This window comes from Salipiger mangrovisoli (assembly GCF_015223355.1).
In the GTDB taxonomy this organism is placed as follows: Bacteria; Pseudomonadota; Alphaproteobacteria; order Rhodobacterales; family Rhodobacteraceae; genus Salipiger; species Salipiger mangrovisoli.
The window spans coordinates 1-113093 of record NZ_JADFFK010000009.1 but is presented as its reverse complement, the minus strand read 5'-3'; the positions used below and the strand labels follow the sequence as shown (position 1 = coordinate 113093).

The 113093-nt window shown below is 67.3% G+C and carries 102 protein-coding genes, 1 tRNA gene and 2 pseudogenes (1 of these 105 running past the window's edge); 52 read left to right on the top strand and 53 right to left on the bottom strand.

Going from position 1 to position 113093, the window contains the following annotated elements:
• From IQ782_RS13525 to rbfA, 3 genes are all read right to left on the bottom strand, one after another.
• Nucleotides 1-162, bottom strand: partial view of a TldD/PmbA family protein gene (locus tag IQ782_RS13525; RefSeq protein WP_194135173.1) — the beginning only. The gene continues 1212 nt to the left of window position 1, outside the view; 162 of the gene's 1374 nt are visible here — the first part of the coding sequence; its start codon is at nt 160-162; its stop codon lies beyond the left edge, outside the window.
• Between the two features lie 109 nt (nt 163-271).
• On the bottom strand, nt 272-973 hold the full coding sequence (locus IQ782_RS13520) for a phosphodiester glycosidase family protein (protein ID WP_194135298.1): 702 nt from the start codon (nt 971-973) through the stop codon (nt 272-274).
• A 56-nt stretch (nt 974-1029) separates the two neighbouring features.
• The gene (rbfA, locus tag IQ782_RS13515; protein WP_194135172.1) at nt 1030-1452 is read right to left on the bottom strand and encodes a 30S ribosome-binding factor RbfA; all 423 of its coding nucleotides are present in this window, start codon (nt 1450-1452) and stop codon (nt 1030-1032) included.
• 156 nt (nt 1453-1608) lie between these two features.
• Here rbfA and dapB point away from each other — a divergent pair, with 156 nt between their 5' ends.
• The 3 genes from dapB (at nt 1609) to IQ782_RS13500 (ending at nt 4262) form a co-directional block, all read left to right on the top strand.
• Nucleotides 1609-2424 (top strand): 4-hydroxy-tetrahydrodipicolinate reductase, encoded by an 816-nt coding sequence (dapB, locus tag IQ782_RS13510; protein WP_194135171.1) that lies wholly within the window; start codon nt 1609-1611, stop codon nt 2422-2424.
• A 71-nt stretch (nt 2425-2495) separates the two neighbouring features.
• Nucleotides 2496-3287: an AraC family transcriptional regulator gene (locus tag IQ782_RS13505; protein WP_194135170.1), complete on the top strand. Its 792-nt coding sequence runs from the start codon at nt 2496-2498 to the stop codon at nt 3285-3287.
• A 78-nt stretch (nt 3288-3365) separates the two neighbouring features.
• A complete protein-coding gene (locus tag IQ782_RS13500; protein WP_194135169.1) occupies nt 3366-4262 on the top strand; it encodes a DMT family transporter in 897 nt (298 codons plus the stop codon).
• Nucleotides 4263-4304: 42 nt separating this feature from the next.
• Here IQ782_RS13500 and IQ782_RS13495 read toward each other — a convergent pair whose 3' ends face one another.
• Nucleotides 4305-4508, bottom strand: coding sequence for a DUF1674 domain-containing protein (locus IQ782_RS13495; RefSeq protein ID WP_194135168.1), 204 nt, complete (start codon nt 4506-4508; stop codon nt 4305-4307).
• Between the two features lie 100 nt (nt 4509-4608).
• Between IQ782_RS13495 and IQ782_RS13490 the strand changes: the two genes are divergently transcribed.
• The 4 genes from IQ782_RS13490 to purH are packed head-to-tail and all read left to right on the top strand — an operon-like array spanning nt 4609 to nt 9930.
• Complete coding sequence (locus IQ782_RS13490) at nt 4609-5907, top strand: RsmB/NOP family class I SAM-dependent RNA methyltransferase (protein WP_194135167.1); 1299 nt, start codon at nt 4609-4611, stop codon at nt 5905-5907.
• Between the two features lie 7 nt (nt 5908-5914).
• Nucleotides 5915-6532 carry a GNAT family N-acetyltransferase gene (locus IQ782_RS13485; protein WP_240989281.1) on the top strand — a complete coding sequence of 206 codons (618 nt, stop codon included), beginning with the start codon at nt 5915-5917 and terminating at the stop codon, nt 6530-6532.
• A gap of 40 nt (nt 6533-6572) precedes the next feature.
• Nucleotides 6573-8321, top strand: coding sequence for a heparinase II/III family protein (locus tag IQ782_RS13480; RefSeq protein WP_194135166.1), 1749 nt, complete (start codon nt 6573-6575; stop codon nt 8319-8321).
• 19 nt (nt 8322-8340) lie between these two features.
• Nucleotides 8341-9930 carry a bifunctional phosphoribosylaminoimidazolecarboxamide formyltransferase/IMP cyclohydrolase gene (gene purH, locus IQ782_RS13475; protein ID WP_194135165.1) on the top strand — a complete coding sequence of 530 codons (1590 nt, stop codon included), beginning with the start codon at nt 8341-8343 and terminating at the stop codon, nt 9928-9930.
• Between the two features lie 102 nt (nt 9931-10032).
• Here purH and IQ782_RS13470 read toward each other — a convergent pair whose 3' ends face one another.
• Together IQ782_RS13470 and IQ782_RS13465 are read right to left on the bottom strand one after the other, a co-directional pair.
• Nucleotides 10033-12033 (bottom strand): pyrroloquinoline quinone-dependent dehydrogenase, encoded by a 2001-nt coding sequence (locus IQ782_RS13470; protein ID WP_194135164.1) that lies wholly within the window; start codon nt 12031-12033, stop codon nt 10033-10035.
• A gap of 62 nt (nt 12034-12095) precedes the next feature.
• On the bottom strand, nt 12096-12467 hold the full coding sequence (locus tag IQ782_RS13465; protein ID WP_194135163.1) for a glucose dehydrogenase: 372 nt from the start codon (nt 12465-12467) through the stop codon (nt 12096-12098).
• A gap of 360 nt (nt 12468-12827) precedes the next feature.
• Here IQ782_RS13465 and IQ782_RS13460 point away from each other — a divergent pair, with 360 nt between their 5' ends.
• From IQ782_RS13460 to IQ782_RS13440, 5 genes are all read left to right on the top strand, one after another.
• A complete protein-coding gene (locus IQ782_RS13460; RefSeq protein ID WP_194135162.1) occupies nt 12828-13994 on the top strand; it encodes a serine hydrolase in 1167 nt (388 codons plus the stop codon).
• Nucleotides 13995-14077: 83 nt separating this feature from the next.
• Nucleotides 14078-14569 carry a signal peptidase II gene (lspA, locus tag IQ782_RS13455; protein WP_194135161.1) on the top strand — a complete coding sequence of 164 codons (492 nt, stop codon included), beginning with the start codon at nt 14078-14080 and terminating at the stop codon, nt 14567-14569.
• Nucleotides 14570-14624: 55 nt separating this feature from the next.
• On the top strand, nt 14625-15140 hold the full coding sequence (locus IQ782_RS13450; RefSeq protein ID WP_194135160.1) for a DUF3035 domain-containing protein: 516 nt from the start codon (nt 14625-14627) through the stop codon (nt 15138-15140).
• Between the two features lie 102 nt (nt 15141-15242).
• Nucleotides 15243-16655, top strand: a complete 1413-nt coding sequence (locus IQ782_RS13445; RefSeq protein WP_194135297.1) for a M16 family metallopeptidase — start codon at nt 15243-15245, stop codon at nt 16653-16655.
• Nucleotides 16652-18001 (top strand): M16 family metallopeptidase, encoded by a 1350-nt coding sequence (locus IQ782_RS13440; protein WP_194135159.1) that lies wholly within the window; start codon nt 16652-16654, stop codon nt 17999-18001. Before IQ782_RS13445 ends, IQ782_RS13440 begins: the two co-directional genes overlap by 4 nt.
• Before the next feature lie 185 nt (nt 18002-18186).
• Here IQ782_RS13440 and dapA read toward each other — a convergent pair whose 3' ends face one another.
• A complete protein-coding gene (gene dapA / locus IQ782_RS13435) occupies nt 18187-19062 on the bottom strand; it encodes a 4-hydroxy-tetrahydrodipicolinate synthase (RefSeq protein WP_194135158.1) in 876 nt (291 codons plus the stop codon).
• A gap of 140 nt (nt 19063-19202) precedes the next feature.
• Here dapA and IQ782_RS13430 point away from each other — a divergent pair, with 140 nt between their 5' ends.
• Nucleotides 19203-21152, top strand: coding sequence for a lytic transglycosylase domain-containing protein (locus tag IQ782_RS13430; RefSeq protein WP_194135157.1), 1950 nt, complete (start codon nt 19203-19205; stop codon nt 21150-21152).
• Between the two features lie 47 nt (nt 21153-21199).
• Here IQ782_RS13430 and IQ782_RS13425 read toward each other — a convergent pair whose 3' ends face one another.
• From IQ782_RS13425 to IQ782_RS13415, 3 genes are all read right to left on the bottom strand, one after another.
• On the bottom strand, nt 21200-22393 hold the full coding sequence (locus IQ782_RS13425) for a UbiH/UbiF family hydroxylase (protein ID WP_194135156.1): 1194 nt from the start codon (nt 22391-22393) through the stop codon (nt 21200-21202).
• A gap of 56 nt (nt 22394-22449) precedes the next feature.
• Nucleotides 22450-22665 (bottom strand): hypothetical protein, encoded by a 216-nt coding sequence (locus IQ782_RS13420; RefSeq protein WP_194135155.1) that lies wholly within the window; start codon nt 22663-22665, stop codon nt 22450-22452.
• Between the two features lie 109 nt (nt 22666-22774).
• Nucleotides 22775-23419: a pyrimidine 5'-nucleotidase gene (locus tag IQ782_RS13415; protein WP_194135154.1), complete on the bottom strand. Its 645-nt coding sequence runs from the start codon at nt 23417-23419 to the stop codon at nt 22775-22777.
• Nucleotides 23420-23565: 146 nt separating this feature from the next.
• On the opposite strand from IQ782_RS13415, the gene IQ782_RS13410 reads away from it, so the two are divergent.
• Nucleotides 23566-24210: a GntR family transcriptional regulator gene (locus IQ782_RS13410; protein ID WP_194135153.1), complete on the top strand. Its 645-nt coding sequence runs from the start codon at nt 23566-23568 to the stop codon at nt 24208-24210.
• A gap of 4 nt (nt 24211-24214) precedes the next feature.
• Here IQ782_RS13410 and IQ782_RS13405 read toward each other — a convergent pair whose 3' ends face one another.
• Nucleotides 24215-26101 carry a glycosyltransferase family 2 protein gene (locus tag IQ782_RS13405; RefSeq protein ID WP_240989280.1) on the bottom strand — a complete coding sequence of 629 codons (1887 nt, stop codon included), beginning with the start codon at nt 26099-26101 and terminating at the stop codon, nt 24215-24217.
• Between the two features lie 94 nt (nt 26102-26195).
• Entirely contained in the window at nt 26196-27341 is a 1146-nt protein-coding gene (carA, locus tag IQ782_RS13400; protein ID WP_194135152.1) for a glutamine-hydrolyzing carbamoyl-phosphate synthase small subunit, read from the bottom strand.
• 195 nt (nt 27342-27536) lie between these two features.
• Here carA and IQ782_RS13395 point away from each other — a divergent pair, with 195 nt between their 5' ends.
• Nucleotides 27537-28004, top strand: a complete 468-nt coding sequence (locus tag IQ782_RS13395) for a GatB/YqeY domain-containing protein (protein WP_194135151.1) — start codon at nt 27537-27539, stop codon at nt 28002-28004.
• A gap of 77 nt (nt 28005-28081) precedes the next feature.
• Here the strand turns inward: IQ782_RS13395 and IQ782_RS13390 are convergent, their stop codons facing one another.
• The 8 genes from IQ782_RS13390 to gatC all read right to left on the bottom strand — a co-directional run bounded on the left by IQ782_RS13390 (nt 28082) and on the right by gatC (nt 35698).
• Nucleotides 28082-28993: a hypothetical protein gene (locus IQ782_RS13390; protein ID WP_194135150.1), complete on the bottom strand. Its 912-nt coding sequence runs from the start codon at nt 28991-28993 to the stop codon at nt 28082-28084.
• A 17-nt stretch (nt 28994-29010) separates the two neighbouring features.
• Nucleotides 29011-29505: a DUF2244 domain-containing protein gene (locus IQ782_RS13385; protein ID WP_194135149.1), complete on the bottom strand. Its 495-nt coding sequence runs from the start codon at nt 29503-29505 to the stop codon at nt 29011-29013.
• A 47-nt stretch (nt 29506-29552) separates the two neighbouring features.
• Nucleotides 29553-30302 carry a metallophosphoesterase family protein gene (locus IQ782_RS13380; protein ID WP_194135148.1) on the bottom strand — a complete coding sequence of 250 codons (750 nt, stop codon included), beginning with the start codon at nt 30300-30302 and terminating at the stop codon, nt 29553-29555.
• Nucleotides 30303-30395: 93 nt separating this feature from the next.
• Entirely contained in the window at nt 30396-32069 is a 1674-nt protein-coding gene (ctaD, locus tag IQ782_RS13375; RefSeq protein ID WP_194135147.1) for a cytochrome c oxidase subunit I, read from the bottom strand.
• A gap of 461 nt (nt 32070-32530) precedes the next feature.
• Entirely contained in the window at nt 32531-33190 is a 660-nt protein-coding gene (locus IQ782_RS13370) for an N-acetylmuramoyl-L-alanine amidase (RefSeq protein WP_476707522.1), read from the bottom strand.
• Between the two features lie 8 nt (nt 33191-33198).
• Nucleotides 33199-33882 (bottom strand): hypothetical protein, encoded by a 684-nt coding sequence (locus tag IQ782_RS13365; protein ID WP_194135146.1) that lies wholly within the window; start codon nt 33880-33882, stop codon nt 33199-33201.
• Between the two features lie 44 nt (nt 33883-33926).
• On the bottom strand, nt 33927-35414 hold the full coding sequence (gatA, locus tag IQ782_RS13360; protein WP_194135145.1) for an Asp-tRNA(Asn)/Glu-tRNA(Gln) amidotransferase subunit GatA: 1488 nt from the start codon (nt 35412-35414) through the stop codon (nt 33927-33929).
• Entirely contained in the window at nt 35411-35698 is a 288-nt protein-coding gene (gatC, locus tag IQ782_RS13355) for an Asp-tRNA(Asn)/Glu-tRNA(Gln) amidotransferase subunit GatC (RefSeq protein ID WP_194135144.1), read from the bottom strand. Before gatC ends, gatA begins: the two co-directional genes overlap by 4 nt.
• 213 nt (nt 35699-35911) lie before the next feature.
• Here gatC and IQ782_RS13350 point away from each other — a divergent pair, with 213 nt between their 5' ends.
• Nucleotides 35912-36493 carry a hypothetical protein gene (locus IQ782_RS13350; protein WP_194135143.1) on the top strand — a complete coding sequence of 194 codons (582 nt, stop codon included), beginning with the start codon at nt 35912-35914 and terminating at the stop codon, nt 36491-36493.
• A 3-nt stretch (nt 36494-36496) separates the two neighbouring features.
• On the opposite strand, the gene IQ782_RS13345 is transcribed toward IQ782_RS13350, so the two are convergent.
• On the bottom strand, nt 36497-37900 hold the full coding sequence (locus IQ782_RS13345) for a helix-turn-helix domain-containing protein (RefSeq protein ID WP_194135142.1): 1404 nt from the start codon (nt 37898-37900) through the stop codon (nt 36497-36499).
• Between the two features lie 40 nt (nt 37901-37940).
• The gene (locus IQ782_RS13340; protein WP_194135141.1) at nt 37941-39170 is read right to left on the bottom strand and encodes a multidrug effflux MFS transporter; all 1230 of its coding nucleotides are present in this window, start codon (nt 39168-39170) and stop codon (nt 37941-37943) included.
• Between the two features lie 175 nt (nt 39171-39345).
• On the opposite strand from IQ782_RS13340, the gene IQ782_RS13335 reads away from it, so the two are divergent.
• From IQ782_RS13335 to IQ782_RS13300, 8 genes are all read left to right on the top strand, one after another.
• Entirely contained in the window at nt 39346-40878 is a 1533-nt protein-coding gene (locus IQ782_RS13335) for an acyl-CoA carboxylase subunit beta (RefSeq protein WP_194135140.1), read from the top strand.
• 13 nt (nt 40879-40891) lie between these two features.
• Entirely contained in the window at nt 40892-41230 is a 339-nt protein-coding gene (locus IQ782_RS13330; RefSeq protein WP_194135139.1) for a hypothetical protein, read from the top strand.
• Between the two features lie 43 nt (nt 41231-41273).
• Nucleotides 41274-41669, top strand: coding sequence for a DUF6497 family protein (locus IQ782_RS13325; RefSeq protein WP_240989291.1), 396 nt, complete (start codon nt 41274-41276; stop codon nt 41667-41669).
• Nucleotides 41670-41883: 214 nt separating this feature from the next.
• Entirely contained in the window at nt 41884-42027 is a 144-nt protein-coding gene (locus IQ782_RS13320) for a hypothetical protein (RefSeq protein WP_194135138.1), read from the top strand.
• 102 nt (nt 42028-42129) lie between these two features.
• Nucleotides 42130-42492 carry a hypothetical protein gene (locus IQ782_RS13315; RefSeq protein WP_194135137.1) on the top strand — a complete coding sequence of 121 codons (363 nt, stop codon included), beginning with the start codon at nt 42130-42132 and terminating at the stop codon, nt 42490-42492.
• A gap of 445 nt (nt 42493-42937) precedes the next feature.
• Nucleotides 42938-43144: a hypothetical protein gene (locus IQ782_RS13310; RefSeq protein WP_194135136.1), complete on the top strand. Its 207-nt coding sequence runs from the start codon at nt 42938-42940 to the stop codon at nt 43142-43144.
• 160 nt (nt 43145-43304) lie between these two features.
• Nucleotides 43305-45305, top strand: coding sequence for an acetyl-CoA carboxylase biotin carboxylase subunit (locus IQ782_RS13305; protein ID WP_194135135.1), 2001 nt, complete (start codon nt 43305-43307; stop codon nt 45303-45305).
• Nucleotides 45305-46225 (top strand): hypothetical protein, encoded by a 921-nt coding sequence (locus IQ782_RS13300; RefSeq protein WP_194135134.1) that lies wholly within the window; start codon nt 45305-45307, stop codon nt 46223-46225. The genes IQ782_RS13305 and IQ782_RS13300 overlap by 1 nt, the downstream gene beginning before the upstream one ends.
• Nucleotides 46226-46394: 169 nt before the next feature.
• Here the strand turns inward: IQ782_RS13300 and IQ782_RS13295 are convergent, their stop codons facing one another.
• Nucleotides 46395-47000 (bottom strand): DUF4174 domain-containing protein, encoded by a 606-nt coding sequence (locus IQ782_RS13295; RefSeq protein WP_338092590.1) that lies wholly within the window; start codon nt 46998-47000, stop codon nt 46395-46397.
• 92 nt (nt 47001-47092) lie between these two features.
• On the opposite strand from IQ782_RS13295, the gene scpA reads away from it, so the two are divergent.
• The 6 genes from scpA (at nt 47093) to IQ782_RS13265 (ending at nt 52968) form a co-directional block, all read left to right on the top strand.
• On the top strand, nt 47093-49225 hold the full coding sequence (gene scpA, locus IQ782_RS13290; RefSeq protein WP_194135133.1) for a methylmalonyl-CoA mutase: 2133 nt from the start codon (nt 47093-47095) through the stop codon (nt 49223-49225).
• A gap of 319 nt (nt 49226-49544) precedes the next feature.
• Entirely contained in the window at nt 49545-50159 is a 615-nt protein-coding gene (locus tag IQ782_RS13285) for a VOC family protein (protein ID WP_338092589.1), read from the top strand.
• Nucleotides 50156-50635, top strand: coding sequence for a GNAT family N-acetyltransferase (locus tag IQ782_RS13280; RefSeq protein WP_194135131.1), 480 nt, complete (start codon nt 50156-50158; stop codon nt 50633-50635). Before IQ782_RS13285 ends, IQ782_RS13280 begins: the two co-directional genes overlap by 4 nt.
• A gap of 120 nt (nt 50636-50755) precedes the next feature.
• Nucleotides 50756-51439 carry a molecular chaperone DjiA gene (locus tag IQ782_RS13275; RefSeq protein WP_194135130.1) on the top strand — a complete coding sequence of 228 codons (684 nt, stop codon included), beginning with the start codon at nt 50756-50758 and terminating at the stop codon, nt 51437-51439.
• Between the two features lie 4 nt (nt 51440-51443).
• Complete coding sequence (locus tag IQ782_RS13270) at nt 51444-52445, top strand: endonuclease/exonuclease/phosphatase family protein (RefSeq protein ID WP_194135129.1); 1002 nt, start codon at nt 51444-51446, stop codon at nt 52443-52445.
• A gap of 55 nt (nt 52446-52500) precedes the next feature.
• Complete coding sequence (locus IQ782_RS13265) at nt 52501-52968, top strand: hypothetical protein (RefSeq protein ID WP_194135128.1); 468 nt, start codon at nt 52501-52503, stop codon at nt 52966-52968.
• A 1-nt stretch (nt 52969) separates the two neighbouring features.
• Here IQ782_RS13265 and IQ782_RS13260 read toward each other — a convergent pair whose 3' ends face one another.
• From IQ782_RS13260 to IQ782_RS13245, 4 genes are all read right to left on the bottom strand, one after another.
• A complete protein-coding gene (locus IQ782_RS13260) occupies nt 52970-54544 on the bottom strand; it encodes a Ppx/GppA family phosphatase (protein WP_194135127.1) in 1575 nt (524 codons plus the stop codon).
• 215 nt (nt 54545-54759) lie between these two features.
• The gene (locus tag IQ782_RS13255) at nt 54760-56934 is read right to left on the bottom strand and encodes an RNA degradosome polyphosphate kinase (protein WP_194135126.1); all 2175 of its coding nucleotides are present in this window, start codon (nt 56932-56934) and stop codon (nt 54760-54762) included.
• 80 nt (nt 56935-57014) lie between these two features.
• On the bottom strand, nt 57015-57695 hold the full coding sequence (locus IQ782_RS13250) for a P-loop NTPase family protein (RefSeq protein WP_194135292.1): 681 nt from the start codon (nt 57693-57695) through the stop codon (nt 57015-57017).
• 2 nt (nt 57696-57697) lie between these two features.
• A complete protein-coding gene (locus IQ782_RS13245) occupies nt 57698-58813 on the bottom strand; it encodes an AI-2E family transporter (RefSeq protein WP_194135125.1) in 1116 nt (371 codons plus the stop codon).
• A 418-nt stretch (nt 58814-59231) separates the two neighbouring features.
• On the opposite strand from IQ782_RS13245, the gene proS reads away from it, so the two are divergent.
• Nucleotides 59232-60578, top strand: a complete 1347-nt coding sequence (proS, locus tag IQ782_RS13240; protein WP_194135124.1) for a proline--tRNA ligase — start codon at nt 59232-59234, stop codon at nt 60576-60578.
• Nucleotides 60579-60702: 124 nt separating this feature from the next.
• Here proS and argE read toward each other — a convergent pair.
• The 10 genes and pseudogenes from argE to IQ782_RS13190 all read right to left on the bottom strand — a co-directional run bounded on the left by argE (nt 60703) and on the right by IQ782_RS13190 (nt 73494).
• Nucleotides 60703-61806, bottom strand: a pseudogene (argE, locus tag IQ782_RS13235) (acetylornithine deacetylase).
• Complete coding sequence (locus IQ782_RS13230) at nt 61806-63464, bottom strand: amidohydrolase (RefSeq protein ID WP_194135123.1); 1659 nt, start codon at nt 63462-63464, stop codon at nt 61806-61808. The pseudogene argE and the gene IQ782_RS13230 overlap by 1 nt, the downstream one beginning before the upstream one ends.
• Nucleotides 63465-63542: 78 nt before the next feature.
• On the bottom strand, nt 63543-64562 hold the full coding sequence (locus IQ782_RS13225; RefSeq protein WP_240989278.1) for an extracellular solute-binding protein: 1020 nt from the start codon (nt 64560-64562) through the stop codon (nt 63543-63545).
• Nucleotides 64563-64597: 35 nt separating this feature from the next.
• Nucleotides 64598-65398, bottom strand: a complete 801-nt coding sequence (locus tag IQ782_RS13220) for an ABC transporter permease (protein WP_194135122.1) — start codon at nt 65396-65398, stop codon at nt 64598-64600.
• Nucleotides 65395-66258, bottom strand: a complete 864-nt coding sequence (locus IQ782_RS13215) for an ABC transporter permease (RefSeq protein ID WP_194135121.1) — start codon at nt 66256-66258, stop codon at nt 65395-65397. The genes IQ782_RS13220 and IQ782_RS13215 overlap by 4 nt, the downstream gene beginning before the upstream one ends.
• Complete coding sequence (locus tag IQ782_RS13210) at nt 66255-67328, bottom strand: ABC transporter ATP-binding protein (RefSeq protein WP_194135120.1); 1074 nt, start codon at nt 67326-67328, stop codon at nt 66255-66257. The genes IQ782_RS13215 and IQ782_RS13210 overlap by 4 nt, the downstream gene beginning before the upstream one ends.
• Nucleotides 67329-67386: 58 nt before the next feature.
• Nucleotides 67387-69450, bottom strand: a complete 2064-nt coding sequence (locus tag IQ782_RS13205; RefSeq protein ID WP_194135119.1) for an oxidoreductase — start codon at nt 69448-69450, stop codon at nt 67387-67389.
• 173 nt (nt 69451-69623) lie between these two features.
• Complete coding sequence (locus IQ782_RS13200) at nt 69624-70565, bottom strand: LysR family transcriptional regulator (protein WP_194135118.1); 942 nt, start codon at nt 70563-70565, stop codon at nt 69624-69626.
• 66 nt (nt 70566-70631) lie between these two features.
• Complete coding sequence (locus tag IQ782_RS13195) at nt 70632-72113, bottom strand: aldehyde dehydrogenase (protein WP_194135117.1); 1482 nt, start codon at nt 72111-72113, stop codon at nt 70632-70634.
• A 112-nt stretch (nt 72114-72225) separates the two neighbouring features.
• Nucleotides 72226-73494, bottom strand: a complete 1269-nt coding sequence (locus IQ782_RS13190; protein WP_194135116.1) for a flavin-containing monooxygenase — start codon at nt 73492-73494, stop codon at nt 72226-72228.
• 277 nt (nt 73495-73771) lie between these two features.
• Between IQ782_RS13190 and IQ782_RS13185 the strand changes: the two genes are divergently transcribed.
• Nucleotides 73772-75043: an NAD(P)/FAD-dependent oxidoreductase gene (locus IQ782_RS13185; RefSeq protein WP_194135115.1), complete on the top strand. Its 1272-nt coding sequence runs from the start codon at nt 73772-73774 to the stop codon at nt 75041-75043.
• Between the two features lie 562 nt (nt 75044-75605).
• On the opposite strand, the gene wrbA is transcribed toward IQ782_RS13185, so the two are convergent.
• From wrbA to IQ782_RS13170, 3 genes are all read right to left on the bottom strand, one after another.
• On the bottom strand, nt 75606-76199 hold the full coding sequence (gene wrbA / locus IQ782_RS13180) for an NAD(P)H:quinone oxidoreductase (RefSeq protein WP_194135114.1): 594 nt from the start codon (nt 76197-76199) through the stop codon (nt 75606-75608).
• Between the two features lie 146 nt (nt 76200-76345).
• Complete coding sequence (locus IQ782_RS13175) at nt 76346-76834, bottom strand: hypothetical protein (RefSeq protein ID WP_194135113.1); 489 nt, start codon at nt 76832-76834, stop codon at nt 76346-76348.
• 56 nt (nt 76835-76890) lie between these two features.
• On the bottom strand, nt 76891-77790 hold the full coding sequence (locus tag IQ782_RS13170) for an NADP-dependent oxidoreductase (RefSeq protein ID WP_194135112.1): 900 nt from the start codon (nt 77788-77790) through the stop codon (nt 76891-76893).
• Between the two features lie 129 nt (nt 77791-77919).
• Between IQ782_RS13170 and IQ782_RS13165 the strand changes: the two genes are divergently transcribed.
• On the top strand, nt 77920-78834 hold the full coding sequence (locus IQ782_RS13165; RefSeq protein ID WP_194135111.1) for a LysR substrate-binding domain-containing protein: 915 nt from the start codon (nt 77920-77922) through the stop codon (nt 78832-78834).
• Between the two features lie 475 nt (nt 78835-79309).
• On the opposite strand, the gene IQ782_RS13160 is transcribed toward IQ782_RS13165, so the two are convergent.
• Both IQ782_RS13160 and IQ782_RS13155 read right to left on the bottom strand, forming a co-directional pair.
• Nucleotides 79310-79385 (bottom strand) — tRNA-Ala (locus tag IQ782_RS13160).
• Between the two features lie 165 nt (nt 79386-79550).
• Nucleotides 79551-79868 carry a TIGR02300 family protein gene (locus IQ782_RS13155; protein WP_194135110.1) on the bottom strand — a complete coding sequence of 106 codons (318 nt, stop codon included), beginning with the start codon at nt 79866-79868 and terminating at the stop codon, nt 79551-79553.
• A 105-nt stretch (nt 79869-79973) separates the two neighbouring features.
• Here IQ782_RS13155 and IQ782_RS13150 point away from each other — a divergent pair, with 105 nt between their 5' ends.
• The 3 genes from IQ782_RS13150 to IQ782_RS13140 all read left to right on the top strand — a co-directional run bounded on the left by IQ782_RS13150 (nt 79974) and on the right by IQ782_RS13140 (nt 82332).
• Nucleotides 79974-80666 (top strand): M48 family metallopeptidase, encoded by a 693-nt coding sequence (locus tag IQ782_RS13150; RefSeq protein WP_194135109.1) that lies wholly within the window; start codon nt 79974-79976, stop codon nt 80664-80666.
• Between the two features lie 34 nt (nt 80667-80700).
• Nucleotides 80701-81354, top strand: a complete 654-nt coding sequence (locus IQ782_RS13145; protein ID WP_194135108.1) for a GntR family transcriptional regulator — start codon at nt 80701-80703, stop codon at nt 81352-81354.
• 75 nt (nt 81355-81429) lie between these two features.
• The gene (locus IQ782_RS13140; protein WP_194135107.1) at nt 81430-82332 is read left to right on the top strand and encodes a DUF1206 domain-containing protein; all 903 of its coding nucleotides are present in this window, start codon (nt 81430-81432) and stop codon (nt 82330-82332) included.
• Nucleotides 82333-83210: 878 nt separating this feature from the next.
• Here IQ782_RS13140 and IQ782_RS13135 read toward each other — a convergent pair.
• Both IQ782_RS13135 and IQ782_RS13130 read right to left on the bottom strand, forming a co-directional pair.
• Nucleotides 83211-84173 carry an acetyl-CoA carboxylase carboxyltransferase subunit alpha gene (locus IQ782_RS13135; protein ID WP_194135106.1) on the bottom strand — a complete coding sequence of 321 codons (963 nt, stop codon included), beginning with the start codon at nt 84171-84173 and terminating at the stop codon, nt 83211-83213.
• Between the two features lie 102 nt (nt 84174-84275).
• Nucleotides 84276-84869, bottom strand: a complete 594-nt coding sequence (locus tag IQ782_RS13130) for a LysE family translocator (protein WP_194135105.1) — start codon at nt 84867-84869, stop codon at nt 84276-84278.
• Nucleotides 84870-84942: 73 nt separating this feature from the next.
• Here IQ782_RS13130 and IQ782_RS13125 point away from each other — a divergent pair, with 73 nt between their 5' ends.
• From IQ782_RS13125 to IQ782_RS13115, 3 genes are all read left to right on the top strand, one after another.
• Nucleotides 84943-85395, top strand: coding sequence for an Lrp/AsnC family transcriptional regulator (locus IQ782_RS13125; protein ID WP_194135104.1), 453 nt, complete (start codon nt 84943-84945; stop codon nt 85393-85395).
• A gap of 52 nt (nt 85396-85447) precedes the next feature.
• Nucleotides 85448-87214 carry a GMC family oxidoreductase gene (locus IQ782_RS13120; RefSeq protein ID WP_194135103.1) on the top strand — a complete coding sequence of 589 codons (1767 nt, stop codon included), beginning with the start codon at nt 85448-85450 and terminating at the stop codon, nt 87212-87214.
• Nucleotides 87215-87343: 129 nt separating this feature from the next.
• Nucleotides 87344-87550 carry a SlyX family protein gene (locus IQ782_RS13115; protein WP_194135102.1) on the top strand — a complete coding sequence of 69 codons (207 nt, stop codon included), beginning with the start codon at nt 87344-87346 and terminating at the stop codon, nt 87548-87550.
• Between the two features lie 65 nt (nt 87551-87615).
• Here IQ782_RS13115 and IQ782_RS13110 read toward each other — a convergent pair whose 3' ends face one another.
• Nucleotides 87616-88392, bottom strand: a complete 777-nt coding sequence (locus IQ782_RS13110) for a hypothetical protein (RefSeq protein WP_194135101.1) — start codon at nt 88390-88392, stop codon at nt 87616-87618.
• 144 nt (nt 88393-88536) lie between these two features.
• Nucleotides 88537-92049, bottom strand: a complete 3513-nt coding sequence (gene dnaE / locus IQ782_RS13105; protein ID WP_194135100.1) for a DNA polymerase III subunit alpha — start codon at nt 92047-92049, stop codon at nt 88537-88539.
• 255 nt (nt 92050-92304) lie between these two features.
• On the opposite strand from dnaE, the gene IQ782_RS13100 reads away from it, so the two are divergent.
• The 10 genes from IQ782_RS13100 to IQ782_RS13055 all read left to right on the top strand — a co-directional run bounded on the left by IQ782_RS13100 (nt 92305) and on the right by IQ782_RS13055 (nt 103490).
• Nucleotides 92305-93111, top strand: coding sequence for an alpha/beta hydrolase (locus tag IQ782_RS13100; RefSeq protein ID WP_194135099.1), 807 nt, complete (start codon nt 92305-92307; stop codon nt 93109-93111).
• 202 nt (nt 93112-93313) lie between these two features.
• Complete coding sequence (xdhA, locus tag IQ782_RS13095; protein ID WP_194135098.1) at nt 93314-94726, top strand: xanthine dehydrogenase small subunit; 1413 nt, start codon at nt 93314-93316, stop codon at nt 94724-94726.
• Nucleotides 94723-97089 carry a xanthine dehydrogenase molybdopterin binding subunit gene (gene xdhB / locus IQ782_RS13090; protein ID WP_194135097.1) on the top strand — a complete coding sequence of 789 codons (2367 nt, stop codon included), beginning with the start codon at nt 94723-94725 and terminating at the stop codon, nt 97087-97089. Before xdhA ends, xdhB begins: the two co-directional genes overlap by 4 nt.
• Nucleotides 97079-98026, top strand: a complete 948-nt coding sequence (gene xdhC / locus IQ782_RS13085; RefSeq protein WP_194135096.1) for a xanthine dehydrogenase accessory protein XdhC — start codon at nt 97079-97081, stop codon at nt 98024-98026. Before xdhB ends, xdhC begins: the two co-directional genes overlap by 11 nt.
• Nucleotides 97996-99516 carry an ATP-binding cassette domain-containing protein gene (locus IQ782_RS13080; protein ID WP_194135095.1) on the top strand — a complete coding sequence of 507 codons (1521 nt, stop codon included), beginning with the start codon at nt 97996-97998 and terminating at the stop codon, nt 99514-99516. Before xdhC ends, IQ782_RS13080 begins: the two co-directional genes overlap by 31 nt.
• Complete coding sequence (locus IQ782_RS13075) at nt 99503-99679, top strand: hypothetical protein (protein ID WP_194135094.1); 177 nt, start codon at nt 99503-99505, stop codon at nt 99677-99679. Before IQ782_RS13080 ends, IQ782_RS13075 begins: the two co-directional genes overlap by 14 nt.
• Complete coding sequence (locus IQ782_RS13070; RefSeq protein WP_194135093.1) at nt 99676-100761, top strand: ABC transporter permease; 1086 nt, start codon at nt 99676-99678, stop codon at nt 100759-100761. Before IQ782_RS13075 ends, IQ782_RS13070 begins: the two co-directional genes overlap by 4 nt.
• Nucleotides 100761-101669, top strand: a complete 909-nt coding sequence (locus IQ782_RS13065; protein WP_194135092.1) for an ABC transporter permease — start codon at nt 100761-100763, stop codon at nt 101667-101669. The genes IQ782_RS13070 and IQ782_RS13065 overlap by 1 nt, the downstream gene beginning before the upstream one ends.
• A gap of 82 nt (nt 101670-101751) precedes the next feature.
• Nucleotides 101752-102825 (top strand): BMP family ABC transporter substrate-binding protein, encoded by a 1074-nt coding sequence (locus IQ782_RS13060; RefSeq protein WP_194135091.1) that lies wholly within the window; start codon nt 101752-101754, stop codon nt 102823-102825.
• A gap of 161 nt (nt 102826-102986) precedes the next feature.
• On the top strand, nt 102987-103490 hold the full coding sequence (locus tag IQ782_RS13055; RefSeq protein ID WP_194135090.1) for a YdcF family protein: 504 nt from the start codon (nt 102987-102989) through the stop codon (nt 103488-103490).
• A gap of 21 nt (nt 103491-103511) precedes the next feature.
• On the opposite strand, the gene IQ782_RS13050 is transcribed toward IQ782_RS13055, so the two are convergent.
• Nucleotides 103512-103943 carry a DUF1489 family protein gene (locus IQ782_RS13050; protein ID WP_194135089.1) on the bottom strand — a complete coding sequence of 144 codons (432 nt, stop codon included), beginning with the start codon at nt 103941-103943 and terminating at the stop codon, nt 103512-103514.
• Nucleotides 103944-104165: 222 nt separating this feature from the next.
• Between IQ782_RS13050 and IQ782_RS13045 the strand changes: the two genes are divergently transcribed.
• Together IQ782_RS13045 and IQ782_RS13040 are read left to right on the top strand one after the other, a co-directional pair.
• Nucleotides 104166-106454 (top strand): adenosylcobalamin-dependent ribonucleoside-diphosphate reductase, encoded by a 2289-nt coding sequence (locus IQ782_RS13045; RefSeq protein ID WP_194135088.1) that lies wholly within the window; start codon nt 104166-104168, stop codon nt 106452-106454.
• Between the two features lie 315 nt (nt 106455-106769).
• Nucleotides 106770-107867, top strand: a complete 1098-nt coding sequence (locus tag IQ782_RS13040) for an AAA family ATPase (RefSeq protein WP_194135087.1) — start codon at nt 106770-106772, stop codon at nt 107865-107867.
• A 155-nt stretch (nt 107868-108022) separates the two neighbouring features.
• Here IQ782_RS13040 and IQ782_RS13035 read toward each other — a convergent pair whose 3' ends face one another.
• Nucleotides 108023-108532: a hypothetical protein gene (locus IQ782_RS13035; protein WP_194135086.1), complete on the bottom strand. Its 510-nt coding sequence runs from the start codon at nt 108530-108532 to the stop codon at nt 108023-108025.
• 468 nt (nt 108533-109000) lie between these two features.
• Between IQ782_RS13035 and IQ782_RS13030 the strand changes: the two genes are divergently transcribed.
• Nucleotides 109001-109336, top strand: coding sequence for a hypothetical protein (locus IQ782_RS13030; RefSeq protein WP_194135085.1), 336 nt, complete (start codon nt 109001-109003; stop codon nt 109334-109336).
• Between the two features lie 240 nt (nt 109337-109576).
• Here the strand turns inward: IQ782_RS13030 and IQ782_RS13025 are convergent, their stop codons facing one another.
• The 5 genes and pseudogenes from IQ782_RS13025 to IQ782_RS13005 form a co-directional block, all read right to left on the bottom strand.
• A complete protein-coding gene (locus IQ782_RS13025; protein WP_338092588.1) occupies nt 109577-110038 on the bottom strand; it encodes a toll/interleukin-1 receptor domain-containing protein in 462 nt (153 codons plus the stop codon).
• A 63-nt stretch (nt 110039-110101) separates the two neighbouring features.
• The gene (locus tag IQ782_RS30395; RefSeq protein ID WP_194135084.1) at nt 110102-110725 is read right to left on the bottom strand and encodes a TIR domain-containing protein; all 624 of its coding nucleotides are present in this window, start codon (nt 110723-110725) and stop codon (nt 110102-110104) included.
• A gap of 9 nt (nt 110726-110734) precedes the next feature.
• Nucleotides 110735-111073, bottom strand: a complete 339-nt coding sequence (locus IQ782_RS13015) for a hypothetical protein (protein ID WP_194135083.1) — start codon at nt 111071-111073, stop codon at nt 110735-110737.
• Between the two features lie 73 nt (nt 111074-111146).
• Complete coding sequence (gene istB, locus IQ782_RS13010; RefSeq protein ID WP_194135289.1) at nt 111147-111941, bottom strand: IS21-like element helper ATPase IstB; 795 nt, start codon at nt 111939-111941, stop codon at nt 111147-111149.
• Nucleotides 111931-113093: pseudogene (locus IQ782_RS13005) on the bottom strand (IS21/IS408/IS1162 family transposase); the annotation flags it as partial. The gene istB and the pseudogene IQ782_RS13005, both read right to left, overlap by 11 nt.

Here is a 113093-nt window from a genome sequence, read left to right as displayed (position 1 = left end):
CTGCTCGAGCGCGCCGCCGCGCACGTCGATGCTGAGCGACGTGCCGTCGATCGCCAGCGCATCCGCCGCGTCGGCACCTGCCTTGCGCGCGGCTTCGAGCAGCTGCGCGGTCAGGCTCTGCAAGTCCTTCGCCGCCGGGTCGTTGCGCTCTGTGCGGGTCATGTCGCCTCCGGTGTTGGTCCTGAAAGATTGGGTAGGCCGCGGGGCGCGGCAAGGCAAGGTTCCGCGACGGCCCCGGCCCCGTCTCTGGCGAGGGCCGCGGTGGCGCGGCTCACTCGGCGGGCACCACCACGCCGATGAGCGGACCCAGCGTCCGGCCGATGTCGGCCCGGCCGATCTGCGGCGCGAAAAGCCGCGAGACATTGCCGTCGAAGAACAGCGCGTTGGGCATCTTCAGCCCGTCGCGGAACAGCGTGCCAAACTCGTAGAAGCTGACCGGCTCCTCGGAGATGGCGAAAATCAGCGTCTTGCCGTCGGCAGAGGTGCCGACCCCGTTGCGGATGTAGCGCGAGGTGCTGTCGGGCAGGAAACGCGGGTGCAGCTCGCCGTCGATCACCAGCATCGGCCCCGATTGCGTGGCATAGCGGCAGTCCGGCTTGCGGGTGAGAAAATCACGGGTCTCGAAGACCTGCGCGGTGCCCTCGCCGATGCAGAGCACGCCATTGGGAAGCATCCCGAAGTTGCCCGGTCCGGGGCTGGAGATGACGCGCATCTCCTCCTGCCCGTTCTCGACGTAGTGGCCGACCGGGGCGCGGTCCTCGTGGTACATGCCGGCGTTCATCGCGAAGGCCAGCGTTTCGCCTTTTTCGCGCAGCGCCGCGTCGAGCGTCGAGAAATGCCCCCAGACGGTGCCGTCGGGCGCGCGCAGGAAGGTGCGCAGATCCTCGTCGGCACTGACCGTGCAGAGCGTGTAGCGCCGGCCCTCGTGGCTGGCGGCCTCGCAGCTGACCGCGCCGGCCTGCGTGGGGATCATCGACGGCAAGAGCGCCGCCGCCGCAAGCGCCAGCGTCGTGAGGGCGGCGCGAAGTGTCACGCGTCGTCGTCCTCGTCCGGGTCCTGCCCCTCGATGTCGCGGCGCACCGACTCCTGCGAGAACAGGCGGCGGGTCTCGTCGAGCCGGTCGAAGGTCTCGTCGAGGCGGAAGCGCAGGTCCGGCGCGTATTTCAGCGTCAGCTCCTTCGAGACCGCGCGGCGCAGCTCGGCCTTGTTGCGCTCGAGCAGCTCGAACATGTTGCCTTCCTGCTTGCCGCCGAGCGGCACCACGTAGGCGGTTGCGACCTTGAGATCGGGCGAGACCCGGACCTCGCCGACGGTGATCGAGAGCCGGTTCAGCTCGGGGTCGTGCACATCGCCGCGATTGAGCACGTCCGCCAGCGTGCGGCGAATGAGTTCGCCGACACGAAGCTGTCTCTGGCTGGGGCCGGAGCCCTCGTGGAATCTGTTCTTTGCCATGGCGCAGACATAGGCGCGTTGCAGGGGTTTGCCAAGAACGCGAACGCATAGCGTCGATGGCTTTGGGCGGTTCGGGCAGCGCGGCGCCGACATCGCCTTTGCCATCACGCCGCCGCCGGAGTATGCCCTGCGGGAAGCTAAAGATCGGAGAGCGAAATGTCGGAACTGCCGGGTGTTGTCGTCACGGGCGTGTCGGGACGGATGGGCCAGATGCTGGTGCGCGCGGTGCTGGCCAGCGACAAGGTGAAACTGGTCGGTGTGGTCGCACGCAGCGGCAACGACTGGGTCGGCCGTGACCTTGGCACCTGCATGGGCGGCACCGAGCTCGGGCTCACCGTCAGCGATGACGCGCTGGAGACTTTCGCCAAGGCGCAGGCCGTGCTCGATTTCACCACCCCCGCGGCAACCGTGCAGTTCGCCGAGCTGGCGGCTCAGGCCCGTGCGGTGCACGTGATCGGCACCACCGGGCTCGAAGAGAGCGATCTGCAGAAGATCCGCGCCGCCGCCCGCCACGCGGTGATCGTGCGCGCCGGCAACATGAGCCTCGGCGTCAACCTGCTGACCAAGCTGACCAAGCAGGTGGCCGCCGCGCTCGACGAGGATTGGGACATCGAGATCGTCGAGATGCACCACAACCGCAAGGTCGATGCCCCCTCGGGCACCGCGCTGATGCTGGGGGAAGCGGCGGCCGAGGGCCGCGGCGTGAGCCTGTCGGAAGCCTCGGACCGCGGCCGCGACGGCATCACCGGCGCGCGCGAGCGCGGTGCCATCGGCTTTGCCGCGCTGCGCGGCGGCGACGTGGTGGGCGAGCACGAGGTGATCTTCGCCACGGCGGGCGAACGCATCACGCTCAAGCACATCGCCTCGGACCGCGCGCTCTTCGCCCGCGGCGCGCTGAAGGCCGCGATCTGGGGGCAGGACAAGGCACCGGGCGAGTATGACATGCTCGACGTTCTGGGCCTCGGGGACTGATCGCGGGGTCGCCCTGCGCCGGGCGTGGTGTGAAGACCATGGCGCTGAAGTCCCCGCGGGACGAGGTTTCGATGCGCTCCCGCCCGGAGCTCCACGGGATCGAGACCCTTTCGGCACGGTACCGGACGCAGACCTTCAAGCCCCACGCCCATGAGGAATACCTCATCGGCGTGATAGACGGCGGCGTGCATTCGGTCTGGTGCCGGGGCGAGATGAACCGGGTGCCGCGCGGCTCGGTGGTCACCATGCGACCGGGCGACATCCACCACGGCGGCGCCGGCAGCGAGGCCGGCTGGCGGCAGCGGATGCTCTACATCCCCGAAGCCGCGATGCGCGCCCTGCTGGAGGACCTCGGCGGCCGCGCATTGACCGGAACGCTGGATTTCGGCGCGGCCTTCCACGCGCGGCCGGGTCTCGCGCAAAAGATTGCCGCGTTGCACGAAGTGCTGCATGCGTCGGAGCATCGGCTGGCGCGCGATGTGGCGCTCGACCGGCTGCTCGGGGCGCTGCTGGGGGAGCTTGCGCCGCAGGTCTCCGCCAACCGGGGCCCGGACAATGGGCGGATCGCCGAGGCGGTCGACTACCTCGGCGATCGCGTCGAGGAGGATGTCTCGCTCGACGATCTCTGCCGTGTCACCGGGCTGCGGCGCCGCCAGACCATCGAGGCGTTCCGGCGCGCCACCGGCCTGCCGCCGCACGCCTGGCACCTCCAGCAGAAAGTGCGTCTAGTGAAACGTCTGCTGCGCGCGGGTCTTGCCCCGGCCGAGGCGGCGGCGCAGGCGGGATTTGCCGACCAGAGCCACATGGGGCGGCATTTCCGCGCGATCGTCGGCACCACCCCGCGCGCCTACGCCCGCGGCTGACACCGCGTTTTCGTTCTATATCGCGCCGTGCCGGATGGCCTACCGCAGCCTGACCGAAACGGAACGGCAGGGGCGAGCATGGCTGCATCGGACAATTTCATCGCACGGCGGACGACGCTCTGGGCGGATCTCGCCGTGCTCGGCGTGGCGCTGGTCTGGGGGGCGAGCTACCCCGTCGCCAAGGGTGCGCTGGCGCATATGCCGGTGCTCTTGCTGATCTTCTACCGCTTCGCGCTGACGGCGGCGGTGATGGGCACGGTGGCGGGGCGCGAGCTGCGCGCGGCCAGCGGCAGGGACCTCCGGGCGGGCGTGCTGCTCGGCGCCATCCTCGGCGCGATTTTCCTGGCCGAAACCCGGGGCGTCGCGCTGACCACGGCGACGAACACCGCCCTGATCATCTCGCTGTGCACGATCTTCACGCCCTTCCTCGAGTTCGGGCTTCAGCGCAGGCTGCCCCCGGCGGGGGTGATCGCGGGCGCTGCGGTCGCGGTGCTTGGCGTCCTCGTGCTGTCGGGCGGCATGACGGCGCTCGGAGCCGGAGACCTGCTGGTCCTCGCGGCAGCGGGGCTGCGGGCGGTGATGGTGGTGGCGACCAAGCGCCTGATGGAGGGCAGCCGGCTCTCCTCGGTCGCGCTCACCGCCGTTCAGGCGCTCACCGTGGCCGCTCTGGCCATGGCGTTGATCCTGACGCAGTCCGGAGCCGGAGCGCTCTTCGTTCAGGCAGGTCCCGGCGGCTGGGCGGCGGTAGCCTTCCTGTCGCTCTTCTGCACCATCGGGGCCTTCTACGTGCAGAACGCGGCGGTGCGGCGCAGCAGCCCGACTCGGGTCGGCTTTCTCATGGGGACAGAGCCGCTGTTCGGCGTCGCGCTGGCCTGGTTGCTCCTGTCGGAGCCGATCACCGCGGTGTCGATGGTTGGCGCGGCGCTGATCGTCGCGGGAACCCTGCTCGGCGTCGCGGTCGAGCGCCGGCGCTGAGGGACCCGGCGGGTCCTCTCGCGCGTCAGCGTGTCGTCGCGCTCAGAAATCGATCGCGATGCCTTTCTTCTCCCAGTCGCCGTAGCGCGCCGGATCGAGCCCGTCGCGGCCGCCGTATTCCTTGGCGCGGGGATCCGCCGCCAGCGCAGCCTCGGCGGCCCTGCGGCGCTCCGCGGCTTCGGCCAGCGCCCGCTGGGCGGCGGGGGGAAGATCGGCGGAAATCTCGGGGCGTGTCTCTTCGCTCATGGCATTGCCCTCCTCGGGCGCGCTTTCCTTGCGTGGGTCCGCTTGATATAGGCCCGTGGATCATGCGCGGGCAAGACCCGCAGGGTAGCGGAGTGGTCCCATGGCAGGCAAAGGCGCGGAAAAGAGCTCGAACGGGGCAGGGGCTGCGAGCCCGGCACGGGCGGCGGCGGTGGCGCTGCTGGGGCAGGTGCTGGGGCAGGGGCGGCTGCTCAGCGAGGCGATGCAGGGCGGACCCTTCGTCAAGCTCGATCCGGCGGAGCGCGCGGCGGCGCAGCGGCTTGCCACCGGCGTGCTGCGCAACCTCGGGCGCTGCGACCAGATGCTGAAGTCGCGCCTGCGCAAGGCGCCGCCGCTCTTCGTGCGCAACGTGCTGCGGCTGGGGACCTTCGAGCTTTGCACCGGCGGCGCGGCGCATGGCGTGGTCAACGACTGCGTCAGCCTGATCTCGGCCGACCGCAAGACCAAGACCATGTCCGGCCTGGTCAACGCCATCCTGCGCCGCCTGTCCGAGGAAGGTCCGGAGCAATGGGCCAAGCTGCGCGCGCCGCGCCTGCCGCGCTGGCTGCGCGAGCCGCTGGCCACGGCCTGGGGCGGCAAGGCTGTCTCGGCGATGGAGATCGCCCATGCCGCCGGCGCGCCGCTCGACATCACCGTAACGTCGGATGCCGAAGGCTGGGCCGGGAAGCTCGGGGCCGAGCTGTTGCCGACCGGCTCGCTGCGACTGGCGGAGCAGGGTCAGGTCTCGGCGCTGCCGGGCTTCGACGAGGGGGCCTGGTGGGTGCAGGACGCCGCCGCGGCGATGCCCGCCAAGCTGCTGGGCGACGTGGCGGGGCTGTCTGTCCTCGACATGTGCGCCGCGCCGGGCGGCAAGACCATGCAGCTGGCGGCAGCGGGGGCGAAGGTTACCGCGCTCGACCTGTCCGAGAGCCGCATGGCGCGGATCACCGAGAACCTGCTGCGCACCGGGCTGAAGGCCGAGACGGTCGTGGGCGACGCGCTGGAGGCGGAAGGCGACTATGACGCCATCCTGCTCGATGCGCCCTGTTCCGCCACCGGCACCATCCGCCGCCACCCCGACCTGCCGCATGCCAAGGGGGGCGAGGGCATCTCTGAACTGATCGGGTTGCAGGCGGCGATGATCGACCACGCACTCGGCCTGCTGAAGCCGGGCGGGCGGCTGGTCTTCTGCACCTGCTCGCTGCTGCCGGACGAGGGCGAGTGCCAGGTGGACGAGGCGCTGGCGCGCCACGACGGTCTTACGGTGCTGCCGCTCGAGGCGGAGTGGATCGAGCCGAAATGGCGCTCCGAGGAGGGCGGGCTGCGGCTGCGTCCCGATTTCTGGCCCGAGCGCGGCGGCATGGACGGCTTCTACGTCGCGGTGCTGCAAAAGCCCGAGTGAGTCCGTCATGGGCAAGCTGATCATCCGCGCCGCCGAGATGCGCGACTGCGTGCAGCTCGTGGCGATGGCGAACCTTCCGGGCTATCGCCACGGCACCCTGCGCACGCCCTTCCAGTCGGTGGAGTGGATGCGCAAGCGGCTCGAGTCATCCCCGCCGGGCCTCACGAGCATCGTCGCCGAGCTGGACGGCGTCGTCGTCGGGAACGCGGCGCTGCACCGTCTCGACGGGCGGCGCCAGCATGTCGGCACCCTCGGCATGGGGGTTCATGACGACCATCGCGGCAAGCGCATCGGCACGGCGCTGATGGCGGCGCTCGTCGATGCCGCCGACAACTGGCTGGCGATCGGGCGCATTGAACTGGTGGTGAACGCGGACAATGCGGCGGCCTCCGGCTCTACGAGCGCGCTGGGTTCGAGCGCGAGGGTCTCTACCGGGGGTACGCATTCCGCGAGGGGCGGTACATCGACGCCATCCCGATGGCGCGGATCCGCATGCCGGGCACGGCCTGACGCCGCCGCGCACCGCGTCGGGACGTTGCCCTCAGGTCGCAGCCGCCGCCGCATGGCATCGCGTTTCCGCGATTTCCGCCGGTTGCCCGGTGACTTGCCGCGCTGCGGGGGGTAGCCTTTCGGCAAAAGCCTCGAGGCGGGCAGAAGGGCAGGGCATGGTAGATATGGCAAGCTGGTCGGTCACCGCCACGCAGTTTCTCAACCGCGTGCATTCGCGGCTCGCCGCACGGGCGGGCAGCGCCACGGCCTTCGTCTCTCAGCCCCAACCGCGCACCACCGGGCAGTTTGCCCGCGGCAGACAGCTTTGCGCCGGCAACCTGATGTTCGCCGGCTACCTCGCCGAGGGCAAGGGTGCGATGATCTGGGACATCGAGGTTGACGACAGCGCCTGGCAGGAAGAGATCCACGCGTTCCGCTGGCTCGATGACCTGGCCGCGGTCGGGGATGCAGAGGCGCGGCAGCTGGCGCAGACGTGGCTCATGGGCTGGATCGCACGCTATGGCCGCGGCACCGGGCCGGGCTGGGTGCCCGAACTGGCCGGGCGACGGCTGATCCGCTGGATCCACCACGCACTCTTTCTGCTCCGCGGCATGAGCGCCGAGGACTCCGCAGCCTTCTACCGCGCGCTCGCGGCGCAGACGCGCTTCCTGGCCAGGCGCCGCGACGCGACCCTGCCGGGGCTGCCGCGCTTCGAGGCGCTGACCGGGCTGATCTACGCAGGGCTGTCGCTTGAGGGGATGCGCAGCCATCTCGAGCCAGCGCGGCAGGCGCTGGAGCAGGAGTGCAACCGGCAGATCGATGTGGCGGGCGGGTTGCCGACGCGCAACCCCGAGGAACTGCTGGAAGTTTTCACGCTGCTGACCTGGGCGCGGGCCGCGCTGGAAGAGGGCGACATCGAACCGGGCGGGGCGCATCTGAACGCGATCACCCGCATCGCGCCGACGTTGCGGGCGCTGCGCCACGCAGATGGCGGACTGGCGCGGTTCCACGGCGGCGGGCGCGGTGCCGAGGGGCGGCTTGACCAGGCGCTGGCGGCCTCCGGGGTGCGCCGCCGTCCGGTCGAGGGCCTGGCGATGGGCTACGCGCGGCTGAGCGGCGGGCGCAGCACGGTGATCGTTGATGCCGCGCCGCCCCCGCAGGGGCGCGCCTCGGCCGGAGGCCATGCCTCGACCCTGGCCTTCGAGCTGACCTCCGGGCGCCGGCCGCTGATCGTCGGCTGCGGCGCGGGGGATGTCTTCGGCGAGGAGTGGCGCCGCGCCGGGCGCGCGACGCCCTCGCATTCCACGCTGTGCCTCGATGGCACCTCGAGCGCGCGGCTCGGCCCGCGCCGCCGGATCGGTGGCATAGAGCGCGAGTTGATTGTCGAGGGGCCAAGGGACGTGCCTGTCGAATTGGCGCAGGAGGCGGCAGGCTGGCGCTTCGAGGCGGCGCATGACGGCTACAAGCGCGGCCACGGGCTGACCCATGCGCGCAGGCTCGAACTGACCCTCGACGGGCGGGTGCTGGACGGCGAGGACATGCTGTTCGCGCTCGATGGCAAGGACCGCAAGACCTTCGACCGGCGGCTCGACAAGGGCGGGCTGCAAGGTTTCCCCTACGAGATTCGCTTTCACCTGCATCCGGATGTCACCGCCGAGCTCGACATGGCCGGTGCGGCGGTCTCGCTGGCGCTGCGGTCCGGCGAGATCTGGGTGTTTCGCCCCGAACCGGGCGTTGAAATGGCGTTGGAAGACTCGGTTTACCTGGAAAATGGCCGACTTCGGCCCCGCGGGGCGCAACAGGTCGTTTTATCCGGCCGCGTGATGGAGTATGCGACCCGCATCCGCTGGTCGCTGGCCAAGGCGCAGGACACCGCCATCGCGATCCGAGACCTTGGGCAGGACGAGCCGGATGTGACGCTCTGAACCATCTGGGACCCTCCTCATGCCTGATCTCTCCCCCGTCGCCCGCGCCCTCATTTCCGTTTCGGACAAGACCGGTCTCATCGACCTGGCCAAGGCGCTGAGCGCAAGGGGTGTCGAGCTGCTCTCGACCGGCGGCTCCGCCAAGGCGATCCGCGAGGCGGGCCTCAAGGTGCGCGACGTGTCGGACGTGACCGAGTTCCCCGAGATGATGGACGGCCGCGTCAAGACGCTGCACCCGCGCGTGCACGGCGGCCTGCTGGCGCTGCGTGACAACCCCGCGCATGTCGAGGCGATGAAGGCCCACGGCATCACCGGGATCGACCTGCTGGTGGTCAACCTCTACCCGTTCGAGGAAACCGTCGCCAAGGGCGCGGATTATGACACCTGCATCGAGAACATCGACATCGGCGGCCCGGCGATGATCCGCGCCGCCGCCAAGAACCACGCCTTCGTCAACGTGGTGACGGATGTGGCCGACTACGAGGCGCTGCTGGCCGAGCTCGATGCCAACAACGGCGCGACCAGCTACGCCTTCCGCCAGAAGCTGGCGCAGGTCGCCTATGCCCGCACCGGCGCCTATGACGCCGCGGTCTCGACCTGGATGGCCGGCGCGCTGAACGACGACGCCCCGCGCCGCCGCGTGTTCTCGGGCGAGATCGCCCAGACCCTGCGCTACGGCGAGAACCCGCACCAGAAGGCGGCCTTCTACCGCGACGGTTCGGACCGTCCGGGCGTCGCCACCGCCGTGCAGCACCAGGGCAAGGAGCTGTCCTACAACAACATCAACGACACCGACGCCGCCTTCGAGCTGGTCTCGGAGTTCCTGCCTTCGGACGGCCCGGCCTGCGCGATCATCAAGCACGCCAACCCCTGCGGCGTGGCCAAGGGCGCGACCCTGCTGGAAGCCTACCAGAAGGCGTTCGACTGCGACCGCACCTCGGCCTTCGGCGGCATCGTCGCGCTGAACATGCCGCTCGACGCCGAGACCGCCGAGGCGATCACCGAGATCTTCACCGAGGTGGTGATCGCGCCCGGTGCCGATGACGCGGCCAAGGAAATCTTCGCCAAGAAGAAGAACCTGCGCCTGCTGACCACCGACGGGCTCGCCGACACGTCCGAGCCGGGCCTCGCCTACCGCCAGGTCTCGGGCGGGATGCTGGTGCAGGACAAGGACAACGGCACGATCACGCTGGACGACCTGAAGGTGGTGACCAAGAAGCAGCCGTCCGAGGCGGAACTGCTGGACCTGCTCTTTGCATGGAAGGTCGCCAAGCACGTCAAGTCGAACGCCATCGTCTACGTCAAGGACGGCGCCACCGTCGGCGTCGGCGCGGGCCAGATGAGCCGCGTCGACTCGGCGCTGATCGCCGCCAAGAAGGCCGAGCGCATGGCCGAGGCGCTGGGCCTCGACACGCCGCTGACGCAGGGCTCTGCCGTGGCCTCCGACGCCTTCTTCCCCTTCCCCGACGGTCTGATGGAAGCGGCGGCAGCCGGCGCGACCACGGTGATCCAGCCGGGCGGCTCGATGCGCGACAACGAAGTGATCGCGGCGGCCGACGAGGCGGGCCTCGCCATGGTGTTCACCGGGATGCGCCACTTCCGCCACTGAGCCGGCGCGACGCAGGAGATTTCGCGAGGCGGGCCCCGGCCCGCCTCGCTTTTGTTTGACCGCAGCCGGGCCGGGCGCGCCGACCCTCTCGGCCGGGGGCGTTCAATCGGGCAGCCTGTAGGCGATGATCGCGTCGGATACGCCGGTCTCCAGCGCGTGGTGCCCGCCGGCCGAGATCAGCACATATTGCCGGCCGTCCACCTCGTAGCTGATCGGGTTGGCCTGTCCGCCCGCTGGCAACGCGTCGGTCCAGAGCGTCTCTCCGGACTCGATGTCGATGGCGCGGAACAGGTTGTCCGCCGCCGCGCCGATGAAGATCAGCCCCGAGGCGGTGACCACAGCGCCGCCATTGTTGGGTGTGCCGATCTCGAAAGGGAGCATCGAGGGCAGTCCGAAAGGTCCACCGCGCCGCGCGCTGCCGAGTGGCCTGTCCCAGATCGGTTCTCCGGTTTGCAGATCGATCGCGGTGATCCCGCCGTATGGCGGCTGGCTACAGGGCAGGTCGGTCAGGCCCGAACGCCATCCCGCATTGGTTCTGGCCCCGTAGGGCGCGCCGACCTGCGGCTGCCCCCGGTCGCCGGCTTGTGCGGTCGGAGGCCGCATTCCCGCTGCGTCGGCCTCGGCGCGGGATACGAGACGGTTGAGGTTGGGGATGTCGTTGTAATTGGCGATCACCAGCCCGCGCGCCACATCAACCGCGACCGAACCCCAGTCGCTGCCGCCGATATAGCCGGGATACTGGATGTAATTCCGCGTCGAGGGCGGGGTCAGGTAGCCGTCGTAGACCGCTTGCCGGAAGCGGATGCGGCAGTAGAGCTGGTCGATCGGGGTGAAGCCCCACATGCGCTTCTCGGTCAGCGCGGGCTTGCGCAGCGTCGCCCAGAGCGACACCGGCTGGCTGTCGGCGACGAAATCGGGTTCGATCTTGCCCTGCGGCAGGTCGGTGATTTCGCCCACCTCGGTCAGGGGCGCGCCGGTCTCGCGGTCGAGGATGAAAAGATCGCCCTGCTTCGAGGCGAGCAGCACCGCCGGTCGTCCCTTGAAGTCGAGCAGCGTGGGCTGCGAGCCGAGGTCATAGTCCCAAAGGTCGTGCCGCACCGTCTGGAAATGCCAGAGTTCCTCGCCCGTGACCGCGTTCAGCGCGACCAGCGAGGTGGCGTAGGTGTTCTCGGCCTGCGAGCGGTTCGAGCCGTAGTAATCCACCGCGGAATTGCCGAGCGGCAGGAAGACGATGCCGCGCGCCTCGTCGGCGGTGGCGGTGGTCCACATGTTGGGCGTGCCGCGGGTGTAGGTCTTGCCCGCGGGCGGGCCGGCGCGCATCTCCTCGGGCGCCGCCAGATCCCAGGCCCAGACCAGCGCGCCGGTGACCGCGTCGAAGCCGCGCACCACGCCCGAGGGCGCGTCCTCGGCCTGGCCGTCCTTCACCTGCGCGCCGGTGACGATGATGCCGCGCACCACGGTGGGAGCGGCGGTGAGCGCGTAGAAGCCGGGGATCTTCTCGCCGATGCCGTCCCAGAGATCGACCTGCCCGCCGCTGCCGAACCCCTCGCAGGGGCGGCCGGTGGCGAAGTCCACGGCGATGAGACGGGCGTCGAGCGTCGTGCCGATGACCCGGCGCTTGCAGGGCGCGTCCGCCGCCAGATCCGGGGCGGTGTAGGTGGCGACGCCGCGGCAGGTGGCGCCATAGGGGATCGCCGCCTGCGGGACCTCGGGGTCGTAGCGCCAATTCTCCGCGCCGGTCGCCGCATTGATCGAGATCAGAATGTTCATCGCGCTGCACAACACAAGGCTGGAGCCGATCTTCAGCGGCGTGGTCTCGGGTGCGTAATTGCCGGCGGTGTCGCCCGGCGGCAGGTCACCGGTATGATAGACGAAGGCCCGTTCCAGCCGCGCGACATTCTCGGGTGTGATCTGGGCAAGAGGAGAGAAGCGCCGCGCCTCGGCGTCGCCTCCGTAATAGGGCCAGTCGGTGCCGACCTCGGACGCGGGAGCCGCGGCGGCGACGGAGGCTGTATCCTGCGCCAGGCCGGGGCAGGCCGCGAGCCCGATCAGGGCAGCCAGAACCGCACCCGGCAGGCCGGTCAGTCTAAGGGAGGCGAACATCGGCGGGGTCCTTGCTTTCAAGCTGGGGTCTGGGGCCGTTTCATGGAGGCGTGCCGCGGCAGTCAGCCACGGGCGCGCTCGGCGCGGGCCAACGCCGGGACGCAGGCCAGCATCAGCACGAGGATCACCGTCGGGGACAGCATCCGGGGCACCTGGGCCCACCAGTCGCTGCCGCTTTCCCACCAGGCCCAGGCCAGGGTGGCGCTCCAGACCAGCAGGTAGAGCCACAGCGCCTTCATGCTGCCGTGGTTGAGCAGCACGCCGGACACCAGAAGCCCGAGCCCCGCCAGCCCGTAATACCAGCTGCCGCCGAGAGTGATCAGCCAGATACCGCCGAGAAAGAGGAGGAGACCGAAAAGCACGCAGACCCAGCCAAGGAGCTTGACGCTCCAGCCAACCGGGCGCGCCGCAGAGGAGGAGGACGTTCTTGTCACAACACAGGCTCGCCAAAAGGAAAGGAAATAATGCAGCGGGTCTCAAATAGATTGACCCAGGGGCAATTATTCCCAAAGGGCGAATATATACGCAACCGTGCAGTGCATCGCGCCGCGGAATAATTTGTCGCAGGGGCGGGAAAGCAGGAATTTTGCGGCGCGGCCTTGCAACGGTGGCCGGAGGGGCGGTTTGCGGTCGCGGGACCTGCCGTGCAGGGCGTTCTGCGCGGTTCTGGGGATGCCGCGTTCGAAGTGGCCATCGCGATTCCCGGTCATCGGCCAATTCACCCGCGCCGAGATTTGTGGAAAGATGAGTCGCGGGGTGGTCGCCGCCTCCGAGCATTTGAGGGAGTGATTGGTGTGAAGGCATTCTTGTGGGCCGCCATTTCGGCGGTCATGGCCACCTGTCTTGCAAGTCCGTCGTCGGCGCAGGAAACCGATCGCGCGGTGCTCGAGGCGCTGCTGTCCGGCGGAGGCAAGGGGCTGGAGGTCACCGAGGACTTCGCGAAGGCGGTGCCGCAGGCCCAGCTCGAAGGGCTGGTCGAGACCCTGATCGCGCAGATCGGTCCGGTCGAGGAGATCGAGCTCGAGGACGGGACAGGCACCGTGCGCAGCGCGGGCTATCAGGTCCCGGTGCGGATCGCGCTGGACGCGGAGGGCAGGTTGGCTGGCTTGCGCTTCGGGACTCCCGAGCCGCTGGTTGCCGATCTGCGCACCGCGGTCGCGGCCCTGGCGGATCTGGGGGCCGAGGTCTCCTGGCTGGTGACGCGCGAAGACGCGGTGCTGGCGGCCGGCGGGGCGGCGCATCCGCTGGCGGTGGGCTCGGCCTTCAAGCTCGGGATCCTGTCGGTGCTGGCGCGCGAGGTGCGCGCGGGCAAGACCGATTGGGACAGGGTGCTGCGTCTCGGCGAGGCGCATCGGTCCCTGCCTGGCGGGCGGCTTCAGGATTTTCCGGACGCGGCTCCGGTGACGCTGCACACCGCCGCGCTGCTGATGATTGCCGAGAGCGACAACACCGCCACCGACCTGCTGCTCGATCTGCTCGGGCGCGAGATCGTCGCCGAGGAGCTGGGCATCGCGCCCGAGGTCATGCTGTCGACGCGCGAACTCTTCGCGCTCAAGAGCGATCCCGCTGCGGCGCATGCCTGGCTCGACGCCGACCCCAAGGAACGGCCTGCGATCGCGGCCGCGGCGGCGCTGCAACCGCCAGACCCGGTGCTCGCCTCCGGGATGTGGCTGCCGGGAATCGAATGGTATGTGCCGCTCGACAGGCTCTGTGCGCTGATCCTGCCCATCGCGGACCTGCCGATGCTTCAACTCAATCCCGGACCGGCACACGGCCTTGGCCCCGTCGCCTACAAGGGGGGCTCGGAGCCGGGTGTGCTGAATTTCACCGTCGTCCTGCGCGACGCCGAGGACCGTGCGGTCTGCGCCGCGCTCACGGTCAATTCTCCCGGAAGGATCGACGAACAGGCGGCCACCGGCGCCTTCCGCGCGCTGCTGCGGCGCGTCGTCGCGCAGCCCTGAGAGGGGCGGGGGTTTTCCTTGCAGCGTGCTGCCTGTAGACCGATCCGCAAAGCCGGCGCCTGGGCTCGGCAAAAGGAGACCTGATGCGGTTGGTACTGGTAACGGCGGCGATCACCTTCGTGGTGGATCAGCTTTCCAAATGGCTCGTGGTGCACGTGATGGGGCTCGCGCAGCGGCTGGCGATCGATGTGCTGCCGCCGGTGCTGAACTTCCGCATGGCTTGGAACCGGGGAATGAACTTCGGGCTCTTTGCCGATGACGCGGCCGCGGCGCGCTGGACGCTGATCGCCGTGGCGCTGGGCATCGTGATGTTCGTCGCGGTCTGGCTGCGGCGCGATCCGCCGGGCCGGCTCGGACTGATCTCGGGCGGGCTGCTGATCGGCGGCGCGCTTGGCAACGTCGTGGACCGGCTGGTCTATGGCGCGGTTGCGGATTTCCTGAACATGTCCTGCTGCGGGCTCGAGAACCCCTTCGCCTTCAACGTCGCCGACATCGCGATCTTTGCCGGTGCGATCGGCCTGGTGCTGTTCTCGGGCGGGGAAGCGGCCGGCAAGCGGAAGAAAAAGGCCCCGTGACGGGGCGTCCCGGATCGTATAGATCAGGGCCAAAGGCAAGAACCGGAGAATGGCCATGAAGCTGTCGCATCTCGTGCTGATGCTCGGAATGACCGGGCTCGTCGCCTGCACGACGAGTGATCGCACGCTGCACCAAATGCGCAACAACCGCGGGACCCCCGAGGAATTTGCCATCGTGCCGAACAAGCCGCTGGAAATGCCGCAGAGCTTTGCCGAGCTTCCGGTGCCGACGCCGGGCAGCGCGAACCGCACCGATCAGACGCCGCGGGCCGACGCGGTCGCCGCGCTTGGCGGCAATCCGGCGCTGTTGGCCACCGGCGAAGTGCCCGGCCGCGATGCGGCGCTGGTGAACCGCGCGTCGCGCTACGGTCGGGATGGCAGCATCCGCACCCAGCTCGCCGTCGAGGATGCCGAGATCCGTCGCAGCAAGTCGCGCTTCAACTGGAAGCTCTTCAAGGACGACGAGTACAACAAGGTCTACCGCGATCAGACCCTCAGCCCTTACGGTGCGCTGAACGCCTATCGGTCGGCGGGGGCCCGCACACCCTCTGCGCCCCCGGCCGCCGAGTAAACGCGCGTCACTTCACGAAAGCGCAAGCCCAGCTTGGAATGACTGCCCCTGACCCGTAGGTTGGGGGCAGATGTCGTTTCACCGAAGGATTAGGGCTTGCAGATGAAGTCATGGAGCGCGGCGCTGGCCGTGATGGTGCTGTCGGCGATGCCGCTGCGGGCCGAGACGCCGGAGAAGACGCAGGTGACCACCTTCTCGCTCGACAACGGCATGGACGTTGTCGTCGCAGAGGATCACCGGGCGCCGGTCGTCGTGCACATGGTCTGGTACAAGGCGGGCTCGGCTGACGAGACCGCGGGCAGCTCCGGCGTCGCGCATTTCCTGGAGCACCTGCTGTTCAAGGGCACGGACACGCTGGCCCCCGGCGAGTTCTCGAAGATCGTCGCGCGCAACGGCGGGACCGACAACGCCTTCACCTCCTATGACCAGACCGCCTATCACCAGCGCGTCGCCTCCGACCGGCTCGGGTTGATGATGGAGATGGAGGCAGACCGCATGGTCAATCTGCAGCTCGACGAGGAGGACATTCGGACCGAGCGCGACGTGATCATCGAGGAGCGCAACATGCGCACCGAGAACGATCCGGGCGCTCTGATGCGCGAGCAGATGAGCGCGGCGCTTTACCTCAACAGCCGCTACGGCGTGCCGGTGATCGGCTGGCGCGAGGAGATGGAGCGGCTCGATCTCGACGACGCGCTGGCCTTCTATCACCGCAACTACGCCCCCAACAACGCGATCCTCGTGGTCGCCGGGGACACCACGCCCGAAGAGGTGCGCAGGCTTGCCGAGGAAACCTACGGCAAGCTGCCGGCCAACCCCGAGGTCGGCGCGCCGCGCGCCCGCCCGCAGGAGCCGCGCCAGATGGCCGAGCGCCGGCTGCGCTTCGAGGACCCGCGCGTCGCGCAACCCTACGTGATGCGGCTCTACCTTGCGCCCGAGCGCGATCCCGGAGACCAGCAAGAAGCCGCGGCGCTGACCCTGCTGGCCGAGATCCTCGGCGGCGGGCAGACCTCGGTGCTGAACCAGAAGCTGCAGTTCGAGCAGCACAAGGCGATCTACGTCGGGGCCTTCTATGATGCCACCTCCTACGACGACAGCAGCTTCGGCTTCGGCATCGTGCCGGCGCCCGGCGTGACCCTCGAGCAGGCCGAGGCCGCGCTCGACGCCGAGCTTGCCGCCTTCCTCGAGACCGGCTGCGACGAGAAACAGCTCGACCGGATCAAGTTCCAGCTGCGCGCGTCGGAGGTCTACGACCGGGACGATGTCGCCAGCGTGGCGCAGCGCTACGGCAATGCGCTGACATCGGGTCTGGGGGTGGAAGACGTGCAGGCCTGGCCCGAGATCCTGCAACAGGTGACACCCGAGCAGATCGTCGCCGCGGCGAAGAAGGTGCTGGACAAGCGCCAATCGGTGACCGGCTATCTGACCGCCCCGGCCGATGTGCAGACCGCGCCCAGCCCCGAACCCGCGGCCGCGACGCTGCCGCAGACCGACGCCGAGGAGGTGACCCAATGAGCCTGAACTTCGCACTGGGGCGGGTCGTGACCGGCCCGCTGATCGCCGCGGCCGCCTCGCTCTGGCTGGCGCTGCCCGCCGCGGCCGAGATCGATGTCCAGCAGGTCGAGACGCCGCTCGGCTTCAAGGCCTGGCTGGTCGAGGAGCCGTCGATCCCCTTCACCGCGCTGGAGATCCGCTTCAAGGGCGGCGCGGCGCTGGACGCGCCGGGCAAGCGTGGCGCGACCAACCTGATGGTCGGCCTTCTCGAAGAGGGCGCCGGTGGCTATGACGCGCAAGGCTTCGCGGCGGAGTCCGAGGCGCTGGCCGCCAACTTCCGCTACGACTCGGGTCAGGATTCCGTCTCGGTCTCGGCCCGCTTCCTCACCGAGAACCGCGACCAGGCTGCCGAGCTGCTGCGCCAGAGCCTGATCGAGCCGAGCTTCTCCGACAGCGCGATCGAGCGCGTCCGGGCGCAGGTGATCTCGGGCATCCGCAGCGACGCCAAGGATCCCGATGCCATCGCCAGCGCCACCTTCTACTCCGGCGTCTTCGGCGATCACCCCTACGCCAGCGATCCGGCGGGCACGCTGGACAGTGTCGAGGCCCTGACCCGCGATGACATCCTCGCCGCCTGGAAGGGCGCCATGGCCAAGGACCGCGTCTATATCGCGGCCACCGGCGACATCTCGCCAGAGGCGCTCGCGACGCTGATCGACAACCTTCTGGGCGACCTGCCGGACGAGGGCGCGCCGATGCCGCAGGATGTCGATGTCGAGACCAGGGCCGGCGTCACCGTGGTGCCCTTCGACACGCCGCAGTCGGTGGCGCTGTTCGGACAGAAGGGGCTGAAACGCGACGATCCGGACTTCTTCGCCGCCTATGTGATGAACACCATCCTCGGCGGTGGCGGCTTCGAGGCGCGGCTGATGAGCGAGGTGCGCGAGAAGCGGGGCCTGACCTACGGCGTCTATTCCTACCTCGTGCCGATGGACCATGCCGAGCTCTATCTTGGCCGTGTCGCCTCGGCCAACGACCGCATCGGCCAGGCAATCGACGTGATCAAGGACGAATGGGCGAAGCTGGCGAAGGACGGCGTCACCGAGGCAGAGCTGGACCAGGCCAAGACCTTCCTGACCGGCGCCTACCCGCTGCGCTTCGACGGCAACGGGCCGATCGCGGGCATTCTTGTCGGGATGCAGATGGACGGGCTGACCCCCGACTACATCACCTCGCGCAACGCCAAGATCGAGGCGGTGACGCTGGACGACGTGAAGCGGGTCGCCGCCCGCGTGCTGCAGCCGGACGCGCTGCGCTTCGTAGTGGTCGGCCAGCCCGAGGGCGTCGAGAGCAGCGACGCCGAGTGATCGGCTCGCACAGGCGCGTCGCATCGACGACGCGCCACAGGCAAAACATGGAAAAGGCGGACCTGGAAGGGTCCGCCTTTGTCTTTGGTTTCACGGCCTGGACCGCTTCCGCCCTTTCTTCTAGGCGGAAATATCCCGGGGGTGCGGGGGCAGCGCCCCCGCGTCTTCCGCCGGACCGCGAGGCGTCAGGCCAGCAGCCCGGCGTGGCGCAGCGCCGCGTCGATGCGCGCGCGCACCGGCTCGGTCACCGGCACCAGCGGCAGGCGCATTTCCTCGCCGCACAGGCCAAGGCGGCTCATGGCGTATTTCGCGCCGCAGACACCCGGCTCAGCGAAGATCGCCTGGTGCAACGGCATCAGCTTGTCCTGCAGATCCAGTGCCTTGGCATAGTCTCCCGCCGTGGTGGCCGCCTGCATCTGCGCACAGAGCGCCGGAGCGACGTTGGCGGAGACCGAAATGCAGCCAACGCCGCCCTGGGCGTTGAAGCCGTGCGCCGTGGCATCCTCGCCCGAGAGCTGCAGGAAGTCCGGGCCGCAGGTGATGCGCTGCGCGCAGACCCGTGCCAGATCGCCGGTGGCGTCCTTGACGCCGATGATGCGCGGAAGCTTGGCAAGTTCGCCCATCGTGGCGGGCGACATGTCGACCACCGAACGTCCGGGGATGTTGTATATGATGATCGGCAGGTTCGCCGCATCATGCACCGCGGTGAAATGCGCAATCAGCCCGGCCTGGGTCGGCTTGTTGTAATAGGGGGTCACCACGAGCGCCGCCTGCGCGCCGACCTTCTCGGCGAACTGCATGAAGTGGATCGCCTCGGCGGTCGAGTTCGATCCCGCGCCGGCGATCACCGGGATGCGGCCGGCCGCGGTCTTCACCACGCAGTCGATGACCGCCTCGTGTTCCTCGTAGCTGAGGGTCGGGCTCTCGCCGGTCGTCCCCACGGGAACCAGCGCCGAGCTGCCCTCGGCCACGTGCCAATCGACGAGTTTCTTGAGCGCGTCGAAATCCACGACGCCGTCCTTGAACGGCGTGACCAGTGCTGGCATCGAACCTTTGAACATGACACGCTCCTTGAATGTTGATGTGTTCGCAGCGGCCCTCGAAAGCGCGGGTCTGGAGGGAATGTGAATTGGAACCCTCCCCGCCCCACGCTAATGTCCGCGGCGTGTCTATTCCTTTTCGTCAAGGAAATTGCAAGCTCATGTCGCGCCTCCGCGCCGCTCTCCTCCTGCTTCTTGCCCTGTTTGCCACGCCCGCCCTGCCGCAGGAGCGCCCGCTCGCCAAGGCGATGGCCGATATGCGTTCCGGCAACTGGGCGTCCGCCCTCATTGAATCGCGCGGCGACGGCCAGGCCGCGCTCGACGTGGTGCTCTGGCACTACCTTCGCGCGAGCCGGGGGAATGCGGCTCAGGTCATGGAGTTCTTGCAGCGCAACCCGGATTGGCCGGGAATGCCCTACCTGCGCGAAAAGTCCGAGATCGCCATCTCGGAATCCGACTTCGGCACGATCCGGCAGTTCTTTGCCGGCTACATGCCGCAGACCGGTGCCGGGGCGCTGGCGCTGGCGCGGGCGCATATGGCCGAGGGCGAGCGCGGTGCGGCGGAGGCCGACATCGTGATGGCCTGGCGCACCTTGCCGCTCAGTTCCGAAGAACGGGCGACCTTCCTGCGCGACTGGAGCGACCTGCTGAAGCCGCACCACGAGGCGCGGCTCGACATGGCGCTGTGGCAGGGCTGGGAGGACAATGCCCGCGCGCTGCTGCCACTGGTCTCGGACGGCTGGCGCAAGCTGGCCGAGGCGCGGCTGGCGCTGCGGGCGCTCGATCCGGGCGTGGACGCGCGGATCGAGGCGGTGCCCGCGGCGCTGGCGAACGATCCGGGGCTGGCCTACGAACGCTATCTCTGGCGCATCCGCAAGGGCCGCGAGGATGACGCGATCTCGCTCATGCTCGAGCGATCGGGCAGCGCCGAGGCGCTTGGCGAGCCCTGGGCCTGGGCCGAGCGGCGCGACGATCTTGCCCACCAGAAAATGCGGCGCGGCGACGCCGAGACGGCCTATGCCATCGCCTCGCGCCACGGGCTGACCGAGGGCGATCAATACGCGGCGCTGGAATGGCTGTCGGGCTTCATCGCGCTGCGTTTCCTGAACGACCCGCAGACCGCGCTGCGTCATTTCCGCAACCACGACGGGGCGGTGACCTCGCCGATCTCCAAGGGCCGGTCGGGCTACTGGATGGGCCGGGCGCTCGAGGCGCTCGGCGACACCGAGGGCGCGCGGCAGGCTTACGCGCAAGGCGCGCGCTACCAGACGTCCTTCTACGGGCTGTTGGCGGCCGAGCGTGGCGGCGTTCCGGCCGATCCGAAGCTGGCGGGCACCGAGACCTTCCCCGACTGGCGCGAGGCGCCGTTCACCAAAAGCAGCGTCTACAGCGCGGCGATCCTGCTGCTGGCCTCGGGCGAAACCTCGCTGGGCGAGCGCTTCCTCACGCATCTTGCGGAGGGGCTGGACCGGCAGCAGATCGGTCAGCTCGGGCAGATGCTGACGCAGATGCAACGTCCGCATGTCGAGGTCATGGTCGGCAAGCGCGCGGCGCAATATGGTATCGAACTGGCCGGGCCCTACTACGCGCTGCATCCCGATCTGCTGAAGACCGACTTCGCGGTGCCGCGCGAGATGGTGCTCGCCATTGCGCGGCGCGAGTCCGAGTTCGATCCGCGCGTTGTCTCCGGCGCGGGGGCGCGCGGCCTCATGCAGCTGATGCCGGGCACCGCAAAGGAGGTCGCGGGCTGGCTTGGCGTGCCCTACAGCTTCGAGGGGCTGCTCGACAATCCGGCCTACAATGCCAAGCTCGGCGCGCGCTACCTGCAACGGCTGTCGGAACAGTTCGACGGCAACCCGGTGATGATGGCGGCGGGCTACAATGCCGGGCCGTCACGGCCGGTGAGCTGGATGGAGGCCTTCGGCAACCCGCTGAGGGGCGAGATCGACATGATCGACTGGATCGAGATGATTCCCTTCACCGAGACCCGCAACTACGTGATGCGGGTGACCGAAAGCCTGCCGATCTACCGCGCCCGTCTCGGCCGCGGGCCGCATCCTGTGCCGTTCAGCGCGGAGCTGACGGGACATACGCTGCGGGTGGGACAGTAGGGGTTTCCTGCGGCAGGGGCCTGGCAAGGAGCGCTAGCCCTTAGCTCTTAGCCCTTGGCACCAAGCCCCAACTGCATCAGCGTCTTGCGCACGGATTTCACCTCGTAAAGCGCGTCCAGTGCCGTGGCGCGGGCGTCGCGCAGCAGCGGGTTCGACAGCATCGAGGCGCGGTTCAGCGCGGTGATCCCGGCGACGCGGGCGCGGATGTCGGGCATCCGCTTGCGGCCATAGGCATCGAGCATGGTCGGCTCGCCAAGCGTTTCTGGACGGGCCGCCGCCAGGTCGTGCAGCACCTTCATGTCGGCCAGCGACATGTTCAGCCCCTGCGCGCCGATCGGCGGCACCACATGCGCCGCCTCGGCCACCAGCGCCAGGCGCTGACCGGTCAGGCTCTCGGCGTGCTGCGCGATGATCGGCCAGATGGTGCGGCGCGAGGCCAGCTTGAGCGGCCCGAATAGGTGGCAGGACCGTTCGGACATGGCCGCCTCGAAGGCCGCGTCGTCCAGCGCCATCAGCGCCTCGGCCTTCGGCCCTTCTTCCATCCACACGACCGCCGAGGACGGCTGGCCTTCGAAATCGGGCAGCGGCACAAGCGTGAACGGCCCGCCGGTGCGGTGAACTTCCGTCGAGACGTTGCCATGCGGGATCGGGTGGGTGGTGGCAAAGGCCAGCGCCTTCTGACCGAAGCGGGTGGTCTTCACGCCGATCCCTGCCGCCTCGCGCATCGGCGAGTTGCGCCCGTCGGCGGCGATCACCAGCCGGGTGCGGATGCGGCGGCCGTCGCTCAGCGTGACGCGGGCCTCGGCCTCGCGGGTGAAAAGCGCAGTGGTCGCGGTGCCGGGCAGGAAGGTGACGCTGTCCATTTCGTGCAGATGCGCGGACAGCTCGCGCCGCAGCAGCCAATTCGGAAGGTTCCACCCGAAAGGCAGCTCGGAGATCTCGGCGCTGTCGAAATCCTTGACGACGCGCGGCTCGGGCAGCTCGCCGCCGGCATCGACGATGCGCATCACCTGCAACGGCATGGCGTGCGGGGCGAGGCGCTGCCAGAGGCTCGCCTCGGCGAGGAAGGCCTGCGCGGGTTGCAGGAAGGCGGTGCTGCGCAGATCGGCACCCTGCGCCTCGCGCTCGGTCACCGGCGGCGCCGGATCGACGCAGAGCACGGAGAAGCCGGCGTTGCCGAAGGCGGCGGCCGCGGTGAGCCCGGCGATGCCGCCGCCCGAGATGAGAATGTCGTAGTCCATGACCGCTCTCCTTTGCGCCCCTATCTAGGGCAGGCGGGCGGCCATGACCATGCGGCTTACTTGCCGACGGTGATCCACAGGATCATGAAGTAGCACACCGGCACCAACGCCAGCGCGGTCATCGACAGGCCGGCAAGGCCGAAGGCGACGGTGTTGACCACCGCGATACCCAGCAGCAGCGCGGCCACGAGAAACAGCACGGCCTCGCCACTGATCTTGCGGCTGGCGGGGGCGTGGGCGTCCTGAACGGTGGTGATGTCGGCAGCGGTCATCGGAATCTCCTGTCTGGGGTCGGGCAGGAGATAGGCAGGGAGCTTGCGCGCTCCCATGGCGAAAAGTGTCGCAGCCCCCGCGCCGCGGTGGTGAGGGGGCCGGACCGGCTCAGGAGAGCCGCGCGAGGAATTCGGTCAGGTCATCGGTATGATGCTGGATATGTTCACCTTCCGCGCGCTCGGGGGCCACGTGCACGGTGCGCATCCCCATGGCGTGGGGTGCGGCAAGATTACGCGGATCGTCCTCGAACATCGCGGCGCTGGCTGCGTCGGTGCCCGAGAGGGCGAAGACGGTCTCGAAGGCCAGCGGCTCGGGCTTGGGGCGGTAGTTCGCGTGCTCGACGCCGTAGATCGCGTCAAAGGCCGCCGCAAGCCCGCGTGCCTCGAGCACCCGCGCCGCATAGGGCGCGCTGCCGTTGGTGTAGACGATCTTGCGCCCCGGCAGGTTGGCGATCAGTTCGGCAAGACGCGGATCGGGCTCCAGCGCGTCGAAGGAGATGTCGTGCACCTCTGTCAGATAGGCCTCGGGGTCGAGCTGGTGGTTGGCCATAAGCCCGGCCAGCGTGGTGCCGTGATCCATCCACCAACGCTTGCGCAGCACGTTGGCCTCGGCCTGCCCGGTGCCCGTGACGCGCATGACGACGTCGGTCATCTTGCGTTCGATCTGGTCGAAGAGCCGCGCGGCGGGCGGATAGAGCGTGTTGTCGAGGTCGAAGACCCAGTGGCGCACGTGGGAGAAATGCTGCTTTACCATGGCTGCAACCTACGCGCGGGCGGGGCGGGCGGCAATGGGTGGCAGGGCCGCGCGGACGCAGCCAGGGACCTGCGACGATGCAGGGCGTTGATCAAGGGGCCATGCTACCGCTATCTTGCTGCATCACTTACGAAGGACCGCCCAAGATGAGCCAGATCCGGACGCCGAACAAGGACGCTTATACGCTGATCCTCGAGGCCATCGACCAGGGTGTCTATCGCCCCGGTGACCGGCTGGTGGAGAGCGAGCTGGCCGAACGATTCGGCGTGTCGCGCACGCCGATCCGCGAGGCGCTGCAGCGGCTCGAGACGCAGTCGCTGCTGGCGCGCGACGGGCGCTCGCTGATCGTTGCCTCTCTCGATCACAACCAGATGGCGGAACTTTACGTCGTGCGCACCGAGCTCGAGGGCCTGGCGGCGCGGCTGGCGGCGCGCCATGCCACCGAGGAAGAGGTGAAGGTGCTGCGCGACATGATCGAGGAAGATCGCGCGCTGCTCAATGATCCCGCCGCGCTGGCGCGGGCCAACCGACGCTTCCACCGGATGATCCAGCTCGCCTCGCACAACCGCTACCTCGTGCAGCAGCTCGACCTCGTGCACCGCTCGATGGCGCTGATGGCCACGACCTCGCTGGCCGCCGAGGGGCGCGGGGCCAATGCGCTGGTTGAACATGCCGCCATCGTCGACGCCATCGCCCGGCGCGACGAGGAGGCCGCCGACAAGGCGCTGCGCGAGCATATTTCGGTTGCCTTCGTCACCCGGCTCAAGCTCGACAGCCGCAAGACGGCCTGATCCGCTAACGCCTGTCGGTTGGCAGATCGGCCCCCACGTGGTCGGGGGCCGATCTGCCATGCGCGGTCTTGTCCCAGTAGAACGGCCGGTGCAGCATCTCCCACAGCGCCTTGTAGAGCGCGATCGTGCCCAGCGGGAAATAGAGAAACAGCGTCGGGACCCAGGGAAGCAGCCGAGGGTGCGGGCTGCGCAGCACGCCGCCTAACCCGACCAGGATAGAGACCGACTCGGCGCCGAGCAGCAGCGCGATCGTGATCCCCAGCAATGGGGCCGTCTCGGACCCGGCCAGCGGATGCGGAAGGCCCAGCAGGATGAGCCAGAACGACCAGAGCAGCGGCGCCAGCAGGAATTGCAGCAATCCGGTCAGAAAGATCACCTGCACGCCGAAAAAGCGCCAGGCACCGAGATCGCGGAACAGCCGGCGCGGCTGGCGCATGTGGACGATCCAGGTGATCAGGTACCCCTTGAGCCAGCGCGAACGCTGGCGGATCCAGGGCCAGGGGTGGCAGTTGGCCTCTTCGCGGGTGACCAGAGGCAGCAGCGCGGTGCGGTAGCCGAAGCGTGCCAGCCGCAGTCCGAGGTCGGCATCCTCGGTGACGTTGAAAGCATCCCAGCCGCCGACCCGGTCGAGCGCCTCGCGCCGAAAGAACACCGTGGTGCCGCCGAGCGGGACGGCAAATCCGAGGCGCGCGAAGCCGGGCAGCAGGATGCGGAACCAGGCCGCGTATTCGATGGTGAAGCAGCGCGACATCCAGTTGGCCTGCGGGTTGTAGAAATCGAGGATGCCCTGCACGCAGGCCTCGTTGGGCGGCGCCCGGCCGAAATGCGCGGCCGTCCGGCGCAGCTGATCGGGGGCGGGACTGTCCTCGGCGTCGTAGATGCCGATGATCTCGCCACGCGCAAAATTGAGGGCATAGTTGAGCGCGCGCGGCTTGGTGGTCACCTTTCCGGGGGGCACCTCGACGACGCGCACCCAGGGCGGCAGGTCGGCGTCTTGCAGCGCGGCGCGGGTGATCGCGTCCCCGGCCTCGAGCACCAGCAGCGCCTCGAGCTGGGACCGCGGATAGTCGAGCCGGTGGAGCCTTTCGACGAGCTTCGCCGCGATCTCCTCCTCGCGGTGCAGCGGGATCAGCAGCGAGACGGGTGGCGTGTCCTGCCCGCCGCGCGGGCCGGGCGGCAGCGGTGGAAGCCCTGCGATGAAGGCCGCAAGCTTGGCGATCTGGCCAATCGCCAGGTTGGCCGCGGTCAGCGCCAGCGCCGCCGAGAAAAGCAGGACAGGCCAGCTGAAGAGCAGGGCTGCAAAGAGCAGCGCGCAAAGTGCAAGCGCGCCCGCCCGTCGCCGCGTCAGTCGGTTGAGGTCGCGACAGCTGAAGGCGTCAGGCAGATCGCTTTCTGCCGCCGCCGCCAGACCCGCCCCGTGACGTTCGGCGATTTCCTCGAAGATGTCGTTTTCGGTCGCGAGCGCCAGGATGACATCTGTTTCGGCGGGTGGAAGCAGAGCTCGGACCCGTGCACTTTCCTCGGGATGCGCCATCGCCAGGACCAGCGCGCCGTCGCGCCGCATCCAGGGAAGCGCGCCGTGCCGCAGGCAGATGTGCGGCGGCAGCAGAGGGGCCAGCCGTGGGTCGGGTGGTGTTGTCTGCCGTGACAGTGCCGAGGCACCGTGATGCCGCGCCAGGGCATCGCGGAGCTGCTCGGGAGAAACCAGCCCTTCGGCGCGGAGCAGCCGCGACAACGAGCTGCCCTCGTGGCGGCTGCGGGCCAGCGTCTCGAGCGCCTGCACCGCATCCAGCGCGCCCTGGTCCATGAGCAGGGCACCGAGCGGTCGGCCGCGAGCAACTGGCCCGCCGGCGCGCCGGCGGGTCTGGAAGGTTGGGGGCAAGCCTTGCATGACAAGCTCCTGAACTCTCGAATGCGGAGAGTTCAGGGCAAGTCGGTAAATCGAATGTTAAATTGTGGCCTTCCGCGAAACAAATCGCGGAAAATCACATGTTGTTCACGAAGCGTTCGAACAGATAGAAGCTGTCCTGCGGGCCCGGGCTGGCTTCGGGGTGGTGCTGCACCGAGAACACTGGCCGGTCCGTCATGCGAATCCCGCAGTTCGAGCCGTCGAAGAGACTCACGTGGCTCTCGACCACGCCGGCGGGCAGGGTCTGGCCGTCGACCGCGAAACCGTGGTTCATCGAGGTGATCTCGACCTTGCCGGTCTCGAGTTCCTTGACCGGGTGGTTCGCGCCGTGGTGGCCGTGGTTCATCTTGATGGTCTTGGCGCCAAGCGCCAGCGCCAGCATCTGGTGGCCGAGGCAGATGCCGAAGATCGGCAGGTCGGTTTCGTCGAGGATGCCCTTGATCATCGGCACGGCATAGGCGCCGGTCGCGGCGGGGTCGCCGGGGCCGTTCGACAGGAAGACGCCGTCGGGCGCATGCGCCAGCACGTCCTCTTTCGTGGCGGTTGCGGGCAGGACGGTCACCTCGCAGCCAGCCGAGGCGAGGCAACGCAGGATGTTGCGCTTCGCGCCGTAGTCGATGGCCACCACTTTCTTGCGCGGTGCGGTCTGGGCTTGGTAGCCCTCGGGCCAAGCCCACCGCATCTCGTCCCAGCGGTAGCTCTGCGCGCAGGTCACGTCCTTGGCCAGGTCGAGCCCGGTCAGGCCGGGGAAGGCACGGGCGGAGGCGACCAGCGCCTCGACGTCGAACACGCCGTCCGGGTTGTGTGCCAGCGCCACGTGCGGCGCGCCCTGCTGGCGGATCGCACGGGTCAGGCGGCGGGTGTCGATGCCGCCGATCGCGATGCGGCCGCGGGCGGCGAGCCACTCGGAGAGTTCCTGCACCGCGCGCCAGCTCGACGCCTGCGTCGGCATCCATTTCACCACCATGCCCGCGGCGACGGGATCGCCGGTCTCGTCATCCTCCGGGTTCACGCCGGTGTTGCCGATGTGCGGGAAGGTGAAGGTGACGATCTGCCCGGCGTAGGACGGATCGGTCATGATCTCCTGGTAGCCGGACATCGAGGTGTTGAAGCAGAGTTCGGCCTGGGCCTGTCCGGTCGCGCCGAACCCCTGTCCGTAAAACAGCGTCCCATCGGCGAGCGCGAGGCAGGCGGTGGGCTTTTGGGGGGTGGCGAGCGACATGGCGCGACTCCTGTACGATCTGGGCGGGAAGCAAATCGCGCCATGCCTAAGGGAAGCGGCTGGAAGGGTCAAGCGCTGATTTCCCATAATAAAATCAACGAAATCAGCAACTTATGTGGCGGCACGGCGGGATTGCGCCCTTTGGCGGCTTTCTGTAGTGTCAGGCTTTGGAAACGTCAGGGGATATCCATTCCGATGGAATTGCGCGAACGCATCACGGCCGCCACCAAACAGGCCATGAAAGACAAGGCCTCCGAGCGGCTCTCGACGCTGCGGCTGATCACCGCCGCGGTGAAGGATCGCGACATTGCCGCCCGCGCCGAAGGCAATGACAACGGGGTCGAGGATGCGGAACTTCTGTCGATCCTCGCCAAGATGGTGAAGCAGCGCCGCGAGAGTGCGCGCACCTACGAAGAGGGCGGGCGTCTCGATCTGGCCGAGGCGGAGCTGGCCGAGATCCCGGTGATCGAGGAGTTCCTGCCCAAGCCGCTCAGCGACGAGGACGTCGCGAAAGCGGTGGATGCGGCCGTCAAGGAAGTGGGCGCCAGCTCGATCCGCGACATGGGTCGGGTGATGGGCGTGCTGAAGACGCGCTATCAGGGCCGCATGGATTTCGGCGCCGTCGGCCCGATGGTCAAGGACCGGCTCGCCGCGGCGGGCTGATCACGGCGCAGCAAGTTCCTTCGAAGGAACTTGCAACTCTCTTCGAAGAGAGTTGGTCCGAGCTCGGAAGCAGAACATCAGGGGGCGGGGAAGTCCTGCGCCACCTGTGACAATTCCTCCGGGTCGGTGATCCGGAAGCGTTGCACGAAGCGGGTCTTGAACCCGACGCGCCCGCGCCGGGCACCGAAGTTTTCCCCGTGATTGAGCACATAGAGCACGGCGGGTTTGCGGAACGGCACCGGTGCCCGCCCGGCGAGCGCCGCGAGGTAGGGAAACATCCGGTGCTCGTGCTGGGTCATCGCGCGCAGGAAGGTCCCGCTCTGCGGCAGGGCGGGATCATGGTGCAGCGCGATGCAGGAGCCGCAGAGCTTCCAGAACGGCTTGCGCAGCGGCATCGCGGCCGTCGGCGCTCCGGCCAGCGCGACATCGCCGGTCGCGTGGTCCATCACGTATCCCTGCTCGACCAGATAACCCGCCTCCTGCCGCGCCAGCATCTCGGCGACCGTGCCGTCGCGCAGCAGGTCGTCGGCGTCGAAGCTCATCACATAGGCCGGGACGGTGGCGATCTTGCCAAGGTGGTCGCAGAGCGCCGCCAGCTTGCGCCACTTGTCGTTGCCGGGCGTGGGGTCATCGAAGGGCAGCCAGTGGACGCGCGCGTCGTCCGCCAGCACGTCTGGAAGCGCCGGGCGCTGCTGGCAGCAGATCACCGCCTGCCAGGCGCCCTGCTGGCGCCGGAAGCTCTCGAGCGTCTGGGCCAGCCGGGCGATCACCGCCTGCCAGTCTCCGACGTGATGCGGACCGACCAGCGGAATGAGGAAGATCACCTCCTCGGCGCGTCGGCGCGTCTTTTCCCTCGACGCACTGCGCAGCGCCAGTGCGGCGGCTTCCGAGGCGACCGGCGAAAGCTTCTTGGCCAGCGCCGGGCTCAATGCAGCGGCGAGGCGCAGCGCGCGGCGCTTCATCTTCGGGGTGGCGGGAACCTGGGCCATGGGTACCTTTCGCGCGGTCAGGGCCGCGCAAGGAGCCGCAGCCGGTCGGAAAGCTCGTGATAGAGCGTCTTGCGCTCCTCTTCGCTCAGAAAGGCACCGATCTCAACCTCGCGTCCGCTGCCTTTGAGCGTGACATAGTAAGGCACAGGGCCGCCCGCCTCGTGCATCTGGGCGGTGACCCAGTAGGTGTTGCACTGCCAGTCCTGCGCCGGAGCGCGCGGGTTCTGCCGCAGCAGATGCGTGGTCTCGGGCGAGAGCGTCAGCACCTCGACGATTTGCCGGTCCCTCTCGTTGCGGCGCAGCGCGTACCAGATGCCCCAGAGCGCGGCCAGCATGAAGGGCAGCAGCGCCCAGAGCAGATGCGTGCCGAGCAGCGCGTAGAAGGGAATCAGCGCCATGAAGAAGAAGATCGCGATGAAGGTGACGAACCCCCTGGCCGAGAGCGATTGATGCGGCCAGAGCGTCAGCTCGCCGCCGCTGTCATCCGGAGGGCTCTTCCACCTGTACGGCATGGGCGGACTGTAGCATCGGCGGGCGCTCTGTCGACCGGATTTGCCGGTCAGCCGGCGATCCAGCCCGTCTCCAGCGCGTCGCCCCAGTCGTCGCGGCCGTGACGGCGGGCGAGGGCAACCATGCGCGTGGCATCGTAGGGGATGTGGTGATGGCTGACCCGCCAGGCGGAGCCCTGCCGCTCGAAGACGGCGTAGCAGGCTGCCGGGGTGCCGGTCTCGATCACATGCGGCACCGGCTGGGTGTCGGTGTAGCCGGGGCAGCCGACGCTGCCGGGGTTCACGATGGTCTGGCCGCGCCAGCAGACGATGCGGGGCAGGTGGGTGTGACCGCAGAGCACCAGCCCCTGCGCCACGCCATCGAGATGCGCCGCGACATGGGCCGCGCCGGAAGGGTGCACGGTGCCATGGCGGTCCACGTCATGCAGCCAGTAGCGTTCGTCCGTGCCGGGCGTGGCGTGACAGAGGAAGGCGCCTTCCAGTTCCAGCGTCATCGGCAGCGACCGCAGCCAGTCCAGCGCCTCGGCGGGAAGCTGGTCATGCGCCACGCGATCCGAGGCGCCCATCTCTCCGGGAGCCTGGGTGACCAGGTAGCGGTCGTGGTTGCCACGCACCGTGGGCATGGGCCGGGCTCGCAGGATCTGCCAGGTCTCCTCCGCCGCCAGCGGGCCACTGAACATGTCGCCGAGGTTGACCACCGTGCCGATGCCCGCGTCGTCGATACGCGCGAGCACCGCCGTCAGCGCATCGGCATTGCCGTGGATGTCGGCGATTGCGGCGAAACGGTCGGGAAGGCTCATGGCGGAGGTCTCCTTGCAGGGCCCCCAAAAGAGAACCGGCCCCAAGGGTTTCCCCGGGGCCGGTGCTTGTCAATCTCTGGAAGCGTCAGGCGCTCAATGCGCGTGGTGCTTGTCCCAGTCCTCGCGCTTCGGCAGCTGCTCGAAGGTGTGCTCGGGCGGCGGCGACGGCAGGGTCCATTCCAGCGTGTCCGCGTATTCGTTCCACGGGTTCGCGGCGGTGCAGGCGGCGCCTTTGCGCAGCGAGTGCCACATGATCCAGAAGAAGAACAGGAACGAGGCGAAGGAGATGATCGCGCCCCAGCTCGACACGTGGTTCCACAGGGCGAAGGCCTCGGGATAGTCGATGTAGCGGCGCGGCATGCCCTGGCGGCCCAGGAAGTGCTGCGGGAAGAAGGTCAGGTTCGCACCGATGAACATGACGTAGAAGTGCAGCTTGCCGGCCCACTCGGGGTACATCTTGCCGGTCATCTTGGGGAAGTAGAAGTAGATCCCCGCGAAGATCGCGAACACGGCGCCCAGCGACATCACGTAGTGGAAGTGTGCGACCACGTAGTAGGTGTCGTGGTAGGCGCGGTCGACGCCTGCCTGGCTCAGCACCACGCCGGTCACGCCGCCCATGGTGAAGAGGATCAGGAAGCCGATCGCCCAGAGCATCGGCGTCTTGAACTCGATCGAGCCGCCCCACATCGTGGCGATCCAGCTGAACACCTTCACGCCGGTCGGCACGGCGATGACCATCGTCGCCAGCATGAAGTAGCTCTGCTGGGTCAGCGACATGCCCACGGTGTACATGTGGTGCGCCCAGACGACGAAGCCGAGCGCGCCGATCGCGATGATCGCCCAGACCATCGGCAGGTAGCCGAACACCGGCTTGCGCGAGAAGGTCGCGATGACGTGGCTGATGATGCCGAAGCCGGGCAGGATCACGATGTACACTTCCGGGTGGCCGAAGAACCACAGGATGTGCTGGTAGAGGATCGGATCGCCGCCGCCTGCCGGGTTGAAGAAGGTCGTCCCGAAGTTGCGGTCGGTCAGCAGCATGGTGATCGCGCCGGCCAGAACGGGCAGCGACAGCAGGATCAGCCAGGAGGTGACGAAGATCGACCACGAGAACAGCGGCACCTTGAACAGGGTCATGCCGGGGGCACGCATGTTCAGGAAGGTGGTGATCATGTTGATCGCGCCGAGGATCGAGCTGGCGCCCGAGACGTGCACCGCGAAGATCGCGAGGTCGGTCGACAGGCCGGATTCGCTGGTCGAGAGCGGCGGGTAGAGCACCCAGCCGATGCCCGAGCCGAGCTGGCCGTTGCCGCCAGGCGCGAAGACCGAGCAGACCGCCAGCGTCGAGCCGGTCACGTAAAGCCAGTAGCTGAGGTTGTTCATCCGCGGGAAGGCCATGTCCGGCGCGCCGATCTGCAACGGCATGAAGTAGTTGCCGAAGCCGCCGAACAGGGCCGGGATGACCACGAAGAACATCATGAGGATCCCGTGGCCGGTGATCATCACGTTCCACAGATGCCCGTTGGGGGTACAATTCTCGACCGAAGTCGGGAAGAGGCGCGCGCCCTCCATGCACATGTACTGAACGCCGGGGCTCATGAGCTCCAGGCGCATGTAGACGGTGAAGGCCACGGAGATGAGGCCCACGAACGCAGCAGTGATCAGGTAGAGAATCCCGATATCTTTGTGGTTCGTCGACATGAACCAACGGGTGAAGAACCCGCGGTCGTCCTCGTGCTCGTGGCCGTGAATGGCTGCATCTGCCATTGCGTGCCTCCTGTTGGTCTTTATTAGGTACGTCCCTCGCAGGGGCGCGCATACTCCTCCACGCCCCTCGTCTGACAATCCTTTTAGTTGCCGACCAACGACCGGGCAATCATCTCCTTTGATCTAGATCAAAATTAATTGTCGCACCCCCCCCTTGCCATCCTTGCGCCGGTTTAAGCAGTGGCAAGGGCTTGCAGTCGGGTCGGGTATTCCTGACCTGCGCGGCGGGCACCAAGGCGCTATCTTGTGGATGTGCCGTTCTCCTCCTGCCGGGGTGTTCCCGTCCCTGACACCCCGATCCCCGGTCGGACCTGTGTCTTGCGCTCTGGATCACCGCCGGAACGGCACGGCGTGCCCGGTCCCCAGCTTGGCAACGCCATCCGCCCCTGCTCAGGCGCGCCGCCTCCCTGCGCGCAGCAGGGGCGGCTTTTCCAAGCTGTGTTTGAAAGGCGATCGGTCGGTCAGGCGGCGGGCCAGCGCGCCGCGAGCCCTGCCATCATCGCGCGATCCGCGTCGCAGAGCGGGCCGTCGGCGCCGGGCCGGAAGCGGTCGCGGAAGGATTTCAGCAGTGCCGCCTGTTGCTCGGGCGCGCAGCGGTAGCCGAAGCGCCGCGCGTCGTCGTGGAAATCTCCGGGCGCTGCGGGATCGGCGCTTACCGCCAGACCTTTCGACACCAGCCTTGCCCAGTCGAACAGGGGGCCGGGATCGATCTTGCGTCCGGGTGCCATGCAGGCATGGCCAATGACCCGTTCCGGTGGAATCGACCAGCGTGCAAGAATGCCCGAGAGCAACAGCTCGAGCGCGGCCATCTGCGGCTCCGGGAAGGGTTCGTCGCCGGTATTGGCGATCTCGATGCCGATCGAGCGGGAATTGACCTCTTCGACCGAGCCCCAGGCGCCGAGACCGGCGTGCCAGGCGCGCATCTCTTCGGTCACCAGCTGCCAGCAGGTGCCGTCATAGCCCAGCACGTAATGCGCCGAGACCCCCGAGTCGGGGTTGCACAGCCAGTCGCGCGCCGCTTCGGCGGTCTTCATGGCCGTGTAGTGCAGCACAACGAGATCGGGCCGCGCGCCAAGGCGTCGCGGCCCGAAATTGTCGGACGGGTGCCAGATCGGGGTCAAGGCCCGGATCAGTAGCCACGCACCGCGCGGAACGGCGCGGGATCCCAGCTGCAGGCAAAGCCGTCGCCATCGGGATCAAGCCCGTTGCGGTCCTTTTCGGGGCCGCCGCCAGCGAGGAAGGCTTCCTGCGCGCGGTCGCTGGTCTCGTACTTGGAGCAGTTGCGCATGCCCTTTTCCGCCGAGGCAAAAGCCGAACGGCTGTAGAGCGGCGTGCCGACCGGGTTGTTGGTCTGCAACGCGTAGGCCACGATGTTCGGCGCGTCGGAATCCGGGCGTGCAGGCAGGTCGGTCGGGGCGACGACCTCGTATTGCGCGCGGTTCTGCTGGATCAGCGTCTTGTCGTCCTCGATCGTGCGCTCGGCCGAGACCGCGTCAAAGCTGTTCTCTTCCGACAGGCCGGCGGAATCGCTCACCGACTGCGGTGCCGGGGTGCCGGCCGTGGTGGGCAGCGGCGCACCTGCGGGCGCATCCAGCACCGAAGTCGCTGCGGCAACCGCCGGATCCCCGCTGCTGCCCGCCGGGGGAAGCTGCGAGGCCGTCACGGCCGGGCTGTTTTCCAGGATCACGTCGCGTTGCGCGCGCTCGGCCTGGTAGCTGCCGTAATCGTTGAAGCCGGCCCCGCTGTCGGGGATCGGGGTGGTACAGGCGGCGAGGGCCAGCAAGGCCGCGCCACCAAGGAGAATGCGTGTCATTTCCGCTGCCCTAGTCATTCGTTGACGCCTTTTTTAAAGGGCCTTTACCACCATTTCGCCGGCTTCGCCACAAAACCTGCGGCTTGTTCCAGCGCATAGGCAGTGTTCAGCAGATCGCCTTCCTCCCACGGACGACCGATCAGCTGAAGACCGAGCGGCAGGCCCCTGGAGTCGAGCCCGGTCGGGACCGCAACGCCCGGAAGCCCGGCAAGGTTCAACGTCACGGTGAAGACATCCTGCAGATACATCTGCACCGGGTCCGCGGTTTTCATCTCGCCGATGCCGAAGGCAGAGGAGGGCGTCGCGGGCGCGAGGATCGCATCGACCCCGGCGGCGAAGGCATCCTCGAAGTCCTTCTTGATCAGCGTGCGGACCTTGCGGGCGCGGTTGTAATAGGCGTCGTAGAAGCCCGCCGACAGCACGTAGGTGCCGACCATGATGCGGCGCTGCACCTCGAGGCCGAAGCCCTCGGCGCGGGTCTTCTCGTACATGTCGTTGATGCCTTCGCCCTGCGCCAGCTTGGCGCGGTGGCCGTAGCGCACCCCGTCATAGCGGGCGAGGTTCGACGAGGCTTCCGCCGGGGCGATCACGTAGTAGGCCGGCAGCGCGTACTTGGTGTGCGGCAGCGAGATCTCGACGATCTTCGCGCCGGCATCCGCCAGCATCTTCGCGCCCTCGTCCCAGAGCTTCGAGATCTCCTCGGGCATGCCGTCGACGCGATATTCCTTGGGAATGCCGATGGTCTTGCCGCGGATGTCGCCGGTCAGCATCGCCTCGAAGTCGGGCACGGGCAGGTCGGCCGAGGTCGAATCCTTGGGGTCGTGGCCGCACATCGCCTGCAGCATGATCGCCGCGTCGCGCACGTCCTTGGTCATCGGGCCGGCCTGATCGAGCGAGCTGGCATAGGCGACGATGCCCCAGCGCGAGCAGCGCCCGTAGGTCGGCTTGATGCCGGTGATGCCGGTGAAGGCCGCGGGCTGGCGGATCGAGCCGCCGGTGTCGGTGCCGGTGGCCGCAAGGCAGAGGTCCGCCGCAACCGCCGAGGCCGAACCGCCCGACGAGCCGCCGGGGGTCAGCTGGGTGTCGTCGCCGGTGCGCTTCCACGGGTTCACCGCGGGGCCGTAGCAGGTGTTCTCGTTCGACGAGCCCATGGCGAACTCGTCCATGTTGAGCTTGCCCAGCATGACCGCGCCGGCGCCGAAGAGCTGGCTGGTGACGGTCGACTCGTACTCGGGGGTGAACCCCTCGAGGATCGCCGAGGCCGCCTGCGAAGGCACGCCCTTGGTGCAGAAGAGATCCTTCACGCCGATCGGCAGGCCGCACATGGCGGGGGCATCACCGGCCTTGATCCGGGCGTCGGCGGCCTTGGCCTGCTCCAGCGCGATCTCGGGGGTCTTGTGCACGAAGGCACCGAGCGCGTCCGCGCCCTCGATTGCCTTCAGGCAGGCTTCGGTCAGCTCCACCGAGGTCACGTGGCCCTTGCGCAGCGCGTCGCGGGCCTCGGCCAACTTCATCTTGGTCAGCTCGGTCATTCCACCACCTTCGGCACGGCAAAGAAGCCCTCGCGGGCATCGGGGGCGTTGGCGAGGATCTTGTCCTGCATGTTGCCGTCGGTCACGCCGTCGGCGCGGCGCTTGAGGCGCATCGGGGTCACCGAGACCATCGGCTCGACGCCCTCCACGTCCACCTCGTTCAGCTGCTCGATGAAATCGAGGATATTGCTGAATTCCTGTGCCAGCGCCGGGAGCGCCTCGTCTTCCACGCGGATGCGTGCCAGCTTGGCGACACGCGCCGCCGTCTGAATGTCGATCGACATGGGTTCCCCCTGTCCGTGAATGTCCGTCAAAGTCCCGTTGCCTTTACCCCCCCGTGCATCGCCCCGCAAGGCGCAGAGAGGGGAAGGGTGCGCGGCGGAGCGGCGGAACCGGCCCGGATTCGCGGCAAAGTCGCCCGGCGCCGCTCGACAGCTCTCCTCCGTCGCGCTAGGTCAGGCAAAGTTCCATTTCCCAGCAACAAGACCTCCCGAGCCGTGCCAAAGTTCCTCTCCCGACTCTCCGTGCTGCCGCTGCTGCTGGCCGCATCGCTCCTTTCGGCCTGCGCCAGCGTCCGCGACCCTCATGTGCCCGCGCCGCCGCCGTCCGAATATGCCGCGCTGGCGCAGTCGATCCAGGCGCTCGGCCCACATGTAGACCCCGAGGAAGCGCAGCGCATGGCGCGGATCTCGATCGACTACCCGCGCGAGCTTGCTCTGGCGTGGAACGTCACCGACCCGGCCTATATCCACAACATCAAGGTCAACAACGGCACCCGCCCGCGCGGCCTGTGCTACCAATGGGCCGATGACCTGCAGGCGCGGCTCGAGCAGGAGAATTTCCGCACCCTCGACCTGCACCGCGGCATCGCCAACGCGATGAAGACCTTCCGCATCGAGCACAGCTCGGTGATCGTCAGCCAGAGCGGCGGCACGATGAAAGAGGGCATCGTGCTCGACCCCTGGCGTTTCGGTGGCGAACTTTACTGGGGCCCAGTGGTCGATGACCACAAGTACCCCTGGGTCGAGCGGCAGGAGGTCTTTGCCACCAAGCGCGCGCTGCGGCTGCAGGAGGGCTGAGGCCTACTCTAGCGAATAGGGCAGGATGTCCCGGCGCTCGGGGTGGATGGAGATCCGCTTCTCGAGCGGCGGGACGGAGCGCTGGTGGCAATCGGTGCGCTCGCAGATCCGGCAGGAGATGCCGATCGGCTCGAAGGCCCGGTCGCGCCCGAGGTCCAGCCCGTCGGCATAGACCAGCGCCCCCGCGTGTTTCACCTCGCACCCCAGCGCAATGGCAAAGCGGCGGACCGGCGCGCCGAAGCGGCCTGCGGGCTTGGTGACATCCCGCGCCAGCAGCACGTAACGCACACCGTCCGGCGTCTCGGCCAGTTGCCTCAGGAACTGGTTCGGCGTCTCGAAGGCCTGGTGCACGTTCCACAGCGGGCAGGCGCCGCCAAAGCGGGCGAATTGCAGGCGCGTCGCGGAATGGCGCTTGGTGATCGTTCCGGCCTGATCGACGCGGGCAAAGAAGAAGGGGATGCCCTTCGCCCCCGGCCTTTGTAACGTCGAGAGCCGGTGTGCCACCTGCTCGACCGAGGCGCCGAAGCGCGCCGCCAGCAGCTCGAGGTCATGCCGGGTCTCCTGCGCCGCCTCGAGCAGGCGCATGTAGGGCATCATCACCGCCCCGGCGAAGTAGTTTGCCAGTCCGAGCTTGGCGATGGCGCGGGCGGTGTCGGACTGGAAGCGGGCCAGGTCGAGCGTCGCCTCCAGCAGTTTCTCCTGCCGCAGCAGCGCCACCTGGATCAGCATCTGGAAGGTCAGCGTCTCGGGCTGCGCCAGCGAGGACATGGTCAGCACCCGGCGCTCGGCGTCGTAGCTGCGCAGCGGGGCGGATTGCGAGAATTCCACAGTGATGCCGCGCTCGCGCAGGTGGGCGATCACCGCGGCGCGCAGGTCGGCGCCGCCCTGTCCGAGCCCGTGGGCGTAATGCTCGGCGGCGCGGTCCACGGCGTCGATGTAGTTGTCGCAATAGTGGAAGAAGTCGCGCACCTCCTCCCACGGTGAGGGCTGCATCTGCGTGCCCTCCCGTCCCAGCGCCTCGTCGAGCGAGGCCAGCCGCTCGTGGGTCTGCCGGTAGGCACGGTGCAGTTCCAGGAAGGCGCGGGCGAGGGCGGGGGCATTCGAGGCGGTGAGCCGCAGGTCCGCAAGCGGCGGCGCGTGCTCGCCGAACACCGGATCGGCCAGAGCCTCGCGCATGTCCGAGATCAGCCGCTCGGAATCGCCCTGTCCCAGTTCGGTGACGTCGAAGCCGAACTCCTGCGCCAGCGCCAGAACCACCGTGGTCGAGACCGGGCGGTTGTTGTTTTCCATCTGGTTCAGATAGGGCAGCGACACGCCGAGCTTGCCCGCGAAATCCTTCTGCGTCAGCCCCAGCCGGCCGCGCAGGTCGCGCAGCTTCGCGCCCGCGTAGAGTTTGCGTGTCGCCATGTTTGCACCTTTGCTCCCGCCTGGGAGTAGCTTTGCAAACTCACTCGGCGGCGTCCAGCCCCCCGAGGCGCCGCTCGCGGCGGATCACCAGCAGGATCGAGATCACCGCGCCGACGGCGGTGGCCAGCATGAGCCAGAGCAGCGGCCAGGCGCCGGTACCGGGTTTCAGCAGCGCGCCGGCCAGCGCCGAGAGCGCCGCGCCGCCGCCGATCATGATGGCCCCGCCAAGTCCCGAGGCGGTGCCCGCGAGATGCGGACGCACCGACAGGGTGCCCGCCGTGGCATTGGGGATGGTCATGCCGTTGCCAAGACCGACGAAGCACATGAAGCCGAAGAAGATCAGCGCCGAGCCGCCGGTGAGGGCAAAGGTGATCAGCGCCGCCGAGAGCCCGCAGGAGAGGATCAGCGAGCCCCAGAGGATCATGCGGTTGAGCCCGACCCGCGCCGAGAACTTCCCCGAGATCCAGTTGCCGAGGAAGTAGCCGACCGCCGGCGCCCCGAAGTGCACGCCCAGCGAGGCGGGGCTCAGGCCGAAGACCTCGGAGCCGACGAAGGGTGCGCCGCCGAGGTAGGAGAAAAAGGCGCCCGAAGAAAGCGCGCAGGCCATGGCATAGCCCCAGAAACGCGGGCTTTTGAGCAACTCGGGGTACTCGCGGAACTGCGCGGCCAGCGACAGGCTGCTGGCGGTCGAGGTCTCGCCCAGGTCGCGCCAGCTCAGCCAGAGGACCGCGCCGCCGAGCGCGAAGAGCATCCAGAAGATCGCCTTCCAGCCCAGCACTTCGCCGAGCGCGCCGCCGATCACCGGGCCGACCATCGGCACCACCGCGACGCCCATGGTGACATAGGCGATCATCGAGGCGGCCTCGTCCTGGCCGACCATGTCGCGCACCACGGCGCGGCTCAGCACCATGGCGGTGACGATCACCGCCTGGCACATGCGGAACAGCAGGAAGACCCAGACATCGGTGGCGAAGATGCAGCCCAGAGTGGCCAGCATGAACAGCGCGACACCCCAGAGAATCACCGGCCTGCGGCCCAGCTTGTCCGAGATCGGCCCGATCAGGATCTGCAGCGCGGCGTTGACCCCGAGGTAGATCGCCACCGAAAGCTGCATCAGCCTGTATTCGGTGTCGAAATACGCCGTCATCTGCGGCAGCGATGGCAGAAATACGTTCATCGCCAGCGCCGAAAGCCCGGCAAGCAGGACAAGCGTGACAAGATGCGGTGGGGTCGAGGGGTCGAGAAAGCGCCCGCGCGATGATCTATTCATGGTGTTTCCGTATGTCGGGACGTCTTCAAAGTCCACGCGTATCACCTGCGTGAAACGATATTTGCGGATTTGCTATTTGCTAATGAAGGTGTTTTCAGAGTTTGCAAATTTGCCGAATTTGACTTGAGCGGAAGGGCCTCCACTGTATGGTCCGGGCAAACGGAGAGGACTGGCCATGAAAGACATTCTTCACGAACTGGAGGCGCGTCGCGCCGATGCGCGTCTTGGCGGTGGTCAGAAGCGGATCGACGCCCAGCACGCCAAGGGCAAGCTGACCGCGCGCGAACGCATCGAGCTGCTGCTCGACGAGGGCAGTTTCGAAGAATACGACATGTTCGTCTCGCACCGTTGCATCGATTTCGGCATGGAAAGCAACCGTCCCAGCGGCGACGGGGTGATCACCGGTTGGGGCACGATCAACGGCCGCATGGTCTATGTGTTCAGCCAGGATTTCACCGTGCTCGGTGGCTCGGTCTCGGCCACCCACGCGATGAAGATCTGCAAGATCATGGACATGGCAATGCAGAACGGCGCGCCGGTGATCGGCCTCAACGACTCCGGCGGTGCGCGCATCCAGGAAGGCGTCGACAGCCTTGCGGGCTATGCCGAGATCTTCCAGCGCAACATCATGGCCTCGGGGGTGATCCCGCAGATTTCCGTCATCATGGGCCCCTGCGCCGGCGGCGCGGTCTACTCGCCCGCGATGACCGATTTCATCTTCATGGTGAAGGACACCTCCTACATGTTCGTCACCGGCCCCGACGTGGTGAAGACGGTGACCAACGAGGTGGTGACCGCCGAGGAACTTGGCGGCGCGACCACCCACACCCGCAAGTCCTCGGTCGCCGACGGCGCCTTCGAGAATGACGTCGAGGCGCTGGCCGAGGTGCGCCGCCTCGTCGACTTCCTGCCGCTCAACAACCGCGAGAAGCCGCCGGTGCGGCCGTTCTTCGACACGGTGGAGCGGGTGGAAGGCTCGCTCGACACGATCATCCCCGAGAATGCGAACCAGCCCTACGACATGAAGGAGCTGATCGTGAAGGTCGCCGACGAGGGCGATTTCTACGAAATCCAGGAAGAGCACGCGAAGAACATCATCACCGGCTTCATCCGCCTCGAGGGGCAGACGGTGGGCGTGGTGGCGAACCAGCCGATGGTGCTCGCGGGCTGCCTCGACATCGACAGCTCGAAGAAGGCGGCGCGGTTCGTGCGCTTCTGCGACTGTTTCGAGATCCCGATCCTGACCTTCGTCGACGTGCCGGGCTTCCTGCCCGGGACCTCGCAGGAGTACGGCGGCGTCATCAAGCACGGTGCCAAGCTGCTCTTCGCCTTCGGCGAGGCGACGGTGCCGAAGGTCACGGTGATCACCCGCAAGGCCTATGGCGGTGCTTACGACGTGATGAGCTCGAAGCACCTGCGCGGCGATGTGAACTACGCCTGGCCCACCGCCGAGATCGCGGTGATGGGCGCCAAGGGCGCGACCGAGATCATCCACCGCGCCGATCTTGGCGATGCGGAAAGGATCGCGCAGCACACCCAGGATTACGAGGATCGCTTCGCCAATCCCTTCGTGGCCGCCGAGCGGGGCTTCATCGACGAGGTGATCCAGCCGCGCTCGACCCGTCGCCGGGTCAGCCGGGCCTTTGCGATGCTGCGGAACAAGAGCCTCAGCAATCCTTGGAAGAAGCACGACAACATCCCGCTCTGACCCGGAGGACGCGATGCAGGTGAAGGGATGGCACATGGCGCGCGAGGGCGGGGCGGTGACGCTCGCCCGCCGCAACCCGGCGCGGTTCGACCTGAAGGTCGAGACGCAGCTTCCCCCGGTCGGCCGCCTCGAACGGCTTGCGCATCAGGTGCGGCAGGATCTGTGGCGGGCGTTGCGCGATCTGCGCGGCTTCGCGCCGGTGGTGCGGGTCAGGCTCTGCGCCGGCGGGGTGACCGTCGAGGCGGGGGGCGAAGTTGCGGGGGCGCTGCCGCGCAAGGCGATCGAGGCGCGCATCGCCGAGGTTTTGGAAGATCGCGCCAACCGCGCGCGCTGGGTGACCTGGGCGGCCTGAGCCGCCGCGCAAGATGACGAATTGGGAGGTCCTTGTGACGGGGATGTGGAGAATCCGGATCCTGGCTCTGGCTTTCGCCATGACGCCGGGCCTGGCCACGGCGCTGGAGGAGAGCGCCGTGGCAGTGCCCTCGGGCATGTCCGTGACCTTCGTCGACTCGTCGATCGATTCCGGAACTTCGGCGCAACGCTTCCGATTTCTGGCGCCGCAGATCGGAGGTCCGAAGCCGCTGACCTACGATGAAGTTGCGCCCGACATGCAGCATCTTTGCGACAACTTTGCCCTTCCGCGCGCGACTCAGGCGCAGGTGATTCCCCCCGTAATCGTCATTTCGCTCATGGAAGAACCGCTTGAAGTTGGCGTTACGTCACCCGGAATCCGTCAATATTTCGAGGCCTATAGCCCCCAAAATGGGGTATGCCTCTGGGAGGCGTTCTGATGATGTTCTCAGCACGCGCGGAAATCCGCTCATATTTCTCTTGTTTTCGGGCCTTCGGCACGGAAAATCTCTCGGCGAAGCGAGTTACGTATTTCTTTTTCGTAACTTGCGCTATGTTGGGGGGTGATTGCACATCCGCAGTCGAAACACCCGAACGAGGGCAGTCCGGGCCGCGAGGTTCCGTAGGGCCCAAAGAATCTGACAGGAGAATAAGATGTCCAAGAGCATCCATCTGCTTGCAATGCTTGGCTTCGTCGCAACCCTTTCCGCTTGCGGCGGCCAGCAGGAAGAAGAATACGTGGTCGTGGATCAAGAGCCCGTTACCACCGAGCCCGTCTACACCGGCAAGTACAAGTAACTTGTCGTCGGGACGGGCCTTCTGGTCCGTCCCGCACTCCCGGCCCCTTGGGGCCGTATCTCACCGCCCGCTTCCACGGGCCCTTATAGAGGGGGGCCCGGTATGCTGAAGCACCGTGGCTTTCCGAGCCGACTTCCCGGCACGGACTTTCAATTCACCATTCGCCGAGCCAACCCCAAGGGGGTGACCGCCATCATCCGGCGGGAGCGTTTTCGCGACCGCAAGGCGGCGGACAAGCGCGCCGACCTGGCCTTCATGGCCTCGCTCTGGGCGCATTTCGGCAGCGAACCATTCGAACGCGGAAACCTCGATGCGGGGCGCCTGTCCTGGCTCTTCGGCCGCGAGGTGCTGCCCTATGACGACCCCTTTGATCCCGAGAGCTACGACGCGATGCTGGTGATCAACGAGGCCGCCGCGCGCGCGTCCTTCCCCGAAGCTTTCGACGAGAATGACGAATGGGCGTAAACTCGCCCCATCATTCGCGTTTTGCGCGGAAAGAGGCCGGTCAGGCTTATCCTTCGGGATATGGCTTGGTGGCGGCCGGCGAGTCATGCACTCTTTGGGTGTTGCGGGCAATGACGCAGCCAGCGGCTGCGCGCATTGCTCACCGTTACCCTTCCCCTCGCGGGCGTCGCGGCACATCCCCTGACCGCACGCCCGCTTCTTTTCTTAAATGTCACCACCAGCCCGATTTGGCGCCCCTCGGAGCCATCCGCGCGCATTCCGTCGCTGCCGGCGGACTTCCGTCGCGTCAGAGGTGGCGGAAATGGGCGGCGTTGCGCCCGTCTGGTCGGTCGCATCGGCGCTCCTTTGCCGACGCTTTCGAAAATGCGAAAGATGTATGGAACCTTTACCAATTTCGTGGCGTTGAAGATCAAGTTCGACTTACACAAATCGGGGAGTTTACCTCATGCAAAACGTTATCCGTATCATCGCCGTCCTGGGTGTCTTTGGCGTCGCCGCCTGTGAGAACTCCGACCTGCAGCGCGGCGCCATTGGCGCAGGCAGCGGCTATCTCATCGACCGCGCGGTCGGTGGCGACGGCATGGTTGGCGCAGCCGTTGGTGCGACCGCTGGCGTCGTCTGCGACGACGTCACCCCGCAGTACTGCCGCTGATCTGACGCCGCGCCGCGGCGGGCGCCGCGCGCAGCACCATACGATTTCCAGGGCCACCGGAGCTTCCCGCTCCGGTGGCCCTTTTTGCTGTCCATAGCCTGCAATGAGCCGAAGCCGCGGCATCGCCCGCCGGCCAAGAAACGCAACGAAAGGGAGAGACATGTTCGACAAGATCCTGATCGCCAACCGCGGTGAGATCGCCTGCCGGGTCATCAAGACCGCGCGCAAGATGGGCATCAAGACCGTGGCGGTCTACTCGGATGCCGACAAGCACGCGCTGCATGTCGAGATGGCCGACGAGGCGGTGCATATCGGTCCGCCGCCGGCCAACCAGTCCTACATCGTGATCGACAAGATCATGCAGGCGATCAGGGACACCGGCGCGCAGGCCGTGCATCCGGGCTATGGCTTCCTGTCGGAGAACCCGAAGTTCGCCGAGGCGCTCGAAGCCGCCGGCGTTGCCTTCATCGGCCCGCCCAAGGGCGCGATCGAGGCAATGGGCGACAAGATCACCTCGAAGAAGATCGCGCAGGAGGCGGGCGTTTCGACCGTGCCCGGTTACATGGGGCTGATCGAGGATGCCGACGAGGCGGTGAAGATCTCTGGCGAGATCGGCTATCCCGTCATGATCAAGGCTTCGGCAGGCGGCGGTGGCAAGGGCATGCGGATTGCCTGGAATGACGAAGAGGCGCGGGAAGGGTTCCAATCGTCGAAGAACGAGGCGGCAAGCTCCTTCGGTGATGACCGCATCTTCATCGAGAAGTTCGTCACCCAGCCGCGCCATATCGAGATCCAGGTGCTCTGCGACGCGCATGGGGGCGGCATCTACCTGAACGAGCGCGAATGCTCGATCCAGCGCCGCAACCAGAAGGTCGTCGAAGAAGCGCCGAGCCCCTTCCTCGATCCCGAGACCCGCAAGGCGATGGGCGATCAGGCCGTCGCGCTGGCCAAGGCGGTGGGCTACACCAGCGCCGGCACCGTGGAATTCATCGTCGACGGTCAGAAGAACTTCTACTTCCTCGAGATGAACACCCGCCTGCAGGTGGAACACCCGGTGACCGAGCTGATCACCGGCGTCGATCTTGTCGAGCAGATGATCCGCATCGCCAATGGCGAGCCGCTGTCGATCACGCAAGATGAGGTGCAGATCAATGGCTGGGCGATCGAGAACCGGCTCTACGCCGAGGACCCGTACCGCGGCTTCCTGCCCTCGATCGGCCGTCTCACCCGCTACCGCCCGCCCGCCGAGGGCGCGCTGCACGGCGGCATCGTGCGCAACGACACCGGCGTCTACGAGGGCGGCGAGATCTCGATGTACTACGACCCGATGATCGCCAAGCTCTGCACTTGGGCCCCGACCCGCGAAGAGGCGATCGAGGTCATGCGCAACGCGCTCGACAGCTTCGAGGTCGAGGGCATCGGGCACAACCTGCCCTTCCTTGCGGCGGTGATGGACCACGAGCGTTTCATTTCCGGCAACATCACCACCGCCTTCATCGCCGAGGAATATCCCGACGGTTTCGAAGGCGTCACGCTGGCCGAGCCGGCGTTGCGCGATGTCGCCGCCGCCTGCGCTGCGATGAACCGCGTCGCCGAGATCCGGCGCACGCGCATCTCGGGCACGCTCGACAACCATGAGCGGCAGGTCGGCGATCACTGGAATGTCACGCTTCAGGGCGAAAGCTTCGATGTCGTGCTGGCCGCCGACAAGCAGGGTACCACGGTGACATTCGCGGACGGCTCCGAGATCCGCGTTGCCGGTGACTGGACGCCGGGCAGCGCATTGGCGCACATGCAGGTCAACGGCGCGCCGCTGGTGCTAAAGGTCGGCAAGATCTCGGGCGGCTTCCGCATCCGCACCCGCGGCGCGGACCTCAAGGTCAACGTCCGCACCCCGCGGCAGGCCGAACTGGCCCGGCTGATGCCCGAGAAGCTGCCGCCGGACACCTCGAAACTGCTGCTCTGCCCGATGCCGGGCCTGATCGTGAAGGTGAACGTCGCGGCGGGTGACGAGGTGCAGGAGGGCCAGGCGCTCTGCACCGTCGAGGCGATGAAGATGGAGAACATCCTGCGCGCCGAGCGCAGGGGCAAAGTCGCCAAGATCAACGCGGGGCCGGGTGACAGCCTCGCCGTCGATGACGTGATCATGGAATTCGAGTGATGCGCCAGCCTCCGTACCAGGGCGCGGCCGCTGTCGGAGTGCTGCTCGGCGTTGCCGGGCTGGCATTCTGCGCGACTGCGCCCTGGCCGGAGGCCATGCGGGTCATCGGACTCCTGCTGTCCGCCGCCGTCACCGGTTGCGGCGCCTACCTCGCGCTGGCTGGCGCGCGCGGGCTGGTCTTTGCCAAGATGGTGCTACTGGTGCTGCTGCCGCTGGCCGGCATCGCGCTGCTGCTGATCGTGGCGGTGGTGCAGTTCCTGCCGCAGGCCGGGGCGGGAGCAGAGAAGATCACCCCCGCGATCATCGCCGGCATCGCGGTGTCTCTGGGCTGGATCGCCGGGCCGCTGGCGCAGGAATTGCGCCGCAACGACGAGCGCGAAGAGCGCCGACGCGACATGATCGAGGCCAGCGCCAACGAGATATGGCTGATCGCCAAATTTGCCTCGAACCTGGACTGCAAGGCGGCGATCCAGGAAATCTCGGAAGCCTTCGAGAAGGACGAGAGTTACGAGGTCTTCGTGTTTTTCCGTCGGGACTACGGCACGTTGAAGCGGCTGATCGAGCAGATCGAAATCCTGCAAAAGCAGCAGATCGGCCCGATGCTGGGCCTGTACCAAAGGCTGAATCAGCTCGACCAGATGGAAGAGAACATGGCCTCCGATCGGTTCCGCTTGCTGTCGCGCGTCCGGCGCGAGAAGGCGGTGAAGGTCTACTACCGGGTTCTGGACGGCATACCCGAGGAGGCGGTCGTCGCGCTGCACGCACTCGATCGCGGGGAATATGCGTCGAAGGTGGCGGCGCTGCGCGAAGAAAGGCTTGCAAGGTTCGCGGCCGCGCGCGCTGCCAAGGCGGAGCAGTCCGCCAAGTTGGCGTCAGAAGGTGATGCAGGCGCGGTTGACGGGAGCCCAAGCGATGACTAACCGTCCCCAAAAGGTCAGATCAGCGGGTTTTCCTCGCCCTCGACCGGGTCGCGCGGCTCGAATTCAGATTGAGCGGATCGCGTCATGGCGGTGCTCTCCCCATACCGTGTGTCTACCCCCAAGACCTAGGCTCGAAGTGCCGAAAAGTCAAGGTTTCCGCCCTTCCGGCTCACTGCCGGCGCAAGGCGTCGCGGCGGTCGCGGACCTCTTGCTGGCGCAGCGGCTGCTTGTCGATCGATCGGGAAATTTCGCGGACGTCCCAAGGGCTTGCCTTGCGGATGATGACCGATCCATCCTTTGCGAGCTGCATAAGCATGAAGCCGCGCGGGCGCATGGCGCGGCGGATGGGGCCGCGGGCGTCCGGGTCGGTGTCCGTAAGCACCACCACATCGCGCTCGACCAGCGCGTCGATGCGCGCCTCGATCAGCTGCATCTGCTGAATGTAGCGCGGATCGTTCGGCGTGTCGGCGAAGATCAGCAGCGGCCGCTTGGTCCAGAGGAATTCGTCCAGAGAGGCTTCTCCGGCAGGCCGGATAGGGGCGTCATCCTCGACCGGAGTCTCGGCTCCCTGGGCCGCGCCAAGACCCGCGGTGAGCGTGAAAAATCCTATCAGGGCAAGGACGGTACGGCGGATCATGTCCCCAGATATAGGCGCGCCGGACGCGGCTGCACAGACCTTGACGCCGGGCCGGGCAAATTTTTTGGACCGGGCAGAAGACACCCGTTCGTCGCGGCGCCGAATGCGATCCGCGGCGCGAAGAGCGATTTTGATCACCACACGCCCTGGGCGTGGGCAATGACGCGCGACAGGGCCATGCGCGCCGGGACCGCCCGGCAGCCGGCCCGCAGAGGAGAGAGGACCAGAGGATGACGGTGAAGAAGGGCGATTGGCGCCAGCTCGCGGAGAAGGAACTGCGCGGACGGACGCCGGAGGATCTCACCTGGCACACGCTCGAAGGGATCGAGGTGCAGCCGCTCTACACCGCCGAGGACACGGCGGATCTGCCGCACATGGGCACGCTGCCGGGCTTTGGCCCCTTCACCCGCGGGGTGAAGGCGACGATGTATGCGGGCCGTCCCTGGACCATCCGGCAATACGCGGGCTTCTCGACCGCTGAAGAGTCCAACGCCTTCTACCGCAAGGCGCTGGCGGCGGGGCAGCAGGGGGTCTCGGTGGCCTTCGATCTGGCCACGCACCGCGGTTATGACAGCGACCACCCGCGCGTCGTGGGGGATGTCGGCAAGGCGGGGGTCGCGATCGACAGCGTCGAGGACATGAAGATCCTCTTCGACGGCATCCCGCTCGACAAGATTTCCGTCTCGATGACGATGAACGGCGCGGTGATCCCGATCCTCGCCAGCTTCATCGTCGTGGGCGAGGAACAGGGCCACGACCGCGCCGTGCTCTCGGGGACCATCCAGAACGACATCCTCAAGGAGTTCATGGTCCGCAACACCTACATCTACCCACCCGAGCCCTCGATGCGGATCATCTCGGACATCATCGAGTACACCTCGAGCGAGATGCCGAAGTTCAACTCGATCTCGATCTCCGGCTACCACATGCAGGAGGCGGGCGCGAACCTCGTGCAGGAGCTGGCCTACACGCTGGCGGACGGGCGGGAATACGTGCGTGCGGCGATCAATGCCGGGATGGACGTCGACACCTTCGCCGGGCGGCTGTCGTTCTTCTTCGCCATCGGCATGAACTTCTTCATGGAGGCCGCCAAGCTGCGCGCCGCGCGCACGCTCTGGCACCGCATCATGACCGAGTTCGGCGCCAAGTCCGAACGCTCGAAGATGCTGCGCACCCATTGCCAGACCTCGGGCGTTTCGTTGCAGGAGCAGGACCCCTACAACAACGTCATCCGCACCGCCTACGAGGCGATGTCGGCGGTTCTGGGCGGCACCCAGTCGCTGCACACCAATGCGCTCGACGAGGCAATCGCCCTGCCGACCGAGTTCTCGGCCCGGATCGCGCGCAACACCCAGCTCATCCTTCAGGAAGAGACCGGGGTGACCAAGGTGGTCGATCCGCTGGCGGGTTCCTACTACGTCGAGAGCCTGACCAACGAGCTGATCGAGAAGGCCTGGGCGCTGATCGAGGAGGTGGAAGAGATGGGCGGCATGACAAAGGCCGTCGCCTCGGGCATGCCCAAGCTGCGCATCGAAGAGACCGCGGCGCGCCGTCAGGCGCAGATCGACCGCGGCGAAGAGGTGATCGTCGGGGTCAACAAGTACCGCAAGGACAAGGAAGACCCGATCGACATCCTCGACATCGACAATGCCAAGGTGCGCGAGAACCAGGTTGCCCGACTGGAGCATGTCCGCGCGACCCGTGATCAGGCGACATGCGACGCGGCGCTGGCCGAGCTCACGCGGCGCGCGAAGGAGGGCGGCAACCTGCTGGAAGCCGCGGTCGAAGCCGCCCGTGCGCGGGCCTCTGTCGGAGAGATTTCCATGGCCATGGAAAAGGAATTCGGACGTCACCGCGCCGAGGTGAAAACCCTCGCCGGGGTCTACGGCGCCGCCTACGAGGGTGACGAGGGCTTTGCCCAGATCCAGCGTGACGTGGAGCGCTTCGCCGAAACCGAGGGCCGCCGCCCGCGGATGCTGGTGGTGAAGATGGGGCAGGACGGGCATGACCGCGGCGCCAAGGTGATCGCCACCGCCTTCGCCGACATCGGTTTCGACGTCGACGTCGGCCCGCTGTTCCAGACCCCGGAAGAGGCGGCGCAGGATGCCATCGACAACGACGTGCACATCGTGGGCATCTCGTCGCAGGCCGCCGGCCACAAGACGCTTGCCCCGCAACTGGTGCAGGCGCTCAAGGAGCAGGGGGCCGAGGATATCATCGTGATCTGCGGCGGGGTGATCCCGCATCAGGATTACGACTTCCTCTACAAGGCCGGGGTGAAGGCGATCTTCGGGCCCGGCACCAACATCCCCTCGGCGGCCAAGGAGATCCTCGGCCTCATCGGGGCGCGCGCGGCGGAGTGACCGCGCCTCGGCTCACGCCCTGCGGCGTGGGCCGACCGGCTGCCGTTAGATGAACGGAACGAAGGGCACGCCGCAAGCGGCGAGTCCGAGCGTTGCGGCGAGCATCAGCAGGAGGGTGCGGGTCTTCATCGGGGTCTGTCCTTGCCTCGGGGCCGGTCGTGGGTGCCAGCCTTCGGGCGCACCCTAGCGGGGCGGTTCGGGATTGACCACTGCAAGACCGTTCCGACCGTGTTGCCGCGCTCGAAACAGGACGATTTCGCCATTGCACCCCCCGTGCCCCCGGCTATCGTGATGCGGATACACTCACATCGGAGGGATGATGCTCGAACTTGATCACGTGGCGGTTCTTGGCGAGACGCTGGCAGAGGCGGTGAGCCATGCCGAAAGCGCACTCGGGCAGCCGCTTTCGCCGGGTGGGGCGCATCCCGACTTCGGCACCCACAATTTCCTGATCGGGTTGGAAGACGAGCTGTACCTCGAGGCCATCGCCGTCGATCCCTCGGCCCCTGCGCCGGGGCGTGCGCGCTGGTTCGGACTCGACGGTTTCTCCGGGCCGGCGCGGCTCGACAAGTGGATCTGCCGGGTGCCCGACATCGACGCGGCGCTGGCGCGCTTCCCCATGGCGGGCGAGGCGGTGCCGGTGACGCGCGGGGCACTCAGCTGGAAAATCTCGGTCCCGCGCGACGGGCAGCTGCCCTTTGACGGCCTGTTTCCGGCGCTGATCGAATGGATCAGCCCGGTGCCGCCGGGGGTGTCGCTTGCCGGGGCCGGCACGCGGCTCGAAGCCCTGACCGTGGCGCATCCGGAGGCAGAGGCGCTGAAGGCGCTGATCGGGCCGGCGCTGGCGACCCCGCTGGTCGATTTCGCGGTCGAGGCCAAGCCCGCGCTGCGCGCCAGCTTCGCCACGCCCTCGGGCCAAAGGATCCTGCAATGATCATCCGTCCCGCGACCGCGGCGGATGCCGTCGCCGTCGCGGCGATCTGGAATCCGATCATCGACGAGAGCGCTGCCACCTTCACCAACCTGCGCAAGACCCCCGAGGGGCTGGCGGCGGATTTCGCCGCGCGCGGCCCGGCCTTTCTCGTGGCCGAAGAGGAAGGGCTTGTGCTCGGCTTTGCCACCTTCTTCCAGTTCCGCGGCGGGCCGGGCTACGCCAGGACGCTCGAACACACGGTGATCCTCGGGCCGGCGGCCCGTGGACGCGGCGTCGGGCGGACGTTGATGATGGCGCTGATGGCCGAGGCGCGTGCACAGGGGGCGCACAGCCTCTTTGCCGGGGTCTCGGGCGAGAATTCGGCAGGTATCGCCTTCCATGCGGCGCTCGGCTTTTCCGAGATCGCGCGGCTGCCCGAGGTCGGCTTCAAGTTCGGGCGCTGGATGGATCTGGTGCTGATGCAGAAGTTCCTCTGACGTCCGCGGCGTCTGCACGGGCGGCACACAAAGCTCACAGACCGCTGACGCAGGACAGAATTTTTCGTGACTTCTCATTGTCGCACTGACAGTTGCGCTTTGGCCGCGTAAACTGCCGACATGTCGATCTGGACCCGCATCTCCGAAGCCCTCGCCGCCCTTGCCAAGGGCGAGGGGCTGACGGCCGTCTTCGAGCGCCTGCGCCAGCCGCCCGAGCGCAGCGTCGCCTTCACCATCGCGGTCATCGCGCTCTCGGCCAAGATGGCCAAGGCGGATGGCCAGGTGACCCGCAACGAGGTCGCCGCGTTCCGCGAGATCTTCACCATCGCCCCCGAGGATGAACCGGCGGCGGCGCGGGTGTTCAACCTCGCCCGGCAGGACGTTGCCGGTTTCGAGGAATACGCGCGCCGCATCCGCCGCATGTTCGAGGGCAACGCGGAGCAGCTCTCGGACCTGATGGAGGGGCTCTTCTACATCGCCATGGCCGACGGCAACTACCACTCGGCCGAGAATGCCTTCCTTGAGCGGGTCGCCGAGATCTTCGAGATGCCCGACACCGCCTTCCGCGCCCTGCGCGCGCGCTTCGTGCCCGATTGCGCGCCCGATCCGTTCACCGTGCTCGGGGTGAACCCCGAGATGCCGATGGAGGAAATCCGCAAGCACTGGCGACAGCTCGTGCGAGAGAGCCACCCCGACGTGATGTGCGCCCGCGGTCTTCCGGAAGAGGCGATCAAGCTCTCGGAGCGTCGGCTCATCGCGATCAACCAGGCATGGGAAGAGATCTCGGCCCGCGAACAGGTCTGAGGCGATGCGCCTGGCGACCTACAACGTCGAGTGGTTCGATGATCTCTTCAACAAGCGTGGCGAGCTGCTGATCGATGACCATTGGTCCGGCCGCCGCGACGTGACCCGCGCCGAGCAGGCCGAGGCGCTTGGCCTGGTGTTCACCGCGATGGACGCGGACGCGGTGATGATCATCGAGGCGCCAGACACCGGCACCCACCGCGACACCCGCCGGTCGCTGAAGAATTTCGCCCGTTCCTTCGACCTGCGGACGCGCGAGGTGTTGGTCGGCTTCGTCAACGAGACCCAGCAGGAAATCGCGCTGCTTTACGATCCCGACCGGATGAGCGTGCGCCACGTTCCGGGGGACACCCAGGACGCGCCGCGGTTCGACCGCGAACTGCGCATCGACCTGGATTTCGATGACACGGAGGATCTCGTGGTCTTCTCCAAGCCGCCGCTCGAGGTCGAGCTGTCCACCACCTCGGGGCGGGTCATCCGGCTGATCGGCGCGCACCTGAAGTCCAAGGCGCCGCACGGGGCGCGGGGGCATGACCAGGTCATGCGGGCCTCGATCACCAATCGCCGCAAGCAGCTCGCCCAGGCGATCTGGCTGCGCCGCCGGGTCGATGCGCTGCTCGAGGACGGCGAGAGCGTGATCGTGATGGGCGATCTCAATGACGGTCCGGGGCTTGATGAATACGAGGCGCTGTTCGGGCGCAGCTCGGTCGAGGTCATCTTGGGCAAGGGCGACAGCGCGCTCTACGATCCCCATGCGATGCAGGCGCTGCGCGGGCGGCTCACGCCGCAACCGAGCACTGCGCGGTTCTACATCGAGCCCGAGAAGCGCTACCTTCAGGCGCTGCTGGATTACGTCATGGTCTCGCGCGATCTGCGCGAGCTGGCGCAGGGCTGGCGCATCTGGCACCCATTCGACGATGCCCATTGCTGGCAGGCGACGGACCTGTGCAGCGCGCTGCTCACCGCCTCCGATCATTTCCCGGTCACGCTGGATCTCGCCGTCTGAACGTCGGCTCCGGGTTTCGCTGTCGCGACTCGGCCAAGCCGCCTATAGTGCCGCCATGATCCGGATTTTTCCCTTTGCCCCGAAGCATTTCCTCGTGGCGTGCCTGCTGGCCGCGCCGCTCTACGCTCCTGCCTTCGCGCAGCAGGCCGAGACCCCGGAGGAGACACCCGACAGCGGCCCGAGCCTGATGGAGCGGGGCGCGGACATGTTCCTGCGCGGCCTGCGCGACGAGTTGGACCCGGCGCTTCAGGACCTGCGCGGACTGGCGGACAAAATGGGTCCGGCCCTGCAGAGCTTCGTGCAGGAAATGGGGCCGGCCATGGCGCAGCTCTCCGAGCAGATCGAGGACTGGACGCTCTACGAGGCACCCGAGATGCTGCCCAACGGCGACATCCTCATCCGCCGCCGCGAGAAACTCGGTCCCGACGCGCCGGGCGAGGACAGGATGCTGCCCGACACGGGGCCCGACTCTGGGCCGGACGCGGGGCCAGAAACCGGGCCGGGCGGCGAAGTCGAGCTGTGAGTCAGAGCAGCTCGCGCGGTGCCTCGCCGTCGATGTCCACCACGAGCAACTTGGCAGCGAGCGCCTTCGCCAGCGACACGAGCCGCGCCTCGGCGACTTCGCCGTAGAGCGCGGCGGCTTCCTCGGTCAGGTGCAGGCGGAGCCGAAGCTGCTCGGGGTCCCAGTCGAACTGCGCGCCGTCTTCCTTGCTGACATCGGACATCCACAGCATCGAGCCGAAGCGCATCGCCTTGCCGAGGATCTCTGCCTCCTGCGTGCGCGCCTTGTCGAGCAGCGTATAGAAATCCTCGAACCGCGTGCCCTCGCGCTTGTTGCGGTAGCGGTGCAGCAGCGCAAGGCCGAGATAGACCCGCTCGGGGTGATCCAGTCCGCCGAGGTTGGCGCGGGTGGCGTTGTCGAAGCAGGTCTCGGCGCGGTAGTCGGGGTGGGCCCGCCAGCTCACGTCATGCAGCAGGCAGGCGGCCTTGACGATGCGCAGCGAGGCGTCCGTCGCGCCGGGGAACAGCGGCAGCACGAAGCGGAAGAGCTTCTTGCCGAAGCCGGGCAGGCGCGCGTCCTTGGCCTCGGCAAAGCGGCAGGCCTCGATCAGCGGGTCGCGGTCGCGCAGCATCTGCGGCATCTGCTCGTAGAGCAGCCCCTCGCGGATGCCGTAGCTGGAGATGGCGATGCCGCTGGGCTGGAACACCCGCAGCAGCTCGGCCAGCACCTCGGCGGCATAGGGCACGAGGCTCATCCGCGCCGAGGAGATGCCGCAAGCGCCGCGCAGCGCGTCGAGGTCGGCGTCCTCGATGAACTTCAGCGTCTCCTGCGCCGACTCCGGGGTCATGCGGTATTCGTGCAGCACATGCAGCGGGTAGCCGAGGCGCTCCATGTCGATGCGCGCGATGGCACGCCAGGACCCCCCGACGAGAAACAGCGGCGCGGGCTCGGTGCCCATGCGCTCGGCCAGCGCCTCGATCGCCTTGGCGACGTATTTCTCGCGGGCCTTCTTGCCGCCCTCGAGATCCTTGAATTTCAACGGCCCCAGCGCCGAGGTGGCGCGTTTGCCGATCTGCCCGCCGCGGATCTCGGCGAGTTCCATGGACGAGCCGCCGATGTCGCTGACCAGCCCGTTGGCGCCCGGCCAGCCGAGCAGCACGCCCTGGGCAGACAGCCGCGCCTCTTCGTCGCCGTCGATCACCCAGATTTTCAGCCCGGTCGCCTCTTCGATCTCGGCGCGGAAGGCGGGGCCGTCCTCGGCCTCGCGCATGGCGGCGGTGGCGACGGCGGTGAGCGGCGGCAGCTCCATGCCGCGCGCCAGCGTCTGGAAGCGTTTGAGCGCGGCCAGCGCCCGGTCCTTGCCCTCGGGGTTGAGGCGCCCGGTCTCGGACATGCCGGCGCCGAGGCCGCACATGATCTTCTCGTTGTAGAAATAGGCCGGGCTGCGCGCTGCGCCGTCGAAGACCACGAGGCGCACCGAGTTGGAGCCGATGTCCACCACGCCGACCTTGGACAGGCGCCTTGCGCGGGGATCCTCGAAAAGCGGCCGCCCGAAAAGGCCGGAATCGCCCTGGCTGGAGTCGCCGTTACCGTCCATCTGCTCCTCCGGCATTGGTCTCGCCCCTTCCTCTAGCACGGGGTGGGCAGGGCGCAAAAGGGGTTAGGGCATCTCTGGCGGGAGGGAGCCGCGCCCGGGGGCTCCGCCCCCGCGGCACCTGCGTGCCGCTCCCCCGGCGTATTTGGAAAGAGAAGAGGCGGCGGTGCACGCCCCTTCGTCTCTCCGGAAATTCTCGCGCCGCTGGCGGCGCGGCCTCAGTCGCCGGCGTGGGTCAGCTTGGGGACGTCCTTGGCCCCGGCCGAGCCGCGCCCCGAGAGCGAGGGGTTTTCCATGAAGAACCGGTGGCAGTTGAACGAGAACGCGCCCTCCGGCACCGCGTGGCGGGTGAACTTGCCCGAGGGTTCCATCACCCAGCTCTGCGCCGTGTCGGCGAGGTTCGCCGCCATGATCTGGCTGACGATCTGCGCCTTCACCGTGGGGTTCATGATCTCGACCCCGGTCTCGATGCGGCGGTTGAGGTTGCGCCCCATCCAGTCCGCCGAGGAGATCAGCACCCGCGCCTTGCTGTGCGGCAGCCCGTGGCCATTGCCGAAGCAGGCGATGCGCGAATGCTCGAGGAAGCGGCCGACGATGCTTTTCACCCGGATGGTTTCCGACAGGCCCTTCACGCCGGGACGCAACCCGCAGATGCCGCGGATGACGCAGTCGATCTTCACCCCGGCCTGGCTGGCGGCGTAAAGCGCGTCGATCATGTCGGGCTCGATCAGCGAGTTCATCTTCAGCCAGATCTGCGCCGGGCGGCCCTGGCGGGCGTGCTCGGCCTCGGCCTCGATCAGCTCGAGCATCCGCGGCTTCAGCGTGTGCGGCGAGATCACCAGGTTCTCCAGCCCCTCGGGCATGGCGTAGCCCGACAGGTAGTTGAAGATCTTCGAGGCGTCCCGGCCGAGTGCCGCGTCGCAGGTGAAGAAGCTCAGGTCGGTGTAGATCTTTGCGGTGATCGGGTGGTAGTTGCCGGTCCCCCAGTGGGTGTAGGTCACCAGCCTGTCGCCCTCGCGGCGCACCACGCTCGAGATCTTGGCGTGGGTCTTCCAGTCGAGGAAGCCGTAGACAACGTGGGCACCGGACCGTTCGAGCCGCCGCGACTGGCGGATGTTGGCGGCCTCGTCGAAGCGCGCCTTCAGTTCGACCAGCGCGGTGACCGACTTGCCGTCCTCGGCCGCCTCGCAGAGCGCTTCAACGATCGGCGAGTTGCGCGAGGTGCGGTAGAGCGTCTGCTTGATCGCCACCACGTCGGGGTCGAGCGCCGCCTGGTTGAGGAAGCGCACCACCATGTCGAAGGTCTCGTAGGGGTGGTGCAGCAGCATGTCCTTTTGCTTGATCGCCTCGAACATGTTGCCTTCGTGGTCCTGCACCCGCTCGGGCACGCGCGGGGTGAAGGTGGGCCAGAGCAGGTCGGGCCGGTCGTCGAGCACCAGCTCCTTGAGGTCGGCCATGCCGATCATCCCGTCGAGCTCGATCACCTCGTCCTCGCCGACCAGCAGCTCGCGCATGACGATGCTGCGCAGCTGCTTGGGCGCGCCGGCGGTGATGGTCAGCCGCACCACCTCGCCGCGGCGGCGGCGCTTCAGCGCGACCTCGAACTCGCGCACCAGGTCCTCGGCCTCTTCCTCGACCTCGATGTCGCTGTCGCGCAGCACGCGGAACCCGAACTGATCCTTCACCCGGTAGCCGGGGAACAGGCTTTCGATGTGCAGCAGCAGCACGTCCTCGAGGAAGATGAACCGCTTTTGGCCCTCGCCGGCGGGCAGGGCGATGAAGCGGGCGATCTGATGCGGGATCGGCAGCAGCGCCTGCCGGGTGCGCCGGTCGCGCTTGCGCTCGAGTTCCAGCGCGAGGCAGTAGCCCATGTTGGCGATGAAGGGGAAGGGATGCGCCGGGTCGATGGCCAGCGGCGAGAGCACCGGGAAAACCTGTTCGAGGAACTGCCGTTGCAGGTACTCCAGGTCCTCGGGCAGCAGGTCGTCGCGCAGCACGAGGCTGATGCCCGCAGCCTCGAGTTCGAGCTGCAGCGCGCCCAGCACCTTCTGCTGATGCGCCATGAGCTGGCGCGCGTCCTCGTCGATCAGCACCAGCTGCTCGGCCGGGCTGAGGCCGTCGGCGGCGGGGGTGGTGTTGCCCGCGTGCGCAAGCTCGCGCAGGCCGGCGACGCGCACGGTGTAGAACTCGTCGAGGTTGGTGGCCGAGATCGACAGGAAGCGCAGCCGCTCGAGCAGCGGAACCTTGGTGTTCTCGGCCTCTTCCAGCACCCGCCAGTTGAAGCCGAGCCAGCTGAGCTCGCGGTTGAAGAAACGGCCGGGACCCGACAGGTCGATGTCGGGCAAGTCCTGGGGTTCGGGGATCGGGGCTTTGAGAAAATCGGCGAGTGTCATGGGGGGCATATGCGTCACGAATTGCAACAGCTTGATGAAAGGGCAAGGATGGCCGACCCGGACCGGGCGCGCAAGGCTCTCTAGCCGCGGCGCTCGAGCGAGAGCAAGACCTCGCGGGCGAGCGCGCGGGTGATCCCCTTGGCCCGCCCGAGGGCGCGGGCGTCGAGCTCGGCGGCGACGCGCTGCGCCATGGCGAAGCTGCGCGGCATCTGGCGCAGCAGGTAGGGGATCACGTCCGGTGCCGGGATGCAGTGGCGGTCGGCCAGCAGCTTGGCCAGCACCGCGGCGAGCAGCGCGTCGTCGGGCTCGCGCAGGGTTGCGGTCTGCGTGGCCTCCATGCGCGACTTCAGGTCCGGCAGGCTCAGCGGCCAGCGGCGCGGCGCGGTCTCGGCGCTCAGCAGCAGCGGCTGGCCCTGCGCCAGCGCGAGGTTGTGCAGGTGGAAGAGGGCCTCTTCGGCGGGGCGGTTGCCGGCGATCCGCGGCACGTTCTCGATGCAGGCCGGCCCGGCGGCGATTTCGGGGATGGGCAGGCCGGGCAGGGCGGTGGCGGGCAGGATCGTCGCGCCGCTCTCGGCTGCCCAGACGTGCGCCAGATGGGTCTTGCCCGATCCGGCGGGGCCGACCAGCAGCAGCTTGCCCGCCGGCCAGCCCTGCCAGCCGTCGAGCAGCGCCACGGCGAGGCTGTTGGAGGAGCTGACGAAATAGTCCTCACGCCCCAGCGCCGCGCGGACCGGCAGGGGCAGAGGCAGCTGCCGTGCCATGATCATCGGGTCTCCGGACCCGTCGCCAGGTGCTCGGGGGCCGCTTGGCCCGTGACGTAGCCGTCGGTCTCGAGCCCGCGGTAGAGGCGGCTGTCCTTGTACTGGGTGATCACGAAACGCATGATCACCCCCAGCGCCGCCGCCAGCGGCACCGCCACCAGCATGCCGACGAAGCCGAAGAGCGTGCCGAAGACGGACAACGCGAGGATCAGCCACACCGGGTGCAGGCCGATCGAGCTTCCGACCAGTTTCGGCGTCAGGAAATTGCCCTCGAGGAACTGGCCGAGGAAGAAGATCCCCGCCACCGCGGCGATCCAGTACCATTCGCCCCAGAACTGGAACAGCGCCAGGCCGATGGCCAGCGCGCCGCCGATGATCGCGCCGACGTAGGGGATGAAGGTCAGCAGCCCGGCGATCACCCCGACCACGAGGCCGAAGTTCAGCCCGACCAGTGCCAGCGCGATGGCGTAGTAGCAGCCGAGGATCAGGCAGACCGAGCCCATGCCGCGCACGAAGCCGGCGAGCGTGGCGTCGATCTCGCGGGCGATCTGGCGGATCACCGAGACATGGTCGCGCGGCAGAAGCTCGTCGATGCGCGCCACCATCCGGTCCCAGTCGAGCAGCAGGTAGACCGCCACCACAGGCACGATGACGAAGAGCATCAGGATGTTGATCACCGACATGGCCGAGCTGAGCGCGGTGTTCAGCAGCTCGGCACCGCGCTCCTTGACGGTGTCGCCGATCGAGGCCAGCGCCTCGCGCATCGGGCTGCCCTCGTCGACCAGCGTCGGGAAATGCGTGCCGAGAAAGTCGCGCAGGTCCTGGAAGAGCTTCGGTGCGGTCTCGATCAGGTCGGCCGCCTGGCGCACCAGCGCGGGCACCACCGCCAGCGCGAGGATGACGAAGATCAGGATCGCCGCGAGCGTGATCACCATCGTCGCCATGGCGCGGCTCAGCCCCATGCGCTCCAGCCGGTCGGCAACCGGGTCGAGGAAATAGGCGATCGCCCCGCCAAGGATGAACGGCAACAGCACATTGCCGAGGTACCAAAGCACCACGGCGAAGACGACGGCCGCCACGCCCCAGTACTTCATCTGATCGCGGACCGGCAGCGCCATGGGAATCCTTCTCCTTGCGTCAGACCTACATCGCCGCTTCGCCCTTTGTTTTCAAGTCCGAGACACTCTTGCGCCGATTCCGTGCTGGATTGGCGGGCCCGGGCGGTGCAAACTGACCGGCGTTGAATTTGAGTGACGAATATTCTGTCTGATTGTGAAGGAGCGGCCATGCTGCGCGGTCTTTTTATCTGGGTCTTTCTCCTCCTGCCGCTGTTTCTGATCCTCACCTCCCACGCCCATTCCGCCCTCGCCTGAGCGCCCGGACCGATCCCCCCGACCGACCGCGTTGCGCCGCCCCGCCGCTGTGCCGCACCGCAGGACTTCCGTGCCGGCTCCGACAGGGTCTCCGCGCTGGGCACTTGCCCTTGGCGCGCCCTTCGCCTAACCCGGTCGAAACGCCAATTTCCGGGAGGCCCGCATGCGTCTGAGCCGTTATTTCCTGCCCGTTCTGAAAGAAACGCCGTCCGAGGCGCAGATCGTCTCGCACCGCTACATGCTGCGCGCCGGCATGATCAAGCAATCGAGCGCCGGGATCTATTCCTGGCTGCCGCTCGGCTTCAAGGTGCTGCGCAAGATCGAGGACATCATCCACGAGGAGCAGAAGCGCGCGGGCCATATCCCGATGCTGATGCCGACCATCCAGTCGGCGGACCTGTGGCGCGAGTCCGGCCGTTACGACGATTACGGCGAGGAGATGCTGCGCATCCGTGACCGCCACGATCGCGACATGCTGTTCACCCCCACCGCCGAAGAGCTGATCACCGACATCTTCCGCAGCCACGTCGGCAGCTACAAGGACCTGCCGCTGACGCTCTACCAGATCCAGTGGAAGTTCCGCGACGAGATCCGCCCGCGCTTCGGCGTGATGCGTGGCCGCGAGTTCTACATGAAGGACGGCTACAACTTCGACCTCACGAAGGAAGACGCGCTGCACGCCTACAACCGTCACCTCGTCAGCTACCTGCGCACCTACGAGCGCATGGGCCTGCAGGCGATCCCGATGCGCGCGGACAGCGGCCCGATCGGCGGCGACGACACCCACGAGTTCCTCGTGCTGGCGGAGACCGGCGAATCCGAGGTGTTCTATGACAGCCAGATCACCGAGCTGAAGTTCGGCGACCGCGAAATCGACTACGACTCGGTCGAGCAGTGCCAGGCGGTGCTCGAGGAGTTCACCTCGCGCTACGCCCGCACCGACGAGACCCACGACGAGGCGGTCTTTGCCGAGGTCCCCGAGGAGCGCCGCCGCACCGCGCGCGGCATCGAGGTCGGCCAGATCTTCTACTTCGGCACCAAGTACTCGGAGCCGATGGGCGCCACCGTCGTCGACAACGAGGGCAACAAGGTGCCGGTGCACATGGGCTCGCACGGCATCGGCGTGTCGCGCCTGCTGGGCGCGATCATCGAGGCCAGCCACGACGACAAGGGCATCATCTGGCCCGAGGGCGTCACCCCGTTCCATTGCGGCATCGTCAACCTCAAGCAGGGCGACGACGAGGCCGATGCGGCCTGCGAGGCGCTCTACAAGTCGCTCACCGCGCTGGGGCTGGAGCCGCTCTACGACGACCGCAACGAGCGCGCGGGTGGCAAGTTCGCCACGATGGACCTGATCGGCCTGCCGTGGCGCATCACCGTCGGTCCGCGCGGGCTGAAGAACGGCGTGGTCGAGCTGACCTCGCGCCGCACCGGCGAGAGCGAGGAGCTGTCGCCCGAGGCCGCGGTCGAGCGCATCGCGCAGATCTACGGCGTGGTGGCGAAGGCCTGAAGGCGCGAGGGGGCGCTGCCCCCTCTTCGCCTGCGGCGAATTCACCCCTGGGATATTTCGGCCTAGAAGATAGGGCCGGTCGCGGAGGTCCGTGACCGGCCCTTTTCCTGCGCGCGCGGGGCGGTCAGCTGCGGACCAGGCGGGCCAGGACATCGGAGCAGAGCGCGAGCTGGTCGCGCGCGATCGACTCGTCGGGCTGATGGCCGTCGTCCATGGTGCCCGGCCCGCAGACCACGGTGGCAATGTCGAGCGCGGCGAAGAAGCCTGCCTCGGTGCCGTAGGACACCTTGACCGGCGCGGGCTCGGGCAGCAGCGCGGCAAGGCGTCGGATCGCGGGCCGGGCCGGGTCGGCGTCGAGGCCGGGATAGGCGCTGACCTCCGCGATCCCGATACCCTCGGGCAGTCCGGCGCGGATGCGCCGAAGGATGTCTTGCGGCGCTTCCACCGCGAGGTGGCGGATCTCGAAATCGACCTCGGCGCGCTCGGGCACGATGTTCAGCGCGACGCCGCCCTGCATCCTGCCGGCGTGTACCGTCGAGCAGGCAATGTCATAGGCGACGTCCTGGGCTCCCTCGGCGAGCAGACGCGCCTATTCCCTGCGCAACGCGGTGATCAGATCGGCGGCGAGGTGCAGCGCGTTGGTGAAGCGCGGCGCCATGGCGGAATGGCCGGGCTCGCCGTGGCAGCTGGCGCGGTAGCTGGCCTTGCCCTTGTGTCCCACGGCGAGGCGCATCAGGGTCGGCTCGCCGACGACGCAGAGGTCGGGTTTGCCGAGCACCGGGATGACGTGGTCGATCATCTGCGGGATGCCGCGGCAGCCCACTTCCTCGTCCCAGCTGAGCGCGATGCTGACCGGGCGCGCCGGGGGAGTGTCGCGGAAGCTCTCCGCCAATGCGAGCACGCAGGCGACGAAGCCCTTCATGTCCGTGGTGCCGCGCCCGTGCAGCCGGTCGCCGCGCGGGGTGAGGGCAAAGGGATCGACGGACCACTGCTGCCCCTCGGTCGGCACCACGTCGCTGTGGGCCGAGAGCAGCGTGCCGCCGTCTCCCGCGCCGAACTTCGCCAGCAGCCCGGCCTTGGGCGCGTCCCCTGCGGCGATCCGAATGACGGAGAACCCCGCGTCTTTCAGAAATTCCTGCACCCAGTCGATCAGCGCGAGGTTTGATCTGGCCGAAACCGTGGGGAAGGCGACGAGCCGGGCGAGCAGCTCTTCGACGCGGGGCGGCATCATGCCTCTGCCTCGTAGACGATCTGCCCGTCGCAGACGGTGGTATGGGCGCGGCAGGCCCTGTCGCTGCCGAGCAGGTCGCGGGGATCGCCCTCCAGCAGCACCACATCCGCCGCCATGCCCGCCTCCAGCTTTCCGCGCGACGCCTCGGCAAAGAGCGCGTAAGCGCCGCCCGAGGTATAGGCGTCGATCACCGCCTCGAAGGGGAGGCGCTGGTCGGGGACATCCTCGGCCCAGGGCTGGCGCGCCAGCGCCGAATGGATGGCGTTGAACGGCGAGAGCGGCGCGGTCGGCCAGTCGGTGCCGAAGGCGAGCCTGGCACCAGCGTCCCTTAGGGCCTTCCAGGGGAAGGTGTCCTTCCAGCGGTCGCGGCCCATGATCGAGACGGTCGGCTCGAGCGGCAGGCCGCTGGAGCCCGGCGGGTGCACCGGCTGCATCGAGGCGACCACGTCGAGCGCGGCGAAACGGGCCAGATCGTCCGGGTGCAGCATGTCGATATGCTCGACCCGGTGGCGCGCATCGCGCGGGCCATTGGCGGCGCGCGCCGCCTCGTAGCCGTCGAGCGCGGTCTTCACCGCCGCATCGCCGACGCAATGCACCTGGATTTGCAGACCCTTCGCGTCGGCGGCCTTGCAGATCGCCTCGAACCGCTCGGGGGTAAAGAGCGGTTCGCTGCGGAAGCCGGCGCGGTCAGGGTAGTCGTCGGTGCGATATGCCGTCCATGTGTCGAAGACGCCGTCGAGGAACATCTTGATGCGGCCGAAGGACAGCTTGTCCGAGCCCTGCCGGGTGGCGGCCTCGATCAGCTCGGCGATGCGCGCCGCGTCATGTGCAGGCGACAGGCGCATGGCCAGCGAGACGCGGGTCGGCAGTTCGCCGTCGCGCTCCATCTCCGACAGCAGCTCGGCCTGATAGAGGTTGCCGTCCATGTTGACGCCGGTGGTGATGCCATAGGCGGCGCAGGCCTGCAGGGCGGCGGCGAGCGCGGCCTTGTCGGCGGCGCGCTCGGCCTCGGTCACCGGGCCGGGCTCGTCACCGGCCATGGCGGCATTGTCGCGCCCGCCGTTGGCCGAGAGCTTGCCGACGAGGCGCATCGCGTTGCCCTCGCGCAGCTCGCCATTGGGCTTGCCATCCGGCCCGAGCACGATCTCGGCGTTCTTCACCTCGGGAACGTGGTCCATCAGCCCGGCGGCGGCGAGCGCGGCGGTGTTGGCCCAGGAGGTGTGCAGATCGACGGCGTAGATCACCAGCGGCTGGTCCGGCAGCAGCGCGTCGAGCGCGTGGCGGTCGGGGCGGGTGCCGGGGCCGAGGATCTCGTAGTTGGCCGAGATGGCGCAGAGCAGCGGGTCGTCCTCGCGGCCCTTGCGGTAGTCGCCAAGCGCGGTGGCAAAGTCCGCACGGTTGTCGAGGCCGAAGAGGTTCAGCTGGGTGAGGGTGATGCCGCCGGTGAAAAGGTGCAGGTGGCTGTCGCAGAGGCCAGGCGAGACCCAGAGGCCGTCGGCCTCGATGCGCCGCGCGTTGCCGGTAGCGTCGGGCATGTCACCCGGCGTGCCGATCCAGTCGATCACCCCGTCCTTCAGCCGCAGCGAGACCGGCTGCTGGCTGTAGATGTCGCGGGCGTTGTGGATCTCGATCGTCTGGGGGCTGGTCCGGGGCATGGCATCGGGTCTTTCGATCAATGGGAGGCGCCCGGCCAGAGCGGGTCCGGCCGGGCGGGGAACTTGCGGGCGCTGCGCTTACCGCAGCAGGTCGGTCCAGACCTTGGTCACCAGATCCTGCGCGGCGGGTGAGCAGGCCTTGGAGAATTCGACCGGCACGGTCGGGAAGAGCTCGGGGGCGTTCTCGGGGGTGTACTTGGCCTTGGTCAGGTCCAGCTTCACCGGCGAGGAATGCGCGTAGTAGTTGTACTGAATGGTCGCATTCTCTTCCTCCGACATGAAGTCGATGAACTGCTTCGCGCCCTCGACGTTGGCCGCGCCCTTCGGCACCACGAAGCTGTCGAGCCAGCCGACGAGGCCTTCCTTGGGCTCGGCGTAGACGATGTTCGCGCCGTCGTTGCGGGTCTTCAGCACGTTGCCGTCCCACCAGAAGTGCGCGCCGACCTCGGCGGTGCCGAGGCGGTTCTCGATGTTGTCCGAGCTGTAGGCCGCCACGTCGGGCTTCTGCGCCATGAGCAGGTCGTAGACCTTCTTCATCTCGGCCTTGTCCTCGGAGCAGAAGGGCACGCCGAGGTAGAGCTGCGCAGCCCCCACGACCTCGTCCGGGTAGGACAGCGAGGCGACCTTGCCCTTCAGGTCGGCTGGCGGGGTGAAGTAGACCTCCCAGCTGTCGACCGGGCCTTCATAGACGTCGCGGTTCACGGCAAAGCCGGCGGTGCCGTAGGCGAGGGGGATCGAGTAGGCGTTCTCGGGATCCCACCACTGGCCCTTCCACTTGTCGTCCACCTGCGCGTAGGCGGCGAGGTCCTTGGCACCGATGTCCTCGAGCAGCCCCTCGTCGATCACGATCTTCACGAAGTGCTGCGAGGGGGTGACGATGTCATAGCCCGACGAGCCCGCCTGCAGCTTGGTCAGCGCGTCCTCGTTGGACTGGAAGCCATCGGTGTTGATGGTCGTGCCGGTCTGCGCCTCGAACTTCTCGATCAGCTCGGGGGCGATGGAGTCGGACCATGTGTAGAGGTTGAGCGTGCCCTCTGCGTAGGCGGGCAGGGCCAGCGCGATGGCGGTGGCCGCGCCAAGCATGGTCTTGAGGTTCATGGATGTCTCTCCTGTTGGTTTTTTGTTCGGTGGTATCAGCCGCGCCGCATCGACCGGGCCGAGAGGACCAGCGCGAAGGTCGCGATGATGAGCGAGGCGAAGATCAGCAGCGTCGAGATCGCGTTGAGCTCGGGCGTGGTGCCCTGCTTGATCAGGCCGAAGATGTAGACCGGCAGCGTGGTGGTGCCGCCGGTGGCGAGCAGGTTCGAGGTGATGAAATCGTCCATCGAGATCACGAAGGCCAGCATCGCCCCGGCGAAGACGCCGGGCAGGATCAGCGGCAGCGTCACCCGGCGGAAGGCGGTGAAGGGCGCGGCGTAGAGGTCCTTGGCGGCCTCCTCGTAGTCGCGGCTCATGCCCTGCATCCGGGCGCGGATCGGCAGGAAGGCAAACGGCGTGCAGAAGGCCGAATGCGCCACGATCAGCCGCGCCATGCCGTTGGAAAAGCCCAGCTGCGAGAAGAGGATCAGCGAGGCCACGGCAACGACGATCTCGGGCAGCAGCAGCGGCAGGTTGACCACCGTCTCTGACAGGCGGCGGAAGCGCATCGTCTCGTTGCGGCTGAGGACCATCGCGGCCGAAAGCGCGACCAGCGTGGCGATGGTGGTGGCGACCACGGCGACGGTCAGCGACACGCGCAGCGCATCGAGCAGCGCGCGGTTCGACAGCGCGGCCTCGTACCATTTCATGGAAAAGCCGGTCCAGACCGAGACAAGGCGGTTCTCGTTGAACGAGAGCCAGATCACCACGGCGATGGGGGCATAGAGCCAGAGGAAGAAGACCCAGGTGACAAGCCCTGCGCCGGGGTAATGTCGAACGTTGTGTGCGGTGCTCATGCGCGGGCCTCCTTGCGTATCGACCTGCGCGCGTTGATCACCAGAACGATGACCACCATCGCCATCAGGACAAGCGCCACAGCCGCCCCGAAGGGCCAGTTGCGCGCGCCGCCGAACTGGGTCTGGATCAGCGTGCCCATCATCATCTGCTTGCCGCCGCCGAGCAGCATCGGCTCCAGCACCGTGCCGAGCGCCGGCACGAAGACCAGCACCGCCCCGGCGGCGAGGCCGGGCCATGTCAGCGGCAGGATCACCCGGCGCGCCGTGGTCCAGCGGCTGCCGTAGAGGTCGGCGCCCGCCTCGAGCAGCGCCGGGTCAAGCTTCTCGATCGCGGCGAAGACCGGCAGCACCATCAGCGGGATGTAGCTGTAGACCATGCCGACCAGCATCGCGCCGGGAGTGAAGAGCAATGTGCCCTCGCCGCCGATCCAGTGCCAGAAGCGGCCGACGAAGCCCTCGCTCCCGAGGATGATCAGCCAGGCGTAGACGCGCACGATCATCGACACCCAGAAGGGCAGGGTCACGAGGTAGATCAGCAGCGCCTTGGTCTTCGGCGGGCGGGTGGCGATCACGTAGGCCACGGGCAGCGCCAGCGCCATGCAGATCAGCGTGGTGGCCCCGGCCAAGAGCAGGGTGCGCCCGATGATCGCCAGGTACTTCGGGTCGAAGACCAGGTTGCCGTCCCAATCCTCGCTGAACAGGATCTCGCGGTAGGACAGCGGATTGAAATCCCAGGCAAAGCCGCCGTAGGAGCCGCGCTCGGCCACTGAAACGGCAGCGACGATCAGCAGCGGCACCATCAGCGTCGCCAGCATCAGCACCCAGGCAGGGACAAGCCCCCAGATGCGCGCGCCCCTCATCGCGCCAGAACCCGGACCGACTCGTCGCGGAAGCCGAGCCGGACTTCCTGCCCGACGGCGTAGCTTTCCGCCTGGCTGACCGCGTTGCGGCGCGAGACGCGCAGCGAGGCACCGCCGGTCTCGACGACGAAATGCGTGTAGCCGCCCATGTAGTTGCGCGACCGGATGGTGCCGGTCAGCACGTTGCCCGTGGCCTGCTCCTGCAGGCCGATCTTCTCGGGGCGCAGCGACAGGGTCGCCGGGCCCGGGCCGGACAGACCCTTCTGCGCCGCGTCGAACTCCAGCCCCAGCGGGGTGCGGATGCGGGCGCGGGCACCGTCGAGCGCGATCACCTCGGCGTCGAGGAAGTTGGTCTCGCCGATGAAGTCGGCGACGAAACGGTTCTCCGGCTCCTCGTAGATCTCGGCGGGGGTGCCGATCTGCTGCACCCGACCCTGGCCCAGCACGCAGATGCGGTCGGACATGTCGAGCGCCTCTTTCTGGTCGTGGGTGACGAAGATGAAGGTGATGCCGGTCTGGCGCTGAAGCGCGCGCAACTCATCCCGCATGGCTTGCCGCAGCTTCAGGTCGAGCGCCGAAAGCGGCTCGTCGAGCAGCAGCACCTTGGGCTCGGGGGCGAGCGCGCGTGCCAGCGCGATGCGCTGGCGCTGACCGCCCGAGAGCTGGTCGGGGCGGCGGCTGGCGAAGGCGGTCATATGTACCAGCTCGAGCATCTCGGCGACGCGGACCTCGCGGCGCGGCTTGTCCCAGCCGAGGTTCTCCAGCCCGAAGGCGATGTTCTGCGCCAGCGTCATGTGCGGAAAGAGCGCGTAGCTCTGGAACACCGTGTTCACGTGCCGCTTGTGCGCGGGCAGGCGGTCGATCTCCTGCCCAAACAGCACGATGGCACCCTCGGAGGGCGTCTCGAAGCCGGCGATCATCCGCAGCAGCGTTGTCTTGCCGCAGCCCGAGGGGCCAAGCAGGGTGAAGAACTCGTTCTCCTGGATGGTGAAATCGACGTGGTCGAGCGCCTGGTAGTCGCCGAAGCGTTTCGAGACGTTGAAGACTTCTACGGCCTTTCCGCGTGTCATGGTGAGATCCCTGTTGCTGGGGCCCGGCGCCGGCCTCCCCTCCGGCGCCGGACGGGGGTTAGGCGAGCTGCGTGACCTCGCGGCGGAACGGCAGCGCGTCGCCGATGTCGGGCATGTCGAGCTCGCGGGCGTAGCGGTGGCCGGCGTAGGTGGCCCAGGCGATCGGGCCCGGCGCGGCGGCATCGCCGATCAGCTTGACCGACCTGATGCCGGCGTCGGCCCAATCGGCCTCGCGCGCCTTCAGCTCGTGATAGAGCGCATCGTCGGAGATGCGCGAGGCGACCATAACCACGGCGTCGCAGCCGATGGCCGAGGTCTGCCCGGTGTAGGTGCAGTCGGTCACCACCTCGCCCGCCTTCAGTTCGGCGATGCCGGTGTTGAGCACGATCTTCACGCCCGCCTCGACGAGACGGCGGTGGATCGCCGCCTGTTCGAGCGTGTTCAGCGTCCAGTCCGAGACGTAGGCCGACGGCGTGACGAAGGTGACGGTGCAGCCCGCCTTGGCCAGCAGCTCGGCGATGACGCCGCCCATGTAGTAGTGATCGTCGTCGAAGAGCACGACCTCGCCCTTGGGCAGCTTGCCCGCCATGATGTCGTCTGGCGTGAACACCGGCATGGCCGGATCGGCGGGCATCGGCACCACGTGCTGGCGCGACACGCCATCGGCGCGCCAGTGCGATCCGGTGGCGATGCAGACGTTCTCGAAGCCGAACTCTAGGATGTCCTGCGCCGACAGGCGGCTGTCGAGATAGGTTTCGGCATTGGGCCGCTGCGACAGCTGGTAGGTGCGGTAGTCGGCCACGCGGCCCCAGGCGGACAGCCCCGGCAGCAGGCGCTCGCGCGCGACGCGGCCGCCCAGCTCGGTGCCCGCCTCGGCCAGCGCCACGTCATAGCCGCGCAGGCTGAGCGCCCGCGCCGCTTCGAGACCGGCGGGGCCGCCGCCGACGATGAGCACGTTCGAGCTGTCGCCCTTGGTGTTCATCTTCTCGGGGTGCCAGCCCTTGCGCCATTCTTCCATGAAGGTCGGGTTCTGCGTGCAACGGCTGATCGACATGGTCATGTCGCCGGTGATGCAGATGTTGCAGCCGATGCACTCGCGGATGTCCTCGATGCGGCCTTCCTCGATCTTCTTGGGCAGGAAGGGGTCGGCGATCGACGGGCGGGCGCAGCCGATGAAGTCGAGCACGCCCTGCTTCACCAGCCGCGCCATGACGTCTGGCGAGGTGAAGCGGCCGACGCCGACCACCGGCTTCGAGGTCAGCTCGCGGATGCCGTTGACCAGCACCTCCTGCGCCGCCTCTTCCTTGAAGCGCGACGGACCCGAGCAATCCTCCCAGGTGCCCTGCGCCAGGTCCCAGAGGTCCGGCAGGTCTGCGTTCATCTCGATGAACTCGCGCACCTCGGCGTTGGAGAAACCGAGCTGGCCGATGGTCTCGTCGAGGCTGACGCGCAGGGTGATGCCCATGGTGTCGCCCACGGCGTCGCGCATGTCGGCGATCACCTCGTTGACGAAGCGGGCGCGGTTCTCCAGCGAGCCGCCGTATTCATCCGAGCGCTGGTTGGTGGCGCGCGACAGGAAGTGCTGGAAGATGCCGAAGCCATGCGCGCCGTAGAGGCAGATCAGATCGAAGCCCGCCAGCTTGGAACGTTTCGCGGCGTTGACGAACCAGCGGCGCAGGTTGCGGATGTCGGTCTTGTCCATCGCGCGGGCCTGCACCGGGTCGTTGGTGAAGGTGCGGATCGGCAGCGCCGACGGCGCGAGCGGCACTTCCTTGGTGTAGAGGTTCGGCCCGTTGATCCCGGAATAGGCCAGCTGGATGCCCGCCAGCGCCCCCCTGGTCTTCATCGCGTCGGACATGCGGCGCAGGGCGGGGATGTCGGCGTCGTCCCAGAGGCGCAGCTCGATGAACGGGGTGATCTCCGAGGTGTGGTGCATCTCGGTCTGCTCGGTGAAGATAACGCCCCAGCCACCCTCGGCCTTGATGCCGCGCATCGCCGCCACGGCCGACGGATCGCGGTAGCCGCCGCCGTTGCAATGCGGCACTTGGTAGAACCGGTTCTTCGCGGTGAGCGGGCCGATCTTGGCGGGTTCGAAAAGGATATCGTAGCTGGGGTTTCGCACCGTCTTCTCCTTGGCGGCTTATTGTGTTGCCGGGCTGGAGTGTTGATCGTTCGGTGCGGGCTTCGCGTAAATTATACCTTCTGGAAGCTTGAGTTAGGCTCAGGCTAATGGCTGATTAAAGCGGCTTTATGCCAAGGAAATATGCGTTTCTGAATCGCGGGGGATAAACCGCGTCACGCAATCTTGGGCCGAACTTGCAGCCCCGGCGCGCGGGTTTCGGTGATCTCGGCCTGAGCGTGCTCGATGAAGGCGCGCACCGTGCGCGAGCCCCGCGCCCCCTCGCTCATCAGCAGCCCGAGGTTGAGGCTGCGCACCGGGCCGGTCATCGGGATGAAGCGCAGGCGGCGGCCATCGGGGGCAAGCTCGGTCGCCGGGTGGGTGTTGCCCATGCCGTAGCCGAAGCCATTGGCCACCAGCGAGCGCATGACGGCGATGTCGCGGGTGCGCTCGGCGATCATCGGGGTGATGCCGAGCTTGGTGAAGAACGACAGGAAATAGTCGCCGCTCATCGGCAGGTCGAGCAGCACCATCGGGTAATCGGCCAGCTCGGCGGGGGTGACGCTGTCGAGATGCGCCAGCTCGTGCTCCTCGTGGACGAGGGCAAAGGGCGGCAGCTCGATCAGGGGAATGAACTCGAGATCGGCGGGCACGTTCAGATCGTAGGTCAGCGCCACGTCGATGCGCGCCGAGCGCAGCGCGTCGAAGAGTTCCTGCTGGTCGCGCTCGAACTGGTGGAACTCGACCTCGGGCCAGGCGTCGACGAAGCTGCGGCGCAGCTGCGGCAGCACGATCTGCGCGAAGGTCAGCAGGCAGCCGACGTTGAGCGGGCCGCGCACCTGGCCCGAGATGTCGTTGGCCAGATCGCCGAGCGATGCTGCCTTGTCGAGCAGCTCCTTCGCCACGGTCATGAAGCGCGCCCCGCCCTGGGTCAGCGACAGGCCGTGGGCGTGGCGGCGGATGAAGAGCTGCAGGCCGAACTCGGCCTCGAGTTGCGAGATCGCCGCCGAGATCGACGGCGAAGATACGTTCACCTTCTCTGCGGCGAGCGCGATCGAACCGCACTCGCCCACGGCGACGAAATATTCCATCTGGCGCAGGGTAAAGCGTAAGGGCATGGCTTGCTCCGGGATGGGGTGCGTTAGGTTCCTCCTAATACACCCCGCCCCGCTGCGCCAGAACCCTCAGTAGCTGATCCAGACGGTCTTCAGCGCGGAATACTTGTCGAAGGAGTGGAGCGACAGGTCGCGGCCAAAGCCCGACTGCTTCATCCCGCCGAACGGCGTCATCGCCGAGAGCGCATCCACGGTGTTGACCGAGACCGTGCCCGCGACCAGCGCGTCCGAGACCGCCATGGCGCGGCTCAGGTCGCGGGTCCAGACCGAGGCGGCCAGCCCGTAGACGCTGTCATTGGCGATGGCGATGGCCTCGGCCTCGTCCTTGAAGGTCTGGATCGCCAGCACCGGGCCGAAGATCTCCTCGCGGGCGATGCGCGCGTCGCGCGGCACGTCGGCAAAGACCGTCGGCTGGATGAAGGCGTCCGAGCCGCCCAGCGTCAGCCGCGCGCCGCCGGCGATCAGGCGGCTGTCCTGCTGGCCCGAGGCGAGGAACCCGGCGACCCGCTCGGCGTGGCGGGCATCGACCATGGCGCCCATCTTGGTCCCGGGGTCGAGAGGGTTGCCCGGCACGATGGCCTCGGCGCGGGTCTTCATGCGCGCGATCATCTCCTCGGCGATGCTCTCGTGCACCAGCATCCGCGAGTTGGCCGAGCAGACCTCGCCCTGGTTGAAGAAGATGCCGAAGGCGGCCTTGTCCGCGGCGGCATCGAGATCGGCATCGGCGAAGATCAGGTTCGGGCTCTTGCCGCCGGTCTCCAGCCAGACCTGCTTCATGTTGCTCTCGCCCGCATAGCGCTGGAACATCTTGCCGACCTCGGTGGAGCCGGTGAAGACCAGGCAGTCGACGTCCGGGTGACGGCCGAGCGCCTGCCCTGCGTCCTCGCCGAAGCCGGGCACCACGTTGAGAACGCCATCGGGCAGCCCCGCCTCGGCGGCCAGTTCGGCAAGCCGCAGGGCCGAGAGCGGCGACTGCTCGGCGGGTTTCAGCACCACCGAGTTGCCCGCCGCCAGCGCCGGGGCCAGCTTCCACGTCGCCATGTCGAGCGGGAAATTCCACGGCACCACCGCGCCGACGACGCCGAGCGGCACGCGGCGGATCAGCGCCAGATCGCGCCCGCCGGTCGGGGCCACCTCGTCGTAGAGCTTGTCGATCGCCTCGGCGTGCCACTGGAAGAAATGCGCCGAACCGGGGGCATCGACGTTGACCGTCTCCCAGATCGGCTTGCCCATGTCGAGCGTGTCGAGAAGCGCGAATTCCTCGAGGTTCTCGCGCAGCAGGGTGGCGAGGCGCAGCAGGACTTCCTTGCGCTCTGCGGGTGTCTTGCCGGCCCAGCGACGGTCCTCGAAGGCGGCGCGGGCGGCGGCGACGGCGCGGTCGATGTCTTCGGCCCCGCCGCGGGCCACATCCGTCAGGACCTCGGCGGTGGCGGGGTTGACGGTCTCGAAGCGCGCGCCGGAGGCGGCTGGCACGTAGCGCCCGCCGATCCAAGCCTCCGTGCGGAAGTTCAGGGCGGCGGCGCGGGAGGTGTAGTGAGAGAGGGTCTGCATTGGGGTCTCCGGAGTGTCGGTCTTGCGGGCGGTTTTGGACCGTGCGGGTCGGACGGCAGTTCGCCCGGAAGGATGGAACCTTCCGGGCGCATGGCCGTCGGGGGAGGGTGGGTCAGGCGGGCTCGGTCACGGGCTGCCGTGTTGGCGCATAGGCGAGGTAGCCACGCTGCTTGGCGATATGATCGGCGACGTATTTCGCATCGTGCCAGACGCCCCAGATGAACGACGAGCCGCGCCGCGACTGCCAGGGCAGGCCAAGGAAATAGACACCGGGCACCGCGCCGACGCCGCGCTGGTGGCGCGGCTTGCCGCCGGCATCCACAGCCTCGGCTGGCAGCCAGCCGTAGTCGCTGGTGAAGCCCGTGGCCCAGAGGATCGTGGTAACCCCCGCCGCGGCAAGGTCCAGCGACAGCACCGGATCGGTCATGCAGGCCGGATCGGCGCCGATGACCCGCGCCTCGGGCTCTTCCGGCAGGTCCAGCCCGTTGGCGGCGACATAGGCGTCGGCCTCGTCGAGCAGCGACAGGTAGTTGGCGTCGCCCGCCGCGATGTTTGCCGCGAGGTCCTGCGAAAAGCGCATCGTCCCGGCCTCGAAGCCCTCGGTCCGGCCGAGCAGCACCATGCCGCGTGCGGCCAACCGGCGGAAATCGACCGTCACCCCGCCATGCGCGCCGCTGACGGCGATGGTGGTGTGCTCGGAGGCTGGGTTCGCCTCGGCGTCCCACTTGTTCAGAACACCCAGCCACCAGACGAAATCGCGGCCCCGGTAGGCCCGCGGCGGACGGTCGTGCGGGCCGACCGAAAGATAGACCTCGCGCCCCGCGGCCAGCAGTTCGTCGGCGATCTGCACGCCCGAAGAGCCCGCGCCGACCACCAGGACGGCGCCCTCGGGCAACTGCGCGGGGTTGCGGTACTGGCTGGAATGGATCTGCGTCAGCCCGGAGGTCTGCGGCACCAGCGGCGGGATCGAAGGAGTCTGGAAGGCCCCGGTGGCCGAGATCACCTGGCCCGCCTCGATCGGCCCCGCGCTGGTCTCGACGCGGAAGCCGGGGCGGCCAGAAAGTCGCGTGACGCGGGTCACCTCGACGCCGCAGCGCACCGGGGCATCGATCTTCTTCGCATAGGCCTCGAAATAATCGGCGACCGCCTCCTTGGGCACAAAGGCCTCGGGGTCGCCCGCGAAATCCAGTCCGGGGAAGCGGTCATGCCAGGCCGGACCATTGGCGACCAGCGAGTCCCAGCGCTCCGAGCGCCAGCGCTCGGCGATGCGCTTGCGCTCGAGCACGATGTGGCGAATGCCGTGAAGGCTCAGGTGCTCGCTGGCGGCGATACCGGCCTGGCCGGCACCGATCACGAGAACGTCGGTCTGTTCAATGGGCATCGGCATGTCCTTCCATGGGGTATCCGGCATCAGGGTCACCGGGAACCTGACGCCAGTTCGGGTAAGCGAAAAGAAATTCCTTCGACAGCATGGGATAGGATTTTCCTAACCCATTTGCCCGCCGAGGTGGCGCCGGGCGCGCAATCCGGCCCGAGCGCGCACGCCGAACATCGCGTCGCTTGACCGAAGGGGCGCGTGCAAGCTTCTGTAGGCGCAGCGCAAATCCGGCTGAAAAGACGCAAGTCCCGTCTTCGAGCCGACTCGATGGAGTCGCCAGATGACCCCCAATCCGCTGACCCTGCAATCGATCTGGGCCGCGACCGCGACCGCCGCCCCCGATCTGCCGCCGCTGCGCGAGAGCACCCGCGCGGACGTGCTGGTGGTCGGCGGCGGTTTCCAGGGCCTGTCGTCCGCGTTGCACCTGGCCGAGGCCGGGGCAGAGGTCGTCCTGCTCGAGGCCGAGCAGGCGGGATTCGGCGCGTCCGGGCGCAACGGCGGGCAGGTGATCCCCGGTCTGAAGGACGACCCCGACACGCTCGATGCGCTCTGGGGGCCGCAGGCGACCGCTTTCGCGGGCGGCACGGCAGACACGCTCTTTGCGCTGGTGGCGCGGCTCGGCATCGCGTGCGACGCGGTGCGCGGTGGCTGGATCCAGGCGGGCAACAAGACGGTGCACCTCGCCGGGCTACAGGCACGCATGGCGCAATGGCAGGCACGCGGGGCCGATGTCGCGTGGCTGGATGCGGCGGCGATGGAAAAGGCGACCGGCACGGCGGCATTCAAGGGCGGCTGGATCGACCGACGGGCGGGCAAGCTGCATCCGCTGAAGCTGGCCCATGGGCTGGCGCGCGCGGCGCAGGCGGCCGGGGCGCGGCTGCACGCGGGCGCGCCGGTCGAGGCGCTGACGCGCGCGGGCGGTCTCTGGCGCGCCCGGCTCGCGGGCGGGATCGAGGTCTTGGCCGAGCAGGTGATCCTCGCGACCAACGCCTACACACCGGGCGGACTCCACCAGGCGCTGTCGCGCGCCGTGGTGCCGGCGCACAGCTTCCAGATCGCCACCGAGCCGCTTTCGGAGGCGCAGCTTGCGCGCATCCTGCCCGGCGGTGCCTGCGTCTCGGAGATCCGGCGGGTCGGGACATATTTCCGCGTGGGACCCGAGAACAGGCTGATGATCGGCGGCCGCGGCAGTTTCGCCGCGCCGCGCCGTGCGTCGGATTTCGCGGCGCTGGAGGCGGAGTTGGCTGCGCTCTACGGGCCGGGATCTCAGGTCTCGCACCGCTGGTTCGGCCGGGTGGCGATGACGCCGGATCACCGCATGCGTCTTTGCGCCCCCGCGCCGGGGATGCTGGCCGCCACCGGCTTCAACGGGCGGGGCGTGGCGTTGTCGGTGTCGCTGGGCAAGGCGATGGCGGCGCATATGGCGCAGGGCGCGGCGCTGCCGGTTCCACCCTTGCCGGACATCCGGGCGCTGCCGTTCCACGGGCTGCATCCGATCTACGGGGGGATCGCGATTCACTACTACAGGCTGCGCGACCGGCTGGACCGTTGAGGCGCGGTCCGAGGTCTCTCGCGGTCGGTGTCGGCTTCCGCGGTTCGCAAGCAGTCCAGGGCATTCGCGCGCTGGGATCGCCGAGGGGCACCGTGAGCTGTCGAAGTTGCCACCGCCGGCGGCAGCTCGGGCAGCACAGGGCTGTCGCCCCTTCGGCTCGAGGTGAACGCCCCCGCTGCCTGGCAAGCCCCTCGCCGCCGGACGGCATTCGTCTCGGGTCGGCGTCTGAGCGTGGAGGGGTCCGGGACCGGCCAGTCCAGCCCTGCCATCTCGAAAGGGCCGGGGGCCATTGCTGTCGCCTGGCGGAGCGGCAGGCCGCATTGGAACATGCTGCCGGACGCCCCGGCCCGCCGCCTTTCGGCGCGCGCCAGGGCATGTTCCCGTCCGACCAGGGGAGCAGCGACCCGCGCCGCATCGGCGCGTCGTCACAGGTCTTGCCGGCCGTCGCGGGGTGGCGGGCAGATTCAGGCGTCATCTTGGGCCCTGATCCCACCGGTTTCACGCCGCGACTCCCGGATGCCCAGGAGTCTTGCAGCAACCGCCAACGACGCTCCAGTTGGCGTTAACGCACCAGCTTCGCGGTGTATTCGACCAGCCGTTTGGCCTGATGTGCGACGCTCGCCTTGCCGGCGTCATCGAACTTCCCTGCCACAGTGGAATAGCCGTAGGGATTGCCCCCGGTCGCGTAGATCGCGTCGCTGGTGAATCCGGGAGCCACGATGATCGCCCCCCAGTGCATCGCCGAGCCATACAGGGAAAGGATCGTCCGCTCCTGGCCAGCATGGACGTTCAGCGCGCTTGTGGTCGCGGTGATGGTCTTGTCTGCCAGCATGCCCTCGGCCCAGATGCCGCCGAGCGTATCGATGAACGCCTGCACCTGGCTCGGGATATTGCCGAAGCGGGTGGGCATGCTGAAGAAGTAGCCGTCGGCCCAGACCATGTCTTCCGGTGTCGCGACCGGGATTTCGGCCGAACGTTCGGCCTGCGCTTTCCAATGCTCCTGGGAATTCACCACCTCCTGAGGCGCGGTTTCGGCGATGCGCCGCAGGCGAACGTCCGCGCCGGCCTCGCGCGCGGCTTCGGCAGCGGTGAGCGCAATCTGATGATTGGTCCCGTAGGTCGAGTAGTAGAGCACGGTGATCTTGGGAGGTGTCATGATGGGATTTCCTGATGAATGGGGATGGCGTCAGACCCGGTCACGACGTCGCCTTGCCCCAGGGGGCCGGACAGGGAACCGAGACTTTGGGAAAGGGAGAGACTGCGCGGCTGCTCGTGCGGCAGGCGCGCATTGCTGCGTGAGTTTCAGGCCTGCGAGGCGGGCAGGCCCATGCTCTCGACCTTGGGATCGAAAAGCGCCGTGTTCGTGGCTTCGGCCAGTTCCGTGATGTAGCCGGGAGCGAGTTCCAGACGGCCCTGCGCCCCCATGATGTTCTCGGTGCGCGGCTGCAGGATGGGAATGCCCTTCGCGCGGGCGATCTCGTAGACCGCTTCGATCGAGTCCACGACATACATCATCTGCGTGTCGCGGATGAACGCCGGAAGCTTCTCGAAGTTTTCCGGTTCGATCACCACCAGCGAGACATGGCCCAGAACGGATTGCAGGCCAACCACGCGCAGGTTGAAGTATTCGGCGATCCGGAAGTCATATTCGACAATGCCGTCGTAGAAATCGATGTAGTTGCGGATGTACCGCCCTTCCTGACCCGGGGCGAGGAACACGCGCTCGTAGGGGCCTGACAGCAGATGGCCGGCGAAGATGGTGTTGTCGAGCTTGCTGGCTCTTGTGGACATGGGGTTCTCCAATTCAGGGGTATCGGCGGCCGCGTCGGGCCATCGGGTGAAGGGGATCAGAAGACGAGAGCGCTTTTGCCGCGGGTATGCCCCCCGAGGATCGCGCCATAGGCATCGGCTGCATCGCTGAAGGGGAAGGTCTTGCTGACCTCCCAGCGGAACCGGCCCGCCGCGACGCCATCGACGACGGCCTTCAGCTTGGCAGGGCTGCGTTTGGTCCAGAGGGCCTGGACCCGTTCCGAAGACGGGGGAGTGCCGGCGATGGAGCCGATCAGCCCATCCGGCCTGACTCGTGCCAGCGACGCCTGCGTCGCCTCTTCCGTGCCGGACATGTCGAGCGAGGCATCGAAGAGCGCGGGATGTACCGCTTCAAGGCGCGCGACCAGTCCGGGACCGTATTCAACCGGGGTCGCGCCGAGCTCAGCCAGGTAGCCCAGATTGCGTGCCGAGGCCGTGGCGACCACCTCGATCCCGCGCGCGCGGGCGATCTGGATCGTGATCGAGCCCACGCCGCCGGAGCCACCGTGGATCAGCAAGGACCGGACATCGCCGATCTCGTCCAGGATCGTCATGGCCGTCTGCGCGACCCCTGCAAGAGAGCCCGCCACGGGCCAGTCGATGTTCGCCGGACGCGCCACGAGATTGGAAAGCGGCACATCGATGACCGTGGCATGGGTGAAGCCGGCGCCGGACCCGAGAACCTCGTCACCGGTGGCCCAATGGCTGGCGCCGGCGGGCAGATCGACGATGACACCGGCAAACTCCGTGCCAAACCCCTGAGGCAGGGCGGCGTGACGAAACTCACCGGTCATCCGGCGGGCATCGATCGGATTGATCCCGGCAGCCTTGACCTTGATGCGCGCCATGCCGGCGGCAAGCTCGGGGAGCGCCTGGTCAAAGAATTCGAGGACGTCGGGCGTGCCGTATTCGCGGGCAATCAGGATCGTGCTCTGCATTGTCTCATTCCTCTGTTTCGACGGCCCAGAGCCGCGTTGAACGTGAGGATTATCTAAAATAGAGACACTGCTGGATAAATGGGGTGAAAAGGTCCACTCTGTCTTGAAAATGAAACACATGGGGTGGTCATGCGGAACCTGAATGCGTTGGCGGCCTTCAGAGACGTGGCAAGGGCGGGCGGATACGCGGCGGCGGAGCGCGCGACCGGCCAGTCCCGCGCAACTCTCAGCCGCAATGTCATCTCGCTGGAGGAAGAGCTGGGTGTCCGCCTGATCGAGCGCAGTCGGCGCAGCTTCCGCCTGACCGAAGCCGGGGCCGAGCTCTTCGCGCGGTGCGACGATCTTCTCGCGCAGATAGACGAAGCTGTGTCCATGGTCGATTCAGAGCAGCCGGAGCCTCGGGGGCTTGTCCGGATCGCGATCCCCCCCTCCTTGTTGCAGCTTGGATTGGGCGAGGCGATCCTCGAGTTCCAGATGCAGGCACCGAAGGTCCGGCTGCAGATGGAGGTGTCGAACCGCGAGGTCGATCTGCGCCACGAGTCGGTGGACTTCGTCATCCGGGCGCGGTCACGGCAGGATTACCCGCTGGATTTCGTCCCTGTCAGCCTCTTGCGGATGGAGCGCGTGATCGTCGTGCATCCGCGATGGCGAAAACATCTCGGCCCGACGCTGGAAGAGACGTTGAAGACGGTTCCGGCCATCGCCTGGGATGGGCTTTCCGGGCGAAGCCACTGGCGCCTGAGAGACGCCGATGGCGCCCTGCATGACCTGCCCCTGGAGCCCCGGCTGATCGCCGACGACATCTCGATCCTGCGCGCCTCGATCCTTGAGGGCCTTGGCATGGGGATCGTGCCCCGGACCTATGTCGAGGAGGATCTCGCCCTAGGTCGCCTCGATCTGGTGACCCTGGACCTCCGCCCGACCGAAAGCATCATCCATGCGGTGCACCTGGGGCGCCATGGGATGCGCCCGGCCGTCGCTCAACTGCTGGATTGGCTCAAGGGCGCGGCCAAACGCATGGCGCGGGGAAGCGGGACAAGTTGACTGGAGGCTCGAGGTTTTTCGGACGCTGCGCCACCTGGCCAGGTGTAGGCGGCAAGTCAACTATCGACGCCGTAACCGGATCGAGATCATGTTCGGCAGGCTCAGGACCCATTGATTTCGGGCAATTGTCATGGATTCAACCTCCGCAAGTAGACCTTGGCCATGAGCAATCTTTTCTGGCGTGCGTCGCGGAGGCCCGCTGGCCGAGCCTGTGGCTAAGGCCGAAGGTTGTGTCGGGCGGCGCGCACGTCCTTTGGCGACGTTCGGAACTTGCGAAATCGCGCTACGCGTGGGTGATATGAAGCCCAAGGGACGGCCAAGGCGGGTCGTATTGGCCGTTGTGGTGGCATAGGTGGGTGGTACAGGAAGCCAGCAGAGCACGGATTTCCGTAGGGAAAACAGCACCGGTCTGCGTGACAGAGGCAAATCCCCTGACAAGAAAGGCAGAACTGTCTGGCGTTTTTAAAAGGGTGATTGGTGGAGCCTAGGGGGATCGAACCCCTGACCTCTTGCATGCCATGCAAGCGCTCTCCCAGCTGAGCTAAGGCCCCAATCGCGGTGCTCTTTGCCTTGTCCGCCTCGCTCTTCAGAGCGTTTCGGCTTCGGTCCGGAGCGGTGTCCGCCGCGCCGTCTCCGGCGCTGTGCGGCGTGATCTATGGGATGCTGCGGGCGGGTTCAAGCGAAAAAATGACCGCCCGCAGAAAAAACTTCTAAGCTTACTCGTCGTCATCCCCGGGAACGTCGGTGATCTCGTCGAGCGAGACGTTGTCGTCCTCGTCATCGTCGAGAACATCATCGTCATCCAGTTCGACCTCGACATCATCATCCAGCAGATCGACGTCATCCGAAGTGTCGGTCTGGGCACGGCGCGGAGCGCCATCTGCCTGGTCGGCCGACAGCATGGTGCGCTTGCCGGTGTCGAGTTGCAGCACCTCGCCGGTGTACGGCGAGACGATCGGATCCTTGTTCAGGTCGTAGAAACGCTTCCCGGTGGTCGGGCAGACGCGCTTCGTGCCCCATTCTTCTTTGGGCATGGGTGGTCCCCTTCAGCTGGCTTGTACGGTCGACAATCTGCAGCCTCTGCCATAACACAAGGGCAGTGTCAAAACTTTTGGCCGATGCAGTCTAGAGGCGCAGATATGGGGCAGATCACCCTTCCCGGCAACCCGCCGATCTCGGTCACGCTGCGCCGCTCGGCGCAGGCCCGGCGGCTGTCGTTGCGGCTGTCGCAACTCGACGGCCGGGTGACCCTGACATTGCCGCGCCGGTTGCCCGAGGCGGAGGCGATCGGCTTCCTGCGCGAGAAGGAAGGCTGGCTGCGCGGGCATCTCGAAAGCCGCGGCGCGGATGTGCCGGTGGCCGTAGGTGCGCGCCTGCCCTTCGAGGGCCGGCTGCACGAGGTCCGCAGCGGGCAGGGGCGCAACGTCAGGTGTGTCGAGGGCGGGCTCGAGGTGCCCGGCGCACCCGGGCAGGTTCCGGCCCGGCTGATGGGCTGGCTGCGCGCCGAGGCGCGCAACCGCCTGGCCGAGGCCTCGGACCGCCATTCCGCCGCGCTCGGGCTGCCCTACAGCCGCCTGACGCTGCGCGACACCCGCTCGCGCTGGGGATCCTGCACCGCCGAGGGCGGGCTGATGTACTCCTGGCGGCTGGTGATGGCGCCGCCGCAGGTGCTCGACTATGTCGCCGCGCATGAGGTGGCGCATCTGGCCGAGATGAACCACTCCCCGGATTTCTGGGCGGTGGTCGAGCGGCTCTATGGCGACTGGCGCCCGGCGCGGCGCTGGCTGCGGGACGAGGGGGCCTCGCTGCACCGCTTCCGTTTCGGCGATTGACGCCAGCGCCGCGGCATTTCAGATTGCGCGGATCATGATCCAGCCCCAGCCCCGCCCGTCCGAAATTGCCGTTTCCGCCCATGAACGCGTCTACCGCGGGCTGCGCCAGCGCATCATGCTGGGCCAGATCGCGCCCGGCGAGTCGCTGACCCTGCGCGGCATCGGCCGAGAATTCGATGTCTCGATGACCCCCGCGCGCGAGGCGATCAACCGTCTCGTGGCCGAGGGCGCGCTTTCCATGTCGTCCTCGGGCCGGGCGTCGACGCCGGAGTTGTCAAACGAGCGGATCGAGGAGCTGGCGGCGCTGCGCGCGCTGATCGAGGTCGAGCTGGCCTCGCGCGCGCTGCCGCGGGCGCACATGGCGCTGATCGACCGGCTCCAGACGATCAACGGCACCATTTCCGAGATGATCCAGGCGCGCGACGCGGTGGGTTACATCCGCACCAACCTCGAGTTCCACCGCACGCTTTACCTGCGCGCGCAGGCGCCCGCGATGCTGGCGATGACCGAAACCGTCTGGCTGCAGCTCGGGCCTACCATGCGCAAGCTCTACGGCCGGCTGCGCCGCACCGAGGCGCCGCAATATCACCGGTTGATCATCGCGGCACTGAAGGCCGGGGACGAGCCGGGGCTGCGCCTTGCGGTGCGGTCGGACGTTACCCAGGGGCTGCGGATGCTCGCCGCCTGACACAGACCCGCGGGGAACCGGGACGGGGGCAGGGGCATTGAGGGGATATCTCTCAGCCAGCCCCGGAGGCCCGCCATGTCCCTTGCCGACTCGCTATCGCTCAATCCCGGCTCGCGCCGCGCCCGCCGGCTCGAGGATGTGAATCCCGAGGATTTCGCCTGGTCGATCCCGATCATGCGCGCTGGCTATGCGGGGCGCGGGCTGGTCTATCTGGTCGTCGCCGGGGTCTCGCTCTGGTCGATCCTGCACGGCGGGCAGGCCGAGGGCACCTCGGAGGCGATGCAGAGCCTGCAAGGCGGCTGGGGTACGGCGGTGATCGTGCTCATTGCGCTTGGCATGTTTGCCTATGCAATCTGGCGGCTGGTCGACTGCATCTGGGATCTCGAGGCCTATGGTCGGGGCGCCAAGGGCCTCGTTGCGCGGGTGGGGATGCTCGTCACCGGCGCAGCGCACCTCGGCATCGGCGGTCTTGCGGTGACCCTGCTGATCGGGCGCAGCGGCGGCAGCAGCGGGCGGCAGATGCTCGACACGGTTCTGCAAAATCCCGGCGGGCAGCTCGCCGTGGGCGTCGCGGGGCTGCTGACCATCGGGGCAGGGGGCTATTACCTGCACAAGGCGCTGACCGAGGAATACCGCGATCACCTGCGCGCCAACAGCGTCACGACCCATATGAACGGCGCGCTGAAGGCCGGGCTTGCGGCGCAGGGCGTGGTGATCGGCATCATCGGTATGCTCGTGTGCTATGCGGCCCTGCAGGCCAATGCTTCCGAAGCCGGCGGGCTGGGCTCCGCCTTCGACTGGTTGCAGGGGCAGGTCTACGGGCGGGTGCTGGTCGGGATGCTTTGCCTTGGCCTGCTGGGCTTTGCTCTCTTCTGCTTCGTCAACGCCGGTTACCGCATCATTCCCAAGGCGGCGGACCGCGGCATTGAATCCGTCGGGGCGCGCTTGCGGCAGGCGGCGCGGGATGCGGCAATATAAGGGCGGGTGCGCCCTGCGCCGCGGCGGCGGGGGTCCCGCCGCCACGCGGCGGATGAGGTTTTGGATGAAGCGGGCGGAAAAAACGACTCTCTGGCAATCACTTGCATGCCGAAGAACGTGGCCGCTCAGGCTTTGAGCGTGGCCTGTCGAGGGCGGTTCCGGCCCGAGGGACCCGCATTTTCCCGAGGGCGATTGGGCAAAATTGAGAACTTCGAAAATATTGAGAAAGCATGAAGCTCCAATTGGGGCGGATGCCGCGGATTTTGGAGATTGTGAGGCAGATTTCTTTCTGCGCGCGCGGCGGAGTCGGGGAATCTCGTGGGCGGTCAGGAAATTGTCAGCTGACAATCATCCATCAAGGCAGGCCCAGATGTCGTCAAAATCCCCACCCGCTGATCGCGCCATCCGAAGGTGAATTGAGAGGTGCTCCTCAGGGATCATTGAAATTGTTTGAAAATCTTCGGAAATACGCCGATGAGGGCGCGCGGGTGCGCAGGCTCGCGGGCGAGCCTCGGGGGCGCAAGAGGCGGGGCACTTTGCAGATTTGTGCCGGGACGCGGGTCTTGCGCGGGACAAGGCGGAACAGGGTTTGAATAAATATTCCCATTCCGGCCATAAAGTTTCAATTTAGTTAATATTGGCGGGGCGGGTATAAGCGAGGCATCCCCTTTTGGGGCAGCCTTGACGGAAAGATGGCACCCCGCGCGGGCTGGCAATTCTTCACGTGATGCGAAAACAAACTGACCCCTAGGGGTAAATTAAACGCGCAATTCCAATTCTGTGCGCGATGGTCCTCAACTTTCGCCGGAACATGAAGAAGCCCCGGAATGCGGTGGCGACCGCGCTCCGGGGCTTCTTGTCAGGTGCCGGGATGAAGCTTAGGCGGCGAGGCCCTTCGACCCCATCGCCAGGAACTTCTGGCGGCGCGCCTTGACCAGCTCGGCGGGCTTCATGCCATCCATTTCCTGCAACAGCGCGGCGATGTTGGTGCCGACTGCCGCGATGGCCTCCTCGCGCGCGCGGTGCGCGCCGCCGAGCGGCTCGGGGATCACCTTGTCGGCGACGCCGAGCTTCAGCAGGTCCTGCGCGGTCAGGCGCAGCGCCTCGGCGGCCTCGCGCATCTTCTCGGCGTCCTTCCACAGGATCGAGGCGCAGCCCTCGGGCGAGATCACCGAGTAGACCGAATGTTCCAGCATCGCGACACGGTTGGCGGTGGCAAAGGCCACGGCGCCGCCGGAGCCGCCTTCGCCGATGATCACGGTGACCAGCGGCACGCCGATCTGCAGGCATTTCTCGGTCGAGCGGGCAATCGCCTCGGACTGGCCGCGCTCTTCCGCGCCCTTGCCCGGATAGGCGCCGGGCGTGTCGACGAGGGTGATCACCGGCAGGCCGAACTTGTCGGCCATCTCCATCAGGCGGATCGCCTTGCGGTAACCCTCGGGCCGGGCCATGCCGAAGTTGCGCTCGATGCGCGACTGGGTGTCATTGCCCTTCTCGTGGCCGATCACCACCACAGGGCGGTCGTTGAACCGGGCAAGCCCGCCCATCACCGCGTGGTCGTCGGCAAAGCCGCGATCGCCGGCGAGCGGCGTGTACTCGGTGAACAGGGCTTCGATGTAATCCTTGCAGTGGGGACGGTCGGGATGCCGCGCCACCTGGCACTTCCGCCAGGGCGTCAGCTTCTTGTAGAGATCCTTGAGCAGATCCTCCGCCTTGCGGTCGAGCGCGGCCGCCTCGTCCTCCACATGCATCTCTTCGTTCTTCCGCGCCAGGGCGCGCAGTTCTTCCGCCTTGCCTTCGATCTCGGCGAGGGGTTTTTCAAAGTCGAGATAATGCGTCATGCTCGGGCACTCTTGTTGGTCGCGGCCTATATGGCCCTGATGCCGCGCGGATGCAACAAAGCAAGCTCGATTGCCCTCGCCGCGCCGGGCGTGGACGGGGCCTCAGCCCAGCATCACCGGCAGCATCGAGGCGATGAGCAGCGCCGCCATGCTCCAGTTGAAGAGGCGCAGGCGGGCTGGATTGGTGAGCACCCGGCGCAGGCTGCCGCCGAGCACGGTCCAGGTGGTCGTCGAGATCGCCCCCATCGCCACATAGGTGGCCGAGACCATCAGGACGGCGGGCAGATCGCGGCTGACCGCGTAGAGCGTGATCGCTCCGAGCGCCATTGACCAGGCCTTGGGGTTCACCCACTGGAAGGCCGCCGCCTGCAGGAAGCTCATCGGGCGCGCGCCTGCTTGCGCCTCGCCCGGCGCGGCGGCATGGGCGATCTTCCAGGCGAGCCACAGCATGTAGAGCACCGACAGCACCGTCAGCGCGCCGCGTACCGCGGGGTAGGCCTCGAAGACGCGCATCGCGCCCATGCCCACCAGCAGCACCATGGCCGGGAACCCCAGCGCCACGCCCAGCATGTGCGGCACCGTCCGCGCGAGGCCGAAGTTGGCGCCCGAGGCGAGAAGCATGAGGTTGTTCGGCCCCGGCGAGATCACCGTGACAAAGGCGAAGGTCGCCAGCGCGAGGAAGAGATCCTGTGTCATGACACCCCAAATGCCGCGTTTTGCGCGGAGAAAGATTGCAATTTTCGGCGATTTACGGCTTTGATCGCAATTTATGAGCGATATTGATTACATCGACGACCGGATATTGCGCGTTCTTGCGCGCGAGGGCCGGATCAGCAACCTTGCCCTTGCCGAGCGTGTCGGGCTTTCGGCCTCGGCCTGTCTGCGCCGTGTCGCGGCGCTGGAGAAGACCGGGGTCATCCGCGGCTACCGCGCGGTGCTCAGTCCGGAGAAGACCGGCATCGGCTTCACCGCCTATGTCACCGTGGGGCTCGGCGTGCACACCAAGGAGGCGCAGCAGGCCTTCGAGCGGGCGATCACCCGCGCCCCCGAGGTGAAGGAGTGCCACAATATTACCGGGAACGTGGAATACCTGCTTCGTATAGAGGTGACCGATCTGGCCGCTTACAAGCAGTTCCACACCGAGGTGCTTGGCACGTTGCCGCAGGTGAGCGCCATAACCTCCTACGTGGTGATGGGCTCGCCGAAGGACGACAGAGCCTGAGCGGGCCCGATTCGAGCGGTGACCGGCCAGCTTGCGGGGAGCGTCGGAGCGGATGGGAGACTTTGACGGGAATATGACCGACGCGCAGGCGGGGGACTTCGACTACATCATCGTCGGCGCGGGGGCGGCAGGCAGCGTTCTGGCCGAACGGCTTTCTTCGGACCCCGACACGCGGGTGCTGCTGCTCGAGGAAGGCCGGGGCGCGGGCGGGCATTGGGCCAGCCGCGTGCCGCAGGCGCAGCCCTGGCTGCTGCGCGATCCGACGCGGGTCTACGGCTACCACGTCGAGCCGGGACCGCGAGGTCCGGCGGAACGCTGGCTGCGCGGCCGGATGCCCGGTGGCAGCAGCGCGGTGGGGGCGATGCTCTGGCTGCGCGGCGGCGAGGCGGACTGGACGCATATGGCGCGTGTCACCGGCAGCGCCGACTGGGACTGGCCCGAGATGGCGCGGGTGCTGCGCCTGATCGAGCATCACGCCTTTGGTGCCCGCGCGCTGCGCCGGGCCGGTCCGCTGCGACCGCTGATGCAGGCGGTGCTGCGGGCCGGGGCGGAGTCCGGCTGGCGGCTGCGCGCCGATTTCAACGAAGCCGACCCCGAGGGCCTGGGCCCCGCCACCTGGATGATCGACGACAAGGGCCGCCGGGTGACCGCCTGGACCGCCTTCGTGCGGGCGGCGAAGAGCCGTCCGAACCTGCGCATCGAGACCGGCGTGCGGGTGGACCGGGTGCTGATCGACGAGGGCCGCGCCTATGGGGTCGAGGGGCGGCGCGGCACCGCGCAGCTCGTGTTCCGCTGCCGTGGCGAGGTCATCCTCTGTACCGGGGCGGTGATCACGCCGAAGATCCTCATGCTCTCGGGCGTCGGCGACGGCATGGCGCTGCGCCGCGCCGGGATCGAGACCAAGCACCACAGTCCGAATATCGGCCGCGGGCTGCGCGACCACCTGGTGCTGGCGACCAACTGGCGGCTGCGCCACTGGCGCGACAGCGACAACCGCGCCTATACCGGCGCGCGGCTCTGGATGACCGTCGCGCGCTACCTGCTCTCGGGCGCGGGGCCGCTCGGCCAGGGCGGGGCCGAGCTGGTCGGCTTCATCGCGTCCGGAAAGACCGCCGAGCGCCCCGACCTCATGGTCACCGCGGCGGCGCATTCGCTCGAGGTCGCGCCGGGGATCGGCGGGCTCGAGCCGGAACCCGGCATGCGGCTCACCGCCCATGTGCTGCGCCCCGAAAGCTCTGGCTACGTGTTCGCCGCCGGGCCCGATCCCGACACGCCGCCGCGGATCGAGGCCAACTACCTTGCCTCCGAGCGCGACCGGCTGCGCGCCATCCTCGCCCTGCGCAAACTGCGCGGGCTGGCGCAGCGCCCGGCGCTGGCGGAGTTCATCGAGGGCGAGACGGTGATCTCGGCCTGGGCGAGAAGCGACGACGACATTCTCGATCTCTACCGCCGCTACAGCCGCTCGGCCTTCAACGCCGTGGGCAGCTGCGCCATGGGGCCCGACGAGCTCGATCCGCTGGATGCGCGGCTGCGGCTGCGCGGGGTGGCACGGCTGCGGGTCTGCGATGCCTCGATCTTCCCGGAGATGCCCGCCGGCGGCACGCTCGCCCCGGTCATGGCGGCGGCGCTGCGCGCGGCGGAGTTCATCCTGTCCGACGCCGGTCGCCACGACGAGGAGGCACCAGCGGCGGAAGCGGAGAGCCAGCCCGAGAGCGATGCCGCCGAAGCGGAGCTTGACCGCGCGCAGCGCGACGACGCGCTGGAAGCGCCGACAGAGGCGGGCGCCGCGCCGCCCGCCGCCAAATCCGCCGCTGGCTGATCGGCGTCTTGTTCCAGGTGACATACTCCGGGGGCGCGCCCCGCTGCCGGCATGGACAAGCCGCGCTGCGCCGCCTATTTGCAGGGCAGACCCCGCCAGCATCCCTCGTCCCGAGGCAAGGAGCCGCGCATGCCCGAACAGCTCGACGACCTGCAGGAACGCATCGCCCACCTGCAGCGCGCGGTGGATGACCTCTCCGAGACCGTGGCCCGGCAGGACAAGGACATCGCCCTGCTCCAGCACCGCGTGAACCTGCTGCTCGAACGCGAGGCCGCGCGCGAGAGCGATGGCGGCGGCGGGGTGGTCTTCGGCGACGAGCGCCCGCCGCATTACTGAGAGGGTGGCACCGGACCGGCTTCGGGCCGGTTCGCAGCAGGCCGGTCCGCAGCGGGCTGGCGGCTTCAGTGCTGCTCGATGGCGATGACCTGACCGTCGTGCAGCAAAAGATTGACGTAGGACGCGCTGCCGAAAGAGGGGTAGACGCTGACAAAGGCCGTGTCGCGGGCAAGCCGTGACATGGCCCGGCCACAGGGACGCCCCGCCGCGACGCCGCAGACCTCGGCCTTCACCGTCTCATAGGCGCCATCGACACGGCCCCTCGGCAGGGTGCGCCCGGCCAGCCCGTAGCGCAGCTGCTCGTGCAGTTCGGGGTCGCCGAAGAGCGCCAGCGCGCCGGTCACCTGTCTTGCGCAGCCATCGTCGAAGCCGGTGAGGTAGAGCGCGCGCGGCGCGCTGGTGCCGGGGCGGCTGTCATAGAGCACGTAGCCACGCCGGTTCTCGGGATATCGCGCCACCGGCAGGCCCAGTCGCCGCTCGGGCACACCGCAGACCCGGGCGATCTCGCCCTGCGGCAGGGGGGTGCCGAAGGGCACCTGCCGCGCGTCCGGTCCGGCGGCTTTCACGGCCGCCGCCTGCCCGCCGAGCCAGCCCAGCAGCCCGCCCTGCGGCTGGACCTGCGCGCGGGGCGCCGGGGTCTCGCGGCTGTCGAGGAAGCCGCCCTCATCCGAAAGCTCGGCCTCCGAGGGCAGGGCGGCGCTCTGCCCCGCGCCGTCGGCAAGCTCGACATCCGACAGGCGCGGCACCTCATCGGGGCTCGCGCAGGCGGCCAGCGCAAGCGCGGCAAGGCAGGACAGGATAAGATGCGCCCGCGCGCGGCGGGCCGGGTGGGGGCGTGGCACGAGGGGTCTCCGCAGAAGCGATCGTCGGAGGCTTTCGGCCCGGCACCGAGGATGCGGGTCGAAAGCTTTAATCTTCGTGTAACCTTTCTGCCGCGGCGGATCCACAAACCCTTGCCGCTGCGTCAAAAACCGGCGGGGGCCCGCTCAGAAATCCTCGACCGCCAACACCCCGCCCAGCGATTTCACCGCGCCCTTGATCTCCGGCGTCACCGGGAAGTCCTGCTGCAGGTCCATCTCGACCTCGCCCGGCAGCCCGTGGTCGGCAAGGCAGAGCCGCACCGGACCGCGCCCGGCCTTCGGCATCTGCTCGGCGGCACGCGACAGCACCGAGGCGATCTGGCTGATCGCGCTGGCGCCCTCGATCCAGATTTTCAGCCCGGTCGCCCCGGCCCCTGCCACCACCTGCTCGACCGGTCCCACCGAGCGCGCCAGCAGCTTGAGCTGGTCGGCCTCCATCGTCGCCTCGACGGTGATCACCACCTTCGAGCCGGTATCGAGGAACTCGCGGCTCTTCTCCAGCGTCTCGGAGAACAGCGTCACCTCGTAGGCGCCGGTGGGATCGGAAAGCTGCGCAAAGGCGAAGCGGTTGCCCTTTGCCGACTTGCGCTCCTGCCGCCCGGCCACGACGCCCGCGAGCTTGGCAACCATCGCTCCGGCGCCCGCCGCCTTGTGGTGCAGTTCGACCAGCGTCATGAACGAGCCGGTCTTGTCCGACCGCTTGAGTGCCGCCATGTAGTCGTCGAGCGGATGGCCCGAGAGGTAGAAACCGATCGCCTTGAACTCTTCCGAGAGCCGTTCGGCGGGCAGCCAGTCGGGCACCGGCGAAAGCCGCGGCTCGGGCAGGTCGTCGCCGGCCTCGCCGAAGAGCGAGACCTGCGCCGAGGCCTTCTGCTCGTGGATCGCGGCGGAATAGGCGACCAGCGCGTCGAGGCTGTCGAACACCCGGCGGCGGTTCTTGTCGAGCACGTCGAAGACACCGGCGCGCGCCATCATTTCCATCGGGCGCTTGCCGACGCGCTTCAGATCCACGCGCCGCGCCACGTCGAAGAGCGTGGCGAAGGGCTTGTCGCCCCGTCCCTCGACCACCAGCCGCATGGCATCGAGGCCGACGTTCTTCAGGGCACCGAGCGCGTAGACCAGCTCTCCCTCGACCACGTCGAAGCTCGCCTGCGAGCGGTTGATGCAGGGCGGCACGTAGGGCAGCTTCAGCCCGTTCTTCATCTCGTCGAAATAGACGGCGAGCTTGTCGGTGAGGTGGATATCGCAGTTCATGACGCCCGCCATGAACTCCACCGGGTGGTTCGCCTTCAGCCAGGCGGTCTGGTAGGACACCACCGCATAGGCCGCCGCGTGCGACTTGTTGAAGCCGTAGTTGGCGAATTTCTCCAGAAGGTCGAAGACCTCCGAGGCCTTCTTCTTGTCGACGCCGTTTTCGGCCGCGCCCTTCTCGAACTTCGGGCGCTCGGCGTCCATCGCCTCCTTGATCTTCTTGCCCATGGCGCGGCGCAAGAGGTCGGCGCCGCCGAGCGAGTAGCCCGCCATGACCTGCGCGATCTGCATCACCTGTTCCTGGTAGACGATGATGCCCTGCGTCTCGGCAAGGATATGGTCGATCGACGGGTGTACCGAGGTGATCTCGCGCAGGCCGTTCTTGACCTCGCAATAGACCGGGATGTTCTCCATGGGGCCGGGGCGGTAGAGCGCCACGAGCGCCACGATGTCCTCGATGCAGGTGGGCTTCATGCGCTTGAGCGCATCCATCATGCCCGAGCTTTCCACCTGGAACACGGCGACCGTCTTGGCGGCGGAGTAGAGCTCGTAGGTCTTGCCGTCATCCAGCGGGATGAGGTTCATCTGGTTCTCGGCACCCTCGGGCGGGTCGTAGAGCTCTGTGCCGTCGGCGGCGACATGGATCGGGCGGCCCGACTTCAGGATCAGGTTCACCGCGTTCTGGATGACGGTCAGCGTCTTCAGGCCGAGGAAGTCGAACTTCACCAGACCGGCCTGTTCCACCCATTTCATGTTGAACTGGGTGGCCGGCATGTCCGAGCGCGGATCCTGGTAGAGCGGCACCAGCTGGTCCAGCGGCCGGTCACCGATCACCACGCCCGCGGCGTGGGTCGAGGCGTTCCTGAGCAGCCCCTCGACCTGCTGGCCATAGGTGAGCAGCCGGTCCACGACCTCCTCGTTGCGGGCCTCCTCGCGCAGCCGCGGCTCGTCCTGCAGCGCCTTCTCGATCGAGACGGGTTTGACCCCCTCGACCGGGATCATCTTCGACAGCCGGTCGACCTGGCCATAGGGCATCTGTAGCACCCGGCCGACGTCGCGCACCGCGGCCTTCGACAGCAGCGCACCGAAGGTGATGATCTGCCCCACCTTGTCGCGGCCGTATTTCTCCTGCACGTAGCGGATCGTCTCCTCGCGCCGGTCCATGCAGAAGTCGATGTCGAAGTCGGGCATCGAGACCCGTTCGGGGTTGAGGAAGCGCTCGAACAGCAGCGAGTAGCGCAGCGGGTCAAGGTCGGTGATGGTCAGCGCATAGGCCACCAGCGAGCCCGCGCCCGAGCCCCGGCCCGGGCCGATGGGGATGTCGTTGTCCTTCGACCACTTGATGAAGTCGGCAACGATCAGGAAGTAGCCGGGAAAGCCCATGCCCTCGATGATGCCGAGCTCGAAGTCGAGCCGCTGCTGGTATTCCTCGACCGAGACCGCATGCGGGATCACCGCAAGACGCGCCTGCAGCCCCTCGTTGGCCTGGCGGCGCAGTTCCTCGACCTCGTCGTCGGCGAACTTCGGCAGGATCGGATCGCGGCGGTAGGCCATGAAGGCGCAGCGCTTGGCGATCTCGACGGTGTTCTCGAGCGCCTCGGGCAGGTCCGCGAAGAGCGTCGCCATCTCCTGCGGGCTCTTGAGATAGTGCTGCGCGGTCAGCCTGCGGCGCGGCTCCTGCTGGTCGACGTAAGCACCCTCGGAAATGCAGATCAGCGCGTCATGCGCTTCGTACATCTCGGCCTTGGGGAAGTAGACGTCATTGGTGGCGACCAGCGGCAGGCCCATCTCGTAGGCCATCTCGATGTGGCCGCGCTCGGCGATGCGCTCCTCGGGCGGCAGGCCGTTGTCGCCGGGGTGGCGCTGCAACTCGATGTAGAGCCGGTCGTCGTAGATCTGGTGCAGCCGGGTGAGCAGGGTCTGCGCCGCGGCGCGGTGGTTGTCGCGCAGGTGGCGACCGACAGGGCCGTCGGGGCCGCCCGAGAGGCAGATCAGCCCCGCGCCATAGGTCTCGAGATCGTCTAGCGTCACATGCGGCTCCTGCCCGTCACCGCGGAGGTAGAGGCAGGAGTTGAGCTTCATCAGGTTCTCGTAGCCCGTCTCGTTCTGCGCGAGCAGCACGATGGGGGCGGGGGGCTTCGGCTTCTCGCCGGGCACCGGCGTCACATAGAGCAGATCGAGCTGGCAGCCGATGATCGGCTGGACCCCCGCGCCGCTGGCGGTCACCGAGAATTCCAGCGCCGCGAAAAGGTTGTTGGTGTCCGTCACCGCAACGGCGGGCATCTCCATGGCCTCGCAGAGACCGGGCAGCTTCTTCAGCCGCACGGCGCCTTCGAGCAGGGAATATTCGGTATGGACGCGGAGGTGGATGAATCGGGGATCGCTCATGGCGCCGAGAGTATTGCGCTGCGCCGGGCGGCGAAAGCCCCCGCGTGGGCGACGCCGAGAGTGTGGCCGTGGGGCCGGGGCGCGGCGCGGAAGCGTGCATTTTCGCAGAATGTGATTTGAAGCCGGGCGCATGTTGGCGCAAACCTCACGCCGGGGAGAGCAGTGCGTGAACGGGTGACGGGGATGTGGATGCGGAACGAGTGGCAGGTTGAGGGCAGGGCAGGGGCGGCCGCGTCCCACCGTGCCGCGCCTGGGATGCGCCGCCGCCTCCTGCATCTCGCGGCCGCGCTGCTGCCGGGGCCGACCGGGCGCCTGGTGGCATGGCGCTATCTCAGCCCTGCCTCGCATCTGGATCCGGCCCATGCCGCCCGCACCGGCGCGCAGCTGCTTCCGCTCGGCGCCGATATGGCGGTGCTGCGCTACCCGGCGCGCCAGCCTGCTGCCCCGCGCGTGCTGCTGGTGCCGGGACATGACGGCCACGTCCGGCAGTTCGCCCGTCTGGTGCGCGAGCTGCGCTTGCAGGGCGCCGCGGTCGATCTGCTGATCCTGCCGGGGCACCTCAGCCGCCGCCGCAAGCGCTGCGGCCTGGCCGAGATCGTCCCCGCGATCCAGGACTGCGGCACGACCCACGGCCCCTATGACGCCGTCGCGGCGCACTGCGTGTCGGCGAGCGGGCTGCTCTTCGCCCTTGCCGAGGGCTTCGACTGCCCGCGCCTCGCCTTCATCTCGACGCCGATCGACCTGGGCAAGCTGTTGCGTCTCGGGGCGACGCAATTCGGGCTGTCGGGGCGGTGCCGGGCAGCGTTCGAGGCCCAGGTGATCCGGCAATGCGCCCCCTACGGCCCGGAGGCGCCGTGGCGCCGGGTGGCGGCGGCGCGCCGAGGCGAGACGCTGGTGCTGCACGCCCGGCACGATGTCGCGGCACCGCTCGAGGACGCCCGCGCCTTTGCCGAGGCGGTGCCGGGCGGCCGCTTCGAGGTCGTCGACGAGGCCGATCACAACGGCCTGCTGCACGTCGTGCCCGCCGCGCGCAGGCTGGCGCGCTTCCTGGCGGCGCGTTGAGCCGCGGGGGCCGAGGTCGAGGGCATGCGCATCTGCGCGGCGTGTTTGGGGCGCCTGCCTGACAAACGGGCAGTTTTTTCTTGCCAATCCGCGAAGCCGACGCCTAGCCTTGGATCAAAGAGATAAGAATCCGCGCGCCTTCTACGCCGCATCGAGGGCGCGCTGCGGGGAAACTTCAATGGTAAGGCGGCGGGTCATCAACATGGACATCTCCTTTCTTCTGAACGGGGAAAGCGTGGTGCTGCGCGGCGTGTCTCCCACGCGCACGGCGCTCGACTGGCTGCGCGAGGAGCGCGGGCTCAGGGGCACCAAGGAAGGCTGCAACGAGGGCGACTGCGGCGCCTGCACGGTCATGGTCACCGATGCGCGCGGCAGCCGGGCGGTCAACGCCTGCATCCTGCTGCTGCCGCAGCTGCAGGGCAAGGCGCTGCGCACGGTCGAGGGCATCTCCGGTCCGGACGGCGCGCCGCACCCGGTGCAGCAGGCGATGATCGATCACCACGGCTCGCAATGCGGCTTCTGCACGCCGGGCTTCGTGGTCTCGATGGCCACGGCGCATCTCAACGGCGACGCCGGCCATGACGACGCGCTGGCGGGCAACCTCTGCCGCTGCACCGGCTACGCGCCGATCGTGCGCGCCGCCGAGGCCGCGGCAAGCGCCCCGGTCCCGACGTGGATGCGCGGCGAGAAAGCTCTCCTGGCAGAAATATCCTCGGGGGGGCTCGGCGCAGCCGAGCGGGGGGCAGACAGCCCCCCTTCGGCGGGTGCCGCCCCCGAGACGTCGGACGAGTTGGCGCGCCTCTACGAGGCGAGCCCCGACGCCACGTTGGTGGCAGGGGCCACCGACGTCGGTCTCTGGGTCACCAAGCAGCTGCGCGACCTTGACGAGGTGATCTTCCTCAACCGCTGCGTCGATTTGCAGGAGATCTCGGAGACCGAAGACGCCCTGCGCATCGGCGCGGGTGTCACCATGGACCGCGTTCTGACGCTGATGAAGGACCATTACCCCAGCTACGCCGAGATGCTGCGCCGCTACGGCTCGGCGCAGGTGCGGGCGGCGGCCACCATCGGCGGCAATATCGCCAACGGCTCGCCGATCGGGGACAACCCGCCGGCGCTGATCGCGCTGGGCGCGACGCTGCACCTGCGCAAGGGCGACGCGCGGCGCGAGATGCCGATCGAGGACTTCTTCCTCGACTACGGCAAGCAGGACCGGCTGCCCGGAGAGTTCGTCGAGGCGGTGACAATCCCGCTCAAGGCGGACCGGCTGCGGGTCTACAAGCTCTCCAAGCGGTTCGATCAGGACATCTCGGCCGCCTGCGGCGCCTTCTGGATCGTGACCCAGAACGACCGGGTAACCGAGGCCCGCATCGCCTTTGGCGGCATGGCCGGAACGCCGAAGCGCGCCCTGCATGTGGAGCAGGCGCTGATCGGCAAGCCCTGGACAGAGGACACGGTGATGGCGGCCTCGGGCGCGTTCGACCAGGACTACCAGCCGATGAGCGACATGCGCGCCAGCGCCGGCTATCGGCTGGAAGCCGCGCGCAACATGCTGATCCGCTACCTGATCGCCGACCTCGGCGTGGCCACCGACGTGCGCGGGGTGCGGGCATGAGCGTCGCCAAGCCCCTGCCGCATGACGCGGCCCCGCTGCATGTCTCGGGCAAGGCCCGCTACATCGACGACATCCCCGTGCCGGCGGACTGCCTGCACCTCGCCTTCGGCCTGTCGACCATCGCGGCGGGCAAGATCACCGCGATCGACCTCTCGGCCGTCCGCGCCGCGCCCGGCGTGGTGAAGGTCTGGGAGGCGAAGGACCTGCCCTCGGACTGCGACTGCTCGGCTTCGCTGCACGACGAGCCGCTTCTCTCGGACGGCAGCATCCATTACCTCGGGCAGCAGGTCTTCCTCGTTGCCGCCACAAGCCACCTTGCCGCGCGCAAGGCGGCGCGGCTGGCGAAGATCACCTACGCGCAGCACGATCCGATCCTGACCATCGAGCAGGCGCTCGCGGCGGACAGCCGCTTCGAGGAGGGCCCGCGCATCTGGGAGAAGGGCAACGCCGCCGAGGCGCTGAAGACCGCGCCGCTCACGCTCGAGGGCAGCCTCGAGATGGGCGGGCAGGAGCATTTCTACCTTGAAGGGCAGGCGGCGTTGGTGATGCCGCAGGAAAACGGCGATCTCGTGGTGGCCAGCTCCACCCAGCACCCCACCGAGATCCAGCACAAGGTGGCCCATGCGCTGCACCTGCCGATGCATGCGGTGCGGGTCGAGACCCGGCGCATGGGCGGCGGCTTCGGTGGCAAGGAGAGCCAGGGCAACGCGCTGGCCATCGCCTGCGCCGTGGCGGCCTCGGAAACCGGGCGTCCGGCCAAGATGCGCTACGACCGCGACGACGACATGATGATCACCGGCAAGCGCCACGACTTCCGGATCGACTACACCGTCGGCTTCGACAAGGACGGTCGCCTGCAGGCGGTGGATTTCCGGCAGTACACCCGCTGTGGTTGGGCGCAGGACCTGTCTCTGGCCGTGGCCGACCGCGCCATGCTGCACGCCGACAATGCCTATGACATCCCGGCGCTGCGGGTCGAGAGCCACCGGCTGAAGACCAACATGCAGAGCGCCACCGCCTACCGCGGTTTCGGCGGTCCGCAGGGCCTCTTCGGCATCGAGCGGGTGATGGATCACGTCGCCCACCACCTGAAGATCGACCCGCTGGAGCTGCGCCGCCGCAACTACTACGCCGATCTTGTGCCCGCGGGGGCACGCCTGGCTCATGACGACGCCGAGGATCAGGCCTCGCGCGGGGCGATGGCGGAGATCGAGGGCGGTGCGGCCCCGCAGGAGACCCACTACGGCCAGCCGGTCGAGGATTTCATCCTCGGCGCGATGACCGCGAAGCTGGAAGAGACCAGCGGCTACGCGGCGCGGCGCAAGGCGGTGGACGCGTGGAACGAGAGCAATCCGGCGCTGAAGAAGGGGCTTGCCATCTCGCCGGTGAAATTCGGCATCTCCTTCACGCTGACCCACCTCAACCAGGCCGGGGCGCTGGTGCACGTCTACCAGGACGGCTCGATCCAGCTCAACCACGGCGGCACGGAGATGGGGCAGGGCCTGTTCCAGAAGGTCGCGCAGGTGGCCGCTGCGCGCTTCGGGGTGCCGCTGGAGATGGTGAAGATCACCGCCACCGACACCGGCAAGGTGCCCAACACCTCGGCCACGGCGGCCTCCTCCGGCTCCGACCTCAACGGCATGGCGGTCAAGGCCGCCTGCGACACGATCCGCGACCGCATGGCCGCGCATCTCGCCGAGCTGCACCAGGACCTGCCCGAGAACGTCCGCTTCGAGGGCGGCCGGGTGCATGTCGGCGGCACCGACATTCCCTTCGAGGAGGCGGCAGTGCTCTGCTACCGGGGCCGCGTGTCGCTGTCGTCGACGGGCTACTACAAGACGCCCAAGGTCGATTGGGACCGCATCCGCGGCAAGGGGCGGCCGTTCTTCTACTTCGCCTACGGTGCCTCGGTGACGGAGGTGGTGGTCGATACGCTGACAGGCGAGTACCGCATCCTGCGCACCGACATCCTGCACGACTGCGGCGCCTCGCTGAACCCGGCGCTGGACATCGGCCAGATCGAGGGCGGCTACGTGCAGGGCGCGGGCTGGCTGACCACCGAGGAACTGGTCTGGGACGACAAGGGCGCGCTGCGCACCCATGCGCCCTCGACCTACAAGATCCCCGCTTGCTCGGACCGGCCCGAGGTGTTCAACGTGGACCTCTGGGACGGGCGCAACGTCGAGGAGACCATCTACCGCTCCAAGGCCGTCGGCGAGCCGCCCTTCATGCTGGGCATCTCGGCCTTCCTCGCGCTGTCTGACGCGGTGGCCTCCTGCGGCGACGACTATCCCGATCTCGTCGCCCCCGCGACGCCCGAGAACGTGCTGGCGGCGGTGCGGAGGCTGCGTCATGGGGTTTGACCTTGCCGGGCTGAAGGCCGCGGTGGCGGCGCAGGGGCGGGTCGCCCGCGTGGTGATCGCCGAGGTCTCTGGCTCGGCCCCGCGCGAGGTCGGCTGCGCCATGCTGGTCTGGCAGGAGGCGGGCAGGCTGCGGCAGAGTGGCACCATCGGCGGCGGCGCGCTGGAGCTCATGGCCGTGGAGCAGGCGCTGCGCGCGCCGGGCCTCACCCGTCACCCGCTGGGGCCGGGGCTCGGTCAATGCTGCGGCGGCGCCGTGGTGCTCTGGACCGAGGTTTTCGACGCCGCGGGCGTCGCGGCGCTCGAGGGTCAGGAGATCATCGCGCGCGGGTCCGGAGAGCGCCCGCTCGCCGTGCAACGGTTGATCGACCGGGCGCGCGGGCAGGGCCGCCTGCCCGAGCCGCAGCTTGTGCAGGGCTGGATGGTCGAGCCGCTGGCGCGCCCGGCGCGGCAGCTGTGGATCTGGGGCGCGGGCCACGTTGGCCGCGCCATGGTGCAGGTGCTGGCACCGCTGCCCGATCTGGCAATCACCTGGGTCGACACCGCGCCCGAGCGGTTCCCCGACGAGGTGCCTTCGGGCGTCACGGTGCTGCCCGCCGCCGATCCGGCGCGGGTGGTGGCGCATGCGCCGGCAGAGGCCGAGCATCTCATCCTCACCTACAGCCACGAGATCGACCTCGCGCTCTGCCACGCGCTTCTGACCCATGACTTCGCCTTCGCCGGGCTGATCGGGTCCGACACCAAATGGGCGCGCTTCCGCAGCCGGTTGCGGACGTTGGGTCATGCAGACGCTCAAATATCTCGCATTTCTTGTCCAATTGGTCAAAAAACATACGGGCGACACCCACAGGCAATTGCCATCGGCGTGGCCGGGCAGCTATTGGGGCAGAAAAAAGGGGACGGGACGGCGTGGATACACTCCTCAGCATCCGGGGCCTGACCAAGGCCTATCCAGGTGTCGTGGCCAATGACGATGTCTCCTTCGACATCGGCAAGGGCGAGATCCACGCGCTGCTTGGCGAGAACGGCGCGGGCAAGTCGACGCTGGTGAAGATGATCTTCGGGCTGGTGAAGCCCGATGCCGGCGAGATGGTGCTGGACGGCGCGGCCTATGCGCCCGGCAAGCCGTCGGACGCGCGCCGCTCCGGCGTCGCCATGGTGTTCCAGCACTTCTCGCTCTTCGAGGCGCTGGACGTCGCCGAGAACGTGGCGCTCGGCATGGAAAACCCGCCGAAACCGCGCGACCTTGCCCGGCAGATCCGCGAGGTCTCGGAAACCTACGGGCTGCCGCTCGATCCCACGCGCACCGTCGGCACGCTCTCGGCGGGCGAGCGCCAACGGGTCGAGATCATCCGCTGCCTGCTGCAGAACCCGCGCCTGCTGATCATGGACGAGCCGACCTCGGTGCTGACCCCGCAGGAGGTGGACATCCTCTTCCAGACGCTGAACAAGCTGCGCGCCGAGGGCACTTCGATCCTCTACATCTCGCACAAGCTGGAAGAGATCCGCGCGCTCTGCGACGAGGCGACGATCCTGCGGCTCGGCAAGAACGTCGGCACCTGCACCCCGCGCGAGGTGACCGCCCGGCAGATGGCCGAGCTGATGGTCGGCTCGAGCTTCAACACCCCCGAGGCGCGCGCCGGAGAGAAGGGCGCGGTGCTCCTGCGCACCGACAAGCTCTCGCTGCCCGCGCCGGGCGCCTTCGGCACGCCGCTGCGCGAGGTCTCGCTCGAGGTCCGCGCCGGCGAGGTGCTGGGCATCGGCGGCGTCGCCGGCAACGGCCAGGACGAGCTTCTGATGGCGCTCTCGGGCGAGCGGCTCGCCCCGGCGGGCACGATCTTCTTCAAGGGGCAGGACGTCAGCCGCCTCGGCCCGGTCGGCCGCCGCGACGCGGGTCTGCTCTCGGGTCCCGAGGAACGGCTTGGCCACGCCGCCGCGCCCAACATGAGCCTGACCGAGAACGCCGTGCTCACCGGCGCGCGCCGCGAGGGGCTGGTGCAGGGCGGCTTCATCGACTGGGGCAAGTCGAAGGCCTTCGCCGAGAAGGTCATCGAGCGCTTCGACGTGCGCACCCCGGGCCCCGGCACGGCGGCGCGGGCGCTCTCGGGCGGCAACCTGCAGAAATTCGTGGTCGGGCGGGAAATCCTGCAGAACCCCGAGGTCTTCGTGGTCAACCAGCCGACCTGGGGTGTCGATGCCGCCGCCGCCGCGGCGATCCGCCAGGCGCTGCTCGATCTCGCCGCCAAGGGCGCGGCGATCGTCGTCATCAGCCAGGACCTCGACGAGCTGATGGAGATCTCGGACCGTTTCGCGGCGCTGAACGAGGGGCGTCTCTCGCCCGCCCGCGCCGTCGCCGAGCTCGACATCGAGAAGATCGGCCTGATGATGGGCGGGGCGCATGACATGGAGGTGGCCCATGTCGATGGCTGATCCCCGGCGCGGCGCTGGCTGGCTGGTGCCGGATATGCGTATTTTCGAAGAGAAGAAGCCGCGGGCTTCGGTCTTCCGCGCAGCCCTTTCCGCTTCTTCTCTTTCCAAATACGCACGGCGCGGCGGCGACACCCGCGCGGCGCCGGTGGGAGGCTCCCTATGATCCGCCTCGAGAAACGTCCCCAGCCCTCGCGGCTCTGGACCGTGGTGACGCCGCTGATCGCCGTGGTTCTGACCATGGTGGTGGGCGGCATCATGTTCGCGCTCCTGGGCAAGCCGCCGCTGGAGGCGATCCGCACGATCTTCTGGGATCCGCTGTTCCATCCGCAGTTCGCCGGCTATTCGCGGCCGCAGCTGCTGGTGAAGGCGGGGCCGCTGATCCTCATCGCCATCGGCCTGTCGATCGGTTTCAAGGCGGGCATCTGGAACATCGGGGCCGAGGGGCAGTACATCATGGGGGCCGTCACCGGCGCGGCCGTGGGCCTGGCCTTCTACCCCTCGGAAAGCGTGCTGCTCTTCCCGTTGATGGTGGTCGCCGGTGCGCTTGGCGGCTGGGCCTGGGCCATGATCCCCGCGGTGCTGAAGACGCGGTTCGGCACCAATGAAATCCTCGTCTCGCTGATGCTGGTGTACGTCGCCGAGAACATCCTCGCCTCGGCCTCGGCGAGCTGGCTGCGCAGCCCGGAGGGCATGGGCTTTCCCGGCTCGCGGAACTTCAAGCAATGGCCGGCGGTGCACAATGACGAGCTGATCGCGAACACCGGCCTGCACTGGGGCGTGGTCGCCGCGCTGATCGCGGTGATCGCCGCCTACGTGCTGATGGCGCGCCACATCCAGGGCTACAACATCCGCCTGACCGGCGAGGCGCCACGGGCGGCGCGCTTCTCGGGGGTGAGCCCGGCGCGCATCGTCTTTCTCTGCCTCGGGATCTCGGGGGCGCTGGCCGGGGCGGCGGGGCTGTTCGAGGTGACCGGCCCGGCCGGGCAGATCACCATCGACTTCAACTCGGGCTATGGCTTCACCGCGATCATCGTCGCCTTCCTCGGGCGGCTCAACCCGGTGGGCATCCTGCTGGCGGGGCTGCTGATGGCGCTGACCTATATCGGCGGCGAGCTGGCGCAGCTGATGCTCGGCCTGCCGGGCGCGTCGATCCAGCTGTTCCAGGGGATGCTGCTGTTCTTCCTGCTGGCGACCGACGTCTTCACCAATTACCGCATCCGCTTTGCCAAGGGGGAGCTGGCCTGATGGATCCCGTGCTTCTTGTCGCCTCGATCATGGTCTCGGCGACGCCGATCCTGCTGGCCGCCATCGGCGAGATGGTGGTGGAAAAGGCCGGGGTGCTGAACCTCGGGGTCGAGGGCATGATGATCACCGGTGCGGTGGTCGGCTTCGCGGCAGCGGTGAGCACCGGCTCGCCGGTGATCGGCTTTGCCGCGGCCGCGCTGGCCTCGGCAGTGCTGTCGCTGAGCTTCGGCTTCCTGACCCAGGTGCTGCTGTCGAACCAGGTGGCGACGGGCCTCGGGCTGACGCTGGTGGGGCTGGGGCTCTCGGCGCTGGTCGGCGCGTCCTTCGAGGGGGTGCGGGCGCCGGGGCTGGGCAAGCTGTGGATTCCCGGCCTTGCCGAGATCCCGGTGATCGGGCCGATGGTCTTCCGCCACGACTTCATGGTCTACGTGAGCCTCGCGCTGGTGGCCGGGGTCTGGGCCTTCCTGAAATACACCCGTGCCGGGCTGATCCTGCGCGCGGTGGGAGAGGACCACGAGAGCGCGCATGCGCTCGGCTACAAGGTGGTGCGGGTGCGGCTGGCGGCGATCTTCTTCGGCGGTGCCTGCGCCGGGCTCGGCGGCGCTTACGTCAGCCTCGTGCGGGTGCCGCAATGGACCGAGGGCATGACCGCCGGCGCCGGCTGGATCGCGCTGGCCATCGTCGTCTTCGCCAGCTGGCGGCCGCTCGGAGTGCTGATCGGTGCCTATCTCTTCGGCGGCGTCACGGTGCTGCAGCTCAACCTCCAGGCCGCGGGGGCCAAGGTGCCGGTGGAACTGCTGTCGATGTCGCCCTACGTGATCACCATCCTGGTGTTGGTGGTGATCTCGGCCCGCGGGGTGCATGGCGCACCCGGATCGCTGGGCCGCTCTTTCCACGCCTCGACCTGACACTCTCGGGCCGGGCGCAGAGCCCTTCCGGCGGGTGCCGGAGTTTCTTGAAGACAGTATGAAGACAGGGAGACTGACCATAATGAAACGCAGAACGCTTCTTGCCAGCGCCGCAATGGGCCTGGCGCTTGCCGCCGCCCCGGCCTTTGCCCAGGACAAGCCGAAGATCGCCTTCGTCTATGTCGGCCCGGTGAACGACGGCGGCTGGTCGCAGCACCACCACGAGGCGGCGGTGAAGATGAAGGAGCACTTCGGCGACGCCATCGAGATGGTCGAGCAGGAGAGCGTGCCCGAGGGCGCCGACGCCGAGCGCGTGCTGACCCAGATGGCGCTGTCCGGGGCCGACCTCATCTTCACCACCTCCTTCGGCTACATGGACCCGACGATCAACGTCGCGGCCAAGTTCCCGGACGTGAAGTTCGAGCACGCCACCGGCTACAAGACAGCCGAGAACGTCTCGGCCTATTCGGCGCGCTTCTACGAGGGCCGGGCGATCACCGGCTATCTCGCCGGCGCGATGACCAAGTCGAACAAGATCGGCTACATCGGCTCCTTCCCGATCCCGGAAGTGATCCGCGGCATCAACTCGTCCTTCCTGCACGCCAAGAAGGCCAACCCGGACGTCGAGATGTCGGTGGTCTGGCTGTCGACCTGGTTCGACCCGGCGAAAGAGGCGGACGCCACCCAGGCGCTGCTCGACCAGGGCGTCGATGTCGTGCTGGCGCATACCGACTCGACCGCGCCGCTGTCGGTGCTGGAGAAGGCGGGCGGTTTCGGCTTCGGCCAGGCGGGCGACATGTATGACTACGCGCCGCAGCCGCGGCTGTCGTCGATCATCGACGAATGGGCGCCCTATTACATCGACCGCGTGCAGGCGATCATCGACGGCACCTGGACCAGCCAGAACGTCTGGCAGGGCATCGGCGACGGCATGGTCGGCATTGGCGAAATCACCGGCCCGGTGCCGGAGGACGTCAAGTCCACGGTGCTGAAGATGAAGGACGACATCGCCGCGGGCACCTACCACCCGTTCACCGGCCCGATCAACAAGCAGGACGGTTCGGCCTGGCTTGCGGACGGCGAAGTGGCCGAGGATGGCGTGCTGGCCGGCATGGACTTCTACGTCGAAGGGCTGACCGCCGAGATTCCGAACTGATCCCTGCTCGGGGTATCGAACGGGGCGCCGCCGGGACATCCTCCCGGCGGCGTTTTCTTTGGGCTTGCGCGCGATAGGTCTTCATTGTTCCACAAATACGCAGGGCGCAGCGCTTGTGGCTGCCTCCGGCGGGCGTATTTGGAAAGAGAAGAAGGGGCGGAATGGTGGCGCAGCAAGGCGGACCACGCGTGGCGCTGGTGCTGGGGGCGGCGGTCTGGAGCGGCGGGCGGGCCTCGCCGACTCTGCGGCGCCGGGCGCTGCATGCGGCCGCGCTCTGGCAGGCCGGGGAGGTCTCGGTCATCCTTGCCTCCGGGGGCGTCGGGCGGCACGGCCCCTCCGAGGCGGCGGTGATCGCAGCGCTTTGCCGAAAGGCCGGCGTGCCGGAGGTCGCGCTGGTGCTGGAGGACCGCTCGACCAGCACGGAGGAGAACCTGCGCCTCTCGCTCCCGCTGTTGCGGCGGATCGGGGCGGGCGAGGTGGTGGTCGTCACCGACGGGTTTCACGCGCCGCGGGCGCGTCTGGCGGCGCGGCGACTCGGCTTCGTGCAGGCGGTGGGGCCGGTGCAAAGCGACTCGCCCCGCGTGCCGCTTTCGCTCAACCGCGTGAAGGCGGGGCTGCGCGAGGTGCCTGCCTACCTCTGGTACGCATTGCGGCTGCGTGGCTGAGCGCGCCGCCCCGCTGGAGGATCAGAGAACGCCGATCTCGGCCAGCGCACCGGCCAGCTCGGGCGGCAGTTCGTCGTCTTCGGCGCGGGCGGCGGTGAGATCGGGCGGCGCGTCCTTGGGGTCGAGATAGCGCCAGCCCTGGAAGGGGCGGCGCGGGCTCGTGGCGACGCGGTGAATCTCCGGGTCGAGGACCAGCGCGCAGTGCCGCGTGCCGTCGTGTCCGGTGACCTCGTCGAGCCGCAGCACCCGCTGTCGGCATTGGATCAGCCCCTTGAAAACCCAGTAGATCGAGCCCCCGTTGAGCAGCTCCGCCTCGCGCTTGGGCCACATGCGGGTGACGTGGCAGGGCAGCCGGTCGGCGGTCTGCGCGGCGCGCCCGGACTGCCAGGCGGCCAGCGTCTTGACGCTTTCGGTGCCGACGCTGAGCTTGATCAGATGGGTGAACTTATCCACGGAATGCTCCACAGAGTCCTCAACAGGATGAGAACATATTGTAGCCCTTACAGCGCCGGCTTCAAGCAGTGGTAGGCCCGCGGCGGAAAAACGTGTACTCTTACGTACCGCGCGTTCTTGCATCGGGCCGCGGTCGCGAGTAGTCACACCGCCCTGCCATACCCCCGCGCGACTCTGCCGCCGCGCCCTCGAAATGACGAGCCAACAAGGAAGTCTGCTGCCATGACTCGCTTTGCCGCCCCCATCGCCGAACAGATCTGGGACATGAAATACCGCTTCAAGGAGGCGGACGGCACCCCGATCGATCAGAGCGTCGAGGACAGCTGGCGCCGCATCGCGCGCGCGCTCGCTTCGGTGGAGAAGAAGCCCGCGGTCTGGGAAGAGAAATTCTACCGCGCGCTCGAGGATTTCCAGTACCTGCCCGCCGGCCGGATCACCGCCGGCGCCGGCACCGCGCGCTCGGTCACGCTGTTCAACTGCTTCGTGATGGGCACCATCCCGGACAGCATGTCGGGGATCTTCGACATGCTCAAGGAAGCCGCGCTGACCATGCAGCAGGGCGGGGGCATCGGCTATGACTTCTCGACCATCCGTCCCAAGGGCGCGCATGTGGCGGGTGTCGCCGCCGACGCCTCGGGGCCGCTGTCGTTCATGGATGTCTGGGATGCCATGTGCCGCACCATCATGTCGGCGGGCTCGCGCCGCGGCGCGATGATGGCGACGATGCGCTGCGATCACCCGGACGTCGAGCAGTTCATCTCGGCCAAGGCCGACAGCGCGCGGCTGCGCATGTTCAACCTTTCCGTGCTGGTCACCGATCCCTTCATGGAAGCGGTGAAGGCGGACGGCTCGTGGGACCTGCAGTTCGACGGCAAGGTCTACCACACCGTCAAGGCGCGCGATCTGTGGAACAAGATCATGAAGGCCACCTACGACTATGCCGAGCCGGGCGTGATCTTCATCGACCGCATCAACAAGGCCAACAACCTCAGCTATATCGAGCAGATCTCGGCGACCAACCCCTGCGGCGAGCAGCCGCTGCCGCCCTATGGCGCCTGCCTGCTGGGCTCGATCAACCTCGCGCGGCTGGTGGACACGCCCTTCGAGGCGGGTGCCGACATCCCCGAGGCCAAGCTCGACGAACTGGTGGCCCTCGCGGTGCGGATGATGGACAACGTCGTCGATGCCTCGAACTTCCCGCTGCCGCAGCAGGCCGAGGAAGCCCGCAACAAGCGCCGCATCGGCCTCGGCGTCACCGGGCTTGCCGACGCGCTGCTGATGATGGGGCTGCGCTACGGCTCGGAAGAGGCCGCGGCGCAGACCGAGGCCTGGCTCAAGCGCATCGCCCGCGCCTCCTACCTCGCTTCGGTCGAGCTCGCGAAGGAGAAGGGGGCCTTCCCGCTCTTCGACGCGGAGAAGTTCCTTGCCTCGGGGAACATGGAGCAGATGGATGACGACGTACGCGAGGCGATCCGCACCCATGGCATCCGCAACGCGCTGCTGACCTCGATCGCGCCCACCGGCACCATCTCGCTCTACGCGGGCAACGTCTCGTCGGGCATCGAGCCGGTGTTCGCCTATGCCTACACCCGCAAGGTGCTGCAGAAGGATGGCACCCGCACCGAGGAAGAGGTGGTCGATTACGCGGTGCAGATGTGGCGCGACAAGTTCGGCGATGCCGCACTGCCGGATTATTTCGTCAACGCCCAGACGCTGGCGCCGCTCGAGCATGTGCGCATGCAGGCGGCGGCGCAGAAGTGGATCGACAGCTCGATTTCCAAGACGATCAACTGCCCCGAGGACATTTCCTTCGAAGGCTTCAAGGACGTCTACATGGAAGCCTACGAGACCGGCTGCAAGGGCTGCACCACCTACCGCCCGAACGACGTGACCGGCTCGGTCCTGTCGGTGTCGGAGACGGCCGAGAAGACCCCGGCCGAGACGCCGGCGGTGGTCACCACCAGCGCCGACGGCGGCGCCGAGGTGGTCTACATGTCCGAGCCGCTCGACCGCCCGCAGGCGCTCGAGGGGCACACCTACAAGCTGAAGTGGCCGGACAGCGAGCACGCGATCTACCTCACGATCAACGACATCATCGTCGGCGGCCACCGCCGGCCGTTCGAGGTTTTCATCAACTCCAAGAACATGGAGCATTACGCCTGGACCGTGGCGCTGACGCGGATGATTTCCGCGGTGTTCCGCCGCGGCGGCGACGTGTCCTTCGTGGTCGAGGAGCTGAAGGCGGTCTTCGATCCGCGCGGTGGCGCCTGGGTGCAGGGCAAGTACATCCCCTCGATCCTCGCGGCGATCGGCGGGGTGATCGAGAAACACCTCGTGGCGACCGGCTTCCTCGAGGGCGAGGGCAAGGGCCTGAAGTCCGACCCCACAGCCAAGGTCGTGGGATTGGATGCACCGCGCGGCAAGGCCTGCCCGTCGTGCGGGCAATTCTCGATGATGATGGTCGAAGGTTGCATGACCTGCTCGAGCTGCGGCCACTCGAAGTGCGGGTGAACCGGGTTTGGGGGGTAGAGTGTAGGACCCACTAAATCTTGTCCATTTCCGGGGTAATTTGTCCATTCCGGCACAGACCAAATGACCATCGGCTGCGCCGCAGTCGGTGGTTTCTTTTTATATCAATGACTTGCGCGACTGGCGGATTTGCGGCCTTTGATGCACCGTCGGGGCGCTCCGTCCTGGCAGGCGCCGTTGACGGCTAGCCGCGCTTTCGGCATCCCTCAGGGCAAATCCGGCCGGGTTCTTTCCAACTTCCCCCTCCTGCAGAACCTCTGCTCGAGGGCATGGCGCTCTGCGCCAGAAAGGACCTCCATGACGAAGATCAAGTTCATCGATGCCCGCATCGCCGATCCCGACGAGGACGAGTTCGCCCTCAAGCGCCGCTTCGAGTGGCATCTGCGCAAGCTCCGTGCGCTCCGAGACGGGGTGTCCCCGAAGGTGCCGGGAGACTTTGAAGATGAGTTGCGCTGGAACGAGGACCTCATCGCGGTGCATCTCTCGGAAAAGGATCGGACCAGGATCCTGCGCCGCGCGCGCCGGGTGATGCGGGCGCGTGCCAAGGTTTCCGGGCTCAGCCATCTCAGTTCGGAGGATCGGCGCGCGCTCGAGGCGTTCCGGGGCGGGGCCGATCTGGTCGGCATCGCGAGTGAACACCGCGCCGATGAGATCGCCGCAGCCATTCATGCCGAGATGCCCTGGATGGCGGCGGCCACTGACTTCCTCTGGAAAGCGATGCGCCGCTCGGTGCGGGTGGGAGAGCCCGGGTTCAGGCTGCCGCCCGTGCTGCTCGACGGTCCGCCGGGGCTCGGCAAGAGCGTGTGGTCACGCGAACTCGGGCGCCACCTCGGGGTGCCGCGGTGTGGCATCGAGGGAACCGCTGAGCAGGCCTCCTTCGTCGTCAACGGCTCGCAACGCGGCTGGGGCTCGGCCTTCCCTGGACGGCCCCTGCAGACCATCGTGCAGAGCCTCTGCGCGAACCCGATCGTGGTGATCGACGAGATCGAGAAGGCCGGGACGCCGACCTCGACCAAGGGGCAGGCCTACGGCTTGGCCGAGGGGCTGTTGCCGCTGTTGGAACGCTCGTCTGCCGTGGCCTGGAAGTGCCCCTACTACCAGGTCGGCTTCGACATGTCCTGGATCAGCTGGGTCCTGACCTCGAACAGCCTGACGACGCTTCCGGCCCCGTTCCTGAGCCGCCTGGACATCCTGCGCCTCGCCGGCCCCGGCAAGGGAGACCTCATCTCCTTCGCGGAGCGCGAGGGCGCACGACGGGGGTTGTCTGAAGCCGCCCTGGGCGCCATATGCGACGTGATTGATCACGTTGCCGGGGAGCATGATCTCAATCTGCGCCATGTGTCCAGAATGCTGGCCAGGGCAGAGGCCATGGCAAGCAGCCCGTTGTCGCATTGAGCGTTCGATCCGAGCGCGCGCTTAGTTCGGCCAAGATCATAGCTGCCGCTTGGGTTGAGGGCCGCAAAGGGCGGGTGTCAGCCCAAGCGGCATTCGTGCAAGGCGGAGCTTGACGCCATGCGCCGACACGAAGGGCTGATAGCGTCCAGACATGGTCACTCGCATTTATAAATGGCACCAATCATATGTGGATCTTCGCCGGATCCATTCCAAATCATCGTCCAATAAAGGCCTGCCTCTGATACCAATTCTTGAGTTTTGCAAACTTTATCAAGGGTTTGAATGTTTTGCTCAGAAGTTTGGAACCACGCGAATGTCAATCCGTGACTTTGGAGCTTATTTACGGGAATTTTGTGGACGGTGTATCCTGCATCACTCGCGGCTTTGGCCTTAAAGGCCAAAGCATCTGCGCACACCTGTGCGTATCCTGAACCACAGATAAATGCGAATTCATTCTCCATATTGAGATCTAAGCCGCAGGAGGCAACGCCCACCCCGCTCATACCCGAGAGGTTGTTCAGGAAAGCGGTCTGCCCTACACTCCATTCTTCTGGCGTGTTGGCTGGGACCATGACCGGCGCGTCGCCCATGTTCGTAATAACCCGGCAGGTGCCGTGCTTGTCGAGCGTGACGGACGCGCCCGGCGCGACCATCGCGCCCAGCATGGCGGCCTCCTGGGCGGGGGCCATCTGGGCGCTCGACAGGAGGAGAAGAGCGGACCCGATGACATGGGCGCTCAAGGATTGCGGGGATTTCTGGGTGTGCATTGTGGGACCTCAGTGTTTCTGGCTCTTCAGAGATTATAAGGCAGCTCTTTGAAAATACGCAGACGCCCGACGGTGTGCGCTGTCGGAATTATGTTGATAACCGGGGCTCAATTAGCCTGATGGGTCGGAGGTCTATTCGAAGCTGGGAGCAATATCCTGTAGTCGGTCACTCCTAAATCATACGGGCAGCTACTTTCTAGAAAAGATCAATGTCAATTTTTCGCAATTCTCTCAATAAGATGGAAGTTGCTCCGAGCGATGTTTCCTGTTGCGTCAGTCGGAAAAGCTAGCCTACCACTGTCTCGAGGGCAGTTCCCGAATCTGCGGGAACCTGTGGGCATCATCTTTTTCACAGAAGGCGCAACCATGAATCTTTCCGATTTCGCCAAGCAACTTCCCAAGAACTTCACCGAGCAGGAATTCGTCGATCTGATGAACCAGGTGATTGACCTGAAAACAATCGTCGACCTTCCTGCGGCAGAACGAAGTGCCTTGTTCAATGGCGTCCAGTATCTCGTCGACTTCATCATGTTGGCCCAAGAAGCGAACGGGGAGCTTCACACCCATCAGGGCCATCCTGTGGTGGATTATGGAGGGCCCTTCATCCCGCATTTCCTGGTGCGGCCGGAGGGTTTCGAGATGGACCGCACAGCGCTGGAGACCTTTGGGGTTGGGGCAGCCGACAAGTATTTCGGAGATTGACCTGCCACGGGATATTTCCTCCAGCGTCGATTAGAGTCCGGCACACCCGCTATACGGGAAGAGGGGAATTCATCCGTTATGTGTCTCTTCGTATGCCTGCAAAGCACGCTGTGGAGCCATCGGTACGCGATATGCGACATATTCTGATCTTCTCTTTCTTGGAGACCAGCACACGTCAGATCGTAGCTTCCGTCACTGTCCGATTTCGGGGAGGTGCTCATTCTCAACCAATGCGCCTGATCAGCGGTGGATACTCTCAAGAAAGGTGCCTCTCTGGGCGCGAGGATCGAATACGGCGTAGGCACTCTTAGTTGGAGAGGAGCCATGCTCAATTCGGCGATAGAGGTCCAGATACTCGCTCCCATGCGTTTTTCCGGACTGATCAGTTGTTGGGATCACGATGATGTTGGATATTGGTTTCACGCCGTCTGCATATCCGATCTCCCAGGGGCACCATCTGCTTACCATTGAGTTCTGGGTGGCCAGGAAGAGGAACCAGTCCAGCTTCAGGATCTTGTCCTTAATCTTTTTTGCAGTTTCGCGGTTGGTGCTCGTAGGCATGCTTTCATCCTGCCAGTCGACGTACACATTCCAGCCGTTATCTCGCAAAAACGCCTGAACCCTCCTGACGAGTTCATAGTCCTTGTGGCTGTGTGACAGAAAGGCGGTTTGGCGGTTCTTTTCCAGGGCTTCGTTGATCACACGGCTTCGGTCTTGGAACGCTGGTTCCGCCCTGTAATTCATGATTGTCGATTGGTTTACCATTTACCGCCCCACTATACTTGCTGCATTCCTGACCCAACTTCCGAAGTTGTCGCTCCCCCTGTGTGCGACGTAACAATAGTGAAGGGCATAATTGCTGAGCTTGTGGACAACATTTCCTGCGGGGACAAACCAAGTTTCAGGTGGCGTGACTACCTGCTGATAATCCTGGTACCGGTGCCACTTGTTTGTCTTCAATTCTGCCAAGCGGATCTGGCCAAGATTGTCCCTGTAGAGCCCCATGTAGTCCAAAGGGTTCGGACCCTGTGTTGCTTGATATCCAAGTCTATCCCGCAGACTCGATATGTTGACCGTCAGAAGGCCATTTCCCTTCAAGACACTTCGGGCGATTTCATAGCGAACCCATCTCCGTGCGTAGGTCTGTTCACCTGCCAAGACACATGTCACCGAAGTGTTGGAAATCCCATTTCGAATGAGATTTTTAAGTGAATCATCACTTGTCCGCTTCGCGCTCTCCCAGATGCTTGCGTCGTAGAATCCGAACCCTTCACGAGTGTCTGGTTTTGCGTAGCGCCACGAATTTCTAACTTGGTTCACACGCCAGATGTCGTTTTGGTAATGGAACGAGAAGAATACTCTTCTCTTGGATGGTGTGGGTGAAAACATCGGTGAGTGCTATGCTCCGCAAAAAATAATAGATGCGACGACTGCCAGGGAGATCAGAATCGCGAGATAAAAGATGGCAACGGACCAGCTGATCGCAATTCTGAGTGCGACACCGAAGTGGGACATGAATGCCGTTGCGTCCAGGGAGTAGGGCTCTACCTGCTCACCCGTTCTGACCTTGTCGTAAAGCTTGCGATAGGCTCGTTCAATTCGGAGATACTGGGCGTCCATGAGCCAGAACATAAAGATTGGTATCAGGGCTGCGACAGCGTAGAACACCGACGGTTCGCTGGAGCTTGCCAAAGCGGCGATGGCTGCACTACCGAAGGTGGCTGCCAAGGCCTTCAAGTGTTGATTTCCACCCAGAACTGACCCGGGGTTTCCATCGAGAAGTGACCCACCTTGGATTATGCTGAGCGGGTCATGATTGGGTCAAGACATGGCTTCCCTCCCTCTTTTTCCGGGTGGCTGCGGCCGCGCTGTCCTTGAAGCGGAAGCTGTCGTTTCCGGTCTCGAGGATGTGGCAGCGATGGGTCAGCCGATCGAGGAGCGCGGTGGTCATCTTGGCGTCACCGAACACTGTGGCCCACTCGCTGAAGCTGAGGTTCGTGGTGATGATCACGCTGGTGCGCTCGTATAGCTTGCTCAGCAGATGGAAGAGCAAGGCGCCCCCTGAAGCGCTGAACGGCAGGTATCCGAGCTCGTCCAGGATCACCAGGTCGAGGCGGGTGAGGGTCTCCGCGATGTGTCCGGCTTTTCCCTTGGCCTTCTCCTGCTCGAGAGCGTTGACGAGTTCGATGGTCGAGAAGAAGCGCACTCTCCGGCGATGATGCTCAATGGCATGGATGCCGAGCGCGGTGGCGATGTGGGTCTTCCCAGTGCCGGGGCCGCCGATGAGAACGACGTTCTGCGCTCCTTCCATGAACTCGCCACGATGCAACTGGCGCACCGTTGCCTCGTTCATCTCGCTGGACGAGAAGTCGAAGTTGGGCAGATCCTTGTAGGCCGGGAAGCGTGCCACCCTCATGTGGTAGGCGATCGAGCGCACCTCGCGCTCCGCGACCTCAGCCTTCAGGAGCTGCGTCAGGATCGGCACGGCGGCTTCGAACGCCGGCGCACCCTGCTCGATCAGGTCGATCACGGCTTGAGCCATCCCGTGCATCTTGAGGCTGCGCAGCATGATCACGATGGCACCGCTGGCTGTGTCATGACGCATGGCGGCTTCCAGCATCGCGAGGCCGCAGCTCGTCATAGCGCTCCACATTGGCCCGGGGCTCTCGCTTGAGGGCCAAGGCACCCGGCGGGTCGATGGAGGGAGCGTCGGTCGACTTCCCGTCGATCAGGCGGTGCAGAAGATTCAGGACGTGGGTCTTGGTCGCGACGCCCTCGGAGAGCGCCAGCTCGACCGCGTTCAGCACCACTTGCTCGTCGTGATGCAAGACCAGGGCAAGGATATCGACCATCTCCCGGTCTCCCCCGGGCCGTCGTAGCAATTGGCTCTGCAATTGCCGGAAGGCGGGCGGCAGATCCACGAAGGGGGCGCCATTGCGCAGGGCTCCGGGCTTTCGCTGGATGACGGCCAGGTAGTGGCGCCAGTCGTAGATCGTTCTGCCGGGCAGATGGTGAGACCTCTGGATCAGCCGATCGTGCTCGCACAGAATTTGCCCTTCCGCGGCGACTACGAGGCGATCGGGGTAGATCCGGAGGCTGACTGGTCTATTGGCAAAGGAGGCGGGGACGCTGTAGCGATTGCGCTCGAAGCTGATCAAGCAGGTCGGGGACACGCGCTTGCTCTGCTCGACAAAGCCGTCGAAGGCAGGTGGCAGCTGCATGAGCGCCGCTTGCTCCGAGCCCCAGGCATCCGCGATGCTGCCCGCGAGGGTGCCATGGGGGGTGTCGCGCCAGAACTCCATGCAGCGTCGTTCCAGCCATGCGTTCAGCGAAGCAAGGTCGGGGAAGTTCGGCATGGGGTTCCATAAGCGCGGGCGGGCGTCCTGGACGTTCTTTTCGACCTGACCCTTTTCCCAGCCCGCCGCCGGATTGCAGAACTCCGGCTCGAACACGTAGTGGTTTGCCATGGCCAGGAAGCGCATGTTCACCTGACGCTCTTTGCCACGGCCAACCCGGTCCACCGCCGTCTTCGCGTCCATTGTCCTCGGACCAATGGCGGACAATTCCCGCTGTCGTAGATCCCACGCTCCGGAACGCCGCCAAAGACGCGGAAGCCGTGCCAGTGGGCATCGAACAGCATCTCGTGGGTCTGCAGCAAATAGGCTCGGACGAGGAAGGCGGTAAGCGCTGTCACCGCGGCACGCCTGTTCAGCTTGACGGGTTGAAGTTCCATGGCAGGAGCTCGTCGATCCTGCTG

Coding starts and splice junctions, on each gene's coding strand:
- IQ782_RS13520 (WP_194135298.1), bottom strand. CDS start 973: ATGATCCCCACGCAGGCCGGCGCGGTCAGCTGCGAGGCCGCCAGCCAC.
- rbfA (WP_194135172.1), bottom strand. CDS start 1,452: ATGGCAAAGAACAGATTCCACGAGGGCTCCGGCCCCAGCCAGAGACAG.
- dapB (WP_194135171.1), top strand. CDS start 1,609: ATGTCGGAACTGCCGGGTGTTGTCGTCACGGGCGTGTCGGGACGGATG.
- IQ782_RS13505 (WP_194135170.1), top strand. CDS start 2,496: ATGCGCTCCCGCCCGGAGCTCCACGGGATCGAGACCCTTTCGGCACGG.
- IQ782_RS13500 (WP_194135169.1), top strand. CDS start 3,366: ATGGCTGCATCGGACAATTTCATCGCACGGCGGACGACGCTCTGGGCG.
- IQ782_RS13495 (WP_194135168.1), bottom strand. CDS start 4,508: ATGAGCGAAGAGACACGCCCCGAGATTTCCGCCGATCTTCCCCCCGCC.
- IQ782_RS13490 (WP_194135167.1), top strand. CDS start 4,609: ATGGCAGGCAAAGGCGCGGAAAAGAGCTCGAACGGGGCAGGGGCTGCG.
- IQ782_RS13485 (WP_240989281.1), top strand. CDS start 5,915: ATGGGCAAGCTGATCATCCGCGCCGCCGAGATGCGCGACTGCGTGCAG.
- IQ782_RS13480 (WP_194135166.1), top strand. CDS start 6,573: ATGGTAGATATGGCAAGCTGGTCGGTCACCGCCACGCAGTTTCTCAAC.
- purH (WP_194135165.1), top strand. CDS start 8,341: ATGCCTGATCTCTCCCCCGTCGCCCGCGCCCTCATTTCCGTTTCGGAC.
- IQ782_RS13470 (WP_194135164.1), bottom strand. CDS start 12,033: ATGTTCGCCTCCCTTAGACTGACCGGCCTGCCGGGTGCGGTTCTGGCT.
- lspA (WP_194135161.1), top strand. CDS start 14,078: ATGCGGTTGGTACTGGTAACGGCGGCGATCACCTTCGTGGTGGATCAG.
- IQ782_RS13450 (WP_194135160.1), top strand. CDS start 14,625: ATGAAGCTGTCGCATCTCGTGCTGATGCTCGGAATGACCGGGCTCGTC.
- IQ782_RS13445 (WP_194135297.1), top strand. CDS start 15,243: ATGAAGTCATGGAGCGCGGCGCTGGCCGTGATGGTGCTGTCGGCGATG.
- IQ782_RS13440 (WP_194135159.1), top strand. CDS start 16,652: ATGAGCCTGAACTTCGCACTGGGGCGGGTCGTGACCGGCCCGCTGATC.
- dapA (WP_194135158.1), bottom strand. CDS start 19,062: ATGTTCAAAGGTTCGATGCCAGCACTGGTCACGCCGTTCAAGGACGGC.
- IQ782_RS13430 (WP_194135157.1), top strand. CDS start 19,203: ATGTCGCGCCTCCGCGCCGCTCTCCTCCTGCTTCTTGCCCTGTTTGCC.
- IQ782_RS13425 (WP_194135156.1), bottom strand. CDS start 22,393: ATGGACTACGACATTCTCATCTCGGGCGGCGGCATCGCCGGGCTCACC.
- IQ782_RS13420 (WP_194135155.1), bottom strand. CDS start 22,665: ATGACCGCTGCCGACATCACCACCGTTCAGGACGCCCACGCCCCCGCC.
- IQ782_RS13415 (WP_194135154.1), bottom strand. CDS start 23,419: ATGGTAAAGCAGCATTTCTCCCACGTGCGCCACTGGGTCTTCGACCTC.
- IQ782_RS13410 (WP_194135153.1), top strand. CDS start 23,566: ATGAGCCAGATCCGGACGCCGAACAAGGACGCTTATACGCTGATCCTC.
- IQ782_RS13405 (WP_240989280.1), bottom strand. CDS start 26,101: ATGCAAGGCTTGCCCCCAACCTTCCAGACCCGCCGGCGCGCCGGCGGG.
- carA (WP_194135152.1), bottom strand. CDS start 27,341: ATGTCGCTCGCCACCCCCCAAAAGCCCACCGCCTGCCTCGCGCTCGCC.
- IQ782_RS13395 (WP_194135151.1), top strand. CDS start 27,537: ATGGAATTGCGCGAACGCATCACGGCCGCCACCAAACAGGCCATGAAA.
- IQ782_RS13390 (WP_194135150.1), bottom strand. CDS start 28,993: ATGGCCCAGGTTCCCGCCACCCCGAAGATGAAGCGCCGCGCGCTGCGC.
- IQ782_RS13385 (WP_194135149.1), bottom strand. CDS start 29,505: ATGCCGTACAGGTGGAAGAGCCCTCCGGATGACAGCGGCGGCGAGCTG.
- IQ782_RS13380 (WP_194135148.1), bottom strand. CDS start 30,302: ATGAGCCTTCCCGACCGTTTCGCCGCAATCGCCGACATCCACGGCAAT.
- ctaD (WP_194135147.1), bottom strand. CDS start 32,069: ATGGCAGATGCAGCCATTCACGGCCACGAGCACGAGGACGACCGCGGG.
- IQ782_RS13365 (WP_194135146.1), bottom strand. CDS start 33,882: ATGACACGCATTCTCCTTGGTGGCGCGGCCTTGCTGGCCCTCGCCGCC.
- gatA (WP_194135145.1), bottom strand. CDS start 35,414: ATGACCGAGCTGACCAAGATGAAGTTGGCCGAGGCCCGCGACGCGCTG.
- gatC (WP_194135144.1), bottom strand. CDS start 35,698: ATGTCGATCGACATTCAGACGGCGGCGCGTGTCGCCAAGCTGGCACGC.
- IQ782_RS13345 (WP_194135142.1), bottom strand. CDS start 37,900: ATGGCGACACGCAAACTCTACGCGGGCGCGAAGCTGCGCGACCTGCGC.
- IQ782_RS13340 (WP_194135141.1), bottom strand. CDS start 39,170: ATGAATAGATCATCGCGCGGGCGCTTTCTCGACCCCTCGACCCCACCG.
- IQ782_RS13335 (WP_194135140.1), top strand. CDS start 39,346: ATGAAAGACATTCTTCACGAACTGGAGGCGCGTCGCGCCGATGCGCGT.
- IQ782_RS13330 (WP_194135139.1), top strand. CDS start 40,892: ATGCAGGTGAAGGGATGGCACATGGCGCGCGAGGGCGGGGCGGTGACG.
- IQ782_RS13325 (WP_240989291.1), top strand. CDS start 41,274: ATGTGGAGAATCCGGATCCTGGCTCTGGCTTTCGCCATGACGCCGGGC.
- IQ782_RS13320 (WP_194135138.1), top strand. CDS start 41,884: ATGTCCAAGAGCATCCATCTGCTTGCAATGCTTGGCTTCGTCGCAACC.
- IQ782_RS13315 (WP_194135137.1), top strand. CDS start 42,130: ATGCTGAAGCACCGTGGCTTTCCGAGCCGACTTCCCGGCACGGACTTT.
- IQ782_RS13310 (WP_194135136.1), top strand. CDS start 42,938: ATGCAAAACGTTATCCGTATCATCGCCGTCCTGGGTGTCTTTGGCGTC.
- IQ782_RS13305 (WP_194135135.1), top strand. CDS start 43,305: ATGTTCGACAAGATCCTGATCGCCAACCGCGGTGAGATCGCCTGCCGG.
- IQ782_RS13300 (WP_194135134.1), top strand. CDS start 45,305: ATGCGCCAGCCTCCGTACCAGGGCGCGGCCGCTGTCGGAGTGCTGCTC.
- scpA (WP_194135133.1), top strand. CDS start 47,093: ATGACGGTGAAGAAGGGCGATTGGCGCCAGCTCGCGGAGAAGGAACTG.
- IQ782_RS13285 (WP_338092589.1), top strand. CDS start 49,545: ATGCTCGAACTTGATCACGTGGCGGTTCTTGGCGAGACGCTGGCAGAG.
- IQ782_RS13280 (WP_194135131.1), top strand. CDS start 50,156: ATGATCATCCGTCCCGCGACCGCGGCGGATGCCGTCGCCGTCGCGGCG.
- IQ782_RS13275 (WP_194135130.1), top strand. CDS start 50,756: ATGTCGATCTGGACCCGCATCTCCGAAGCCCTCGCCGCCCTTGCCAAG.
- IQ782_RS13270 (WP_194135129.1), top strand. CDS start 51,444: ATGCGCCTGGCGACCTACAACGTCGAGTGGTTCGATGATCTCTTCAAC.
- IQ782_RS13265 (WP_194135128.1), top strand. CDS start 52,501: ATGATCCGGATTTTTCCCTTTGCCCCGAAGCATTTCCTCGTGGCGTGC.
- IQ782_RS13260 (WP_194135127.1), bottom strand. CDS start 54,544: ATGGACGGTAACGGCGACTCCAGCCAGGGCGATTCCGGCCTTTTCGGG.
- IQ782_RS13255 (WP_194135126.1), bottom strand. CDS start 56,934: ATGACACTCGCCGATTTTCTCAAAGCCCCGATCCCCGAACCCCAGGAC.
- IQ782_RS13250 (WP_194135292.1), bottom strand. CDS start 57,695: ATGGCACGGCAGCTGCCTCTGCCCCTGCCGGTCCGCGCGGCGCTGGGG.
- IQ782_RS13245 (WP_194135125.1), bottom strand. CDS start 58,813: ATGGCGCTGCCGGTCCGCGATCAGATGAAGTACTGGGGCGTGGCGGCC.
- proS (WP_194135124.1), top strand. CDS start 59,232: ATGCGTCTGAGCCGTTATTTCCTGCCCGTTCTGAAAGAAACGCCGTCC.
- IQ782_RS13230 (WP_194135123.1), bottom strand. CDS start 63,464: ATGCCCCGGACCAGCCCCCAGACGATCGAGATCCACAACGCCCGCGAC.
- IQ782_RS13225 (WP_240989278.1), bottom strand. CDS start 64,562: ATGAACCTCAAGACCATGCTTGGCGCGGCCACCGCCATCGCGCTGGCC.
- IQ782_RS13220 (WP_194135122.1), bottom strand. CDS start 65,398: ATGAGCACCGCACACAACGTTCGACATTACCCCGGCGCAGGGCTTGTC.
- IQ782_RS13215 (WP_194135121.1), bottom strand. CDS start 66,258: ATGAGGGGCGCGCGCATCTGGGGGCTTGTCCCTGCCTGGGTGCTGATG.
- IQ782_RS13210 (WP_194135120.1), bottom strand. CDS start 67,328: ATGACACGCGGAAAGGCCGTAGAAGTCTTCAACGTCTCGAAACGCTTC.
- IQ782_RS13200 (WP_194135118.1), bottom strand. CDS start 70,565: ATGCCCTTACGCTTTACCCTGCGCCAGATGGAATATTTCGTCGCCGTG.
- IQ782_RS13195 (WP_194135117.1), bottom strand. CDS start 72,113: ATGCAGACCCTCTCTCACTACACCTCCCGCGCCGCCGCCCTGAACTTC.
- IQ782_RS13190 (WP_194135116.1), bottom strand. CDS start 73,494: ATGCCCATTGAACAGACCGACGTTCTCGTGATCGGTGCCGGCCAGGCC.
- IQ782_RS13185 (WP_194135115.1), top strand. CDS start 73,772: ATGACCCCCAATCCGCTGACCCTGCAATCGATCTGGGCCGCGACCGCG.
- wrbA (WP_194135114.1), bottom strand. CDS start 76,199: ATGACACCTCCCAAGATCACCGTGCTCTACTACTCGACCTACGGGACC.
- IQ782_RS13175 (WP_194135113.1), bottom strand. CDS start 76,834: ATGTCCACAAGAGCCAGCAAGCTCGACAACACCATCTTCGCCGGCCAT.
- IQ782_RS13170 (WP_194135112.1), bottom strand. CDS start 77,790: ATGCAGAGCACGATCCTGATTGCCCGCGAATACGGCACGCCCGACGTC.
- IQ782_RS13165 (WP_194135111.1), top strand. CDS start 77,920: ATGCGGAACCTGAATGCGTTGGCGGCCTTCAGAGACGTGGCAAGGGCG.
- IQ782_RS13155 (WP_194135110.1), bottom strand. CDS start 79,868: ATGCCCAAAGAAGAATGGGGCACGAAGCGCGTCTGCCCGACCACCGGG.
- IQ782_RS13150 (WP_194135109.1), top strand. CDS start 79,974: ATGGGGCAGATCACCCTTCCCGGCAACCCGCCGATCTCGGTCACGCTG.
- IQ782_RS13145 (WP_194135108.1), top strand. CDS start 80,701: ATGATCCAGCCCCAGCCCCGCCCGTCCGAAATTGCCGTTTCCGCCCAT.
- IQ782_RS13140 (WP_194135107.1), top strand. CDS start 81,430: ATGTCCCTTGCCGACTCGCTATCGCTCAATCCCGGCTCGCGCCGCGCC.
- IQ782_RS13135 (WP_194135106.1), bottom strand. CDS start 84,173: ATGACGCATTATCTCGACTTTGAAAAACCCCTCGCCGAGATCGAAGGC.
- IQ782_RS13130 (WP_194135105.1), bottom strand. CDS start 84,869: ATGACACAGGATCTCTTCCTCGCGCTGGCGACCTTCGCCTTTGTCACG.
- IQ782_RS13125 (WP_194135104.1), top strand. CDS start 84,943: ATGAGCGATATTGATTACATCGACGACCGGATATTGCGCGTTCTTGCG.
- IQ782_RS13120 (WP_194135103.1), top strand. CDS start 85,448: ATGGGAGACTTTGACGGGAATATGACCGACGCGCAGGCGGGGGACTTC.
- IQ782_RS13115 (WP_194135102.1), top strand. CDS start 87,344: ATGCCCGAACAGCTCGACGACCTGCAGGAACGCATCGCCCACCTGCAG.
- dnaE (WP_194135100.1), bottom strand. CDS start 92,049: ATGAGCGATCCCCGATTCATCCACCTCCGCGTCCATACCGAATATTCC.
- IQ782_RS13100 (WP_194135099.1), top strand. CDS start 92,305: ATGCGCCGCCGCCTCCTGCATCTCGCGGCCGCGCTGCTGCCGGGGCCG.
- xdhA (WP_194135098.1), top strand. CDS start 93,314: ATGGACATCTCCTTTCTTCTGAACGGGGAAAGCGTGGTGCTGCGCGGC.
- xdhB (WP_194135097.1), top strand. CDS start 94,723: ATGAGCGTCGCCAAGCCCCTGCCGCATGACGCGGCCCCGCTGCATGTC.
- xdhC (WP_194135096.1), top strand. CDS start 97,079: ATGGGGTTTGACCTTGCCGGGCTGAAGGCCGCGGTGGCGGCGCAGGGG.
- IQ782_RS13075 (WP_194135094.1), top strand. CDS start 99,503: ATGTCGATGGCTGATCCCCGGCGCGGCGCTGGCTGGCTGGTGCCGGAT.
- IQ782_RS13070 (WP_194135093.1), top strand. CDS start 99,676: ATGATCCGCCTCGAGAAACGTCCCCAGCCCTCGCGGCTCTGGACCGTG.
- IQ782_RS13065 (WP_194135092.1), top strand. CDS start 100,761: ATGGATCCCGTGCTTCTTGTCGCCTCGATCATGGTCTCGGCGACGCCG.
- IQ782_RS13060 (WP_194135091.1), top strand. CDS start 101,752: ATGAAACGCAGAACGCTTCTTGCCAGCGCCGCAATGGGCCTGGCGCTT.
- IQ782_RS13055 (WP_194135090.1), top strand. CDS start 102,987: ATGGTGGCGCAGCAAGGCGGACCACGCGTGGCGCTGGTGCTGGGGGCG.
- IQ782_RS13045 (WP_194135088.1), top strand. CDS start 104,166: ATGACTCGCTTTGCCGCCCCCATCGCCGAACAGATCTGGGACATGAAA.
- IQ782_RS13040 (WP_194135087.1), top strand. CDS start 106,770: ATGACGAAGATCAAGTTCATCGATGCCCGCATCGCCGATCCCGACGAG.
- IQ782_RS13035 (WP_194135086.1), bottom strand. CDS start 108,532: ATGCTGGGCGCGATGGTCGCGCCGGGCGCGTCCGTCACGCTCGACAAG.
- IQ782_RS13030 (WP_194135085.1), top strand. CDS start 109,001: ATGAATCTTTCCGATTTCGCCAAGCAACTTCCCAAGAACTTCACCGAG.
- IQ782_RS30395 (WP_194135084.1), bottom strand. CDS start 110,725: ATGTTTTCACCCACACCATCCAAGAGAAGAGTATTCTTCTCGTTCCAT.
- istB (WP_194135289.1), bottom strand. CDS start 111,941: ATGCGTCATGACACAGCCAGCGGTGCCATCGTGATCATGCTGCGCAGC.